Origin of the sequence: Roseburia hominis (assembly GCA_040702975.1) — a bacterium.
GTDB classification, from domain to species: domain Bacteria; phylum Bacillota; class Clostridia; order Lachnospirales; family Lachnospiraceae; genus Allocoprococcus; species Allocoprococcus hominis_A.
Map to the genome: position 1 here is coordinate 3,056,171 of CP159990.1, position 115,343 is coordinate 3,171,513.

Annotated in this window: 103 protein-coding genes, 1 tRNA gene and 2 pseudogenes (2 of these 106 running past the window's edge); 14 read left to right on the top strand and 92 right to left on the bottom strand. The window is 41.6% G+C overall.

What is annotated here, in order from left to right; all coding sequences use genetic code 11:
* The 13 genes from ABXS75_14150 to ABXS75_14210 form a co-directional block, all read right to left on the bottom strand.
* Positions 1 to 10: the beginning of a hypothetical protein gene (locus ABXS75_14150; protein ID XCP84199.1), read on the bottom strand. Its footprint begins 1,496 nt before the window's first position; only the first 10 of its 1,506 coding nucleotides appear in the window; the start codon lies at positions 8 to 10; its stop codon lies off the left edge, out of view.
* 86 nt (positions 11 to 96) lie between these two features.
* Complete coding sequence (locus ABXS75_14155; GenBank protein ID XCP84200.1) at positions 97 to 1,005, bottom strand: ornithine cyclodeaminase; 909 nt, start codon at positions 1,003 to 1,005, stop codon at positions 97 to 99.
* 258 nt (positions 1,006 to 1,263) lie between these two features.
* Positions 1,264 to 3,075 carry an aminotransferase class I/II-fold pyridoxal phosphate-dependent enzyme gene (locus tag ABXS75_14160; protein XCP84201.1) on the bottom strand — a complete coding sequence of 604 codons (1,812 nt, stop codon included), beginning with the start codon at positions 3,073 to 3,075 and terminating at the stop codon, positions 1,264 to 1,266.
* A 14-nt stretch (positions 3,076 to 3,089) separates the two neighbouring features.
* Positions 3,090 to 4,313, bottom strand: a complete 1,224-nt coding sequence (locus ABXS75_14165) for a DUF1015 domain-containing protein (protein ID XCP84202.1) — start codon at positions 4,311 to 4,313, stop codon at positions 3,090 to 3,092.
* A gap of 60 nt (positions 4,314 to 4,373) precedes the next feature.
* Positions 4,374 to 5,084, bottom strand: a complete 711-nt coding sequence (locus ABXS75_14170; GenBank protein XCP84203.1) for a LicD family protein — start codon at positions 5,082 to 5,084, stop codon at positions 4,374 to 4,376.
* A gap of 308 nt (positions 5,085 to 5,392) precedes the next feature.
* Positions 5,393 to 6,655, bottom strand: a complete 1,263-nt coding sequence (locus tag ABXS75_14175; GenBank protein ID XCP84204.1) for an oligosaccharide flippase family protein — start codon at positions 6,653 to 6,655, stop codon at positions 5,393 to 5,395.
* A gap of 140 nt (positions 6,656 to 6,795) precedes the next feature.
* On the bottom strand, positions 6,796 to 7,782 hold the full coding sequence (locus ABXS75_14180) for a glycosyltransferase (protein ID XCP84205.1): 987 nt from the start codon (positions 7,780 to 7,782) through the stop codon (positions 6,796 to 6,798).
* 13 nt (positions 7,783 to 7,795) lie between these two features.
* Positions 7,796 to 9,004, bottom strand: a complete 1,209-nt coding sequence (locus tag ABXS75_14185; GenBank protein XCP84206.1) for a hypothetical protein — start codon at positions 9,002 to 9,004, stop codon at positions 7,796 to 7,798.
* Complete coding sequence (locus ABXS75_14190; GenBank protein ID XCP84207.1) at positions 8,988 to 10,274, bottom strand: hypothetical protein; 1,287 nt, start codon at positions 10,272 to 10,274, stop codon at positions 8,988 to 8,990. The genes ABXS75_14185 and ABXS75_14190 overlap by 17 nt, the downstream gene beginning before the upstream one ends.
* 4 nt (positions 10,275 to 10,278) lie before the next feature.
* Positions 10,279 to 11,379 carry a glycosyltransferase family 4 protein gene (locus ABXS75_14195; GenBank protein XCP84208.1) on the bottom strand — a complete coding sequence of 367 codons (1,101 nt, stop codon included), beginning with the start codon at positions 11,377 to 11,379 and terminating at the stop codon, positions 10,279 to 10,281.
* An 8-nt stretch (positions 11,380 to 11,387) separates the two neighbouring features.
* On the bottom strand, positions 11,388 to 12,446 hold the full coding sequence (locus ABXS75_14200; GenBank protein XCP84209.1) for a glycosyltransferase family 2 protein: 1,059 nt from the start codon (positions 12,444 to 12,446) through the stop codon (positions 11,388 to 11,390).
* Positions 12,446 to 13,507, bottom strand: coding sequence for a glycosyltransferase family 2 protein (locus tag ABXS75_14205; protein ID XCP84210.1), 1,062 nt, complete (start codon positions 13,505 to 13,507; stop codon positions 12,446 to 12,448). The genes ABXS75_14200 and ABXS75_14205 overlap by 1 nt, the downstream gene beginning before the upstream one ends.
* Before the next feature lie 11 nt (positions 13,508 to 13,518).
* Positions 13,519 to 14,910 (bottom strand): sugar transferase, encoded by a 1,392-nt coding sequence (locus ABXS75_14210; protein XCP84211.1) that lies wholly within the window; start codon positions 14,908 to 14,910, stop codon positions 13,519 to 13,521.
* A 210-nt stretch (positions 14,911 to 15,120) separates the two neighbouring features.
* On the opposite strand from ABXS75_14210, the gene ABXS75_14215 reads away from it, so the two are divergent.
* On the top strand, positions 15,121 to 16,428 hold the full coding sequence (locus ABXS75_14215) for an IS30 family transposase (protein ID XCP84212.1): 1,308 nt from the start codon (positions 15,121 to 15,123) through the stop codon (positions 16,426 to 16,428).
* A gap of 336 nt (positions 16,429 to 16,764) precedes the next feature.
* Here ABXS75_14215 and ABXS75_14220 read toward each other — a convergent pair whose 3' ends face one another.
* The 6 genes from ABXS75_14220 to ABXS75_14245 form a co-directional block, all read right to left on the bottom strand.
* Positions 16,765 to 17,823 carry an acyltransferase gene (locus ABXS75_14220; protein ID XCP84213.1) on the bottom strand — a complete coding sequence of 353 codons (1,059 nt, stop codon included), beginning with the start codon at positions 17,821 to 17,823 and terminating at the stop codon, positions 16,765 to 16,767.
* Between the two features lie 39 nt (positions 17,824 to 17,862).
* On the bottom strand, positions 17,863 to 17,994 hold the full coding sequence (locus ABXS75_14225; protein XCP84214.1) for a hypothetical protein: 132 nt from the start codon (positions 17,992 to 17,994) through the stop codon (positions 17,863 to 17,865).
* 279 nt (positions 17,995 to 18,273) lie between these two features.
* Positions 18,274 to 20,934, bottom strand: a complete 2,661-nt coding sequence (locus tag ABXS75_14230) for a triple tyrosine motif-containing protein (GenBank protein ID XCP84215.1) — start codon at positions 20,932 to 20,934, stop codon at positions 18,274 to 18,276.
* 89 nt (positions 20,935 to 21,023) lie between these two features.
* Complete coding sequence (locus ABXS75_14235; protein ID XCP84216.1) at positions 21,024 to 24,635, bottom strand: triple tyrosine motif-containing protein; 3,612 nt, start codon at positions 24,633 to 24,635, stop codon at positions 21,024 to 21,026.
* Positions 24,636 to 24,652: 17 nt separating this feature from the next.
* The gene (locus ABXS75_14240) at positions 24,653 to 25,558 is read right to left on the bottom strand and encodes a sugar phosphate nucleotidyltransferase (GenBank protein XCP84217.1); all 906 of its coding nucleotides are present in this window, start codon (positions 25,556 to 25,558) and stop codon (positions 24,653 to 24,655) included.
* On the bottom strand, positions 25,558 to 25,872 hold the full coding sequence (locus tag ABXS75_14245; GenBank protein ID XCP84218.1) for a hypothetical protein: 315 nt from the start codon (positions 25,870 to 25,872) through the stop codon (positions 25,558 to 25,560). Before ABXS75_14245 ends, ABXS75_14240 begins: the two co-directional genes overlap by 1 nt.
* 139 nt (positions 25,873 to 26,011) lie before the next feature.
* On the opposite strand from ABXS75_14245, the gene ABXS75_14250 reads away from it, so the two are divergent.
* On the top strand, positions 26,012 to 26,374 hold the full coding sequence (locus ABXS75_14250) for a sporulation initiation factor Spo0A C-terminal domain-containing protein (GenBank protein ID XCP84219.1): 363 nt from the start codon (positions 26,012 to 26,014) through the stop codon (positions 26,372 to 26,374).
* 137 nt (positions 26,375 to 26,511) lie between these two features.
* On the opposite strand, the gene ABXS75_14255 is transcribed toward ABXS75_14250, so the two are convergent.
* From ABXS75_14255 to ABXS75_14335, 17 genes are all read right to left on the bottom strand, one after another.
* Positions 26,512 to 26,859 (bottom strand): sporulation initiation factor Spo0A C-terminal domain-containing protein, encoded by a 348-nt coding sequence (locus tag ABXS75_14255; GenBank protein ID XCP84220.1) that lies wholly within the window; start codon positions 26,857 to 26,859, stop codon positions 26,512 to 26,514.
* Between the two features lie 17 nt (positions 26,860 to 26,876).
* Positions 26,877 to 27,140 (bottom strand): HPr family phosphocarrier protein, encoded by a 264-nt coding sequence (locus ABXS75_14260; GenBank protein ID XCP84221.1) that lies wholly within the window; start codon positions 27,138 to 27,140, stop codon positions 26,877 to 26,879.
* Positions 27,133 to 28,398, bottom strand: coding sequence for a CdaR family protein (locus ABXS75_14265; GenBank protein ID XCP84222.1), 1,266 nt, complete (start codon positions 28,396 to 28,398; stop codon positions 27,133 to 27,135). Before ABXS75_14265 ends, ABXS75_14260 begins: the two co-directional genes overlap by 8 nt.
* Positions 28,379 to 29,269: a diadenylate cyclase CdaA gene (gene cdaA, locus ABXS75_14270; GenBank protein ID XCP84223.1), complete on the bottom strand. Its 891-nt coding sequence runs from the start codon at positions 29,267 to 29,269 to the stop codon at positions 28,379 to 28,381. The genes ABXS75_14265 and cdaA overlap by 20 nt, the downstream gene beginning before the upstream one ends.
* A gap of 38 nt (positions 29,270 to 29,307) precedes the next feature.
* Positions 29,308 to 30,453, bottom strand: a complete 1,146-nt coding sequence (locus tag ABXS75_14275; protein XCP84224.1) for a hypothetical protein — start codon at positions 30,451 to 30,453, stop codon at positions 29,308 to 29,310.
* Between the two features lie 2 nt (positions 30,454 to 30,455).
* Positions 30,456 to 30,848 carry a hypothetical protein gene (locus ABXS75_14280; protein XCP84225.1) on the bottom strand — a complete coding sequence of 131 codons (393 nt, stop codon included), beginning with the start codon at positions 30,846 to 30,848 and terminating at the stop codon, positions 30,456 to 30,458.
* Between the two features lie 55 nt (positions 30,849 to 30,903).
* Positions 30,904 to 31,623, bottom strand: coding sequence for a ComF family protein (locus ABXS75_14285; protein ID XCP84226.1), 720 nt, complete (start codon positions 31,621 to 31,623; stop codon positions 30,904 to 30,906).
* Positions 31,624 to 31,671: 48 nt separating this feature from the next.
* Complete coding sequence (locus ABXS75_14290) at positions 31,672 to 33,888, bottom strand: ATP-dependent RecD-like DNA helicase (protein ID XCP84227.1); 2,217 nt, start codon at positions 33,886 to 33,888, stop codon at positions 31,672 to 31,674.
* A gap of 88 nt (positions 33,889 to 33,976) precedes the next feature.
* Complete coding sequence (locus ABXS75_14295; GenBank protein ID XCP84228.1) at positions 33,977 to 34,966, bottom strand: rod shape-determining protein; 990 nt, start codon at positions 34,964 to 34,966, stop codon at positions 33,977 to 33,979.
* Positions 34,967 to 35,108: 142 nt separating this feature from the next.
* A complete protein-coding gene (uvrA, locus tag ABXS75_14300) occupies positions 35,109 to 37,946 on the bottom strand; it encodes an excinuclease ABC subunit UvrA (GenBank protein XCP84229.1) in 2,838 nt (945 codons plus the stop codon).
* A 134-nt stretch (positions 37,947 to 38,080) separates the two neighbouring features.
* Positions 38,081 to 40,066 (bottom strand): excinuclease ABC subunit UvrB, encoded by a 1,986-nt coding sequence (uvrB, locus tag ABXS75_14305; GenBank protein XCP84230.1) that lies wholly within the window; start codon positions 40,064 to 40,066, stop codon positions 38,081 to 38,083.
* A 638-nt stretch (positions 40,067 to 40,704) separates the two neighbouring features.
* Positions 40,705 to 40,788, bottom strand: a complete 84-nt coding sequence (locus tag ABXS75_14310) for a hypothetical protein (GenBank protein XCP87161.1) — start codon at positions 40,786 to 40,788, stop codon at positions 40,705 to 40,707.
* A gap of 142 nt (positions 40,789 to 40,930) precedes the next feature.
* The gene (locus ABXS75_14315; GenBank protein ID XCP84231.1) at positions 40,931 to 41,308 is read right to left on the bottom strand and encodes a type II toxin-antitoxin system death-on-curing family toxin; all 378 of its coding nucleotides are present in this window, start codon (positions 41,306 to 41,308) and stop codon (positions 40,931 to 40,933) included.
* A complete protein-coding gene (locus ABXS75_14320; protein ID XCP84232.1) occupies positions 41,305 to 41,547 on the bottom strand; it encodes a type II toxin-antitoxin system Phd/YefM family antitoxin in 243 nt (80 codons plus the stop codon). The genes ABXS75_14315 and ABXS75_14320 overlap by 4 nt, the downstream gene beginning before the upstream one ends.
* Before the next feature lie 42 nt (positions 41,548 to 41,589).
* Positions 41,590 to 42,111 (bottom strand): SpaA isopeptide-forming pilin-related protein, encoded by a 522-nt coding sequence (locus ABXS75_14325; protein XCP84233.1) that lies wholly within the window; start codon positions 42,109 to 42,111, stop codon positions 41,590 to 41,592.
* A 286-nt stretch (positions 42,112 to 42,397) separates the two neighbouring features.
* Positions 42,398 to 43,234 carry a ParB/RepB/Spo0J family partition protein gene (locus tag ABXS75_14330; GenBank protein XCP84234.1) on the bottom strand — a complete coding sequence of 279 codons (837 nt, stop codon included), beginning with the start codon at positions 43,232 to 43,234 and terminating at the stop codon, positions 42,398 to 42,400.
* Complete coding sequence (locus ABXS75_14335) at positions 43,188 to 44,036, bottom strand: AAA family ATPase (protein ID XCP87162.1); 849 nt, start codon at positions 44,034 to 44,036, stop codon at positions 43,188 to 43,190. The genes ABXS75_14330 and ABXS75_14335 overlap by 47 nt, the downstream gene beginning before the upstream one ends.
* Positions 44,037 to 44,369: 333 nt before the next feature.
* On the opposite strand from ABXS75_14335, the gene ABXS75_14340 reads away from it, so the two are divergent.
* From ABXS75_14340 to ABXS75_14355, 4 genes are all read left to right on the top strand, one after another.
* Positions 44,370 to 44,888 carry a DUF6431 domain-containing protein gene (locus ABXS75_14340; GenBank protein XCP84235.1) on the top strand — a complete coding sequence of 173 codons (519 nt, stop codon included), beginning with the start codon at positions 44,370 to 44,372 and terminating at the stop codon, positions 44,886 to 44,888.
* Positions 44,889 to 44,977: 89 nt separating this feature from the next.
* Positions 44,978 to 46,246 carry a DDE-type integrase/transposase/recombinase gene (locus tag ABXS75_14345; protein ID XCP84236.1) on the top strand — a complete coding sequence of 423 codons (1,269 nt, stop codon included), beginning with the start codon at positions 44,978 to 44,980 and terminating at the stop codon, positions 46,244 to 46,246.
* Complete coding sequence (locus ABXS75_14350; GenBank protein XCP84237.1) at positions 46,246 to 47,052, top strand: AAA family ATPase; 807 nt, start codon at positions 46,246 to 46,248, stop codon at positions 47,050 to 47,052. The genes ABXS75_14345 and ABXS75_14350 overlap by 1 nt, the downstream gene beginning before the upstream one ends.
* 19 nt (positions 47,053 to 47,071) lie before the next feature.
* Positions 47,072 to 47,386: a DUF6618 family protein gene (locus ABXS75_14355; GenBank protein ID XCP84238.1), complete on the top strand. Its 315-nt coding sequence runs from the start codon at positions 47,072 to 47,074 to the stop codon at positions 47,384 to 47,386.
* Between the two features lie 339 nt (positions 47,387 to 47,725).
* On the opposite strand, the gene ABXS75_14360 is transcribed toward ABXS75_14355, so the two are convergent.
* From ABXS75_14360 to ABXS75_14430, 15 genes and pseudogenes are all read right to left on the bottom strand, one after another.
* Complete coding sequence (locus ABXS75_14360; protein ID XCP84239.1) at positions 47,726 to 48,337, bottom strand: hypothetical protein; 612 nt, start codon at positions 48,335 to 48,337, stop codon at positions 47,726 to 47,728.
* Positions 48,338 to 48,350: 13 nt separating this feature from the next.
* Positions 48,351 to 48,992 (bottom strand): hypothetical protein, encoded by a 642-nt coding sequence (locus ABXS75_14365; GenBank protein ID XCP84240.1) that lies wholly within the window; start codon positions 48,990 to 48,992, stop codon positions 48,351 to 48,353.
* A 226-nt stretch (positions 48,993 to 49,218) separates the two neighbouring features.
* A pseudogene (locus ABXS75_14370) lies at positions 49,219 to 49,488 on the bottom strand (DEAD/DEAH box helicase family protein).
* Positions 49,489 to 49,500: 12 nt separating this feature from the next.
* Positions 49,501 to 49,954: pseudogene (locus ABXS75_14375) on the bottom strand (PDDEXK nuclease domain-containing protein).
* Between the two features lie 12 nt (positions 49,955 to 49,966).
* Entirely contained in the window at positions 49,967 to 50,071 is a 105-nt protein-coding gene (locus ABXS75_14380) for a hypothetical protein (protein XCP84241.1), read from the bottom strand.
* A 43-nt stretch (positions 50,072 to 50,114) separates the two neighbouring features.
* Positions 50,115 to 50,279 carry a hypothetical protein gene (locus ABXS75_14385; GenBank protein ID XCP84242.1) on the bottom strand — a complete coding sequence of 55 codons (165 nt, stop codon included), beginning with the start codon at positions 50,277 to 50,279 and terminating at the stop codon, positions 50,115 to 50,117.
* 367 nt (positions 50,280 to 50,646) lie between these two features.
* Positions 50,647 to 50,820: a type II toxin-antitoxin system PemK/MazF family toxin gene (locus ABXS75_14390; GenBank protein ID XCP84243.1), complete on the bottom strand. Its 174-nt coding sequence runs from the start codon at positions 50,818 to 50,820 to the stop codon at positions 50,647 to 50,649.
* Positions 50,821 to 51,025: 205 nt separating this feature from the next.
* Complete coding sequence (locus ABXS75_14395; GenBank protein XCP84244.1) at positions 51,026 to 54,715, bottom strand: response regulator; 3,690 nt, start codon at positions 54,713 to 54,715, stop codon at positions 51,026 to 51,028.
* Positions 54,716 to 54,941: 226 nt separating this feature from the next.
* The gene (locus ABXS75_14400; GenBank protein XCP84245.1) at positions 54,942 to 55,331 is read right to left on the bottom strand and encodes a DUF1847 domain-containing protein; all 390 of its coding nucleotides are present in this window, start codon (positions 55,329 to 55,331) and stop codon (positions 54,942 to 54,944) included.
* Positions 55,332 to 55,496: 165 nt separating this feature from the next.
* A complete protein-coding gene (gene metA / locus ABXS75_14405; GenBank protein ID XCP84246.1) occupies positions 55,497 to 56,420 on the bottom strand; it encodes a homoserine O-succinyltransferase in 924 nt (307 codons plus the stop codon).
* A 3-nt stretch (positions 56,421 to 56,423) separates the two neighbouring features.
* A complete protein-coding gene (locus ABXS75_14410; protein XCP84247.1) occupies positions 56,424 to 57,830 on the bottom strand; it encodes an AI-2E family transporter in 1,407 nt (468 codons plus the stop codon).
* Between the two features lie 575 nt (positions 57,831 to 58,405).
* Complete coding sequence (locus ABXS75_14415; protein XCP84248.1) at positions 58,406 to 58,720, bottom strand: DUF1540 domain-containing protein; 315 nt, start codon at positions 58,718 to 58,720, stop codon at positions 58,406 to 58,408.
* A 107-nt stretch (positions 58,721 to 58,827) separates the two neighbouring features.
* Positions 58,828 to 60,753: a threonine--tRNA ligase gene (gene thrS, locus ABXS75_14420; protein ID XCP84249.1), complete on the bottom strand. Its 1,926-nt coding sequence runs from the start codon at positions 60,751 to 60,753 to the stop codon at positions 58,828 to 58,830.
* An 18-nt stretch (positions 60,754 to 60,771) separates the two neighbouring features.
* Positions 60,772 to 61,197: a thioesterase family protein gene (locus ABXS75_14425; GenBank protein XCP84250.1), complete on the bottom strand. Its 426-nt coding sequence runs from the start codon at positions 61,195 to 61,197 to the stop codon at positions 60,772 to 60,774.
* On the bottom strand, positions 61,194 to 62,069 hold the full coding sequence (locus ABXS75_14430; GenBank protein XCP84251.1) for an aldo/keto reductase: 876 nt from the start codon (positions 62,067 to 62,069) through the stop codon (positions 61,194 to 61,196). Before ABXS75_14430 ends, ABXS75_14425 begins: the two co-directional genes overlap by 4 nt.
* Before the next feature lie 258 nt (positions 62,070 to 62,327).
* Between ABXS75_14430 and ABXS75_14435 the strand changes: the two genes are divergently transcribed.
* Entirely contained in the window at positions 62,328 to 62,621 is a 294-nt protein-coding gene (locus ABXS75_14435; GenBank protein ID XCP84252.1) for a hypothetical protein, read from the top strand.
* A 115-nt stretch (positions 62,622 to 62,736) separates the two neighbouring features.
* Here ABXS75_14435 and ABXS75_14440 read toward each other — a convergent pair whose 3' ends face one another.
* Together ABXS75_14440 and ABXS75_14445 are read right to left on the bottom strand one after the other, a co-directional pair.
* Positions 62,737 to 63,537: a YdcF family protein gene (locus ABXS75_14440; GenBank protein ID XCP84253.1), complete on the bottom strand. Its 801-nt coding sequence runs from the start codon at positions 63,535 to 63,537 to the stop codon at positions 62,737 to 62,739.
* Positions 63,538 to 63,540: 3 nt separating this feature from the next.
* Positions 63,541 to 64,050: an SEC-C metal-binding domain-containing protein gene (locus ABXS75_14445; GenBank protein XCP84254.1), complete on the bottom strand. Its 510-nt coding sequence runs from the start codon at positions 64,048 to 64,050 to the stop codon at positions 63,541 to 63,543.
* A gap of 247 nt (positions 64,051 to 64,297) precedes the next feature.
* Between ABXS75_14445 and ABXS75_14450 the strand changes: the two genes are divergently transcribed.
* Entirely contained in the window at positions 64,298 to 64,546 is a 249-nt protein-coding gene (locus tag ABXS75_14450; GenBank protein XCP84255.1) for a hypothetical protein, read from the top strand.
* 349 nt (positions 64,547 to 64,895) lie between these two features.
* Positions 64,896 to 65,906 carry an aspartate--ammonia ligase gene (asnA, locus tag ABXS75_14455; protein XCP84256.1) on the top strand — a complete coding sequence of 337 codons (1,011 nt, stop codon included), beginning with the start codon at positions 64,896 to 64,898 and terminating at the stop codon, positions 65,904 to 65,906.
* Positions 65,907 to 66,039: 133 nt separating this feature from the next.
* Here the strand turns inward: asnA and ABXS75_14460 are convergent, their stop codons facing one another.
* The 5 genes from ABXS75_14460 to cls all read right to left on the bottom strand — a co-directional run bounded on the left by ABXS75_14460 (position 66,040) and on the right by cls (position 71,245).
* Positions 66,040 to 66,696 (bottom strand): ABC-2 transporter permease, encoded by a 657-nt coding sequence (locus ABXS75_14460; GenBank protein ID XCP84257.1) that lies wholly within the window; start codon positions 66,694 to 66,696, stop codon positions 66,040 to 66,042.
* On the bottom strand, positions 66,696 to 67,541 hold the full coding sequence (locus ABXS75_14465; protein XCP84258.1) for an ABC transporter ATP-binding protein: 846 nt from the start codon (positions 67,539 to 67,541) through the stop codon (positions 66,696 to 66,698). Before ABXS75_14465 ends, ABXS75_14460 begins: the two co-directional genes overlap by 1 nt.
* A 4-nt stretch (positions 67,542 to 67,545) precedes the next feature.
* Positions 67,546 to 67,917 carry a GntR family transcriptional regulator gene (locus tag ABXS75_14470; protein XCP84259.1) on the bottom strand — a complete coding sequence of 124 codons (372 nt, stop codon included), beginning with the start codon at positions 67,915 to 67,917 and terminating at the stop codon, positions 67,546 to 67,548.
* A gap of 216 nt (positions 67,918 to 68,133) precedes the next feature.
* A complete protein-coding gene (locus tag ABXS75_14475) occupies positions 68,134 to 69,408 on the bottom strand; it encodes an adenylosuccinate synthase (protein XCP84260.1) in 1,275 nt (424 codons plus the stop codon).
* Positions 69,409 to 69,655: 247 nt separating this feature from the next.
* Positions 69,656 to 71,245, bottom strand: coding sequence for a cardiolipin synthase (gene cls / locus ABXS75_14480; GenBank protein ID XCP84261.1), 1,590 nt, complete (start codon positions 71,243 to 71,245; stop codon positions 69,656 to 69,658).
* Positions 71,246 to 71,580: 335 nt separating this feature from the next.
* Here cls and ABXS75_14485 point away from each other — a divergent pair, with 335 nt between their 5' ends.
* Complete coding sequence (locus tag ABXS75_14485) at positions 71,581 to 72,315, top strand: hypothetical protein (protein XCP84262.1); 735 nt, start codon at positions 71,581 to 71,583, stop codon at positions 72,313 to 72,315.
* A gap of 213 nt (positions 72,316 to 72,528) precedes the next feature.
* On the opposite strand, the gene ABXS75_14490 is transcribed toward ABXS75_14485, so the two are convergent.
* Positions 72,529 to 74,193 carry a glutamine--tRNA ligase/YqeY domain fusion protein gene (locus tag ABXS75_14490; protein ID XCP84263.1) on the bottom strand — a complete coding sequence of 555 codons (1,665 nt, stop codon included), beginning with the start codon at positions 74,191 to 74,193 and terminating at the stop codon, positions 72,529 to 72,531.
* A 401-nt stretch (positions 74,194 to 74,594) separates the two neighbouring features.
* Here ABXS75_14490 and ABXS75_14495 point away from each other — a divergent pair, with 401 nt between their 5' ends.
* Positions 74,595 to 75,983 carry an MATE family efflux transporter gene (locus tag ABXS75_14495; protein XCP84264.1) on the top strand — a complete coding sequence of 463 codons (1,389 nt, stop codon included), beginning with the start codon at positions 74,595 to 74,597 and terminating at the stop codon, positions 75,981 to 75,983.
* 175 nt (positions 75,984 to 76,158) lie between these two features.
* Here the strand turns inward: ABXS75_14495 and ABXS75_14500 are convergent, their stop codons facing one another.
* The 8 genes from ABXS75_14500 to ABXS75_14535 form a co-directional block, all read right to left on the bottom strand.
* Positions 76,159 to 77,487 (bottom strand): metallopeptidase TldD-related protein, encoded by a 1,329-nt coding sequence (locus ABXS75_14500; GenBank protein ID XCP84265.1) that lies wholly within the window; start codon positions 77,485 to 77,487, stop codon positions 76,159 to 76,161.
* Entirely contained in the window at positions 77,484 to 78,866 is a 1,383-nt protein-coding gene (locus ABXS75_14505; protein XCP84266.1) for a TldD/PmbA family protein, read from the bottom strand. Before ABXS75_14505 ends, ABXS75_14500 begins: the two co-directional genes overlap by 4 nt.
* A 17-nt stretch (positions 78,867 to 78,883) precedes the next feature.
* The gene (locus tag ABXS75_14510; GenBank protein XCP84267.1) at positions 78,884 to 79,852 is read right to left on the bottom strand and encodes an oligopeptide/dipeptide ABC transporter ATP-binding protein; all 969 of its coding nucleotides are present in this window, start codon (positions 79,850 to 79,852) and stop codon (positions 78,884 to 78,886) included.
* 6 nt (positions 79,853 to 79,858) lie between these two features.
* On the bottom strand, positions 79,859 to 80,872 hold the full coding sequence (locus ABXS75_14515) for an ABC transporter ATP-binding protein (GenBank protein ID XCP84268.1): 1,014 nt from the start codon (positions 80,870 to 80,872) through the stop codon (positions 79,859 to 79,861).
* Between the two features lie 13 nt (positions 80,873 to 80,885).
* Positions 80,886 to 81,809, bottom strand: a complete 924-nt coding sequence (locus tag ABXS75_14520) for an ABC transporter permease (GenBank protein XCP84269.1) — start codon at positions 81,807 to 81,809, stop codon at positions 80,886 to 80,888.
* Between the two features lie 8 nt (positions 81,810 to 81,817).
* Entirely contained in the window at positions 81,818 to 82,747 is a 930-nt protein-coding gene (locus ABXS75_14525; protein ID XCP84270.1) for an ABC transporter permease, read from the bottom strand.
* A 111-nt stretch (positions 82,748 to 82,858) separates the two neighbouring features.
* Positions 82,859 to 84,556 carry a peptide ABC transporter substrate-binding protein gene (locus ABXS75_14530; GenBank protein ID XCP84271.1) on the bottom strand — a complete coding sequence of 566 codons (1,698 nt, stop codon included), beginning with the start codon at positions 84,554 to 84,556 and terminating at the stop codon, positions 82,859 to 82,861.
* Positions 84,557 to 84,811: 255 nt separating this feature from the next.
* Positions 84,812 to 85,663, bottom strand: a complete 852-nt coding sequence (locus ABXS75_14535) for a MurR/RpiR family transcriptional regulator (protein ID XCP84272.1) — start codon at positions 85,661 to 85,663, stop codon at positions 84,812 to 84,814.
* A gap of 207 nt (positions 85,664 to 85,870) precedes the next feature.
* Here ABXS75_14535 and ABXS75_14540 point away from each other — a divergent pair, with 207 nt between their 5' ends.
* A complete protein-coding gene (locus ABXS75_14540) occupies positions 85,871 to 86,887 on the top strand; it encodes a M42 family metallopeptidase (GenBank protein ID XCP84273.1) in 1,017 nt (338 codons plus the stop codon).
* Positions 86,888 to 86,953: 66 nt separating this feature from the next.
* Here ABXS75_14540 and ABXS75_14545 read toward each other — a convergent pair whose 3' ends face one another.
* A complete protein-coding gene (locus ABXS75_14545) occupies positions 86,954 to 87,628 on the bottom strand; it encodes a hypothetical protein (protein XCP84274.1) in 675 nt (224 codons plus the stop codon).
* A gap of 132 nt (positions 87,629 to 87,760) precedes the next feature.
* A tRNA-Thr gene (locus tag ABXS75_14550) sits at positions 87,761 to 87,833 on the bottom strand.
* 54 nt (positions 87,834 to 87,887) lie between these two features.
* Between ABXS75_14550 and ABXS75_14555 the strand changes: the two genes are divergently transcribed.
* Positions 87,888 to 88,811, top strand: coding sequence for an IS30 family transposase (locus ABXS75_14555; GenBank protein XCP87163.1), 924 nt, complete (start codon positions 87,888 to 87,890; stop codon positions 88,809 to 88,811).
* Between the two features lie 181 nt (positions 88,812 to 88,992).
* Here the strand turns inward: ABXS75_14555 and ABXS75_14560 are convergent, their stop codons facing one another.
* The 6 genes from ABXS75_14560 to ABXS75_14585 form a co-directional block, all read right to left on the bottom strand.
* Positions 88,993 to 89,193 carry a helix-turn-helix domain-containing protein gene (locus ABXS75_14560; GenBank protein ID XCP84275.1) on the bottom strand — a complete coding sequence of 67 codons (201 nt, stop codon included), beginning with the start codon at positions 89,191 to 89,193 and terminating at the stop codon, positions 88,993 to 88,995.
* A gap of 533 nt (positions 89,194 to 89,726) precedes the next feature.
* Positions 89,727 to 91,463 carry an ABC transporter ATP-binding protein gene (locus ABXS75_14565; GenBank protein XCP84276.1) on the bottom strand — a complete coding sequence of 579 codons (1,737 nt, stop codon included), beginning with the start codon at positions 91,461 to 91,463 and terminating at the stop codon, positions 89,727 to 89,729.
* The gene (locus ABXS75_14570) at positions 91,450 to 93,120 is read right to left on the bottom strand and encodes an ABC transporter ATP-binding protein (GenBank protein XCP84277.1); all 1,671 of its coding nucleotides are present in this window, start codon (positions 93,118 to 93,120) and stop codon (positions 91,450 to 91,452) included. The genes ABXS75_14565 and ABXS75_14570 overlap by 14 nt, the downstream gene beginning before the upstream one ends.
* A gap of 10 nt (positions 93,121 to 93,130) precedes the next feature.
* On the bottom strand, positions 93,131 to 94,054 hold the full coding sequence (locus ABXS75_14575; GenBank protein XCP84278.1) for a hypothetical protein: 924 nt from the start codon (positions 94,052 to 94,054) through the stop codon (positions 93,131 to 93,133).
* A 225-nt stretch (positions 94,055 to 94,279) separates the two neighbouring features.
* A complete protein-coding gene (locus ABXS75_14580; GenBank protein ID XCP84279.1) occupies positions 94,280 to 95,557 on the bottom strand; it encodes a radical SAM protein in 1,278 nt (425 codons plus the stop codon).
* Positions 95,558 to 95,948: 391 nt separating this feature from the next.
* A complete protein-coding gene (locus ABXS75_14585) occupies positions 95,949 to 96,107 on the bottom strand; it encodes a hypothetical protein (GenBank protein XCP84280.1) in 159 nt (52 codons plus the stop codon).
* A gap of 413 nt (positions 96,108 to 96,520) precedes the next feature.
* Here ABXS75_14585 and ABXS75_14590 point away from each other — a divergent pair, with 413 nt between their 5' ends.
* Entirely contained in the window at positions 96,521 to 96,784 is a 264-nt protein-coding gene (locus ABXS75_14590; GenBank protein ID XCP84281.1) for a transposase, read from the top strand.
* A 53-nt stretch (positions 96,785 to 96,837) separates the two neighbouring features.
* Here ABXS75_14590 and ABXS75_14595 read toward each other — a convergent pair whose 3' ends face one another.
* The 17 genes from ABXS75_14595 to ABXS75_14675 all read right to left on the bottom strand — a co-directional run.
* Positions 96,838 to 99,033 carry a VirD4-like conjugal transfer protein, CD1115 family gene (locus ABXS75_14595; protein XCP84282.1) on the bottom strand — a complete coding sequence of 732 codons (2,196 nt, stop codon included), beginning with the start codon at positions 99,031 to 99,033 and terminating at the stop codon, positions 96,838 to 96,840.
* Between the two features lie 5 nt (positions 99,034 to 99,038).
* A complete protein-coding gene (locus ABXS75_14600) occupies positions 99,039 to 100,337 on the bottom strand; it encodes a hypothetical protein (protein ID XCP84283.1) in 1,299 nt (432 codons plus the stop codon).
* Positions 100,338 to 100,356: 19 nt separating this feature from the next.
* The gene (locus ABXS75_14605) at positions 100,357 to 101,490 is read right to left on the bottom strand and encodes a zincin-like metallopeptidase domain-containing protein (protein XCP84284.1); all 1,134 of its coding nucleotides are present in this window, start codon (positions 101,488 to 101,490) and stop codon (positions 100,357 to 100,359) included.
* A gap of 80 nt (positions 101,491 to 101,570) precedes the next feature.
* Positions 101,571 to 102,638 (bottom strand): DUF5688 family protein, encoded by a 1,068-nt coding sequence (locus tag ABXS75_14610; protein ID XCP84285.1) that lies wholly within the window; start codon positions 102,636 to 102,638, stop codon positions 101,571 to 101,573.
* Complete coding sequence (locus ABXS75_14615) at positions 102,632 to 103,207, bottom strand: septation protein SpoVG family protein (GenBank protein ID XCP84286.1); 576 nt, start codon at positions 103,205 to 103,207, stop codon at positions 102,632 to 102,634. Before ABXS75_14615 ends, ABXS75_14610 begins: the two co-directional genes overlap by 7 nt.
* Positions 103,208 to 103,219: 12 nt before the next feature.
* Positions 103,220 to 104,014 (bottom strand): hypothetical protein, encoded by a 795-nt coding sequence (locus ABXS75_14620; GenBank protein ID XCP84287.1) that lies wholly within the window; start codon positions 104,012 to 104,014, stop codon positions 103,220 to 103,222.
* Positions 103,999 to 105,417: a relaxase/mobilization nuclease domain-containing protein gene (locus ABXS75_14625; protein XCP84288.1), complete on the bottom strand. Its 1,419-nt coding sequence runs from the start codon at positions 105,415 to 105,417 to the stop codon at positions 103,999 to 104,001. The genes ABXS75_14620 and ABXS75_14625 overlap by 16 nt, the downstream gene beginning before the upstream one ends.
* Positions 105,418 to 105,426: 9 nt before the next feature.
* On the bottom strand, positions 105,427 to 105,708 hold the full coding sequence (gene mobC / locus ABXS75_14630) for a plasmid mobilization relaxosome protein MobC (GenBank protein ID XCP84289.1): 282 nt from the start codon (positions 105,706 to 105,708) through the stop codon (positions 105,427 to 105,429).
* A 69-nt stretch (positions 105,709 to 105,777) separates the two neighbouring features.
* Positions 105,778 to 106,095 (bottom strand): hypothetical protein, encoded by a 318-nt coding sequence (locus ABXS75_14635; GenBank protein ID XCP84290.1) that lies wholly within the window; start codon positions 106,093 to 106,095, stop codon positions 105,778 to 105,780.
* Between the two features lie 135 nt (positions 106,096 to 106,230).
* The gene (locus tag ABXS75_14640; GenBank protein ID XCP84291.1) at positions 106,231 to 106,464 is read right to left on the bottom strand and encodes a hypothetical protein; all 234 of its coding nucleotides are present in this window, start codon (positions 106,462 to 106,464) and stop codon (positions 106,231 to 106,233) included.
* A gap of 523 nt (positions 106,465 to 106,987) precedes the next feature.
* The gene (locus ABXS75_14645; protein ID XCP84292.1) at positions 106,988 to 108,652 is read right to left on the bottom strand and encodes an AAA family ATPase; all 1,665 of its coding nucleotides are present in this window, start codon (positions 108,650 to 108,652) and stop codon (positions 106,988 to 106,990) included.
* A gap of 67 nt (positions 108,653 to 108,719) precedes the next feature.
* Positions 108,720 to 109,154 (bottom strand): hypothetical protein, encoded by a 435-nt coding sequence (locus tag ABXS75_14650; GenBank protein ID XCP84293.1) that lies wholly within the window; start codon positions 109,152 to 109,154, stop codon positions 108,720 to 108,722.
* A gap of 103 nt (positions 109,155 to 109,257) precedes the next feature.
* Positions 109,258 to 111,300, bottom strand: a complete 2,043-nt coding sequence (locus ABXS75_14655) for a glucosaminidase domain-containing protein (protein ID XCP84294.1) — start codon at positions 111,298 to 111,300, stop codon at positions 109,258 to 109,260.
* Positions 111,301 to 111,407: 107 nt separating this feature from the next.
* A complete protein-coding gene (locus tag ABXS75_14660; protein ID XCP84295.1) occupies positions 111,408 to 114,050 on the bottom strand; it encodes a VirB4-like conjugal transfer ATPase, CD1110 family in 2,643 nt (880 codons plus the stop codon).
* Positions 114,051 to 114,413: a PrgI family protein gene (locus ABXS75_14665; GenBank protein ID XCP84296.1), complete on the bottom strand. Its 363-nt coding sequence runs from the start codon at positions 114,411 to 114,413 to the stop codon at positions 114,051 to 114,053.
* 25 nt (positions 114,414 to 114,438) lie between these two features.
* Entirely contained in the window at positions 114,439 to 115,275 is an 837-nt protein-coding gene (locus ABXS75_14670; GenBank protein XCP84297.1) for a hypothetical protein, read from the bottom strand.
* 15 nt (positions 115,276 to 115,290) lie between these two features.
* A protein-coding gene (locus tag ABXS75_14675) for a hypothetical protein (GenBank protein XCP84298.1) crosses the window boundary here: on the bottom strand, positions 115,291 to 115,343 show its 3' end. The gene runs 298 nt beyond the window's last position; the window shows 53 of its 351 coding nt (coding positions 299–351); the start codon falls outside the window, past its right edge; the stop codon is at positions 115,291 to 115,293.

Sequence of the window (115,343 nt, forward strand, 5' to 3'; positions counted from 1 at the left end):
GTATCTTCATGTGCATTCCTCTTTCTTTAGTGCTTATCACTTTACACTTATAACCAAATTCTTTATAGTTGAATTCTAATAATCAGGCTCCTATCCTTAAACCCAAAATTTCCCTTTAGGACGATTCATATCAATACTTATCCCACCCTCAAATTCATTATATAAATTTAATGCAAAATATACATCATGTAATGATATTCCAATATTATAAGCTAATATTCTCTCTTTATCCGTTTCCCTTCCTGCTATTTTCCCGTTCACTACATCCGTAATTTCACCAAACTTCTTGAATTTTGAGAAATTTTTAAAATGAGCCACATGCCCCACATCATCCGCATAAATTTTATCAAAAGTCAAATCGCAAATCCCAAATCCCCTCGTATGAATGGGCACCAATAATACTCCTTCATCAAACCAGTTATCCTCGGCTATATCATTTTCAAAATATGTGGCTGCAGAAACCACAACATTACTACCTTTAATTAAACACTCATATGAACTTACATATTCAAACGTTAAATTCGTGTATAGCGATGATAATTCTTCTTTAAAAAGTTTATGCTGATTTTTATATTCTAATAATTTAATAACATACTCTTTTTCAGGATTTACCTCAGCCAAAACTTTAATAGTTGCTCTTGCTGCATTTCCCAGTCCGATAACGCCTATAACGCATGCATTACTCTTTGCCAGCAAATTAATAGAGTGTGCCGCAACAGCTCCCGTTCTCATTGCCGTAATGAAGTTTGCATCCATAAGAGCTTTCAATTCTCCACTTTCCAAGTCATATAGCATTAATTTACTGTCTAGCGCAGGCTCTCTATCAGAATAACGATTTACAATCTTTACCCCAAAATATCCTTCTTTTTCCAAAATGGAAGGCATCGTGTTATAAAAACCATCTTTCTTATACTTTAGGCTTGTTTTGTGTGGAAGTATATAATCATTTTTATTTGTTATAACTTCACTTACCCATTCATAACACTGTTTTGGAGTTATTCCCATATCCATTATCTCTTCATGCGTAATAATCCTCATCTTTTAACTATATGATATTTACAAATACAATAAATACCATATTCCTTTCTTAATTAATATCTCATTTCAATACAATTAGCTACTGCTAGTTTCAGTCTTTCCTATGGTCTAATTCTGTAATTGAAATATTACTTCACTATTTCAATTAATTTCTCAATACCACTTTCCAAACTTCTATAATCTTTCGTCAAAAACAACAACCTAAATATCTATTTTAATATTCAGCTATAGTAATTCATTTTTTAATGCTTTAACTAATTTATTATTATCCTCACTATTTCGGACTGCCAATCGAATAAATTGTCTGTTGTCTCGATGTATCTTCCCTGACAAATCTTTAATAAATAAACTATATTTTAAATATAAACGTTTAGTTAACTCTTTTGCAGTCAATCCATTAGTTATTTCTACCATCACATAATTAGCTTGTGAGTCATTGACTCTAATTCCGGGAATTTCACGCAACAATTTGATAAAACGTGCTCGCTCGGATTTTATTTTAATTAAAGCCTCCATATAATCCTTATTATATTTTTCTTCTATCTGGAGATAAAACTCTGCAAACGAATTTATATTCCATATAGCAACATCCTTTTTAAGTGTTGTAATCATTTCCACATCACTCGACACCAAAATACCTAATCTTAATCCCGGAACTCCATAACACTTAGAAATGCTCTTCATCACATATAAATGCTTATTCGCATCAATGATTTTCTGTTCAATCAAAGTGCTGTTATTCTCAACTGAGAAATCAACAAAAGACTCATCAACAATCAATTTAATATCTTTTTTCTTTGTCCATGCAACGATTTCCATTAAATCCTTTTTGGGTATATAATTTCCAGTTGGATTATCCGGATTTATTATAAGTAAATTATCAATTTCTTTGTCTTCAAAGTAACCAATTAAATCCTCCGCCGAATAAACAAAATTTTCATCTTCAGGCACATATACAATTTGTTCACTTAAATATCGATTAGGATATTCTTCAAAAGTTGGACGAACAATTCCTATTTTACCTTCTAACTTACCCACCAAGGATTTAATTAATTCTGCCGCGCCATTTCCAACAACAATATTCTCTTGATGTACATTAAAATTTTTAGATGCTATCAATGAGTTTACTTGCATACCGGACGGATACTGCGTTAACAATTTTTCAAAGTTCGCTTTGATTTCGTCTATCAATTTCTGTGGCGGAAAATACGGATTAACAAGGTAACAAAAATCTATAAGTTTAGGGTACCGCCAATATCCTCCGTATCTATTCTGCAATAATGTAACTCGCTCTTCATCATCTGGAGCGAACATCGAAGTTGCAATATCTAAATCCTGAATATCGTCAATTTCATACCAGAGCTGTCCACTTAGCCTCTTTGCTTTTATTTCTGGATCATCAAGCATCGTAATTACTCTGAGCACCTGCTCATAATATTCATTATTACCAAGTGCACTCGAATATGCCTCAAGGAAAGGCACATAGCAAGTTTCCGAAAAATGCTTACTAAATTTATAAATATTTACTGTCTTATAATAATTCTGTATCTCGTTGAATTTAAATTTCTTTCCAGGCACAAACGCTTCAATCGTGTCATCTTCAGCCAACTTTACACATGTTCCATCCATCCAACTCTCATACTTATCCACTAAGGCAAGTGTTTCACGCGAATCATTCAGGAGCTCATCCATAACACTATCTTCAAATATTAAATCGGATTCAAATAATAAAGTATCCTCTTCACATAAGTATTCTTTCGCCAATGCCAATGAATAAATATTATTCGTCTTGTCATAAATCGGGTTATCAACATATTCTATCGGAGTTTTAATTCCTAATGTTTCAATGTACTCTATTAATTTCTGACCTTCATAACCGACAACTATAACTACTCGGGAAAGATTTCTAGATTCTATTTGCCGCAGCATACGCTCAATCAATGAAACACCATTAACTTTCACCATGCATTTCGTATTATTCTGAGTTAATTCTTTTAGTCTCTTTCCCATTCCTGCTGCTAAGATTACTGCCTGCATTTCATTACTCCTCTCTATATTTCATGAATAAATAATCCACTACGAAGTTTGGGTTCAAACCACGTTGATTTCGGTGGCATCCGCAGCCCTGCATCTGCTACTGAAAAAAGTTCATTTACCGAGGTTGGATACATAGAAAAAGCCACACCACATTCCGCCATTTCCAATATTTTCAAACCACGTATTCCCCCAAAAAATTTTATTCTTTGATCTGTTTTGGGATCAACTATACCTAAAATTGGTCCCAAAATTTTATCTTGTAAAATACTAACGTCTAAGTCTTTTACTGAATTTATTCTTGTTTTCGCTTTTTCAGATATTGAATACCATTTTTTATCAAGATACATGCCCATAACCCCTTTTGTTTTCGGTTTATAAGGCTCACTTCCTTGTACCGTTACTTTAAAATCAACTTTCACTCTTTCCAAAAATTCCTCCGGAGTATATCCATTCAAATCTATAACTATCCTATTATAGTCCATAACCATCAACTCACTGTCTGGAAACAAAACCGACAAAAAATAATCGAATTCCTCATCGCTTTTATAGGAAGAATCTTCTTTCCTCCTAGACAACCCCACTTTAACAGCCGCTGCTGCCCTATGATGCCCATCCGCAATATAAATCTGATTTATGTCTTTAAAAGCGTTTAATATTATATTCATATCTTCTTCACGTGCCACTTTCCACACATTATGACGAATCCCATCTTCCGAAGTAAAACAATATAGTTTTTCTTCATTTTTGATTTTAAAAATTACGCCATTAATCATATCGTTTGAACGGTATGTCAAGAAAATGGGGCCTGTCTGAGCATTACAAATACTAACATGCTTAATTCGATCCAATTCCTTATCATATCTCGTATCTTCATGCTTCATTATAATCCCGTCGCAATAGTCATCTATAGCAGCACATCCCACAATACCAGTCTGAGAACGCCCCTCCATTACCAACTCATAAATGTAATAACACGGACTACTATCTTTAATAAACTCCCCTGTAGCTTTCATCTGTTGCAAAGTCTCACTCGCTTTTTGATATACCCTATCACTATACATATTTATATCATAATCAAACTGCGTCTCTGCTCTATCAATTTTCAAAAACGAATATGGATTGTTTTCTACTATTTTCTTTGCTTCTGCTCTACTGTAAACATCATACGGTAATGAAGCAATTTTACTCGCCAGAAACGCATTGGGTCTTAGTCCGCAAAAAGGTACTATTGTTGCCATTACAGTTCCCTCACATTCTTTTGTTTTATAGTATATCATTATTTCATAAAAAACTCAATATTACGCATTATCAGCTTTTTCCATATATCCTCTTCTTCCTTCAATTATCGCGCTAGTACCTTCCCAATTTGGATCCGGTACTCTCCAATTCGCACCATACACTTCTTCCAAGAATCCTTCAGCATTACTCGGTACCCGAAATATTCCTGCTTTACACTTATATAGTTTTGTTTTCACTATCGGACTCGTAATCCCTTGTCTTACTAAAAACTCATTTTTTGTCTTATAACTATGGTTCTCATCACGTAAATAGAAATACGTTATACTGTTTCCATTCTCAATTTTAGACATGAAAAAATCTATGCTTAAATTTCCCTTTTTATAAGTTTGCTCTGTTATCTCTCCATCTAATATGAATTGATGCTTTTTAACCAATCCTATCGTTTTCAATACCTTTTCTAAATTGCTCCAAGAAAAATCATTTATATCTAAAACACTGATATCAATATCATTGTCATGAGCAATAAACTTCCCTTCTCTAATTATTCCAAGTAATGTTCCATAAGTAATAAAGTATGATATTTTTGCATCATTTAAAACCTTCTCCACTTCTCTTAAACACTCGTATCCACTCTTATGAAGCGCTCTGTTCTTTATACGTATCACAATACTCCAAAACAATTTTTCATACATTTTATATAATTTTGGAAATCTTTCTCTCCCTATACTTCCTAACATAGGGCGTAACTTAGTTTGTAACCATTTATTCATTTTTATATCCATTCCTTTCACGCTGTTCAAGGCACAAAACGTGACAAAAAAACGTTGGACTCTCACAGCTTTCTTTTTATTATAGTTTCCATAAAGATACTCAGTACACTATATAGTTCTGAACGGAGCCCCTATGGTCTTAAAAATTATGTATCAACGCAACTTTACCGAAAAAGTGATGTACTTCCTATTCAAGGTTATAAAATCAAGTCAATTACTGAATAAACCTTAACTTTCCTACTATTCAATTTTTAAATAACCACCATAAAATGGTCAGTGTGTGATGCCTAAAAAATGGATATCCTCTACTATTCTTTTTCACCCCTCCCATCTCCCTGCATTAATTTTCTATTTTTGATTACTACAATCAACCGATATAAAACTTCAATCAGCACAGTAATTGATGTAAGTACAGCCAGAGTAACCGCATTTAATTTCCCTGCATAAGTTACCAAACATAAATTTATCAAGTGGATACTCGCACTTACGTAAATTGAAATATTTGCATGTTTTGATAACCCCATTGCTCCTAATGTTGGAAATCCCAATATATAATCCGGCAATGTGAGCACTGCAATAGGCATCATTGCTCTCAATATCATCCCCATTCCAGAAAACTTTTTTCCATATATCAACACACAAAACGGCTCAGCCCATATCATAATTATAGCAGTTCCTACCAAAATAACGGGCATCATCACCATCAATACTTTTTTCGCTAATTTAAAATCTTTATTCTTAATCATGTAAGGGTACATACTATCCGAAATCGGAGCTAGTGCTGACTGTCCTGTTGTAATCAATTTATTTGCTGCAGTATACAACCCGACCGTGCCACTTACGGGATCAATGTACCCCAATATCATAGTATTCGTTGCCGTATATACTGTTGAAGCAATTCTTGACAGAAAAAAATGACTAGATTTTTTAATTTGCCTTAGTAACTGCTCATATTTAACTGGCACAAAACCAATTTGATAACGCTTATATAAGTCGACCCAAGACCAAACTACAGCGCAAAACTCACCCAATGCCGAAATCACCGGAACGCACAAATAATCTGAAGGCTGCTTCAGGAAGACCAAAATCAAAACAGTAAAAAGCCCCTTTACAAAAACAGTTCTATAGGTGACCATGCTCATATCTTCTAATCCTCTATATAAATAGTCCGGCAAAAAACACGAAATGACCGCTTGCGCCAAAAACAAAAAATATAGCTCTTTATCACTATTGTACTGTGGAACAAATTTACAAATACCCACTAATACAATTCCTGATATAATAGAGAAAATTATTTTTAATACCACAATCGAAGTAAATACTTCACATAATTTCACTTTATCATTTTTATTTTTGGCAACCTCTTCCGTACCCGACAGTAAAAAGCCAAAATCTAGGAATAACTGAAAATACATCATCATAGCAGTCGCAATTCCAATTCTTCCATATATTTCTTTTCCCATAATTCGCGTTTGATATGGGACAGTAATGAAACTAAAAAAATATGTCGAAAATCGCAATAAATATAGCATAATAGTATTCTTTACTAATAATTGTTTATTACTCTTCATTTTTCTCTCCACCAATAAACAAAATTTCTTTCTATATCCCATTAAAATCAAATCATAACACTTATAATACTCTGTTCAACCAAATTTTTCAACTAAAAACCGCAAAATGGAACTGTTTTTAGGCAGTTCCATAACTCTTCTTACAGTTTTATTTTGCGATTAATTCTAAACATGACATTGAGTAATTTAAATTTCTTGTTTTTAATTAAAGTAATGACCCATTTTTCTTTGACTGATAGCAACTTTTTAACATAAAAGTTTGAATGAAACGTAGGATATTTCTGCTTGATAAAATCCACTAATTCAGCCTGCAATTTATTTGATTTGTCTACTTCATTAATCCTAACCACCGCGGTATACAATATATGGTATACCGCCAAAAACTCTATTTCTTGTTTTATATCATTATAAATTCCTTTATCACAAATGTAATCTATTATTGAATCTATCGCCGTAATTATCTCCCTGTTTCGTTCAATCTTACTACTACTCATAATAGAACCATCTCGTTGCAAATAATTGTAATAAGACTTTGAAATATATTCAATCTTCTTCGCTTCCAACATGATTTTAGGAGTCGTAGCTAAATCTTCGAACCATAATCGTTCAGGATAGAAAATACCATTATCAATAAACAAGCACCTCTTATATAGTTTGTTCCAAGCACTCGGCCATGCCAAAATTTTACTTATCTTATCAAAACAAACATAGTCACTATTCTTAATTTTTGCATATTCATATTTAATTATCTCTCCATATTCATTCACATATTCCATATCAAACACCACAATATCTGCTTTAGTACATGTAGCTCTTAGATAAACTTCTTTTAAAAGTAATGGAGAAATTGTATCGTCACTATCAACAAATAATAAATACTCACCTTGTGCAAATCTAATCCCAGTATTTCTAGCTCCTCCTAATCCTCTATTTTCCTGAACCAGAACCCTCAAAATTTCGGGGTATTCTGCCTCATATCTTCGTGCTATCGCCTCACTCCCATCTTCGGAGCCATCAATAATTACCAAAACTTCATAGTCTTCAAACTCTTGAGCTATGACCGAATCCAAACACTTTTCCAAATATTTTTCGACATTATATACCGGTATAATAACACTTACCTTCATTTAATTACACCTCCTACATTCGCAGGATTCTCCTTTTTTCGCTCCATTCATTCAACACAATACCTGCCACATTTCCGCCTGTCTCTGATACCTCTTTTATAACGTGCGCCACCTTTATTCCATCTTCTTTATCCATTCCCATAACTAAAATAACCTCATCACATAAAGCACAAAGACGTTTGGTTATGCTATGTTCTCCAAGTTCTTTCATATCAAAAACTATATAATCATAATTCTCTTTATAAACCTCAAGTAAATTTATAAATTCAGGACAATATACTATTCTTTCAATATCAGAAGACTTTCCAAATACTACTGTTTTCTTATTTTCAAAATTCCGGTAAGATTTACTCTCCATACGTTTAAGTTCTTCTTCAACTTCATATGAATTATTTATAGCATCACCAATAGAAAACATAAGTATTTTTTTCCCCGCTCTTTCTAAACTATCCATAAGTAGCTGAGATACATAAGTTTTCCCAATTCTGCTTCCTATACTCGTTATTCCCCAAACAGATTCTCCCGACTGCAAAATTCTTTCTCTTATCTTATCCACATCATTTTTCTGCTTATCCCGCGATCTATGGATAACACTAAAACATTGCAAATTCGTATAAAACTCTACATCATCTTCATTCCGCACTTTTCTATCAAGTACAAACCATACAAACAAAAAAACAATTACCAAAATAGCTCCTACAAAAGCCCCCAACATAACTTTTATTATAAGGCTATTTCTACTATTTGACACATTTACTCTATCCGTTAATACTTCAACATTAAGACTATCATCATCAAATTTTTCCCGCATCCACGTCTCTGATTCATTAATAAATTTTTCAAGCATTTCTTTATCAGCAACAACTTCTCTATCAGCCGGAACCGTTAAATTAATCGTATAACAACTAGACGAAACCTCAACCTCAATGTTATTCAATCTTTCTTGCTCCTCTGGGGTAAACGCGTTAGATAAACTTAGCGCATTTCCTTTGAGCAAACCTTGATATGCATCAAAATATATAACTCGCTTCGTCTCCAAATTTTCATTCTCTGACTTTTCCAAATCATAAACTAAATATACTTTTTTAGTCAAAACATTTTCTTTCGACTCATTCATTAAAATTCCTACCACTCCCCCTAATAATATAGCGACAGCGACAACTAACCACATGTTTTTAATATACATCTTAAGCATTTTCTTAAAATCAAGATCTCGTTCCATAAATTTCCCTCCGTTTCGCATAATTATCTATTACTACTAACCACATTACAATTGGTAAACACGAAAAAAGTATTTCACCTTTTATTTCAAACATAAAACATAGAAAAAAACTCCAAAAATATAAAGTACGTATTGCCACATCTTCTGTTCTTTTCAAAATATTCAATACTAAAACAAAATATAAACTCGCATATCTAATTACTGCAAATCCCAATCCGCCAAATAATAACGGTCGCATAATTCCTGCATCAGTAGACATATAATACCCCTTAGCAACTGTATACATACCATCACCAAACAGTATTGTATCCTCTTTCGGAATAAATAGCATTCTTTCTATTAGTACGTTCGAAGAACCCGTCTGTAACTTACCAGTTCTGAAAAATGTCACAAACAAATCAAATGCCCATTCAAACCAAATTTTTATAGACTGATTTCTACTTTGCAGAATCAGCAACGCTATGCCTCCTGCAACACTACATATGATTGCTACGATTAATATTTTAGGTCTTTTCCACAAAATTTTTATAAGCAATACAGCCAATATTACTATTCCAAACAAAGAACCTATTCTGCCATAAAACAATGTGCCCAATAGCAAAAACATAGATCCACCTATCATGAACCAAACATTTCTATTTTTCAACTTCTTTTCTATTAAAAAGTTATTAAAAATCATAGCTAACGCACACTTAAACGTATATTCAAATCCCGAAAATCCTGCCCAACCATATCTAGTAGTATATCGAGCATCTTGTGCCAATATTTTAGTTTCTTCGCTCTCTTTTATTAGTTCAAAAGCCAACTCTTTCACAGCTGGCATCACCACCATTATGATTGTACTACAAATATATAAATAACAAGAAAAAACAAAATATTTCATGAAAGTCTCTTTTGTAGCTTTAGGAATATATTTAACTATGACCATCACTATAAATAACATTCGCATAATAATTTTAACCATTGTCATTATAGCGTCTGAAAAATACGTAAAATCGTTCGTTCCCTTCAAAACGGGTATCAATATACTTAAGCATATCAACACAAACAAAAATCCCACTGTCCCTAAAATTTCTGTATATACAAGTGCATTTACTATCCTTTTTAAGTAATTTAGATTACATACTATAAACAATAAAGGAATCCCATATGCCCAAACATATAGCAAAACACTCCCTTTTACTGTAATGAACGGGAAAAAATGATACGCACACAAAAGTAACACCCATATATTAAACTCTCCTTTTTCCCAATATATCTGTCTCGTCACCCACTCACCTCTTTGTTAAACTTTCAATCAACTCATCCCATTGTTCCATAATCTTCCTCTTTGAAAATTGTTCCAAATTCTCTTTACTTCTTAACGCCATTTCAACCCGCAACGCTTCATTACAAATCAGCATTTCAATAGCCTTTTCCATCTCCTTCAAATCCATCTCTTGTATTAGCACCCCATCTACCCCATCTCTAATAATTTCTCTCGGGCCACTCACAACATCAAAGCTAACACAGGGAAGAGAATTCGCCTTCGCTTCTATTAATACCAACGGTAATCCTTCTCTTCTAGAAGTAAGAACGAATAGTGCCCCTTGTCCATAAATTTCAGAGACATCAGCAACTTCTCCCTTTAAAAAGACCTGTTCTTGCAAATTATTCTTCAATATGTCCTTCTGAATCTCAGAAAATGTTTCCCCATCGCCATAAATATACCATTTCCAATCTGGATACTTTCCCAAAACTACTTTCGCAATCCTAATAAGGAGGTCGTATCCTTTTTCTGGACTAAACCGCCCCACAGAAAGAATCACCTTGGAGGATTTATCATAACATTTACTAGCCTTTTCCAAAACTTTATCGTCAATGCTATTATATATATAACTCACTTTGGTTTTGGGCAAACAGAAATACTTCTGATAGTCAAGTGCATTGCTATATGTTAATGTTACAACTTTATCTGACATCATAGCAGCTCCCCACCGCACAAAAGTAATTTTCTTTTCATGCCATCTGCTCATTAATGCTTCGTGATCACAAAATATATATTTGCATTTTCTTCTATACGTCATAAGAAGTACAGGTAAAGCCACTTGAAATCCCATCAAAAATACTATGTCTATTTTATTCTCTTTTAAGAAAATGTTTAATACTTTTTTCCCTTTCGTAACAACCTCTCTTCCTCTGCACTCCCTTTTTATAATATAAGTTACTCCCTTTATTTCAGGCTTCAATATTGGACATGCTTTTCCTCTGCCTTTAACCAAAGAAACTATATACACTTCATATTTTTTGCAAAACTCATTAGCTAAAGTACTGGCAACTTGGTTTATGCCTCCTAAAACACTCATATCCCATACAATCAATGCTATTTTTTTCATTCTATTCCTTATTTTATCCTGTCAAACGCTGTTTTCGATTTAGTCTGTAACAAATATATAGTTTTGCCAAATAAAAGTACAAGTATCGGTTGTCTGCTTTTAAATACTAAATTACAAACTTTTTCTTGCTTTGACAGTCCTTTCGCATTTTTGATAGCTTCCTTTGAATATTTACTATTAATAAGAGTTTTCGCTTTTTTGTATTGTTCTTTAAAACTATAATTACCTTGAGGTGAGCAATTTCTCACAACCCCGGCAATTGCATGCTTAATATATATATTTGCAATTTGTGTCTTAACATTACCTCGATATACCCGATTTTTTATCGCTAATTCTCTGATATATTTAAATCTTAATTCCATAATTTGCAAAAAGTCGGGCAAAAACTTTTGGGTCAATGCATCTTTTGATGCTTTAACATAATGATATCCGGCATAATCAACTACACTTAATGTTGAAATTCGATTCCACAGCAAAGCATTAAATATAAAATCCTCAATTAAAACCTGATTAGAGAACATTAATTCATTTTCGAGGATCAGCTTTCTTTTATATAATTTATTCCACGTATAGGCAAACATTTTAGCAGTATCGACATATGCAGCCTGCGCAATAATATCCTCTTTTTTATTCCAGCAACCAGCTCCCATACGTACACTTCTGGTAATATTTGTTCTCTCCCTTTCCTCATCCATTGTATCGTGTTTATATCCGGTCACAATTAAATCGGAGTGTTTTCCTTCTCGATATAAAGTTTCAAAATATTCCTTTTCTACCCAATCATCAGCATCCACAAACCCTATATATTCGCCCCGGGCAAGCTTAAGTGCAGAGTTGCGCCCCGCACTCAAACCTTCATTTACGTCCTTTTCAATAATACGAATTCTTGAATCCTTAAGAGCTAATTGCCTTAGCACTTCTCTTGTGGCATCTTTACTGCCATCCTCCACAGCAATAATCTCAATGTTCGTCAATGTTTGTGCCAATATGCTTTCAATACAGTTCGCGACAACTTTTTCCGCATTATATGCAGGTACGACCACGCTAATTGCAATCTGACTTTCCATTATCTTCCTACCTTCAATTTTGTAAATAGTTTTGTATTCTTAGTCTTAACATATGTGATTACTTTAGCTTCCCAATATGTCAGCATAACGCTTTTCCATCGGATTGGTAACAGCATAATCTTCATATACACTGATCTTGCCTTAGCAATCCTCACCATTTTCCCAACTCTGGGATTTGCCAACATTTTTTTAATTTCTCTCCGCTTCTCTTTTGGTGACATCGTACATTTCGGATTGGTAATATTCTCCACACAGCCAATAAAACGTTCAATATAACGTCTTGCAATCATCTCTACACTGGCTGCATCCTTTATTCTCCATTCTTTGTACAAATTCACCATCCAGCCATGTTCTTCTTCTCTTTTTTCATACATGCCGGGACGATAAGCCGCTGTTTCAGATTCTGTCCGTGCGCGCAAAAAATGATAATATTGCTTACTTGTCACAGTAACCCGCTCCACATGCTTTACGATGCTCACATTGAATGGAAAATCATCCCAAAAGGTTGTAGGGAATCTTAAATTATTCTCCAATATGTAGCGAGATTCATATAATTTATTCCATGGCGTATACAACAGATTTTTGTCAAACAGCTTGTACGCATTACGCCTAAATGCCTCTTTATTCGGGTATACTGCATCTTCAACTGCATAAACATCTGTCAAATACTCATCTTTATTATAATACGTATCTATATAGAACCCGGCCACAACCAACTGTGCATTATCTCTTTTGGCCAATAAATACATATCCTCCAGCATTGTAGGCTCCGCCCAATCATCTGAATCCAGGAAATACATGTATTCCCCCTTTGCCATTTCAATAGCCAGATTACGCGCACTCGGTGCTCCTCCATTTTCTTTATGAATCACCTTTATCCTCTCATCATGTTCAGCATAACTATCGCAGATCTCCCCACTTTTATCAGGTGTGCCATCATCAACAATCAGGAACTCCCATTCCTTCAATGTCTGGGCCTGAATACTTTCAATAGCCTTTCCCACATATTCTTCCACTTTATAAACCGGCATAATTATACTAACTTTAATATCGTTACTCATAAATTCTCTCCTTATTCATCCTCTTTTTCATTGATCGGCACAAAAACATATTGTTTATCCGTACCATCTTTGTGAAACGCTTCCGTACTATCAGATTTCAAAAGAACAATTGCGGTCTGAAACAAAAGCTGAATATCTTTAAAAACACTATAATTCTCGATATACATCATGTCCATCATCAACTTGTCCTTTGGCGAAGTGTTATACTTTCCTGAAATCTGCGCATATCCTGTTAACCCTGCTTTCACTCGAAGCCTATACCTGAATTCCGGAAGCTCCTCTGTATAAGCATTCACATTTTCTATCATTTCCGGTCTCGGTCCGACAAAACTCATATCTCCTTTCAAAATATTCAATAGCTGAGGCAGCTCGTCCATACGTATTTTTCTTAAAATTTTTCCTGGAACTGTAATTCGATCGTCATCATCAGTCACGGATCGGTTCTCAACATTTTCTTTCATTGTTCGAAACTTATAAACCCAAAAGATATTTCCATTAATTGTAGCCCGTTTCTGTTTGAACAGAATACTTCCTCCATCATATGCTTTTATTGCTACGGCACTTATAATCCATATAGGAGACGTAACCAGGCCCATTAATATAGATAAACCGATATCCATACAGCGTTTTATGATTCTTTCCTCCATAGTAAGACCTTTGACATTATAATTTAACATAGAAATATCGTCCAACAAATAATATTCCGAGCTCATTTCAATAACATCTTCAATCTCTGGATTAAAATATACATTTTTACGCGTCCGATAACAATAATTCGTAATTTCGCCTCTAAACTGCAACGGAATATTATACAAAAAGACAGTATCGGCATCTTTAATTTTGCTAAATAATAACTTATCTTTATAATCTAAGACCCCTACTATTGCATACTGCTTTTTAAATTTCATGACTCCTCGTACAATCGCATCCAGACTTTCTTGAGAAGAGGTGATAACATAACACTTTTCTGGATCATGAATACGAAAAAACAAAGCATTACCTGCATAGGCAAATATTATAATGACAAGAATTTGTAATACCATAGCCAGTAACAATGCTCTCACACTAACAAAGCGGAAAGCATACACACTCGGAGTGATAGTGTTCATGATCATCAACTGCGCATAAGTAATAATGTCCGTAAATAATACTGCCAAAGACATGGAATAAATAATGGGCTTACTCTTCCTCCTCCCCACATCATATTTTCCATAAATAGTCAAAAACAAAAGTCCCACAATAATAAACGTACTGAGCGTTATGCCCATTGTTCTTGACAGCTTCACCAACGCCTGATTTTCCTGTGAAAGCAAAATCATAAAAATTGCCATTAAAATAATATACAAACACATTTTTATAAAAAGCCACAACATTGACTCGAATCGTCTTAATCTTTTATGCATAGTACACCACCTACATCGCTTAATCTCTATCATTATATATGATATTACATTTTTCTGCAACTTTTTATGCTATATAAGATAACTCCCTAAATTGCAAAAGTAAATTCCACCTACTTTTTCTTTGATAGAAGTTACTTTTGCATAGGTTGAATTTAGTCCTGCATACGTATTATGATGGTTTTATTCCTGACAGCAGTAGAAGGAGACATCATGAGTAAACATATCCCAGGAAACCATAAACATCTTACTACCGCAGACAGACTTTATATTGAACGCCAGTTGAATGCAGGGGCTTCTTTTAAGGAGATTGCTTGTTACCTCTGCAAAGATCCCAGTACCATATCCAAAGAGGTGCGTTCTCACCGTCTATCCGATTTCTATCCAGGCAAAGGACTCTTCCTGAATGCTAAAAATTTCTGCGTCCACCGTTTCCATTGCCAAAAAAAGAATGTCTGCAGAAAAATCATTCTCTGCGATACGAAATGTTCTTCCTGCCCCTCCTGCAACCAGCACTGTAAGGATTTTGTGAAGGAACGCTGTAACAGACTTGACCGGGCTCCCTATGTCTGCAATGGTTGCGATAAGACCCATGTCCGTTGTACCGTTCCTCATAAATACCATTACGATGCTCTCTTTGCAGACCGCAAATACCGCGAAATGCTTCGCGATTCCAGGTCTGGTATTAACCTTTCAAAAAAGGAACTCCACCACATTGATGAGGTCGTTACCCCTCTGATCTGGCAGGGCCATTCTCCCTATCAGATCGTTGTGGAACATCCGGAACTGGGGCTTTCCGTACGCTCCATTTACCAATACATAGAACTCGGACTGCTTACCGGACGCAACATCGACCTGAAACGGAAAGTGAAGTTCAAGGCACGCAAGTGCCACAAAACTCAGATTACAGACCGGCAGGTGTTTTCCGGCCGCCTCTACAGTGATTTCCTCCAACTCCCTCCCACGCACGTAGTTGAAATGGATACCGTTAAGTCTTCGCGGGATTCTAAAAAATGTATCCTGACATTCTACTTCCGGGACGAGAAACTGTTCCTTGCCTATCTCTTGAACCGATGCACCAAAGGCGCTGTCCGTGCTGTTTTTGACCGTCTGGAAGCACGGCTCGGCACGGAAACATTCCGCATCCTGTTTGAAACGGTCCTGACAGACCGGGGCGGTGAATTCGGTGATCCACTGGCCCTGGAAACCGGCATGGATGGCAGCCAGCGTACTAATATTTATTATTGCGATCCCATGCGCAGCGGTCAGAAAGGTGGCGTTGAAAATGTTCACACAAAACTACGTGAGATTCTTCCGAAGGGTACCAGCTTCGAATATCTGACGCAATGGGACCTGAACCTGATTGTAAATAACATCGATTCGGTTCCGCGCCAGAGCCTGCTCGGCCTTACTCCATATCAGGCGGTAAAGGAAAACTTCGGTATGGATATCTTGGCAACACTTCAGCTCAAGCCTGTCAATCCAGAAAAGATCGTCCTGACGCCTGAGCTGATTAAGTAACCCATAAACCCAAACAAAAAATCTGCTGTTAGGTAATTCTGCTTTTAAATCTTCATAAAAAATAAACAAAGCTAATAGAATTTAGTCCTGCACACGACATTTCCTGTTGGCTTGTTTGCCATACCCTATTTTAGAATATTTGTTTGGATTAGAATCTATTATAACCCATTTTTTCGTCCTATGCTCAAAAAAAGTTTAAAAAAACAGCAGATTTTAAAGGCGGGTAGAATTTACTCCTGCACTGGAATTTACTTTTGCAATTAAGGTATAAGATAACTCCCCTGTCTTGCCAAAGTTTTATACATTACAACAAAAAAAATAGTTATTACTTTGTTCTTATTCTTGCATTAGCTTGCTCTTATATTCATTCTTTGAAGTAAAACCAAATAACTTTCTTATTATTTCGATTCTAGTACACCCCCACACCATAATTGATATCAATAAAAATTTTCCTGCTATAACCAAATATAATTGTAATTGCGAGGGAAAACCATGTTGTACAAGCTTTCCAGTAATTCTCCACCATGGGAACAAGTTCAATTCAATAATGTGAATACACAGAACAAATAAACTATATTTCCCGAAAAAAGCCAAAATTTCAGCTAAAATTGATGTTTTATTATCTATAAGCCACGATATTAACATTATCACTATACAAGCACAACCACAGCCAAAAATATCTATTATTCCTCTTCCTATATCACAATGTACAAGCCAAAATGATTGGAAATTTTTTATGAAAGCCATCCAAGTGACAATAGCAAAACCTACGCCAAATATTTTTGCCTCCTGCGACATTTTTACAATGTAAATTTTAACATCATTCAGCAAATATCCCATATACATAAATAAAGTCGCACACGCGCCAGCTTGGATACTAAACGGGAACCAACATATACACCGAGACGCATAACCTGCTACAAATAACCCTATTACAAAGCACAACCTAAAGTACTTATTGAACTTAAATGAAACTCTAAGGAAAACGCTACCCCAAAATGTTGCCCACAAAAACCATATAGCACCTATTGCTTTTATGCAAAAAGGTTCCGCATATGAATCGCCCGCCCCATAAATTGAAGCGTATATCCAACCTAATGCAGCGTCCTTTGCATTTCCTGCAAAATACCCTTCTACTGCACCGATAATAATTATGGCCAAGCAAGTAATCGTATAAGGGATAAGCAATGTCCTGATTTTATTTTTAATAAAACTCCTCATATTTTTTCTATCATTAGTAAAATATCCTGTAATAAAGAAAAAAATAGGAACATGAAAAGTAAACACAACCCTATCAATTGTCCAATTGCCCAAGTGTCCTAAAACAATACAAGCCATAGCTATTCCTCTTGCCACATCTATGTATCTAAGCCTATTTCCCACTCTATTTTCCATACCTTTCTATTTTTAATAAGTCAAAAGTCATACGATACACTATTTTGTTTCCGGTATATCCTCCAAATCATAGATCCGTTTTCTTTCCATAATTCCCAGCTTTTCCAAAGACTGATACATCTCCTCCTCCTCTTCTAAAACAATAAAATAATCATACCATTTCTCTTCCACCCATATTTGTATTCTATCGCTCCTCATTTTTTAGCCCTATACACTATATTTGTTCCACAAATAGCTATAATACAAATCTCATTTAAAAGTATTATTATCCTTCCATACAAAAGCAAAACCGCATATAGTTATACTTAAATCAAATATCTACTATATGCAGTATGCCTTTACACTATATTACATTAAACATTCCCTCTTAACTCCATTTCATTAACACTTTTCCCCAAATGTTAAATGTTCGCTTAACTATACACGACACCTAAATCGTACACTTTTTGCTTAAGCATACGGATCCGTTGGATCCCATGTCTGGCTTAACGGAATTTTTGCATATACAGGTTTCGGGAACGGACCGGCAACACTACTATTATAAATGATTACCTTTGTCCCCAAACTACAATTATCATAAATCCATTTAGCATCGCCGCTTCGCAGTCTGACACAGCCAGCCGAAGCCCAACTGCCCAACCTATTGTAATCCCTCGGCCATAATGTATGATTATTAAAGCTTGAATATGGCGGCGAGTGGAACAGAACATGCCCTGTAATTCTGGTACAGAATTGCCCGTCGGCTCCATACAAATGATGCCACCGATACTTATTCTGTGTATAGAAAGTTCCTATTGGCGTACCAGCGCCCGGCGAACACGCAAAAGAAACGACCGGTATAATGTATCCTCTGTTACCATCCTTTGCATACACTGTTACACAACTCATCTGCTTATTGATCTTAAGCACATAATTCGCCTGACTGCCAATAATGCTCCTCACATCGTAAATTTTTTTATCATCTCTATAGTAGTATTTATAGCCGTTTTCATAGTACCAGCCATTTTTAGCTTTCACAACGTTCACAGAAACACTTTTCGTCTGAACGATTCCATTGAGTCTCGCATCGATCAGTATCGTGTAATTTCCCTCCGTCGGTGCTATCCACTCAACAGATGTGTCTGTCGAAAACTCTTTAATCACTCCCCACTCTTTCCAGTTATTTTTCATCCACACATATTTACACTCCAAGCCAGTCGGGCTTCCTGTCATATTAGGATATAACCGTACTGATTTTCCTAAAGAAACCTTCTGCGAAGATGCACCCGCCGAGGTATAAGTATGTCCTTTTAAATGAATTATAACCGGATCAAAAGCTATGCCTCTTGCATCCTTGATATCAACATAAACATAGTAGTCTCCAGCTTTCTTAATATCTAAAATTGCTGAGTTGTGTTCGCTAAACTCTTGAAGCACTCCCCACTCTTTCCAGCCGCTACCATATCTATATACAAATTTGTATTGCAGTCCATCTGTCTTACCCGTCACGTCTGCTGTTATAACCGTTTTATCTCCGGCGTAGAATGATGTGCCGCCTAATGCCTCTATCTTCTTGACTTCCCAAGGCGCTGGAAGTACCTCATACTCCCTCTCAACGGTGCGAACCCTTCCATCGATGTCTTTTACATTACTATATATCTTATAGATTCCCGGAGTCTTGGGATACCATGTTACATTCTTATTCTTTGAAAAATCCCGAATCACTCCCCACTCTTTCCAATCATTTTTCTGCCAGACATATTTGTACTGTAATCCATCTGTTTCTCCTGTCACTTCTGCCTTGATTGGAATCTCTGTATAAATTTGCTCTGGCTGTCCCTCATTAATATTTATTCCTTCATGTGCCCAGATTTGAGATACTATATAATATTCCTGACTCTTTGTCCGTACCTCCCCATCACGATCTTTCACATCAACATAAATCACGTATTTTCCAGCCTTTTTCGGCGCTTTCCACGTGAAATCGTTATCGGTAGCAAAATTTCGGATTACTCCCCACTCTTTCCAATCATCCTTTTGCCAGACAAACTTATATTTCAATCCAGTCACATTTCCACTGACCAGTGCCTGAATCTGTACCTCTTCATTTTTTCTCTGTTCTTCCTGTGGGGAGATAGATATATCATCAAAATCCCATTTCACTGCATTAATCGTATAGTCTATGGTCTTTGTAATAACTCTTCCATCTGCATCCTTGACATCTACATATATCTTATAATTCCCTTTGTCCTTTGGTTCCCACTTCACACTGGCACTCTTTGAAAACTCCTGTAATACTCCCCATTCCTTCCAGTCGTCTTTCATCCAGACAAATTTATATCGTAAGTTTTCCGTAGTCCCGCTAACATTTGCCACTATTCCTATGGGATCTCCATACTTTTCCTGCGGTGAGGGTAAGCTTGCACTAATTCCTTCATAATCCCACAAATCGGTCATAATTGTATAGCTAATCGACTTAGTGATTACTTTCCCTTTCGCATCTTTTACATCAACATGTATAGTATAATTTCCCGGCTCAGCAAAACGATGCTCTACTACATTCTTCTGAGAAAAATCACTGATAACTCCCCATTGGCGCCAGTTATCCTTCTCCCAAACATACTTATACTGAAGCCCCTCTATATCACCGGAAACAAGACTCTCAATCTGTACTGGCTCATTACATTTCTGTCTTATCGAAGGCAAACAAGTAACTTTTTCATTATTCCACTGCAAATCTCGAATAACAAAATTAATCTGTTTTGTTACGACTTGTCCATCACTTCCTTTTACATCAACATAAAGAGTATATGTACCAATTTCTTTAGGCAACCATTGCGCAACAGATTCACTGGAAAACTCCCGAATGACCCCCCACTTCTTCCAATCGTTTTTCTGCCAGACAAATTTATATTGAAGTCCTTCCCGATCTCCGGTAACATTTGCCTGAATACTAATAGGTGTATTCGTAATCCGTTGTGGTGAAGCCACATCAGTCGTTATAGAATTAAAAATCCACGTCTCTGTAAGTTCCGAAGTATCGGCTGCTCCTTCGTCAGCGGCTTCAACCACAAATGCATTTACCAACAGCATACAAAATATTAACATTATAATCTTTTTTATGTTTCTCATCTTATTGTCATCCCTCCTCCTACTTATATACGATAATTATCAGATTTTATAACTTCCTTTCAGCATTCATAATCTAACAAGTTCCTTAGCTACTTGACCTTATATGAGACTGTCTTTGTTTCCACTTTATTTGTACTCTTATCTTTAAAATCAACATATAAAGTGTATTCGCCGGCTTCTTTCGGAGTCCATTTAACAGACTGCTCATTTGAAAACTCTGCTATAACCCCCCATTGCGACCAATTATTCTTTTCCCATACATACTTATATTGTAAGTTTTTATTATTAGAAATACCTTCCACTGAGATTGTCGTATTTCTACCTGTTACACCCTCATTTGGTGTTACACGAATTCTCCACGGAATTACTTCATACTCCTTATATATCGTGGTCTTGTTTCCGAAACTGTCAATTACATCCAGGTAAATTTTATAATTCCCGGCCTTTTGTGGAATCCATAAAGCTTTGCTATCAGAACTTTTTTCCTGAATAACTCCCCATTCAGCCCAATCATTTAACTGCCAGACAAATTTGTATTGAAGCCCTGTTGTATTTCCTATAATTTCAGCCGCCACTCCAATATTCTTTCCTGCAATCTGCGGACTTACCAAATCAAAATAAATTCCTCCAACAGACCAGTTGCCGCGAACAATCTGAAATGGCATACTCTTTGTCTCCGTATTACTTTTCCCTTTTTCACGAACATCAACATAGATTGTATACTCTCCAGGCTTGTCTGTTTTCCAAGTTGCTGATGACTTCTCCGAAAATTCTTGAATTACTCCCCAAGAGCCCCAGTTATCCTTCTGCCATACAAACTTATACTCCAAATTGTCAGTTTTTCCGCTCACTTTAGGGTAAACCACAATACTCTTTCCTATTTCTTGTGGAGAATATTGATTTGCTGTTATAGTCTCTAATTTCCACTCCTTTTCAAAAACCTCATAACTAATAGTAAAAGTCTGAACCTTTCCACTCAAATCTTTCACATCAACAATCAGTTTATATTTTCCTGCTCCGCCTGGCGTCCAAGTCTTCTTCGCCGAATTTGAGAAATCAGAAATTACTCCCCACTGAGCCCAATTATTTTTTTCCCAAACATACTTATATCTCAAACCCGCTGCATTTCCACTAATTTGCGGTATAATCTCTATCGGGTTACCAAATTTTTGCGAATTTTCCGGGTTTGTATTAATATCCGTTATTTTCCACTCGCCCTGAATAATTTTGTATGGAATATTTAAATGTTCTGTATTCTCACTATTTCCATCTGACACATCAACATAAATGTTGTAAGTTCCTATTCCTTCCGGCGTCCAGGTAACACTTTTATTCTTCGTAAAATCCTGTATTACTCCCCAACTTTTCCAATCATCCTTCATCCAAACAAATTTATATTTCAAATTCGTTCCTGCATTTTTTACATTGGCAGTTATATTAATTGATGTTCCTAAAACCTGCCCTGATTTTTTATCTGTACTAATTCCTGTAAAACTCCAGGTTTTATTTGCTATTTCATAAAAAATACTTTTTGATACTTTAACACCATTTTTATCTTTAACATCTACAATAATCTGATAGTCCCCTACTTCACTCGGTTTCCATTCCGCTTTTGTTGATGTTGAAAAATCTTTAATGACTCCCCAATTTTTCCAATTATCTTTCATCCAGACAAATTTGTATTGCAAACCAGAAGAATCCCCCATAACCAATGGCATAAGTGTAATCACAGTCCCTTTGGGCTGCGGACTGATCAAATCAGTATTAATCCCTTTTACTCCCCAATTCACAATCTGATAGTCAACACTGACCGTCTCTGTTTTTCCTGTCGCATCTTTTACATTTAAATAGAGTACATAGTCACCTTGTCCACTGGGCTTCCAATTTACTGAAGCAGTTGCCGAAAAATCTTTGATAACTCCCCATTCTTTCCAATTATCCTTCATCCACACAAACTTATACTGTAAACCAGTAGCACTTCCATTCACTTTTGCTGACAGTTTTATTTCCGTTCCCATCGTTTGCGGTGAGGCTACATTTGTAGTAATTTCTGCGGTCCATCCCCCCGTGGGCACATTAATCTTAGTAATATAATCTTTACTTGCAAATGCATACATACTGCTAAAATTATATACCCCGGTATTGCTGTCTATTGCTGTTCTACTACTATTTAACACAGGGTCACTCTGAATTTTGTAAAACCCTCCTGACTCACCAAGTATGATGAACGCATAAGAAGATTGCTGTCCCGTACCATATAGCTTTGTTGAAGCTGTAGTAGCCTCTTTTCTCACATTTAAAGCAGTATGTTCACTATTGATAACATCCTTTATTCCTAAAGTGTATTTTCCCACATCATTTCTGCCATTCTCTCGATCTAACACCCAAGCAATATTTGCAGCTTTTTCACCCCAATACGGATCCGACGCATATTTTAAATTAATACCACTTGCTTTATTCCCCAAATAAGCACCGAAATACTTCCAGTTCTCTGGATTGAGATACTGTTTCGACATATGTATTTCTGCGTATTCTTTTACGCACTGTTCCACACTACTGTAATAAGTTGAACTCTGACCAGGAGAAGAATCTACAGCATTTAACCCAAATAGATTATTCTTTTCACGTGCAATCCTGCTCGTCCCCCAAGCGCTCTCATTTGCTGCTACTCCCGTCATGAGCAATGCATTTACGCCATATGTATTCTGCAAATTTACAAGTGCATTCCCAAGATCTCTCATCTTGGAAGTCCCACTTACCCTTCCATTTATAATACTATTCAGTGTACTTCCCTGATAACTTGAAACACTTCTAAACGGGAGAAATTGAAAATAATTGTAATATGGTTCATTGGCATTTACAGCATTCTTCCGTGTCCCACTTTTATAATCATTCAGCATAGTTCCATAGTTTTCTTCTGAATAGAAATAATGTCCATCATAACTATAATATTTAGTTCCTTCTTTTAAATATGACGGAGCATTTCCCTGGTCTAGTGTACTACCATAAGTAGTATTGTTCATATTTGTTGTAATTTTATGTAAAAGTTTCTTATTCGATACCACATAATGACTTATTGATTTGACCGAAGAGCCGTTCACAACCTGAACTTCACTCGCATTTACCTCGCCAATCACCCCAGCAAGCATAAATCTCACTTTTCCATTTACAGTTCCTAAATATGCAGCATCGGCACCATAAGCGCCACAAATATACCCTTCTTCGCCGGTTTCTACCTCAGTATAATATGTTAACCCTGATGATCCCTTTGTATTCAAATTTACAATCTGAGCTGTTATTGCCCTTGTTCTAAGGCTTTCGTTAACCACCCCATTTGCCGAATCTAAAGAATATACCTCTCCCAATTCGTTCATTCCCGTAATTACATCAGGTAGCCTACTTTCAATTTCTTTTTTTTCATTTTCATCATATTGCAATTTTTCTTCCGGCTCATCTGCACTTTCTTCACTCATATCTTCCTCATTCGTGCTTGAGTCGCCATCTGCACTCTCCGAATTACCCTCTACTTGCATATCACCCTCATCAGATACGGAAATATCCTCAGCTCCCTTTTCCTCCGCTGTAAACTCATTGGCATATTGCTCTGTTTCCTCTGCCTTGACTCCCATCTCTAAAGACATCGTAACTAGCGTTACCAACAATAGCATTGATATAAATACCTTTACTCGCTTTTTACACATAATTCTCACCTCAAATTCTATAAATACTGCCCTTCACGCACTAATTCTTTCACAGCCTTCACAACATCTTCCTTATCTTCCTTATAAGTCACCCCAAACCACTGATCATTCGACTCCAGGACCTTTACTTCAATCTCATCCTTTTCAAGCATTCCACCAATAATCGTCGGCAAAAGGTACTCTTTTTTCAGGTCATTATCCGGCAGCTCCGCCAAAAATTCAGCAAACCCCTTTTCCAGAACCTCAAAGAATTCGGGGCCGATTCCCCACATGTTCATAGAAACATTGGATTCCACGTCAATCTCATATTCTTCCTTCTCGCCTTTTACAATGGCTTTTCCACCCTCTTTTACAATATTATGAGTCTCTATGATATCTGCCAGCATACCGTCCTGGCCCACATGGCACACGCCACGGGTCACTCCTCCGTTATCACTGAGCGTGTTTTTTAGTATAAAACTCACCATGCAGATATGCAGCTTCTCATTAATTGTTTCTTTATTAGTCAGATAAGCAAAAGCCTCCTGATATGCCTCTTTTCCATAATAATCATCCGCGTTAATGACCAAAAACGGCTCATTTACCAAATCCTTGCAGCATAGAATGGCTTGGCCTGTACCCCATGGTTTTTTTCTATCTGGGAACTTGTCCGCATATTCTTCGGGAATATCGTCTATTTCCTGAAAAGCATACGCTACCTTGACCTTTTTCTCAATACGCTCTCCAATCACTTCCTTAAAATCTTTTTCCAAATCCCTCCTGATCACAAAAACGACCTTATCAAAGCCTGCAGCTAAAGCGTCATAGATAGAATAGTCCATAATGATTTCTCCATTCGGTCCTACCGGCTCTAACTGTTTGATTCCTCCCCCAAATCTGCTGCCAATTCCTGCTGCCATTACTACTAATGTCGCATTTCCCATTATTTATCCTCCAAAATATTCTTCAAATCACATAGTAACACATTATCTTTAAGTATAGCACATAGATGTTGTATTGAAAACCCTTTTTCAAGCCATTTCTTGTATTTAAACCTGTAATTCACATCCGCCTTTTTATATTTCTGTAACAAGATTACTAGCTGATCTGTAGATACCACATAATCTTTTCCAGAATTTTCCTTTTTTCTTATGAAACAAGCCCGGACTCTCCATATACTTATCCTGGCTTGATAAAAAATTATTCTTAGCCCTCTCTCCTTTCTTTTTTCCAATATGTTTCCTTTCTTTTTCGACATTTTTCAACGTTTTTATCCCTTGCGAATTCTCACATATGTCTATTTTTGTCGTAGTATAACTTTTTTAGTCGACGTATTACCTTTTCAGTTTTTTTGTTATAAGATATATATATTCAATGTAAGGAGAAAGGAGAGAATTATGGATATCATTACGCAGACCGTCCGGGCTCTGGGTATCAATGCTACTTACCTTGGCTACCGCTACTTAATTGATGCCGTTGAGATTGTTATTGAGGACGAAGACACTTTGTTATCCGTATGTTCTAAACTTTATCCAGCCGTTGCCGAGCGTCACCACACTACTCCGGATAATGTGGAGCGCAACATCAGAACCGCCGTAAATGCATGTTGGGAAAGAGGAAATCGTTCCATTTTGGAAAAATTATTTCCTTATCCCATCGTAGCCAAGCCTAGTTCTGGTGAATTGATTGATGCCATTGCAGAATACTGCCGCAGAGCCGCAAAACAGGCGCAGTCTGTAGCAAATGGCGATGCTAAATAAAATGTGATTTTTATCGTCTATTCACATTAAAAGGCAACAAAATATCCCTGTAAATGCAAGTCTATTCATGACTAAACCATGATTCGGCCTGACATTTACAGGGATATTGCTTTTCATGTTGCTGTTACACTATAGACCTACTCCTCACGTTCTTCCAGACCCCAGCCCTCTATATCGTGCCGGGTCATATAACGTATGATTCCATCTATAAATTCTGTATTTGTAGGGCGTCTCTGGTCAGATTTTCCGGGAAAATATTTTTCGATTCTCTCAGGGGCCGTACGTTTCCAGCACCGCTCTATCACAGCCCGGATATTCGTCTCGATCATCCAGACTGAGGCATGGTTTCTCTTCGCCACTTCAGGATATACGTCTTTTGTGATATGTCCCAAATCACACTTTTCATCAAATGCCACTTTAATCGCATCAATCATATACCGATATCCTGTATAAGTCGCACGAATTCCCAGCTCATGCAGTATCATTTGTATATATAACTCCATTACTCACCTAACCCGCTTTCTACGATGTCTACCATGGCGCGCAACGCTTCTTCCTCATCCTTACCGTCACAGATAATCTCAATCTCGTCTCCTCTTTTAATACAGGCGCCCAAAACACTGAGAACGCTTTTGGCATTTCCCTCCGAACCACGGCAAAGAAAAGTAATGTTGCTTTTATACTCAAGAGCTGTCTTACAGAATAAACCTGCCGGACGCAAATGAAGCCCTGTGGGATTCATAATTACTACCTTACTGCTAATCATCTTCGCCTCCGCCATTCTTCTCCAACGTGATATTCACGTTGACCCCATCAACAAGTTCAATACCATCCGGCAGTACAATCTGCACCGGCACCGTATAATCCCCGCCATTTCTGTAATTCACCAGATTGATGGAAACATCACCCTGTTCAAGCACTACATGCTCCAATTCCTGCTCGTCTTTCCCGGTAATCACAATCTTGAGATTCTCCGTGGTATTATAGCGTACCTTATAGCCATCCGGCACATTGACTACCGAAATAGATCTGATAGGAAATTCAATCGTCTTGGTTCCTAATTTCTCCACTAAAATCTTGACCAATACAGGAATTCCTGCAGTTTCATCTTCCGCTTTTGCCCAGCTTGGCAGATATTCCTTGATATCAACTGAAAATTCTTCTGTCTCCTTCAGATTAGTACGCACCAAAGCCTCCGAAGGAATTTCTATAGAAGTCACATCCTCAAGCTGCTCTTCTGTTCCCACAATATCAATCTTTTCCGGCTGAACGGACAGACCAGTAAAACGATACCCGGGCGCAGTCTCGATCTCAGATGTGTCAAAATCCACCGCTACCGACTTCTTGCGAAGCAGTTTAACGCTTACTTTCAATCCTTCTTCACCCAGATTATGTTCAATAAGCGTCGCATCTATAGGCTTCCCTTTTGCATCATAAAGTGTCATCTCAGCCGGCAGTTCTTTATCCTTTGAAAGTCCGGCCACATTTACCTCGGCCACCACCTTCGCGATGGAATCCACCACTGCTTCCGGCCCGCTGATTTCAATCTTCTCAGGATCAGCCTGAACACTGCCTAACACATATCCGTCACGCACAGTTCCGGCAGTCGTAGCCGTAATCGGAAATGATGCCGTCTTACTTGCATCAATCGATACCAACACATTCTTAGGCTCTGCCACCGCCTCCGTATAAGTATGGTTTGGAATCGATATTTCAATCGGAATTAAGGAACGGCTCACAAGGTTGATCATATCTGCTGTTGCACGAATATCTGACGACTGTATCTTATCCAGTTCTTCTTTTTTAGCTTTCACTGTTACAGAAATTGTTCTCGTCTCATCAGAAATCTGATACGTATTCCCCTTATTGGTAATGATCTCTGTTCGCGTCACAGACACTGGTATATTAGTATAAGTTCTCTCTCTGACCGGATTCTGTGCATTGGCCACAAGCGCCCAGACTGCTACCGCAAACAAAAAAGCCAATGCTTTCAGTCCCGGATTCTTAATCAGTCCTTTTTTCATGCTTCATCCATCCTTTCAGCCAATCCATGAATCTCTTATTCTCTGTCTTCTTATCCTGAATAGCCTCAATCCGTTCTCTAAGATATTCCGGCGTTACATTTCTCACCAGCTGACCTCCCAGAGCAACAGAAACATAACCGGTCTCCTCTGATACCGCAACAATCAGCGCGTCGCTGACCTCACTCATACCGATTGCCGCTCTATGGCGTGTTCCAAGATCTTTGCTTATCCCCATATTATCTGAAAGGGGCAGATAACAGGTTGCAGAAACAATCCGGTCTCCCCGCACGATAATCGCACCATCATGAAGTGGTGTATTATGCTCAAAAATATTGATTAGCACTTGCCTTGACACCAGACAGTCCAGCCGAATTCCTGTACTCTCATATTCAGTCAATTTAATCGCCTGCTCGATTACGATCAAAGCTCCTGTCTTAACTGCTCCCATAGCAAAAGCTGCCTGCACAATTCCATCAATCGTCTCTTCACTGAACCGTGCACCATCGCGTCCCTTTTTATCGAGACCCGTCACTGATGCAAGAAATTGTTTCTCACCTAATTTTTCAAGCGCTCGTCTAAGCTCCGGCTGAAACACCACTACTACCGCCGTCGCCATCACCGAAAGCAGATTCTCCGCAACCCACAAAATCGTATTCATTTTAAAGATTGCAGCGAAAAGTACAAAAACACCAAAGACCAGTATTCCTTTTAAAAGCATCCACGCCTTTGTATTTTTGATCCATAAAATCACTTGATAAATCAAATATGCTATAATGAATATCTCTATAATGTCAATAATCCTGACTTCCGGGAAATACCAACCCGCCATGCCCAGATGCTCTCTAAAGAAATTAAACACAACATTCCCCATTTCTGCACCTCCCTTCCGTTCTTTATTCTTCTTACCTCTTATTCTTCTAATTCTTTTCTTACAATATTCTCAATATCCAATTCATCCTTCAAACTTTTTGCAAGCAGCAGTTCATCTGTATTGGAAGCCACACTTACCTTCCGGGGACCGGAAGAAGTATCTGTTTTTCGGCTGCCTCCCGGTCTCTTTTTCGGAACGCGCTGCTTAGCAGAAGCCTCCCGGCCTCTTGAAGTATAATCTTCTTCCAACTCTTCCATCTCATCACGGCGCTCATTGATTCGCTTAATCTGTTTTTCCGGTGCGGAAATGGAAATCTTTGGAACCGCCTTCACATAGTAATAATAATCATCGTCTTCATATTGCAAATGCTCCGTTCTGGAGTAATCCACGGAAAACAAAAAGAATTCCAGAATCAGTCCCACAAGAATCGCAAAAAGATTCCCGGCAATAAGAGCTCCGTAAGAGGTATGTATATTAAACGCCATATCTCCTGCCACAACTACAATAATATTTGCGACCGCGCCCGCCGATGCAGCGATTTTCCACGCATGATCGACAGAAAGTCTGCGAATCGTGTAGACCGTAAACACGCAGATTACAAACGCGATAATAGTAATCCATAGCGATTTATCCTGCAGCACCATCTTCACAAATATAGAAATCTGGCCAACGATTCCCTCTGCTCCCTTGATAACCGCCGAAGAACTTTTCACGCACATGATCATATAATATACAATTGCTCCAAATGCGATCGGGACTGCCGTGACCGGCGTCATCGCAAGTCCGCATGCGACCGGAACCACATAAGGAATCTTGAGCATAAAGGCAATCGGAGTAATAAGAAGCAGGATGGCCCTCTTCGGTGTAAATCTGCAATAAAAGATAAACATCATCACAAAAATGAGTGCACTCACCGCCATAACTCCCAGCGAAAGCTTGAACATATGAGCAAGAATCAATCCTGCTGCCGCCACTACGGTAAAGACCGGCGGAAGAAATGTACAGATTATCGCTAAAGCCATCGTGACAATCGGCGTTGCTACCACCTTCATTAATCCCAGATTCTGGTTGATCAGAAAAAAGGAAACAAACCCCAGAATAAACTGGAACCCTTTGTCAAAATAAATAGAGTAGTTCGCATACAAATTCTGTACTTTTTCTTTCCATACTAATATCTCACTCATCACTATTTCTCCCTTTCATACATTCTATTCAGTCTGGTAAGGTCATGATTGAATCTTTTGATACGTTTTCGTGCCTGATTGTGCTTACTTTTGTAAAACTGTGATGCCACAAGTATATAGAGCGCGACCATCACAATATAACCTGTAATCACACAGATTACCGTCATTATAATAAATGGCATATTCAGATTTTTCAAAATCTCGTCCAGAAATGCAACTGCTGCCACCCCGACTGCAATCGCATATCCGATTGTCACCCAGATCACAGTCACTATCGTATGAAAGCTCGTATAGTCTTTTCTATAGTAAGAACTGATTTTTAAATCCTCTTCGCCTTCTTTGCTTTCGTACATCGCCATTCTCGTCATTAGCTTTACTTTTTGTTCATTTAGCATACAATCACCTCGATATGTACTCCCCGTATAAACATCATTTTCAGTATAGCAAATATCAGAATCCTTGTCCAATACTTATAGTCAAAAAGTAGACTTTTTCTGCTCCCGCCCGCTTTAGACTTACTGCAGCTTCATCAATCGTACTTCCGGTCGTATAGATATCATCAATCACTGCGATTCTTTTTGCCGTCAATCGTCCCTTCACCTGAAATGCACCCCTCACATTTCTTCTGCGCTGATTATGATCCAGATTCTTCTGTGCCTCCGTATATTTCACACGCCTCAGAAGGTGCTTATCCACTGGAATGCCGGAATACCTTCCCAGAAATTCAGCAAGGATCTCCGCCTGATTGTACCCACGTTTTATTCTTCTTTTCCAGTGCAGAGGAACAGGGACCAGAAGCTCCACCCCCTGCTTTTTTAAATAGCCTCCATAATAACGTGCCAGCTCTTTTCCAAAAATCTCACCATTTATTCTGAGATTCTTGTATTTTAATGCATAGATAGCGTCGCTGACTCTGCCTTTATGAAGCCACAGGCTTCGCCCTTCCTCGAACTCATGCCTGATTTTCGCACAATCCGCACAGAATTCCTGTTCCGGCGTTCGGACAGGTTTTCCACACGTCATACATCTGGGCTGCATCACATACGGCAGCCTTTTCCTGCAATCCCTGCAAATCCCATCATTTGTTACCACACCGCAAAACGGACATTTTATCGGATAAAGCAAATTTAGAAGAAACGCAAGGATTCGACGGTTCTGTTCTTTTTCCATAATATTGTTTCGAATTTGTGACCCATATAAAATATAAATAAGAAACATCTATAGATGAAATTCGCGGATTCGTTCCGCCAGACTGGTATTGCGGTTCTGCTCATTCGTATTGAGGATCATCTCCTGAAACGTCGCATCGCTCCCCACCAGCGTCACGCATTTCCGCGCCCGGGTGATTGCTGTATACAGTAAATTTCGGTGAAACAACTGGCGCGGACCTGTAAGCAGCGGTATCACAACCGCCGGATATTCACTCCCCTGCGACTTGTGGATCGTGATTGCATAGGCCAGCTCCAACTCCTCCAAAAGCTCAAAGGGATACTCCACCTTTCTCTTTTCATCATATTCCACCGTCAGACTTTCCGTATAGGTATTGATCTCCGTAATGATTCCCATATCGCCGTTGAAAATTCCCATGCCCTTATCAACGACCAAACCGTACTTTGTCGTGATCTCCCACTCAAGCTGATAGTTATTCCGAATCTGCATGACCTTGTCGCCCACGCGGAAACGCCTCTCGCCATACTCCTTTTCTGCTTTTTTCGGCGACGGAGGATTTAAGTATTCCTGCAGAATTCCATTGAGACGTTCCACGCCCAGAAGCCCCTTCCTCATAGGGGTCAGGACCTGAATATCGTAAGGTCTGGCATCTACATATCTCGGTAATTTATCCTGGATCAGCGCCAGTAACACGCGGATAATCACATTAGCATCCTGTCGTTTCAGGAAAAAGAAATCACGGCTCTTATTGTCCAGAACCACCATCTCGCCCCGATTGATCTTATGCGCATTTACCACAATATCACTTTTGCTCGCCTGACGGAAAATCTTTGTCAGCATCACGACCGAAAAACACTCCGAATCAATGATATCTTTTAATACGCTCCCCGGCCCCACCGACGGAAGCTGATTAATATCTCCTACCAGAATAAGCCGTGTCCCGGGCATCACTGCGCAAAGAAGGGCATGCATGAGAGGCAGATCGACCATAGACATCTCATCGATAATAATAACGTCCGCCGTGAGCGGATTCTCTTCATTTCTTGAAAATCCATTCCGGGCATTCTCATCTTCCGGGTTTCCGCTGACTTCCAGCATTCTGTGAATGGTCTGCGCCTCATATCCGGTCGCCTCCGTCATTCGTTTTGCCGCACGCCCTGTCGGCGCTGCAAGCAGGATTTCCAGATCTTCATTCTGAAAATACTGGATCATCGCATTGATCGTAGTCGTCTTTCCCGTACCCGGTCCTCCGGTAAGCACCATAATGCCATGATGGACCGCTTCCTTTACCGCAAGGCGCTGCCTTTCATCCAATTCCATGGCGGTATGCTCTTCCATTTTACGAAGCCGTGACTCTATCACTACATCTGCTTCCTCATATTCCAGATTCAGATCATGGAGCATCTTCGCGGTATTCAGTTCTAAATAGTAATAGTGGGAAGCATATACCCTAAGTCCATCCTCTCCTTCTTTGAGGACCACCTTTCTCTCCATAGCAAGATCCATCAAATATTTTTCCATATCCCGGATCTCCACTTCCAGAAGCTCTGACGCGCGTTTCATCAGCGCCGGCTTCGTCAGGTAAATGTGTCCCTCAGCCACACTCTGCTGCAATGTATAGAAAATACCGCTGCGTATACGAAAATCTGAATCAGTATGTATTCCCACCTTGGCTGCGATCTCATCTGCCGTCTTAAATCCAATTCCCTGGATTTGATCTGCCATCTGATAGGGATTCTCTTCCAGCACCTGGCGGAGCTTTGGCCCATAATAGCGATAAATCTTGGCTGCCAGCGCCGTTGTGATCCCGAATTTCTGCAAATAGATCATGGCTTCACGCATATCGCGTTTTTCTTCTGCCTGAATTGCGATCTCTCTTGCCATTCTTTCGCTGATTCCTTTAATCTCGGCAAGTCTCTCCGGCTCCTCCTCGATAATCCGGAACGTATCCTCACGAAACTTTTTGACGATTCTTTTTGCGAGAGTCGCACCTACTCCTTTGATCGCTCCGGAACCAAGATACCGCTCAATAGAGATCAAATCCTCCGGAGCCTTCACTTCATAGTTCGTGATCCTAAGCTGTGTACCATAAATATTGTGTACAGTATACTCTCCGCTTACTTCTACCAGCTCTCCTTCGGAAATATAATTCAGGCTGCCCACGCAGGTCAGCTCTCCATCTTCACAATTCAACTGAAATACGGTATAGCCATTGTCTTCATTTCGAAACACAATATGTTCTACATACCCCTTGACTACTTCCATAACTATCCTCCATCAGGCAAATTTAACCCGACTTTATTGTTTTGTGGGAATAAAAGGGTAGTCCCGATAGCAGAACCACCCTTTTCCTCTAAAAATCCTTTCTTCCATTCATAAATTCTACGAACTGCCCGGTACCAATCGCTACCACCTTCATCGGATCTTCCGCTGTCATGGTATTGATACCGGTCTTCTCCTCAATCAATTCCTCAAGCCCTCTGAGCATCGCACCGCCGCCGGTTAGAACGATTCCTCTGTCCAGAATATCCGCTGAAAGCTCCGGAGGCGTTCTCTCCAGAACAGCAATAACAGCCTCAACGATCTGACTGGTCGTCTCCCTGAGTGCCTCCTCCGTCTCTGATGATGTTACCGTCACGATCTTCGGCAGACCAGTCACCAGGTTACGGCCCCGCACCTCCATCGTCTCATCTTCCACCAACGGATATGTGGTTCCGATCTTGATCTTAATATCCTCCGCTGTACGCTCGCCGATTAAAAGATTATGCTTTTTACGCATGAACCGCACGATCGCCTCATCAAAGTCATCGCCTGCTATCTTAAGCGAAGTATTCACCACCGTGCCGCCCAGAGAAATAACAGCAATATCTGAAGTTCCGCCACCAATATCTACGATCATATTCCCGCAGGGCTTGGCAATGTCGATCCCGGCGCCAATCGCTGCCGCAACGGGCTCTTCGATCAAATGAACCTCCCTTGCACCGGCCGCAAAAGCAGCCTCTTCCACTGCCTTTTTCTCTACCTCCGTAACCCCGCTGGGCACGCAGATACTGATATTTGGCTTCTTAAAGGTCCGTCTCCCCACTGCCTTTTGCACAAAATATTTGATCATCTTCTCTGTTACGATATAATCTGAAATTACGCCTTGTCGCAATGGTCTGACTGCCACAATATTTCCCGGAGTTCTGCCGAGCATCAGACGCGCTTCTTCTCCAATGGCCTTGATCACATTGGTATCTCTGTCAAATGCAACAACAGACGGTTCTTTTAACACAACACCCTTGCCCTTAACATAAACAAGAATGCTCGCAGTTCCCAAATCAATTCCTATATCAACCGACATTCCGATTCCCCTTTCCCATTTATATCTATTTCCTACTCTCTTGTATCATATATCATTATCTTTGCCAATCGTGCACATTACATTATAATAAAAAAACGGATAATTGGAAAGTGTTTTTTACAAATTTAGGATTTCTTAAGTTTTACACTTTTTGTAGCATCATATCAATGTATTTTCCGGTATAGGAGGCAGGACACGCCGCAATCTGCTCCGGCGTTCCTATGGCTACGATAGTTCCACCCTTATCGCCGCCTTCCGGACCAATGTCGATAATATAGTCTGCCGTCTTGATCACGTCTAAATTATGTTCAATAACGATCACTGTATTTCCATCCGCAGCAAGGCGTCTCAAAATATCCGTCAGTTTATGAACATCCGCAAAATGAAGCCCTGTAGTCGGCTCATCCAGAATATAGACGGTCTTGCCTGTACTTCTGCGGCTCAGCTCCGTTGCCAGCTTGATTCGCTGTGCTTCTCCGCCCGACAGCGTAGTAGAAGGCTGACCCAGACGGATGTAGGAAAGACCTACGTCATACAGCGTTTCCATCTTTCTTCGAATACTCGGAACATTCTCAAAGAAATGCAGTGCTTCCTCCACCGTCATATTTAGCACATCGTAAATACTTTTTCCTTTGTATTTTACCTCCAATGTTTCCCTGTTATACCTCTTTCCCTGACAAACCTCACAGGGAACGTATACATCCGGCAGGAAATGCATCTCAATCTTGATGATTCCGTCGCCACTGCAGGCCTCGCACCGGCCGCCCTTTACATTAAAACTAAATCTTCCTTTTTTATATCCCCGTGCTTTTGCATCTGCCGTAGCGGCAAACAGGTCGCGGATCAAATCGAACACTCCCGTGTAGGTCGCCGGATTGGACCGGGGCGTCCTGCCGATCGGCGACTGATCGATCGCAATGACCTTATCCAGCTGCTCCAAGCCTTCTATCCGTTTATGCTTCCCCGGAATCACTCTTGCCCGGTTCAATTTGCGCGCCAGCGTCTTGTATAATATTTCATTCACCAGTGAACTTTTTCCGGAGCCCGAGACTCCGGTAACGCACGTCATCACTCCCAGCGGGAATCTGACATCAATATTTTTCAAATTATTCTCCGCTGCACCCACGACTTTGATCCAACCTGTCGGCTCAGCTCTATGCTCAGGAACAGCGATCCTTTTTCTTCCACTTAAATATTCCCCTGTAATCGAGCGCCCGGCCTTCATAATATCAGCCGCGGTACCCTGGGCCACCAGCTCACCGCCATGCTCTCCGGCTCCCGGGCCGATGTCGATGACATGATCCGCTGCCAGCATCGTATCCTCATCATGCTCCACAACAATCAGTGTATTTCCCAAATCCCGAAGATGTTTTAAAGTTGTCAGGAGTTTATCATTATCTCTCTGGTGCAGTCCAATACTCGGCTCATCCAAAATATACGCCACGCCTACAAGACCGGAGCCAATCTGTGTGGCCAGCCGGATACGCTGTGCTTCTCCTCCTGACAGGCTTCCTGTTGCTCTGCCCAGAGTCAGATAATCCAGCCCTACATCCATCAGAAACTGAATACGCGCTCTGATCTCTTTTAAAATCTGTCCGCCGATCATTTCCTGCGTTTTGGTGAGTTCCAATTCATTCATGAATTTCTGCAGCTTCTCAATCGAAAGCGACGTCACTTCATGGATATTCTTTCCCCCAACGGTAACTGCAAGTGCAGACTTCTTCAGACGCTGTCCGCCACATTCCCGACAGGGCGTGATTCTCATGAAACTTTCATATTCCGCTTTCATCGTCTCGGACCCCGTCTCACGGTATCTGCGCTCCACATTGCGGATCAGCCCTTCAAATGCCACGTCATAAATGCCTTCTCCCCTTTGCCCGCGGTAATGCACTTTTACCTCACGGCCACCAGTACCGTGTATCAGTATATCACGCACCTTCTCCGGGTATTCTTCAAAGGGAGTATCCAGATCAAACCCATACGCCTCGCTAAGTGCCTCTAAGATTGCATGTGTAAAGCTGGATTTATCCGTACAGGACTGCCAGCCGGTAACAGCGATCGCTCCCTGATTAATACTCAGCGAACGATCCGGGATCATCAAATCCTCGTCGAATTCCATCTTATACCCCAGTCCAAAACACTCCGGGCAGGCGCCAAATGGATTATTAAAAGAAAAGCTGCGTGGTTCAATCTCTTCTATACTGATTCCACAATCCGGACAGGAAAAGCTCTCGCTGAAATTCATCGGCTCCTGACCAATCACATCTACTATGAGCAATCCCTCTGCAAGATGAAGTACGCTTTCCACGGAATCGTCCAATCGCTTTTTGATTCCGGGTTTTACTACCAGACGGTCCACTACGATTTCAATAGAATGCTTAATATTTTTATCCAGAGAAATCGCTTCTGATAATTCATACATATTCCCGTCGATCCGTACCCGCACGTAGCCGCTCTTTTTTGCCCGCTCCAGGAGCTTTACATGTGTCCCCTTTCTGCCGCGGACCACCGGTGCCAAAAGCTGAATCCTTGTTCCTTCCGGAAGTTCCAGTATCTGATCCGTCATCTGCTCAGCTGTCTGCTTTTTGATCTCGCGTCCACACTTTGGACAATGTGGTGTCCCGACACGCGCAAACAAAAGTCGAAAATAATCATAAATTTCTGTCACGGTGCCTACCGTGGAACGCGGGTTGCGGTTCGTAGATTTCTGATCGATCGAAATTGCAGGCGAAAGCCCCTCAATACTCTCAACGTCCGGTTTCTCCATCTGTCCCAGGAACTGCCGCGCATAGGACGACAGCGATTCCATATAACGTCTCTGTCCTTCCGCATATATCGTGTCAAACGCGAGGGAGGATTTTCCTGAGCCACTGAGTCCGGTAAGTACCACCAGTTTATTCCGCGGAATGTCCACATCCAGATTTTTTAAATTATGCTCATTTGCCCCCCGTATTTTAATAAACTGCTTTTCCTCTGCCATTTTTTTACCTCTTCTATTCACTGTGATTATAAATTTCTGTCTTACTTTTCGCCTTAATCCATCGTATAAAACTGATAAGATTGCAGCTACATTATTTCAAGGGCCGTCCTAATCCCGGTACTTTCAATGGACTCCTAGTCCATCTCCTGAATTTGCTTCTTCAATTCAATCAATTTGTCTCTCAGCTCTGCTGCCGCTTCAAAGTTCAGTTCTGCTGCGGCCTTCTTCATCTGCTTCGTCAAATCCTTCACCAGTTTTTCCAGTTCCTCTCTGCTCATAGATTCCGGATCCTTTTCAAGCCGCATTTCTTCTGCTGCGACCTTCTTGGAAATGCTGATCAGATCCCGTACTGATTTCTGGATCGTCTGGGGCGTGATACCGTGCTCTTCATTATACGCCATCTGAATCTTACGCCGCCTTCTGGTCTCTTCGATCGCGACCCGCATCGAATCCGTGATCATATCCGCATACATGATTACATGGCCTTCCGAATTTCGTGCTGCACGACCGATCGTCTGGATCAGGGACGTCTCTGAACGCAGGAATCCCTCTTTATCCGCATCAAGAATTGCTACCAACGTGATCTCCGGAATGTCCAAACCTTCCCTTAAAAGGTTAATTCCCACTAGAACATCAAACACATCCAAACGCATATCACGAATGATCTCCGTCCTCTCCAGAGTATCTATATCTGAGTGTAAATATTTCACTCTAATTCCCAGTTCACGCATATAATCGGTCAGATCTTCTGCCATCCGCTTTGTCAAAGTCGTGATAAGTACTTTATGCTTTTTCGCAGTCTCTTTATTCACTTCCGCCACAAGATCATCAATCTGTCCCTCTATCGGGCGTACCTCCACCTCAGGATCCAGAAGTCCCGTCGGGCGGATCACCTGCTCTGCCCGCAGAAGCTCATGCTGCTCCTCATACTCGCCCGGCGTTGCGGAAACAAACATTACCTGATCAATTTTACCCTCAAATTCCTCAAAACTCAAGGGTCTGTTGTCCTTAGCTGAGGGCAGACGAAATCCGTAATCGACCAAAGTAGATTTTCTCGACTGATCCCCATGATACATAGCGCCTATCTGCGGAACCGTTTTGTGGGACTCATCGATGATCATCAAAAAGTCGTCCGGGAAATAGTCGATCAAGGTGTGCGGCGGCTGTCCCGGAGCAAGCCCGGTCAAATGTCTCGAATAGTTCTCGATTCCCGAGCAAAAACCAGTCTCCCGCATCATCTCTATATCAAAATTCGTTCTTTCGGCAATCCTCTGCGCCTCCAGCAGCTTATCTTCTCCTTTAAAATATCGTACCTGCGCTTCCAGCTCCTCCTCGATCTCTCCAATCGCACGTTCCATACTGTCTTTGGAAACCACGTAGTGAGACGCCGGGAAGATTGCCACATGCCCAATCACATTCAGAATCTCCCCCGTAAGGGTGTCGATCTCCGTGATTCTGTCCACCTCATCTCCGAAAAATTCTACTCTGTATGCTATTTTTTCGGAATATGCCGGGAATATCTCTACCACATCGCCCCGCACCCGGAATGTGCCGCGCTTAAAATCCATGTCGTTCCTGTCGTACTGAATCTCGATCAGTTTCTGCAATACTTCGTCTCTGTCCTTGATCATACCGGGACGAAGAGAGATGACCATTTCCTGATAATCAATCGGGGAGCCTAAACCGTAAATACAGGAAACGCTGGCGACGATGATAACATCTTTCCGTTCGGAAAGCGCCGCTGTCGCCGAATGGCGCAGCTTGTCAATCTCGTCGTTGATGGCAGAATCCTTGGCAATGTAGGTGTCCGACGACGGGACATAGGCTTCGGGTTGGTAGTAATCGTAGTACGAGACAAAATACTCCACCGCATTATTGGGGAAAAATTCCTTGAATTCGCCGTATAGCTGTGCCGCCAATGTCTTATTGTGGGCGATAATCAGAGTTGGTTTATTCAGTTGTTGGATGACGTTTGCCATCGTGAAGGTCTTGCCGGAGCCGGTGACACCAAGAAGCGTCTGGCATTGGTTACCTTCCTTGAAGCCTTTTACTAATTGTTCGATCGCCTGCGGCTGGTCGCCGGTTGGGGCGTATTCTGATACTAATTCAAAATGATCCATGAATGATTTCCTCCTATGAATGCATTTGAAATTGTCAGATCGTTTCTGACAAATCTATGATTAATTTACATATTTTGCGCCTGATTATATATCAATTGATTGCGCTCTAATTCTCTTTGTAGTTCTTCCACTGTTGGCAAAACAGTCATATATTTCGATGCAAATATTTGTTGGTTGGTATTGCCATATGATTCCCTGCCTTCCATTACACGATGTCGTATCTCCGCAAATTCGCTACATGCGTGTAGCAAATCTCTCCAATTGACCTACACTTTCTGCCTTTCAGTAGAAGATTATCAATCAATACTTCAAACTTTTCCACTCTAGTATTAAATTCTTTACCTTCTTAACTATTTCCATTTTGGAAACAGTTCATTTCATATTCCTGATTTTTCCCTTATCCCAATAATCTGCTTTCCTTGATATTACCTGGTCTATCACACGAATACAAGTCACAAATCTCATCCGCCCATCCAGTGTTATCTAGTCTCCCGCTTTAATCAATACTAAGCATACATCGCTGGCACACAGCACCGCCAAATGCCTGTAAGCAGTCACTTGGCTCGTTACATCGCGTAAATTATAGCATATACAGCAGAAAAAGTACAGAACAAATCGAACTTTTGTTCTGCACTTTTTTAGTTGCCCACGTTCGCCCTTGTTGTATCGGAAATACCGACACAATAGAAGAATGCCCGGTGTAGCTGTCGTGATTGTTGCACTTCTTCAGCATGGAATAGAAAAAATACTCTTGTTCCTTTGACGCAAATCTAAATTCTGCCATCTCTACCTCCTCTTTTGAACGCAAAAAAAGACGCATGAAACGTTAACATCTCATACGCCTTAATACGTTCCTGCATTATTTTATTTTTGGTGTTCAATTATCCATTGCAAAAGATCATCCGCACGAACCTCTCCCGCTGCCAGTGCTAAAATAATATCGCTTAACTCTTTCTGGCTGTACTCCAGCTCATAACCATTCAAAGCCAGAAACACCAACATCACATGCGTCCCCAATCTTTTATTCCCATCCAGCATTGCATGGTTTTTTACCAACCCGTAACAAAGCTGTGAAGCTTTTGCCTGAACACTAGGATATAATTCTTCTCCTCCGAAAGACTGAAATGGATTGGACAATGCCGAATCCAACAGCCCTTCATCCCTGATTCCTTTACTTCCTCCCGTAGCCTCTATCAGACGCTCATGAAGCATCAGCACCTGCTCTTTTGATAGAATAATCATTTGGCAAGCACCTCGTATGCCTCCATATTCTGCTTGAGCAGACGCTCAGATATAGCAGTCACCTCTTCTGTAGGTGCCACTTTCTCTTTTTCTGCTTTGCTGAAATCAATTACAAGGTATCGGGGAATATTATTCTTCAGAATAACTGCTGTTCCATGTTCATCTACCAACTTTGTTACTCTGGAAAAGTTCTGGTTTGCCTCTGTAATGGAAATCATGGTATTGGTATCTATCGTCATATTTCATACACCTCACTTTCATACTCATAGTATATACAAATTCTAGCTAGAATACAACCTATTTTTAAGTTTTATAGTTCTTTGCCTCATATTGGAAAACTCTACCTTTGTAGTCTCCCCGCCTGTAACCTTTACCTTCTGCTCTTTCTGCGGCTCATAGCGGTTCTCTGTAAGCTCGGTCACAGTGTAAGTTCCCGGATTCAGGTTTTTCACCTTCATGGTGCCATCCTTCCCGGTTACAACCGTCTGGTCAACGCCATTGCCTGTGATATGGAATTTCAACCCCTCCACTACGCCATCCTCTGACGTTTTCACGATCTGGATATGCCCGTAAGGGATTTTCACATTCAGGTAGGCATTGACAGCGGCAGTATTTTCCACACCCGTTACCACATCTTGCAAAGACGGGTCACCATATGCAATCAGCTTTGCACTGCTGCTGACCGTTGGGATTTTCTTGGTTGCCGACAACAGCACCTCATCCGGCAACGCTTTATTGGATGTGATGGTCAACGTATTGCCCGATGCGCTGACCTTTACTGCACTCTGCTGGTTCCTGCTCAAAGCATTCCGTGTGTCTGACGCATTTTTCTGTAACGTGTTGCCTGTATGAAGGGATACTCCCGGCTGGATACAGAAGGCATTCTCCCCGTCTGCATAAATGCGGGTTCTTGCCTCTCCCGCATGACCACAGATAATGCCATTGTGGGAATAAGTCTGCTGATAACGGATGGTGTTCCCGGCTCCGTTCCCTCTTTCGGTATAGTTCCAGTGCCTTGATAATCGTTCTTCTATTTGTTTCGTGGACGTCCCCGGAGAAAAATACTTATCAATGCGTTTTCTGGATATTTTAAACTGCTCTACCTGATTCGGTTTTTCCTCTGATAATTATAGATAAGATTACATCTTCATTCAATCTCCCTTCTTCTGAAAACTTACGCATTTTAATCGCCTGTGCATGGCTTGGTGTGCAGTCCTCTAACTGCATAGTGTCGTAAAGGGTTTGCTGTTCCTCTTTCGGCAGGTAAGACAGCTCTACCGCTGGGCGCATAGCAATCTGCAACACTTCCTTGTCTTTTAAGACAGTGTTATCGACTAATTCAAGGATTGGTGGGATAAGTTCCGTAAGACGGATAAAGCGTTGAATTTGACTTTTACTTTCTCCAACAGATTCTCCTAAAATCTCTACGGAATATTTTCCCAACTTCTGCCCCAGTGGGGTAGAAGTTAAATCTGTGCGTTTTCCCTGTCTTTTCATCGCGTCTAACTTCATTTTATAAGCAAATGCTTTTTCTGACGGTAAGATTTCTTCCCGCTGAAGATTAGAGTCAACCATGATAATTATTGCCTCATCATCACTCACGTTTCGAACAATACACGGTATCGTCTGCTTATCTGCCAACTCGCTCGCCATTTTTCTCCGGTGTCCGGCTATCATTTCATAACCGCCCTCCGACTTTTCCCTGACAAGTGCCGGAACTAACACGCCATACTGCCGGATACTTTCAACCATATCCAGCATATTTTGATCCATTCGCACTTTAAACGGATGGTTCGGAAAATCGCTGATTTCTGCAAAAGAGATTTCCTGAACGGATTCCCGCTTTTCTTCATCACGTTCTGCCTGTGTACTGAACAAATCAGCGGCTGAGGGAAGCGGCATTTTTATTTCTCTGCTTTTCGCCATCTCTTACCACCTCCCTCGTAAATGCCTGATACGCCTTTGCCGCTGCCCCATTCTTGTCATAACTGTAAATGCTCTGTCCAGCGGCGCTAGTTTCCGCTGCTTTTACCGCAACCGGAATTACAGTCTGGTACACTTTGATTACCCTTCCATAATTCTGTTTCAGACTGTCGGCTGTTGCACGGGCAATATTTGTCCTCATATCCGCCAGTGTCAGCAATACACCGTCCACCTTCAATCCGGGATTGATCTGCCGCTGCACTTTTCCTATGGTTTTCATTAACTGTGTCATGCCCTTTAATGGCAGATAATGCGCCTGCACTGGCACAATCACACTGTCCGCCGCAGCAAGTGCATTGATTGTCAGCATACCTAAACTTGGCATACAGTCAATGAGAATATAGTCGTAATCCTTCTTTAACTCCGCCAAATAGGATTTCATGGTAAACTCCCGGCTCATGGCATTTACGAGCGTCATTTCCATACCCGACAACTCGATATTAGAGGGAATCAGGTCAACGCCTTCTTCATGGCGTAAAATCCCCTCCCTTGCCTCAATCGGTTCATCACGGATTGTTTTCTCCATTTGGGTAGCCAGTGTTACAGATAGATTGTCCTGGTCTGTCCACCCTAACGAAGTGGTCAAATCTCCCTGTGGATCAGCGTCCACAAGAAGCACCCGCTTTCCTTCATTTGCAAGTCCAATCCCCAGATTGACCGTTGTTGTTATCTTTCCAGTGCCGTTCTTTTGGTTGGCAATGGCAATAACTTTGCAATTAGATGTTATGCTTTGTGTGTCAGCCAGCAAATTAAAGTTCCTGTCTCCTGCACAAATACAGCAAATTAAAATCTCAACATTTAATTATTATCTATGTCAGCGTGCAGTAAAAAACAGCACACTTTTATCTTGACCATCCTGCTCTATTCCAGTATAGTTTTTATGGAACAAAAAAGAGAAAGAACAGCCCCTCCTACAGTTCGTTCTTTCTCTCATACACCAGCATACCTGCCATATACGGGATCATGTCCCACTCATGAGGCTTTGGCATCACTGACATTTATTATGATAAGAAATAATTCCCTGTTTTGCAAGTTAATTCGTATAAAATCTTCATCAAAAAAGCTTTTTGACTCCTTCATGGACGGTTTCCGGCCTGAACTACAGACCTGCCCCTGTTGTGGGGCAAAGGGAGCTTGTTCCGTCCATGCCTATTATGAACGTTCCCTGGCTGATTTCGTTGGTGGAAAGCCTGTCTGGCACAGCCTCTGTATCCTGCGCCTTGTCTGTTCCTGCGGCCATACCCATGCCATCCTTCCGGATTTCATCATCCCTTATTCCTCCTACGGCCTTTTCTTTATCCTCCGTGTCCTGGCGGAATATTTCCTTCGGCTTGCTTCCGTAGAAAAAATCTGCGCACGCTTCTGTATTAACCAAAACCAGCTCTACCATTGGCTTTCCCTGTTCAAAAAGCAGAAGGAAGAGTGGCTGGGCCTTCTCTCTTCCAGGGAGTCCTCCGGCCTCTCTTTCCTGAAAGGCCTTTTTCGGATGCCCGCTTATTCCGGCTTTGCATCCGGTTTTGTCCGCCGCTTCTCTGTCTCCTTCCTCCAGTCCCACAGAAATCCGGCGGCTTACTGCCAACAGCAGTTCGGCCCCTGAACCGTTTCCCAGACACCACATAACACAGGGATGGTCTCCAGGCTGTTCTTCCTATATGCTGATAGAAAACAGTAAAGGAGGATTTTTTTATGCATTACAACACCAAAAACTTTTCAGACGCATCTGCTATGGCACAGTTCCGGCTCGCACTCATTGCACCGGTCATCCATGGCCTTTATCCGGATGCGTCCAGAAACGCCTATTACCAGCGGGTAACGGAAAAACCCCTCACCCTGCCTGACGGCTCTGTATTCCAGTACAGCCCCAAGACCCTCAGCAAGTGGGCCTCTCTTTACCAGAATGGCGGCATTGACGCGCTCATGCCCCGGGAACGTTCCGACAAAGGCTCCACACGCGCCTTGCCGGACACGGCCATTGAAGAGATCTACCGGCTGAAAGAGGCTTTCCCACGCTTAAACGCAACCCAGATCCACCGCCATCTTGTGGAGGAAGCTTTTATCCCCGCCTCTGTCAGCGTCTGCGCCGTCCAGCGCTTCGTGAAAAAGCATGACCTGAAGTCGGCGCGCAATCCATCTATGAGGGACAGGAAAGCTTTTGAGGAAGATGCCTTTGGGAAAATGTGGCAGGCGGATACCTGTTACCTCCCTTATATCACGGAAGGCGGGCAGCGCAGGAGGGTTTACTGCATTATGATCATTGATGACCACTCGCGTTTCCTGGTGGGCGGCGGCCTTTTTTATAACGATAACGCCTATAACTTCCAGAAAGTTTTAAAAAACGCAGTTGCCTCCCACGGCATTCCGGCGAAACTCTATGTCGACAATGGCTGCAGCTACTCAAATGAACAGCTCTCCCTGATCTGCGGCTCCATCGGCACGGTCCTCCTTCATACAAAAGTGCGGGACGGCGCCAGCAAGGCCAAGATCGAACGCCAGTTCAGGACATTCAAGGAGACCTGGCTTTATACGCTGGACATGGATTCCATCACGTCCCTGGCACAGTTCAATTCCCTCCTGCGGGACTATATCCGCACCTACAATACTTCCATGCATTCCGGCATCGGCTGTACCCCCATGGAACGTTACCAGAAGACGCGCTGTGCCATACAGATGCCAAAGTCCAGGGAATGGCTGGAGGAATGTTTCTTAAACCGCATCAACAGGAAGGTGAATAAGGATTCCACTGTCTCCATCGACAAGGTCTCCTATGACGTCCCCATGCAGTTCATCTCATCCAAAGTTGAGATCCGCTTCCTTCCCGACGATATGTCCTCTGCCTACATCCTTTATGAGGGGGAGCATTATCCCATCCGGCCGACAGATAAAAATGAAAACTGCAGGACAAAACGTAACAACACCCCTTCTATTGATTATTCAAAGATAGGAGGTGCCTGCTGATGTTCCGCACTTACTATGGGCTGGCCTTCAACCCTTTTGACAAACAGATGGCCTCTGAGAAGGACCGTTTCCTCTCGAAAGACATCTCGGAGATGCTCTCACGGCTGGACTACCTCAAGGATACCAGGGGCATCGGGCTGTTCACCGCACGCCCCGGCATGGGCAAGTCCTTCGCACTGCGCTGTTTTGCCAAAAGCCTGAACCCGAATCTTTACCACATGGAGTATCTCTGCCTCTCTACCGTCAGTGTCATGGAGTTCTACCGCCAGTTCTGTTCTACGCTTGGTATAGAACCCAAAGGCGGCAAACCCGGCATGTTCCGGGCGATCCAGGAGCAGGTCCTCTATCTCTACCGTGAAAAGAAGCAGCCCCTCCTCCTTGCCATCGATGAGGCACAGTATCTCTCTACCGGCATTCTGGAGGATATCAAGATGCTCATGAATTACGGCTATGATTCCCTCAACTGCTTTACTCTCATACTCTGTGGGGAGCCCCATCTGAACAATACGCTCAAAAAGCCCGTCCATGAGGCACTGCGGCAGCGTGTTACCGTCCACTATAACTTCTCCGGGCTCTCCGATTCGGAAGTCGGGCAGTATGTCCTCCACAAGATCGCCTGTGCTGGCGGAGCTTCCTCCATTATTGACCATGCAGCCCTGTGTGCTGTCCACAGCCACTCCCAGGGCAGTCCCAGGCTTGTTGATAACCTGATGACCAACGCGCTGACACTTGGGGCACAGATGGAAAAGAAGGTCATTGATACAGAGGTCATCCTGGCTTCCGTCAGCAGCCAGAACCTCGGCTAAGGAAGGAGGGGTACTGTTTATGGAATACACCTGTATTCTCAGGCACGGTTCACGGAAAGAATGCTGGACTGGAAAACTTACGCTGCTGCGGAAACTTCCCGGCCAGTACGAAGCAGAAATCAGCGGGAGAGGGACTTACTTCCACATCCTTGCCGGGCGGCATAAATATGGGAATTACCTGTGCATCCCCAACCATGATATCGGGTGCGAATTATCTGATTTCTCCGATATCTTCTGGAACGAAGAAAGGCTCCGCAGTCTGATGCGGAAGGTAGACGCAGTAACCGTGGCCACCGCCCTGGTGTATCTGCCTGCCCTGGCTGATAATATTTGAAAGATTACGAATTTTACATGGGCTGTGGATCCCACAATGGATTCCACAGCTCTTTGTATTTCAGAGCAGTCTCCCTGTTGCCAACAGCGTGCCGCGTTTTTGATAGAAGAATGCATTTGCAGGTTGCACTGCGCAGTCAACGGGATAAAAATCAGAAAAATAATTCGCCGTTTATGTCTCCTTCAATTTGCCGTCCAACACTTTGTGGGTACATTTCGGTTCGCCTCCTTTCTCGAAAAAATTATAGCCACTCCTTTGTGGGGAATGGCTATGTATAAAAATGGGCATGAAAAAAGCCGACTGATTCTCATTTTGAAAACCAATCGGCTATGTAAGTATTTATTCCCCTTGTTGTATGTCTATATCAGACACTTCTGCATAGAAATTATTTGTATAGTTGTTAATCACTTGCGTATTATGAGCGGTTTCCTTCTCTACATCAGTAAATGTCATCCCCTCTCCCACTATCCCATTCTCCTCAAGGAGTAATGCCCAGTCCAATATTTTATTTCTTACCGTACTCATGATTCTATATAGTTCACTTCTTGAAGAAAAAAATTGATATTTCGTGGGTATAAAATCCATATGTTCATTGAACCATTCTGTTAATCTTCCATTTACAGACAAACATATCGTGCTTTCGCTTGAATTATATACATCTTGTAATTCTGAAATTGAAGTAGGAATAGGCATTTTGGATGCAATATCCGCTATCTCTGCCGATAAAACCATTGGTATCCAACCATGATAAGGATTCCATGCTTTTATTTCTCCCACTATATTACGATACTCAGGTATGCAATCTTTATAACCATTTTGTTCCTGAGTTATCCATTCTTCAAATTCTTTCAAATTAAGTTTTCTTGCAACTAGGTACGCCTTTCTCATTAAAGATTCAATAGAAATATTTTCATCTAATGCTTCTCTTTGAAGTTCTATTACAATTCCCACTTTTGCTCACCACCTATATCACTGTTCCAATAAGCCCAACAATGCCAGATGCAATCAAACTACCTGCTATTCCAATAGATAAATTTTTAATATCTGTTAACAATATCTTTATTCTACTTGGATTTTCTCTTTTTTGTATTAATGCTTCTACTTCATCAATCTTATTTCTTATTTCCGGTGCCTTCTCTCCATATTCATCATCAAATGCACTATCGTATTTTTTTATCTGTTCTAAAACTTTTTCTACTTTATTATAATCAAATTCTTGAGTTATTGTTTGCTCTTGTGAAGAATTATTCGTACCTTGTTGTATTTGCACTCCTGTCACCTTATCATAAAAATTGTTTGTATTATTTATAATTTTTTGTTGCTTATCCGTAACCTCCTTACCATTATTTTTTGTTAAATCGGTAGTTTTTTTAATATCCATATTAATCACATTACTGGATTGATTTATTTTTAAAATTACATATTTTTCTATGATTCCACTTCTTAATTTTCGTTCGATAAAATCTCCCTCTTCAAAAGGTATATTAAATTCCTGCGTCAATAATTTATTTACCGCACTCTGCAAATTTACCTTTACGTCCTCATAAATCTCTCCATCTGCCTTTATTAATTTTACTGGTTTTAAATCTCTTACAAGCAATCTCATCTTTTACCTCCTAATGATTCCGTTTTTACATTTCTAACTCAATACATTTAATTTTCCATATAATGCTTTTCTATATCACGTCATCCATTACACGAATACAGGTCACAAACACCACCCATCCACCCAGTGTTATCCAGTCCATTTTACCACTTTTCATCCACAAAATATAGAAAAAACAACACCAGACAACACTAAATAATGTGCCGATTACTCCATCAGTAGATTAACTGACAAAATACTCCACTGCATTGTTAGGAAAAAATTCCTTGAATTCGCCATAGAGCTGTGCTGCTAATGTCTTGTTATGGGCGATTATAAGAGTAGGCTTATTTAATTGTTGAATGACATTTGCCATCGTGAAGGTCTTTCCGGAGCCGGTGACACCAAGAAGTGTCTGGCACTGGTTGCCTTCCTTGAAACCTTTCACTAATTGTTCGATCGCCTGCGGCTGGTCGCCGGTGGGGGCGTATTCTGATACTAATTTAAAATGATCCATGAATAGGTCCTCCTATAAATACATTTGAACTAGTGTCTCATCACTGTCTTTACATAATAAAATCCCAACTGTTGGATTTTCATCATCTGTTTTCACATATCTATCATAATAATTAACATACATCTGCATTTGCCCCAAATCCTGATGTGTTAATCCATCAACTTTTAAATCAATCAACACATAGCATCTAAGCAAACGATTATGAAATACCAAATCGATAAAAGTTTTTTTCATGAAATGTAAAACGCTTCTGTCTTGCTTCAAATAGAAATCCTTTCCCTAACTCTAAGAGAAAATTTTGTAATTTTCCAATTATAGCACTTTCTAAATCACTTTCTTGATACGCTGCTTTAGCATTCATTCCTAAAAATTCTAAAACAAAAGGTGATTTCAGCACATCCTGAGGTTTGTAAAGTGTAATCCCATTATTAGCCAATTCTATTACCCACTCTTTTTCTCTACTCATTGCCAATCGTTCTTAAAGACTAGAATTATATTGACGTTTTAAAGTTCTCACATCCCAATTATATGAGATTGCTTCCTTTTCATAAAAATTTCTTTTATCTCTATTTTCAATCCTCATAAGAACTTGATAATGTGACCAGGAAAGTCGAAACGGAATTTTCTCATTTTTGTTCTTCTTTTACAAGATAACGTCCTATTTCAAAATTTGAAATTACTGTTATGAAATTCGCTACTGTCCCTGTCATTTCACGTGCTACTTGGACAATTTCTTTTGACTTTTTAAATAATTCTTGATATATTAATTCATCCGCCTTCGCTTCTGTCAATATTACTTTTTCACAAAATAGCCCCTCTAATATTTTGGGAACTCTTAATAATGGCGTTTCTAAAATAGATAATTCCAGAATTATTAAGACCTATTATTACATTTATTTTTTTGGAACAATCTCTAAACTCCCATTTATTGTATTTACCCGTTACTCGAATTTCAACGTCACAAAACTCGTTTTGCGTCGTTATCGTGGCAGTCTCCAAATGTCTGCAATCAATCACTGGGCTCGTTGCATTGCGTAAATTATATCATATACATCAATAAAAGTACAGAGCAAATCGAACTTTTGTTCTGTTTTTTAATGGATTTTACTTTTTCTTTTTCCTTTGTTTCCAGTCACAAATTTTATCCTGCTTTTTCATTTACGTACTTTCTCGTAACGCTGCATCCACCTTCAGCATAACCTGTCTGCTCAAAGTCCCGGCAAAATCATCCAACCTCTTTTTATCTATTATCCTTACCTGTTCTAGAAGCACAACTGAACCTTTCCTCAGCCCTTTAATCCCTTTCAGTGGCGCATGTGTAGGCAGACTCATTTTGGGCCTGCGAGACTAACTTTATACGAGCATCCTTAGTTCGGAACTGCCAATTCACGGTAGTCACTGCGGTGAGGTCTAGAATTCTGTTTCAGACTGTCGGCTGTCGCACTGGCAGGAAAAAATTTGAAATTTATCAAAGAACGGCAGCTATCCATACCCTCGGATAGCTGCCGTTTCTCACACCCTATGCCCTTTCTGTTTTCTATAATTCTGCTTTGCTGATATATTTGTGCAGGATACCCAGAAACTCACTCACTTCAAACGGTTTCGCAATATGCTCATTCATTCCGCTGGCAAGCGCCTGTTCCCGGTCCTCCTCCAGAGCATTTGCTGACATCGCAAAAATAGGGATCCGCCCGACATCTGCACGATTCATTGCCCTGATAACTCTTGTTGCCTCATAACCGTCCATAATGGGCATCTGAATATCCATGAGAATAATATCGTAATAGAATTCTTCCACCTGCTCCATCTTCCTGACCGCGTCCGTGCCGTCAGGAACAGATTCCACAAGAAAGCCTGATTCCTCCAGAATTTCCGTCGCGATTTCACGGTTCAGTTCGTTGTCCTCTACCAGAAGCACACGTTTTCCGATGAAATCAGCTTCAGACCATTCCTCCTTTTCTTCTTCAGGAACAGAGCTATGCGCCCTGCATAAAACAGCCTTCAGATCCGATTTGAACAAAGGCTTGGAACAGAACTCGGTCACGCCTGCCTCTCTGGCCTCCTCTTCAATATCGTTCCAGTCATAGGCCGTCAGGATAATGATCGGTGCCTCCGCTCCGACTGCCTTATGAATCTGCCTTGCAGTTTCAATTCCATTCTGCTCCGGCATCAGCCAGTCTATGAGATATGTATGGAAGGGAGCATGATCATGACATGCTTTCTGTGCCCTACAGACAGCTTCCCTGCCGGATATGGTCCATTCACACTGCATTCCCATCTCTTCCAGCATACCTGAAAGACTTTCACAGGTATGGAAGTCATCATCGACAACCAAAACCCGACGGCCTGCCAGTTCTTCCATGTGCTCCGGCTTTTTCTCTCCTGGCTGGATCTTAAAGCTTAGAACTACCCGGAATTCACTGCCCTTGCCCTTTTCACTTTCTGCAGTGATCGTTCCGCCCATCATGTCAACAATATTCCTGGTAATAGCCATTCCAAGCCCTGTGCCCTCAATACCTGTACGGGTGGTGGACGCTTCTCTTTCAAACGGTTCAAAAATATGCTTTAAGAATTCCTCTGACATCCCCATTCCGTTATCTTTTACGATGAACTCATATTTTGCATAATCCAGCACATCACAAGGATGCTGAATGATCCGTAGGGAAACTCTGCCTGTGGATGGGGTATATTTAATGGCGTTGCTCATCAGATTAATCAACACCTGATTTAGCTTCAGTGGATCCGCATAAATATCCTCATCCTTCACCATAAAGGTATCAACATAAAAATCCAATTGCTTTGCCCTGATCTGGGACTGGTTCATATTCACCAGATTATGGATAATCTCGGAAAGATTGCATTCCTGCTCATGCAACTGCAGCCGACCGCTTTCAATCCTGCTCATATCCAGAATATCATTGATCAAATGCAGCAGATGGTTTCCTGCTGCCAGCACTTTTTCCAGAGAATCCTTTACCTGTTCCTTATTGTCAAGTCGGCGCAGGGCTACTGTTGCAAATCCAATGATCGCATTCATCGGCGTCCGGATGTCATGGGACATATTTGACAAAAATGTGGTCTTTGCAGCACTTGCATGCCGGGCTTCTGCCAGCGCGTCGCGAAGCAGCCTTTGCTGTTCCCTCTCATGTGCTACCACATCATCCACATTTCGATATCCCACCACCATCCGGCTGATACCATCCTCAGATGGAACTCTCGCACAATTCATCTGGAAACAACTTACCACACCATTGCGGATACGCTGATAATTCAACTGAAGAATCCCTTTTTCGGGAAGTTCTTTCTTTAATGTCTCCAGTTCTGTTTTTTTCAAAAACTGCTCTCTCTGTTCAGGAACCACAACCTTTTCGATATATTCTCTGATTACTTCCGTATAACACGCACTTTTTGCTACTTCCTCTGCCACCTTTCCTTTAACCTCTGCCCGCAGCAGCCGAATGGTATCTTTATCCAGATTTACCAGACACAGGGGATTATATTCACTGCCAAGCGCATTGATGATGTTCATCTGCTCCTGTAATTTTTTTATGCTTCTCTGTTCTTCTTCAAAAAGCCTCTGACTGGCACGTTCTCTCGATATGACGACAAAAACCACCAAAGCCAGAACAATAATAAACATAACTGCTGTCAGACCAAGCCATGGATTTATTTTCAGATAATCTTCCACGGATACGCGATAGGCAGAAAAACTGGTATGTTTTGCAACGATATCATCAATCTCTGACTTTGGAAGGGCATAGATACACTTGGTGATGATGCCCAGGATCTCATGAGGCATATTTTTTGAAACAGATATGGAATAATCATAATAAGGCGTTTCCAGAACCGTATACACCAGTTGTCCGGTGATATCCTCATTGACATATTTTGCCGCAGTGTAGCTGTATACGTAAGTGGCGTCTACCTCTCCGTCCGCAACTGCCTGTATCGCAGACCTACGGTCAGCATATTCGATTTCCGTGGCATCATCCAGATTTATTTCCTCAATCGGTATCTGTCCCTGATTAGCAGTTACTGCAATAGTCTTAATATCACCGTCAAAATTTTTTCTCGTCACTCTTGCTACATTTAGTGTGATATAGACCGGAGAAATATAGCCTCCATAATCTTCCGTCAGGGAAGCTCCCATGCGTGCATCCAAAAAAACCGGTATTGCCCCGGAGGTAGAGAGTTTCTGGTATTCTTCCCGGCTTTCGGGAGCATAGAATTCATACTCCATTCCGCACATTTCCATATATTTTGCAAAAATATCCGGAAGGATTCCCTTCAGTTCGCCATCCTCGACATAGGAATAAGGTTCTTTGTCACAGTTAGAAGTAACTTTCAATACTTTGCCGCCTGTGGAATACTCCTCGATAATCTTCTTTTCGCGTTCTGTAAATTCCACTGAATTTTTTTTAGTACTGCGGTAGTACGTGTAATACAGTCTATTTTTCCAGTCCCCTTCTACATTGTCCATCTGGGAGATAGCATAATTTATGTCCGACAGCAGTTCTTTGTTGCCTTTTCTTACCGCCACATAAAAGTCCTCTGTCGCAAACTTATCCAGCGTTTTTTCCCTGGCACCCTCACGTAGAGAACTGGTTCCGATCGCATCCACCCGTCCATCCGCAAGGGCCTTAGAAAGTTCCTCTGCAGTATCATAATACTCTTCCGTGTAAGAGAAGCCCTTTTCTTCTGCAAACTCTGCGACATCAGCATTCCGGCTGTTCCCCCGGAGCAGTCCAATATGCATTCCATTATAGGAATCATAATCCCCCGGCGTATACCGCTCATCATCGATAGAAACATTCAGAAGTACACTGTTGCTTCCTATAGGAAGAGAAAAATCAAAAAACTTTTCCCGCTCTTCGGTCTTGCGCATCGACGAGACCATATCGATTTCGCCCTTTTTCAGCATCTCCTGCATTTCCTGCCAGGTTTTGTCATAGCCGATATACTCATACTCAAAACTAACATACCTGGTGACCATCTGCAGAAAATCATATCCGTAACCGCTTCTGACCCCATTTTCGTCTATCATATGATAACCATCCATCGCAAAGAAACCTACCTTCACGGTTTTCGCTTCTGTATCTGCCCCATAGACCACAGTCCCACTCCTCCAAAAGAGGAGCAGCGCAATAATCTGCACCATCATCATAACACAGACCATGATGCCAGCCCTTCTTTGCCTGTTCACAATGCTCTTTGCCAATATCTGCATGAAAAATACCCTTTCTCTTCCATTTATTTTCAATAAATATCATTCTTTTTTTTATCATATCAAATAAAAACAGGATTATCAACCTGATAATATATCACTACATACTTCACCTTATATTCTATTCCATCTCAATCCGTATTTCTAATTTTCTGCATTTTCCAATATTGGTTCTGTACTTTTTAATGGATTTTACTTCTTCTTTTTCCTTGATTTCCGGCCACAAATGTTATCCGGCAAAAAACGCTTTCATTTCATCCAAATATCCATCCGGATTATGGCCGCTCACCCGGTCTTTCATAATCAGTGTTGTTACCGGTGCCTTTGAGTATTTGTAAAACAGAGAATTGTGCCCCACGCAAAGTCCTATGACGACATTAAAATCTGTCCCCGCCTCTTCCAGCGCCTGGAGAATCGGGTTGCACATGTTATTTCCAATGGAACAGCCGGCGATTCCAATTTTATGATACCCCATCCCCCTGGCAAATTCTATAGTCTCCTCTACTCGGCACCAGTGGCAATACCCTTCGTACTCTACACTGGCAGCCGTCTGCATTATCCTCCGATTTTCTTCTTCCTCATAACATTCTATGGCTTTCTTCTTTATTTCCGGATTCATCGGCGATACCGCAGACAACCAGAATCAGAACGGCAGTTCAGAAAAACTTCAGGGGCGCACACCAACTTCATCAAAATAACGGAGCTGTTGCTTAGGTAGATTATTCATCTACTTTTGCAACAGCTCCGTTATTACCTAAAGTCTTTTTATATATAAGAATGCTGCCTAAAATTGCGGCGTCCCGATCATGTCATACGGGGTCGCCTGATACACGTAATAATTCAGCCAATTCCCATAGAGCGTATTCCCATGTGCTCTCCAGGTAAGAAGCGGCTTCTGGCTTGCGTCATCGTTCGGATAATAATTTTCCGGCATCTCGATTGGAAGTCCTTTGCCGAGATCGCGCTTATACTCTCCGTCCAGCGTGATCCTGTCATATTCCGGGTGTCCCATAACAAAAATCTGTCTTCCGTCCTCAGCCATCACCAAAAATGCCCCGGCTTTCTCAGACTCCGCCAAAATCATCAGACGTTCATCAGCTCTGATTTTCTTGATCGGCACGTCCGTATGACGGGAATGCGGCGCTAAGAACACATCATCAAACCCACGGACAAGCGGTATTTTCCGGTTCAATACCCTGTGACGGAAAACGCCGAACAATTTGGACTCAAGCGGTACTTTATTGATCCCATAGTGGTAATACAAAGCTGCCTGCGCTCCCCAGCATAAGTGAATCGTGGAGGTGACATGGGTCTTGGTCCACTCCATGATCTCCTTGAGTTCCTCCCAATAGTCCACTTCCTCAAAAGGCATCTGTTCCACCGGCGCCCCTGTGATAATGAATCCGTCAAATTTCTGATCCCTGACCTGATCAAAGGTCTCATAAAACCGGTTCAAATGATTGGCAGATGTGTTCTTTGACTCATGGCTCTTCACCGTCACGAACACGATATCCACCTGCAGCGGCGTATTGGACAGCGACCGCAAAAGCTGAAGTTCCGTGTCCTCCTTGAGCGGCATCAGATTCAAAAGTCCGATCTTGATCGGACGGATATCCTGGTGGGTCGCACGGAATTCGTCCATTACAAATATATTCTCTTTCTCCAGTATTTCCTTGACCGGAAGGTCATTCTGTACACGAATCGGCATAGTTTATTTTCCTCCCTTTTCTTCATACTCTATTTCTGCTGCTTCCTGTTCTTCAGAAAGCATCTTCTCTTCCAACTCTTTTTCCATCAAAATAATGTCATCGCTCACAAACTTGCCCTCGTCGTCCACATAACTCTTCTCCCCGTAATGGACCGAAAGAAGCGGCAGATTCTTCTTCTCCAGCTTATGATTGATCAGCATATTTGCCACATAATAGAAGACCGCAAATGTAGGCACGCCCATAATCATTCCGACAAATCCAAAAAGTCCTCCGCCCAGCAAGATCGAGAAAACGACCCAGAAAGCAGAAAGTCCTGTAGAATTTCCCAGAATCTTCGGTCCGATCACATTTCCGTCAAGCTGCTGCAAAAACAGAATAAACAGGATAAAATACACGCCTTTGCGCGGATCGTCCAGCAGGATCAGGACTGCACTCGGAATGGCTCCTATATACGGTCCAAAGAACGGAATCACGTTCGTCACACCCACGATCACGCTGACCAGAACAATATATGGCATATCAAGAATCGTGAGCCCAAGAAAACATAATACTCCAATGATCGCTGAATCAATCACTTTTCCGATAATAAACCCGCCAAAGATCTCATTACTCTTTTTCGTAAGATGCAGCGCCATATTGGCGTGATCCGTCCGGAAAAATGCATAAACAGCCTTTTTACACTGAGCCGCGAACTGCTCCTTGCTGAACAGAACATAGACGGAAACAATAAGTCCGATCAAGATGTCAACCACCTCGCTCAGAACATTGATCACTCCTGCCGTCAGATTCGTCATCAGGGAATTGGCCTGACGCATCAGATCCGTCCTAAGCCAGGTCTGCAAAGCGGAGGCTGCCTGCTCCATCACATTCTTGATCAGTATATTGGTCGTTGTCTCCACAGACAGCAACTCATTTACCTTATCCAGCAGATCGTTGAGCTGACCTGGGAGGGTATAGATCATATTGCTGATACTCTTATACAGCTCCGGAATCAGCATATTACAAAGAGCCACCACCAAAGCCACCAGGAAAATGAGCGCTGCTACCACGCCCACTGCCCTTGATATCTTCATTGCTCTCTTTTTGCCGAGCTTCTTCTCCAAAAGCGGAACCAAAAATCTGTCCACCTGCTTCACGATCGGGTTCAGCAGATATGCGATTGCCAGACCATATAAAATCGGCTTCAACACGTCCACTACCATGCCGATAATTCTGGAAATATCATTTAGCCTGAGAAGGGCGAAATAGAATAACACACATGTCGCGATTACCAGGAATATGGTCAGTCCCTGGCTGAAATGCTGTCTGATCTTTGATGGTCCTTTATTTCCAAACTTTGGTCTTTTGCTGTAGTAGGGCGCAGAGCGCTCCTTTGGCTGCCCTGTATTTATTTTTTCTTCCTCTTGCATCACGTCTCACCTTTTATCTATCTGAATCTTTTTTATAAGAAACTCCACCATAACGAAGAGTACTCTTACACATAACCTTTTTTCGCAAGAGCCTTCATCTTAATGAGGAGTGCTCTTACACCTAACAGCTTCTATTGTCGCATTTTTCCGCATAACAGTCAACCTTAATGCCGGAAAATTTATATTTATATTTTCGTGAGAGGGGCTGCATAGCAGCAATTTCCTTTCCATAAGCTGTGCATGATTGCACCGAGATGAACGTCCACCGGACGTTCATTCAGGTATGCCTGATAACAAAGTGCGTTTTATTTCACAGGAAAATGCCACACACTTTCCTGTGAAATAAAAAAGACGCGCAGGAATTTTGTCCCACACGCCTTTTTCGCCAAATATTGTTCTATTTTTTTCTGTGACCTAACTTCTTTCGCTTACAGAAGATTCTTTTGTCCACAACCAGACAACTTTTGCCTGCTATAGCAAGTACATTTCCCGTAAATCTTACTTTGGCTGGCAGGTATTATTTCTACAAACCAGCCATCAGACCAGATAGATACGCTTTCTATACCCTCATTGTCTTACTGGCAGGTAAATGTCGCACACTCCGTCTCTTCACACTGGCATGCCTGGCTTCCTTCCACGCTGATCTTACCGGCGTGACAGACGCAGTTCTCATTATACTGACATTCTGTAGCCTTACAGTCGATCTTGCTGGTCGGAGTCGCCTCCCCCGTCACATTGCTGTAAGTTCCGCTTCTTCTCTCCTCAAAGCTGTCGCAGCAGGTCTCTTCCGGGCGCTTTGCCGAGTTTCCTCCTACCTGAATCGCATTTAAGTCGCAATAAAAATCCTTGTTATGCATACAGGTCTGTACTGTACATTTTAATTCTGGCATAATGCTACCTCCTTTTCTACACGCTTTTGCCTGATGGTAAATAGTCGTGTCCCCGATTCCATATCCGGGGTTATTTTCAATAACATTATGCCCTGACTCTTCCGGTTCTATTCCTTCGTTTTTACTTCGCGAACCGTTTTTGCCTTGATTTCCATATGAAGTGCAGCAATGAAATCTGCCAGAGATTTCTGTCCTTCATCGCCTTCAAAACGACTTCTCACGGAAACCAGTCCTTCTTCTTCCTCTTTTCCTCCGACTACCAGCATATACGGGATCTTCTGCATCTGCGCCTCGCGGATCTTATAACCGATCTTTTCCGCACGTGTGTCGATTTCCGCACGGATTCCGGCGTTTTTCAGCTCTCCATATACATTCTTAGCATAGTCCATATATTTATCGGAAATCGGGAGCACCTTCACCTGTACCGGTGCCAGCCAGGTCGGGAATGCGCCTGCAAAATGCTCGATCAAAATGCCGATGAAACGTTCAATCGAACCGAATGCCACACGGTGGATCATGATCGGGCGGTGTTTCTCGCCGTCCGCTCCCGTATACTCGCATTCAAACCGAAGCGGAAGCTGGAAGTCAAGCTGAATCGTTCCGCACTGCCAGGTTCTTCCGATGGAATCCTCCAGATGGAAGTCGATCTTCGGCCCATAGAATGCGCCGTCTCCTTCATTTACCACATAATCAAGTCCCAGGTCATCAAGCGCGCCACGAAGTGCCTCTGTTGCCATCTCCCAGTCCTCGTCGCTTCCCATGCTGTCCTCCGGACGAGTAGAGAGCTCTACATGATATTTGAAACCGAACAGGCTGTATACCTCATCGATCAGTTTTGCAACGCCTTTGATTTCGTCACGAATCTGCTCCGGCATCATAAAGATGTGGGCATCGTCCTGCGTAAAGCATCTTACACGCATAAGTCCATGGAGCTGGCCGGATTTCTCATGACGGTGAACCAGACCCAACTCTCCCATTCTGAGCGGCAAATCACGGTAAGAACGCGGCTCAGACTGATATACCAGGATTCCTCCCGGGCAGTTCATCGGCTTGATCGCGAAATCTTCTTCGTCGATCACCGTCGTATACATATTGTCTTTGTAGTGATCCCAGTGTCCGGACGTCTCCCAGAGATGGCGGCTCAGCATGATCGGTGTGGAAATCTCCACATATCCTGCTTTGTCATGAATCTCTCTCCAATAATCCAGAAGCTGATTCTTAAGCACCATTCCTTTCGGCAGGAAGAACGGGAAGCCCGGTCCCTCTTCGCGCATCATGAAAAGTCCCAGTTCTTTTCCAAGTCTTCTGTGATCACGTTTCTTTGCCTCCTCCAGCATGGTAAGGTAGGCGTCAAGGTCTGCTTTCTTCGGATAAGCCGTACCGTACACTCTCTGGAGCATCTTGTTTTTCTCGCTTCCGCGCCAGTAAGCACCTGCAAGACTTGTGAGCTTCACCGCCTTAATCGGGCCTGTTGTCATCAGATGCGGGCCTGCGCAAAGGTCTGTGAATTCTCCCTGGGAATAAAAGCTGATCTCAGCATCTTCCGGAAGGTCTTCGATCAATTCTACCTTATAGGGTTCCTCTTTTTCTTTAAAATACTCGATTGCCTCATCTCTCGGCTTGGTAAAACGTGTAAGCGGCAGTTTTTCTTTAACGATTTTCTTCATCTCCGCCTCAATTTTCTCCAGATCCTCAGCCGTCAGCGGAGTCTCTCTGTCAATGTCATAGTAGAAACCGTCCGCAACTGACGGTCCGATCGCCAGCTTCGTATCCGGGTACAGTCTCTTGATCGCCTGTGCCAGAACGTGAGACGCAGTGTGGCGGAACGCCCCTTTTCCCTTATCATCGTTAAATGTAAGAATGTTCAGCTCGCAGTCTTTGTCAATGACGGTACGAAGATCTACGATCTCTCCGTCTACCTCGCCTGCCGTCGCATTTCTTGCCAGACCTTCGCTGATATCTGCTGCGATCTCAATCACAGATTTGCTCGCTGCGTACTCTTTTACTGAGCCGTCTTTTAATGTGATTTTCATAATGTTATTCCTTTCTTTTTATATTCTGTCATGCGTGAGTGCGTTCATTAATTTCTCGTGATAATCGGGAAATGCGCGTTTCAATGAGATCGGACGCCCTTTTTCATTGAGGAAACAATGTTTTGTCACTCCCATGCAATGCACCATTCCGGTTTTTTCATCTGTTACTTCGTAACTGATTGCCAGCTTAATTCCGTTATATTCTTTTATTTTCGTCTGTATGGATACGGTATCTCCGAAATGTACCATTCGCATATACTCTGCTTCCACCGCAAGAACCGGGCTTATGATCTTCCGCTCCTCCATCTCGGCATATGGCATTCCAAGCTGCTCCATATAGTCAATTCTGGCCTCCTCGAACCAACGGATGTAATTGGAATGATGAACGATCTTCATCTGGTCTGTCTCATAATACTGCACTTTATGTCTGTATGCTTCCGTCATTTCCTCGTACTCCTCTGAATCTTCGTTGCAAGGATCGGGTCCGGATGCTCACCCGACCAGCCTGCCTGGGGCATGGACGAAATCAAATGCATATCCTCCTCTTCCAAAGAGAATCCAAACACTGACATATTCTCCTTCATTCGCTCCATAGAAGAGGACTTTGGCACCGGAATGATCTGATTCTGTACCAGATAACGCAGACAGATTTGAGCCGGAGATACCTGATACTTTTCTGATAGCTCCACCAGAAGCTTTTCTTCCAATACTCTCTGTCTTCCGATCGGACTCCATGCCTGTGGGTAAATATCATGTTCTTTCAAATACTGCAGTGCATGGTGCTGCATATATCCCGGGTGTAGTTCCAGCTGATCCACTACCGGCTTTATCCGGCAGTTTTGAAGAATATTTTCCAGGTGCTGCGGAAGGAAATTGCTAAGGCCGAGGCCCCGGACCTTTCCCTCTGCGTAAAGTTCTTCCATCGCCCGCCAGGTCTCCAGATCTATCTCTTTCCAGTTCTCGCACTCGACTGTCGGGCGCGGCCAGTGGATCATGTAAATGTCCAGATAATCTGTCTGAAGCCGTTTCAGGGTATCCTCAAGGGCTTTTTTTGTCTTCTCATATCCCATCTCATCTTTCCACAGCTTGGAGGCGAGGAAGAATTTTTCTCTGGGAATGCCGCTTGCTTTCACTGCCTGCCCGATATATTCCTCTGTTCCGTAGAAAGATGCTGTGTCAAAATACCGGTAGCCTGCCTGAATCGCAGTCTCCAGGATTTCCACATTATTCCCTTGTACCGTCTTGTAGGTTCCGAAGCCCATACAGGGAATTTTCATTCCATTATTCAGCGTGTAGGTGTCATAAATACTATCCATTCAGCCACTCTCCCTTCCTGACCTGTCTATTCTTTGCTTGAGGCAGCCTGCTGTTATTTCCGTATTTCTACACCGTGCGTGCCGCCACTTCGATTCCGCTTCGCTTCATCTCAGTCGCGGGCAGCCTGCCTATGCTGAACGAACTGCATAACTCATTGTGCAAGCACATTCGCTCTGCTGTCTTTTCCACGTTTCTACACCGTGCGTGCCGCCACTTCGATTCCGCTTCGCTTCATCTCAGTCGCGGGCAGCCTGCCTATGCTGAACGAACTGCACAGCTCATTGTGCAAGCACATTCGCTCTGCCCTTCGTCCAGCGCACGCACTCCTTGCCTCGCGCAAAAAAATCCCTCACAGTATTTTTGATTTAATACTGCAAGGGACGAGTCATCATTTTACTCGCGGTTCCACCCCGCTTGCCTTGGCTTTGGGCCAGGGCCACTTCGTTTGGACGGTAACGGTGTCCGGCCGTGCTGCTCGTCGCAGCCGCTCAGAGGTGGTCTTCAAATATACCGTGACAGGAGACTTCCAGCCGATGATCTCCCTCTCTTAGATCCGTGTATATTCTACTCTTCTCGTCAACACGTTTGTTTATCATTATAAACATGGGACTTTCATTTGTCAATCAGTAAAATCCGAAAATCTTCACCCTTTGGAATCCTACTGCTCTACACCCTTCTCCCCGACACCCACATTTTCAAAACCCCAAAAAACTCCCTGGTCATATAATTCACCAGCATAATCTTCGTCGTAGGCGCGGGAAGTACCGCCACATTCCCATATCCCACCTGTCCTGCAATCTTCACTGCGCGATACATATGGAAACTGTTCGTAACAACACCGACCCGGACTTGCTGCAAACTCTCTTCGTCTTCGGCGAAATGCCTCTCCTTCCGCTCGCCTTTTCTGGCACTTTCCGTCGTTTCCCGCCGCAGATCCTCCAGCAGAATCTTCCCCGAATATGCCAGATTCTCCCTGGTGGTAGTTGATTTCTCCTCTGTCAGAATCCTTCCCGGAGCGATCCCGCATTTTCTGAGGTAGGCAGCCATCGCACGCCCTTCCGGCAAGGATTCCCCGTGTCCCTGCCCGCCGGATACGATCACCTTCGTATCCGGGTTCTCTCTCAGATACCGGATTGCCGCATCCATACGCTGCCTTAGCGCATCGGTAAGGTGGTACCCGTCCACCTTCGCCCCCAGGACGATCAAATACCTGCAGCCTTCATTCGGAACATTTCTTCGCATCCCGCTAATGACCAGAAGCTCCACAATTCCGAACAGCACCAGGATCACTGTTTCCATAAAACGGACTCCCCGTAGAACCTCTACGGGGAGCAGCTTTTTCTTCCACTCAAACAGAAGGATCGCAAGCCCCAGAATCAGCCAGAACCTGGGGAACCTGGAATTCCACCTGCGCAGATATTTACAGATTGCTATATAATATAAAATACATAAGATTCCGATGATCACGGCCTATTTATTCTTTCCACAGCACTTTTTATATTTCTTTCCACTTCCGCACGGACAAGGATCATTCGGGTATACTTTCTTCTCCACATGAACTGTACGGGAATTCTTCTGCTCCTTGTAAAGCGCTTTCCTCGTCTCCTCGTCAAAGATCGCCTCCCACTGGGGAAGCTCATAAAGCCAGTCTGCCTTGGCATCTACCATGTTCTTATAGAGCAGTTCTTTATCAAATCCAAGACTTACCTCGGTATCCTCATCCATGGTCTCGATCGGATTCGGAGTCTTAAGACTATCGTTTATTCCATCTAAGAACCCCGTCATAGTAAATACTTCCACGCCATACTTCTCGGCCAGCTCTTTCACCGTACCCTTTACTTCCTCGTCCGGGTTTTCCAGCAATTTCGCATAAATCTCTTTTTCAATCTGGAAATAGGTGCCCCAGAACTTCTGGAGTTCATTCTGGTCCATTTCCTTAGAATATGCAGTATCTCTCCACTGTTCTAATAATGTACTCATCGTGCAAATTCTCCTTTTATTCTTACTCCCGCAGACTATCCGGCTCATTCTCTTCTTTCTGGCGCGCCTCACATGGCCATTTTCCATATCCGCATCGGCATTCTGTAAGTTCCGTCAAGTCTGACATTTACTTCATATATCATACAGCATTTCTACTGTCTTTGCAAAACATTTTCTTGTAGAAATGCATTTTTCTATATATAATGAGATAAAGTCTTATATAAAAACACTGAAAAGAGGGTTCCTTATGAAAAAAACGAAACGAATTCTGGCGCTTGTAGGAGTCTTTCTCCTCATTGGTATGTATGCGTGTACCCTGATTTTTGCCCTGCTTGATGACAGCAGAACCATGTGGCTGTTCAAAGCCTCCGTCGCCTGCACGATTCTGGTCCCGGTGCTTCTCTATGCGTATACCCTGTTCTATCGGCTGTCCAGGCGGAACGACTCCCGGAAGATGGACATTACCGAATCCACACCGGAGGATAAGTTAAAATAATCCTCCGGGGGATTACCTGTTCCTGTTCTTTTAATTTTTTTCTTCTGCTTAAATATTCTTCCATCGAAAGACTTTCCCGCGTATTTACTTGTTTTTCCTTTTGCATATACGAATCTCCTTTCCCCTTATTTCTGTCTAATCCCCGACATTTTCATTATATGATGGCATTCCCGTGTCTATGACATAATCTTTGCAACTCTTACTTTATTTATCATACTTCGCAAATGTGACTACCCTGTGGACAGTTTCTAAAATTTCTCTGCTGCATTTCTTAAGAAATTCTGATTGACATTTTCCCGAGTTTTACATAAACTAGGAAGAGTATAGTGCAACAGAAAGGAAGATACGCATGGAAAATCTAATCATACCGGAAAACTACCACGCGCCGCTTACGATCCGCGAGACCGAAGTCGCGATCAAGGAAGTCAAAGACCATTTTGAGCGTGCGCTGGCAAAGGCACTGCATCTGACCCGTGTATCCGCGCCCCTCTTCGTGCGCCCGGAGACCGGCCTTAACGATAACTTGAACGGCGTGGAACGCCCTGTATCCTTCGGAGTCAAGGAACAGAACGACAAGGAGGTAGAGATCGTCCATTCTCTTGCCAAATGGAAACGTTACGCCCTCAAGCGCTACGGCTTTCATTCAGGAGAGGGGCTTTACACGGACATGAGCGCGATCCGCAGAGATGAGGAGACGGACAATATTCACTCTATTTATGTGGATCAGTGGGATTGGGAGAAAGTGATCTCCAAAGAAGAGCGCAACATGGAGACCCTGGAATACACCGTAAACAAAGTGTACAGCGCATTAAAAGAGACCGAGCAGTTCATGGCACGCCGTTACAACTACATAGATGCCTTCCTGCCGGACGATATCACCTTCGTTACCTCCCAGGAACTGGAAACCCTGTATCCGGATCTGACGCCGAAGGAAAGAGAACACCGCTATGCCAAGGCCAAGGGCGCCATTTTCGTAAAACAGATCGGCAAGACTCTGGCCTCAGGCAAACCGCATGATGGACGGGCGCCGGACTATGACGACTGGGAACTGAACGGTGATATCATCGTTTACTATCCGCTCCTTGATATCGCTCTGGAGCTCTCTTCCATGGGAATCCGCGTGGACGAGGCAGCTCTGAAGCGCCAGCTTCGGATCTCAGGCTGTGAGGAGAGGGCCCAGCTCGACTTCCAGAAGGCGCTTTTAAATGGGGAGCTTCCCTACACGGTAGGCGGAGGAATCGGTCAGTCCCGTATCTGTATGTTCTATCTGCGCAAGGCCCACATCGGGGAGGTGCAGTCCTCTATCTGGCCGGAAGATGTGATGACATACGCTGCGGAGCATGATCTGCATCTGCTGTAAAAATCAGCCGGGACAAATGCTTTTGGGGAACTCTTTTTCCCTGGCATTTGCCCCGGCTTTTTCCATTTCATAAGAAAATGCGTCCTATGACATATAAACGGTTCGCAGGATTTTTCCCGATATAGGCTGCCCTCTAAAACTCTTTTCTCTCCATGATCCTGACCGAACACAGGTAAGAAAGGAGCATGACTCCGACCATCACCACGCCGGCTGCCAACAACATCTGCACACGGTAATCTGTAAATAACTTTCCAATCAGATCATACATATTGACCCCGATTTTATCACAAATAAATGTGAATAACAATCCCAGCACCACCAGAAGCCCCCATACAAGCATAGAACAGAACCTTATTTTATCCGGCTTAAATTTCAAGTCAATCGGTATTGTCAACGCATTTGAAATATTTGCTATCACAAATGCCGCAATCATACATGTTAGTATATATCCACCGGGAATCCCTCTCTGCCGGATATGCAGTACGATTCCGGACAACACACCGGTAAAAAGAATGGCACTCCCCGTCATGATAAAATTATAAATGTATTTTTCCCGCACATATTCTCTTCTGTTAACCGGCAGAGAAAAAAGGTATGCTGCTCCGTCATTATAATTGTCATAAGCAATAGTACTCTGCACAAAGGACGAAAGTGCGATGGTCATATAAAAGATTGAAAATGTGGGATCATCAAATACCAGTATAAATACGATTCCCAAAAGTCCAAATGTCGCAAAAAATGTTTTTTGATTCTTAAGCAGCTTAAAATCCTTGATCAATAATGCTTTCATTATGCTTCACCTCTCGACATCATCAAAATCACTTCGTCAATATTGCTCTTTTCCACCACAACCTCCGGGTAGTTATCCAGATAAAACTGTTTCTGGTCTGTCAGGCAGCTATACCCAAATCTTTCTTTTTTGTAGCGCAAAATATAGCGTCTGTCCGTTTTCTCAAACTGTTCACTGCTCATCTTAAGAAGTCCATACGCATCTAAAAGTGCATCCGTGTCCTCATGCAGAATGATTTCCCCGTCATTTATCATATAGATATCATCACACAGCCCTTCCAAATCGGCGGAAATGTGGGAACTGATCAGGATAGACCTGTCTCCCGATTCCATATAATCGCGCAGGATATCCAAAAGTTCATCCCTTGCGATCACGTCCATTCCCGCTGTCGGTTCGTCCAGGATAAGTAACCTTGCCTGGTGGGAAATCGCAATCAAGACATGCAGCTTCTGCCTCATTCCGGTAGAAAATTGATTGATCAATTTATCGGCAGGCAGTTCCAACTCCTTACATCTCTTTAAAAACTCTTCTTTTTGAAATCCATGATAAAGATTCTGAAGCACCGGAAGCAGATCCTTTATGCTGAGTGTTCCGCAAAAACCGGAAGACGCGAGCACGACTCCGATATCCTCCCGATCTGTCTTCGTAATTTTCTGAATGGGCTTTCCGAATAACTCTATCTCACCGCTATCTGGCCTTATCAATCCCAGGGCTGCCTTAAAGGTGGTACTTTTTCCCGCCCCATTTTTACCAATCAATCCGGTGATGCGCCCGGGCTGTACCTCCATCGTACAATTCAGCTCAAATCCGTCATACTTTTTCTTCACATTCTTTAATCTAAGCATCTCGTTAGTCCTCCAAAACAAGCTCAAATAATTCTTTCATTTCCTGATCGCTCATCCCGCAGCTTCTACCTTTTCGGATGGCCATCTCCAAATCGGTCTCCACTTCCTTGCGTTTCTGCTCCAGCATCAGTTCCTGATTGGCGCATGCCACAAAGCTCCCTTTGCCATGCACCGTAATGACGAACCCTTCTTCTTCCAGGGTATCGTATGCTTTCTTGGCGGTCAGTGCACTGACCTTAAGTTCTTTAGCTAAAGTACGAACAGACGGCAGCATCGTCTCTTCCTGTAATTCCCCCTGCATGATCTTGCCCTTAATCTGATCTACGATCTGCTCATAGATCGGCTGCATGGAGGAATGGTTAATAATCAACTTCATGTTACCCCTCCTTCGTTGTAAACAGTATATAACAGTCAGTAACTGTTGTCAACTGTTTTATACTGTTTATCTTGAATTTTTTAATAACTCTATTGAAATACCGGGATAAATTTCCACCGCCCCTTCACTTAGGTATGTTTGGCAGCAAAAAAGAGAGCGCACCTGAATCAAATACGCTCTCCATCTTATCAAATTTAACAGCAAAAGCTACACGATCTATCTGAAAATAATATCATGTCTTCCCGGTCCATTGGAAACCATCGTGATCGGATAACCTATCTCTTTCTCAATGAACTCGATATAGTTCCGGCAGTTCTCCGGCAGGTCCTCATACCTCTTAATACCGCGGATATCGCACTTCCAGCCCGGAAGTTTCACCAATACCGGCTTTGCCTTCTCCAGAAGATGTGTGGTCGGAAATTCCTTCGTCACCTCACCGTTCACCTCATATCCCACGCATACCGGAATCTCGTCCAGGTATCCGAGAACATCTACCACGGTAAATGCCACGTCCGTCGTTCCCTGCAGACGGCAGCCATACTTGGATGCCACACAGTCAAACCAGCCCATACGTCTCGGGCGTCCGGTCGTTGCTCCGAACTCTCCGCCGTCACCACCGCGGCGTCTCAGTTCATCTGCCTCCTCACCGAAAATCTCACTTACAAATGCTCCCGCACCGACAGCGCTGGAATATGCCTTACATACCGTGATCACCTGCTTGATCTCATAGGGTGGAATACCGGCACCAATTGCGCCGTAAGCCGCAAGCGTAGAAGAAGAAGTAACCATCGGATAGATTCCGTGATCCGGGTCCTTAAGTGTGCCGAGCTGGCCCTCAAGAAGAATCTCCTTGCCTTCCTTGATTGCCTGATCCAGGAACAGGGAAACATTGCACACATACGGCTCGACCATCTTCTTATATTCCATCAGTTCTGCAAAAAGCTCGTCCGGATTGATCAGCGGCTTGTGGTACAGATGCTCAAGAAGGACATTCTTCTGCTCTGCCACACGCTTTACCTTCTCCCTTAACAACTCTTCATCGAAGAGCTCACTGATCTGGAAACCAATCTTTGCATATTTATCAGAATAGAACGGTGCAATTCCTGATTTCGTAGAGCCGAAGGATTTGCCTCCCAGACGTTCCTCCTCATACGCATCAAAATTCTTGTGATAAGACATCACCATCTGCGCACGCTCGGAAACCAGAATCTTCGGAGACGGAACGCCTCTGTCGATAATGGACTGGATCTCATGGAACAATACCGGAATATCCACCGCCACTCCATTTCCTATAATACTGGTCGTGTGCTCGTAGAACACGCCTGACGGTAGTGTATGGAGTGCAAATTTGCCATAGTCGTTGATGATTGTATGACCGGCATTCGCACCGCCCTGAAAACGAATGATGATATCCGCTTTCTCAGCAAGCATATCTGTGATCTTGCCCTTTCCTTCGTCGCCCCAGTTCGCACCTACTACTGCTTTTACCATGATAATTCCTCCTGAATTCTAAAAGCGCGGCTTTCACACGCTTCGCTTGTATATGGATATCCGTACCCTCAGATACCCAAAATCAACGATAAGATTATACTACATTTTTCCTCAAATGTATACTCCTATTTTCCGCAAAAGCCCCAAAATCCGCCAAAATAAAGTCCACCGTACCTCATTTCAGAAATGTCCTGCAACCAAAACAGGGCCTACCGTACCTTATATCAGGTATATGCAGCACCTCAAATTACATGAGCGGCGCGACCAGACGCAGAAGCTGTCCGTATATTTTCGTGTACTGGCTCCGGTTCCGCACCTCCATAAGCGTCACTTTATGGCATTTTGCAAGCGTCTGCTGGAAATCCTTCTCGATATCGTAAACCACCGGATTATGGTAAATGAACACACCGCATTCAAAATGCAGGTAGAGGCTCCGGTAATCCAGGTTAACGCTCCCGACTGTCGCAGTGTCGTCATCGGAAACAAAAATCTTCGCGTGCACAAATCCCGGCATATACTCGTAAATCTGCACCCCATTCTCGATCAGCTCTTCATAATACGTCTTGGCGAGATAGAACGCGTAAGGCTTATCCGGAATATGAGGCATAATGATCTTCACCTCGATCCCGCTTTTTGCCGCCCGGGTGAGCGTTGTGATCATCTCATTATCCAGAATCAGATAAGGCGTCATAATATGCACGTATTTCTTGGCGTGATTCAAGATGTGGAAATACACCTCTTCTCCCACATTTTCATTGTCATAGGGACTGTCCCCATAAGGGATCATGTACCCGTACTCCCGCCGAAAGCCGCGGCGCTTTTTCGTCAAATACTTTCGGTACTCTTCCGGAACCTTCTCGGTCACATTCCACATTTGCAGGAACATGATGGTGAAGCTCTGCACGGCATCTCCTTCGATCATGATTGCCGTATCCTTCCAATGCCCAAAACGCTCCTTCTGGTTGATATACTCGTCCGCCAGATTGACGCCGCCTGTAAAGGCCACTTTTCCGTCGATCACGCAGATCTTTCGGTGATCCCGATTGTTCTGGCTGGTAGATAAGATCGGTTTGATCGGTGCGAACTGTTTGCACTTAATTCCCATTTCCCTGAGTTTTTCCGGATACTCATAAGGGAGCATGAATACGCTGCACATTCCGTCGTACATGAACCGGACCTCCACGCCCTGCTGCACCTTCCTTTGCAGGATCTCAAGAACCGTATTCCACATGATTCCTTCTTCTACGATGAAATACTCCATGAAAATGAAATGCTCCGCCTTCTTAAGCTCCTCCACCAGAACCGGGAATTTGTCGTCCCCCAACGGGAAGAACTGCGCCTTTGTATTTCCATACGTCGGAAATCCCACCTTATGATAGAGGAAATGTGACAGATTGGCGTTTGCCATACGGCTGCTCCTCATGGTGGACACGATCTCCTCATTCTGACGCATATAGGGCTCCGTCTCCATGCGCAGTGCCTCCAATCTTCCCCCGAGATACCGCGTACCAAGCTCCGTTTTCCGAAAAATATAAAACCCCACTCCAACGATAGGAACCAGCAGGACGAAAAGAAGCCACGTCTGCTTCGCCTCCGGATTGCCTTTATCATTCATAATATAAATTACGGCGATCATCGTCAAAATAATGAAAATACCGTACATATAATTCGTGTACCCTTCCAGGTAGGTCAGCGAAAACAGCATCAGGCCGATTTGCAAAAGCAAAAGCCCGATCACCACCGCTGTACGGCTGTAAATGACTCCGAATACTTTATTTTTCGCTTTTTTACTCATACTCTGACTTTTATCGCGATGTCTGACTTCCTTTTCCGCCATGTAAATCTTCCAGTCCTTTCCCAATTCCTTTGCCGTGCCATTCTTATTACAAATCTGCCGGAGCCATGGGTATGTTCCTTTTAAAATAACGCCCTTTTAAATTCCCCGGCAATAATTCTCCAGCAATATTGTACATAGTAACACAAAACTCTCATTTCCTCAACTTTTTATGAAATCTGTCTTATTTTCCGATTTTGCCTGCAGATTTTTAAAAAATTTGGTAATTTTATCCTATTTATAAAATTTTAACTTCCCCTTTTCCCAAAAAAGTATTACAATATAAATGTTTATACATGCAAAAAAATGAGCATAGTATATAAGAAAGGAGTTACATTATGTCAAAAAAATTTGGTAAGATTCTGTTAGGTTTAACTGCAGCCACCGCTGCAGGAGCAGGCGCATATTATTGGTTTAAGAAAAAATTCCAGTCCGAGCAGGAAGATGAATTCGATGAAGATTTCGACACCACGGATTTTGAATTAGACGACGACCTCGGAGAAGTATCTCAGCGCGGATACACCCCGCTCAATCCTTCTCCCGCCGCAAAAGAAAAATTGGAAGACGCAAAGGACGCTGCCGAGGAGGCCGCTGAGAGTGCGAAGGAAGCTCTTGACGACGTTTCCGACGCCGCAAAAGATATTGCGGAGGACACGGTAAAGACCGTTAAGGAAAAAGCTGTCGATACTGCAAAGATCGTCAAAGAAAAAGCAGTTGACACCGCAAAAGCGGTAAAGGAAAAAGTCTCTGCCTCTGCAAAAGCAGTAAAGGAAAGAACCGCAAGAGCTGTGGAGGAAGCTGACGCCGCTGTGGAAGAGAAATTTGCCGCCGCTGAAGAGAAAGCGGAAGAGGTAAAGGAAGAAGTAAAAGAAACGGCAGAGGAAGTAAAGGATACTGCCGAAACGGTTGTGGAAGCTACTGCCGAGGAAGCTGACGAAACCGCGGAAAAAGCCACTGAGACCGCTGCCGAAGCTGTCGGCACCGCCCAGGAAGTTGACGAAACCGCCGAAGAAGCTGTTCCGGATACAGCCGAGGAAGCCAGGGAGTCAAAGGAGGCTGTCGACGCAGAATAATTCAAAGCGTCTGCCAGCAAAGAAATTGGCCACAAAAATATAAACAATTGAAAAAACTGGCCACAAAAAAGAATAACATGCCGGGCACTTCCAACAGAGAATGCCCGGCATTTAAAAACGCCTCTGCTTCAGAGACCCGGTCAAACCGGATTCCTGACGCAAAGGCGTCTTGCATTTTTCTTCTTTTACATTCTCTTTTGACTCTCTCGCATTCTATTTCGGCAGTTTAAAGGAACTCTTCAAGGATACGATCCGGTTAAATACCAGCGCATCCGGGCGGGAATCGTGCGCATCTACGCAGAAATATCCCTGCCGCACGAACTGGAAGCTGTCGTATGCCTTTGCTCCCTCAAAGTTCGGCTCCACATAGATTTCCTTTACCGTAAGGGAGTTCGGGTTCAGATTCAGTGAACCGTCTTCTTTGTTATAAACGCCCTTCTCCTCATCCACCAGATTCTCGTACAAACGCACCGTCGCCTTCACCGCCTGAGCTGCGGATACCCAATGGATCGTTCCCTTTACTTTTCTTCCGGTAAATCCGCTTCCGCTCTTGGTCTCCGGATCGTAAGTACAATGTACGACCGTTACATTTCCATTCTCATCCTTCTCATAATCAACACATTTTACAAAATAGGCGTTCATGAGGCGGACTTCATTGCCCGGGAACAGACGGAAATATTTTTTCGGAGGTTCTTCCATGAAATCCTCTCTCTCGATATAAAGCTCTCTTCCGAACGGAATCTGTCTTACGCCAAGCTCCTCGTTCTCCAGGTTATTCGGGGCATCCAGATATTCAATCTCCCCTTCCGGATAGTTGTCGATCACCAGCTTTATCGGGTCGATCACCGCCATCATACGCGGTTTTTTCAGCTTCAAATCCTCGCGGATACAGTATTCCAGCATCGCATAATCCACGGAGCCCTGCGCTTTGGATACTCCGCAGAGGTCCACAAAGTTCTTGATCGACTCCGGCGTAAATCCGCGGCGGCGAAGCGCTGCGATGGATACCAGACGCGGGTCGTCCCAGCCGTCCACGATATGATCTTCCACCAGTTTCTTAATATATCTCTTTCCTGTAACGACGTTGGTCAGATACATCTTCGCGAATTCGATCTGGCGGGGCGGATTTACAAATTCACATTCCCGTACCACCCAGTCGTAAAGCGGCCTGTGATCCTCGAATTCCAGCGTACAGATGGAGTGCGTGATCCCTTCCACCGCATCCTCGATCGGATGAGCGAAATCGTACATTGGGTAAATGCACCATTTGTCTCCCGTATTGTGGTGGCTCATATGTGCCACACGGTAAATGATCGGGTCACGCATATTGATGTTGGGCGACGCCATATCAATCTTCGCGCGCAGCACCTTCTCGCCGTCCTTATATACGCCGGCACGCATATTTTCAAATAATTCCAGGTTCTCTTCCACGCTTCTGTTCCGGTAGGGGCTGTCCTTTCCCGGTTCCTTAAGCGTTCCTCTGTATTCCCGGATCTCCTCCGGAGTCAGATCGCAAACATAAGCCTTTCCCTTTTTGATCAGCTTTACCGCGCACTCATACATCGTATCAAAATAATCGGAAGCAAAATACAGATGTTCCTTCCAGTCCGCTCCCAGCCACTTGATATCTTCCTTGATCGAATCTACGAACTCCGTCTTCTCCTTCGTCGGATTCGTGTCATCAAAACGCATGTGGAAGGTTCCGTTATACTTCTTAGCCAAACCGTAATTCAGAAGAATCGACTTGGCATGTCCGATATGCAGATACCCGTTCGGTTCCGGCGGAAAACGGGTGCAGACGTGATCATACACGCCTTCCTTCAGATCTTTCTCAATCTCCTGCTCAATAAAATTCTTAGACACCACTTCTTCTGGCATGGTAAATCCTCCTTGAATTCTCTAAATCTATTAAATCCACCGAGCTGAACGTCCGGTGGACGTTCACTCAGGTATGCATGGCAACTGCGCCATGCCACATACCTCTGGTACAATAGCATACTTCGCAGCTTATTTCAGTCCTGTTCTTAAGTTTACCATAATTTTTCCATAAGGACAACAATTTTTCCTTCTATGCTTCTTCACTGTGCTTTTTTGCTAAAGCGGACCACCACACCTTATTTTAGGTATATCTGCCGGCTAAACAGAGTTCCAAATCTTTTACCAATAGTTTTTCTCAATATGGTTGACTTTTCTAAATAGTGTTTCTATAATTAAAGTATATACTTTATTCTATTATAGTGTTTTTAGAGTAAACTATAATTTTGTTGAATTTTAAAAGAATGGGGGTCAAACAAACTATGGCAAAATCTTCTGCAACTCTTATGACAGAAGGTCCCATCTGGAAGCGCATCATCATGTTTGCGATTCCGCTTTTTTGGGGTAATGTATTTCAGCAGCTTTATAACACGGCGGACACCTTGATCGTGGGGAATTTTCTTGGTAGTAACGCCCTTGCTGCTGTCAGTTCTTCCGGTTCTCTCATTTTCCTGATGGTCGGATTTTTTAATGGTCTTTCCATCGGTGCCGGAGTTGTGATCGGTAAATATTTCGGTGCACAGGATTACCGCAACCTGAAAAAGGCTCTGCACACTACCGTGGGATTCGGACTCTGCTGCGGTCTTCTCCTTACCATCATCGGTCAGATCGCCGCGCCGCAGATTCTGGTGCTTATGGGCACTCCCAAAGAGGTTCTTCCGAACTCTCTTATATATTTCCGCACCTATTTTTGCGGGGCCCTGGGATTCGTTATGTATAACTGCTTTATGGGTATCCTGCAGGCCTTAGGCGACAGCCGGCATCCTCTGATCTACCTGATCATCTCTTCTGTGACCAACGTAGTTCTGGATCTGGTACTGATCGCCGGCTTTGGTTTCGGCGTGGGGGCTGCTGCCCTTGCCACCGCTATTTCCCAGTTTTTGAGCGCCGGCCTGTGTTTTCGCCAGCTGCTTAAAAATCCGGAGGAAATCCGCCTTTACCCGCGCGAGATTCGGTTATATCCGGGTATGCTCAGGCAGAATATCTCGAACGGTATCCCGGCCGGTATTCAGAACTCGATTATCGCGCTTGCAAATGTATTCGTGCAGTCCAACATTAACAAATTCGGATCTTTGGCAGTTGCGGGCTGTGGCTCCTACTCCAAGGTGGAGGGGTTCGGTTTCCTGCCGGTGACTTGTTTCTCTATGGCGCTGACAACTTATATCAGCCAGAATCTGGGAGCGAAAGAATATGAACGGGCTAAGAAGGGCTCCATCTTCGGAATTCTCTGCTCTATTACCATGGCTGAGCTTATCGGAGTCTGCGTTTACCTTTTTGCTCCTTACCTGATCACGGCTTTTGGCGGGAACGCTGAGGCTGTCGCGTTTGGAGTGGCCGAGGCACGAACGATTTCCCTCTTCTACTGTCTGCTTGCTTATTCGCACTGTATGGCAGGTATCATGAGAGGGGCCGGACGTTCCACCGTTCCGATGTTTGTTATGATGATATGCTGGTGTGTGATTCGTGTATCTTACATATCCATCGCCATTCATTTTATCCCGGTCATCAATGTTGTGTTCTGGGCTTACCCGATCACCTGGACCCTGAGCAGCACCGTATTTACGATCTATTATCTCAAATCCGACTGGATACATGGCCTGGAAAAGCATAATAAGCTTACTCGGACAAATTAGTTGCCTATATTCCTATAAAGAAAATTCAGTGAACCTTCTTTTTTAGGCGTACCGATTGAAATAAGGTCCACTGGATCTTCACTCAAGTATGCATGTCAAAGAAAATGCCGCAGGATTCTTTCCCGCGGCATTTTCTCTGGCAAACTATTCTGTATATTTGTCAGTCCTCCAAATATTACAATCCGGAAACTACCAATTCTTTCACATAGATGGACGGTGCAATAATCATACCTCCATCTCCGTTGTTCATCAGGTAATCCTCTCCAATACCCTCGATCACCTGTAACATGTCATAGAAATTGCCTGCCACCGTAATCTGGTTGACGCTTCCGTCAATCTCGCCGTTCTCAATCTGATAGCCCTTGGAAATCAGTGAGAACTTGCCGCTCACCGGATCTGCTCCGGCGAACATACCATCGCAATTCGTGATGTAAAGTCCGTCTCCCATATCACGCATCAGTTCTTCAAGCGGCTTAGTCTCGCCCTCCAGCTTCAGATTCGTAACGAACACTCCCGGTTTACTGCGGCAGCTTTCTTTAAATCCGTTTCCAGTAGACGCCACGCCATCCTTCTTCGCCTCTTCCTGATTATACAGGAACATCTGAAGCACGCCATCTTTCACGATCTCCTTACGGCTCGTCGGCGTTCCCTCGTCATCGAAGGCTCTCTGATTTGCTCCACCCGGCAGCTTCGGATCTTCCACAAGATTCACGATAGAGGAGGCAATCCTCTCGCCCTTCTTACCCGCCAGCTTGCTTAAATCCTTGTGAACCGTATCTGCCGCGAAATTCTTGACGAACATGCCCAGCATCTCGCAGATCACGCTGTTCTTAAGGATGACCGGATAGGTTCCCGTCTTAATCTGCTGTGCAGCCAGCATTCCTACGGCCTCGCTTGCCGCTTCCGTAGCTGCCGCCGACATATCCAGTTCTTCTGCAGAAAGCGCTAGAATCTCTCCACCTGCAATCTGCACGACTCCGTCCTTTTCCGCCTCTGCATTTACGCCGAAAAAGGCATATTTGTTCTCATCTTCCATACAACCGCCCTGATCATTCCGAATGGAAATCCTGCGAATAATCTCGCCGCACTGAAAATGATTGAACTTCTTCACGCCCGGATGTGCCGCGAGCGCTTCCTTCTCCGCCTGGATCAAACGCTCTGCAAGAATATCCACAGCCGTAAGCTGCTCCTGCTTCTCACACTTCACTTCTGTGAGCGCATTCACGCTGCCCTCTGCATCTGAAAGCATCGCTACTTCTTTCAAATCCGCAATCTCGCCCTCGAACAGCTCCTTTGAGAAATCTTCTATATAGACATATCCTGTCTTACCCTGATATTCGCCCTGCACGTAGCAGCCTGCCACTTCGCTCTGAAAATTACTCTCCGGAGCGCCCTGGTACACATTCACCGACACCTTGCGGACCTCCTCGGTATAGAACTGTAAGTTGCAGATCTCATGACTGTGGGCTGCTTCTGTAAATTCCTGAATAAACGTATTTATCATGACTTAATCCCTCCCACTGTCATATTGCTGATGCGGAGCGTCGGCTGCCCGGCTCCGATATATAATGCGCCGCTTGACGCATAACAGAATCCCTGACGCAGATCATAATCGTCTGCGACCATATCCACGTTCTTAAGGACAGTACCTCCGTTTCCGATCAAGGTTGCTCCTCTTACCGGGGTGGTGATCTTACCATTCTCGATCAGATAGCATTCACCGGTACTAAAATTGAAATCACCTGTGGCCGGTTCTACCGAACCACCGTTGATCGCTTTTACGAATAATCCACGCTCCGTTGCCCGGATGATCTCCTCCGGCTTACTCTTACCCGGAGCAATATAGGTATTCGTCATACGTGCGACCGGAGCAAATTTGTAATTCTGCCTTCTGGAAGAACCTGTCGGTGCGAGGTTTGCACGCATACCATTCAGGCGGTCTACCATATAACTCTTTAAGATACCATTCTCGATCAGAATATTCTTCTGCGTCGGTGTTCCCTCATCATCTATGTGAAGGGAACCCCACTCATTTGCAAGAGAACCATCGTCCACCAGCGTCACGATATCCGAAGCAATCTTCTGCCCCAGTTTCCCACAGAATTCCGATGCGTTCTTTGCGATCACGGTCGCCTCGAGGCTGTGTCCGCAGGCTTCATGGAACACCAGTCCGCCGAATCCGTTATCCACGACCACACTCATCTGTCCGCCGGGACAAGGCTCGGAATGAAGCACTACCTTGGCCTGTCTTGCCGCTTCCCGGGCACAGGCCTCCACATCGATCAAATCATAATACTCATGGCCTCTCATAGCACCCGGGCCGTAATATCCACTTTGAATATCATCGCCATTTTGCGCATAAGCCCCAATATAAAGACGAGTCTTTACACGGGTGTCCTGCACAAAAAGCCCTTCCGTATTCGCGATCTGGACTTCCTGCTCCATATCCGTGAGCTTCACGCGCATCTGCACGATCTCCTCATCGTATTCCATACCTGCGCGAATCGCACGGCGAAGCGGCTCCATCCTCTTCTCTGACGGCAGTTTTGTCGCCAGAATCACGTCTGGACCCATAGAATAGATCTTCTTTTCACCAAGGGCAATTCGTGAAGTCTGCCCTTTCTTCATTGCTTTTGTCAAATCCTTTACCAGACCGGACAGAGCTGCCTCTGTCCGCTGGTTCGTATATCCGTAGTAACAGTTTCCATCTTTGAACATTCGGATTCCGACTCCGCTCTCTCTTCCCATCTGACACTGTTCTACCGTCTTCTGGGTCGCGAGGGTTTCCTGCAGGGTCTTACTCTCGTCATACACCTCAGCGAAATCCGCTCCTCTAAGCGCTGCCTCATCCAAAATGTTCTCAATCATACCCTGTGACAACATCGCTATCTTTCTCCTAACTATTTATTAATCTCCTTGCAGTGATGGCACGCAACATAATGGTCCGGTGCGATCTCTGTAAGTGCAGGTGCCTCCTGTGCGCAGATATCTGTAGCATAAGGACATCTGGTACGGAATTTACATCCGCTCGGTGCGTTAATCGGACTTGGAACCTCACCCTGGATCTCAATCCGGTTCTTTGCACTCTCCGCATCCGGATCTGCCAGCGGAATTGCCGACATCAGGATCTTGGTATACGGGTGCTGCGGATTCGAGAAGATCTCATGACTGGCCGTCATCTCCACCAGACTTCCCAGGTACATAACGCCTACGCGGTCAGAGATATGTCTTACCATGGAAAGGTCATGAGAGATAAACAGATAAGTCAGCCCTCTCTCCTTCTGCAGCTTGATAAGAAGGTTTACTACCTGCGCCTGAATGGACACATCCAAAGCAGAGATCGGCTCATCACAGACGATGAAATCCGGGTCGATCGCAAGAGCACGCGCGATACCGATACGCTGGCGCTGTCCACCAGAAAGCTCGTGTGCAAAGCGGTTCGCGAAATCCGGGTTCATACCAACACTTCTTAAGAGCTCGGCAACCTTCTCATCCTTCTCTTTTGCCGTATAGTTACAATGTACATCCATTCCTTCCGCAATGATCTCACCGATCGTCATACGCGGGTCCAGAGAGGAGTACGGATCCTGGAAAATGATCTGGGCACGTTTCTTAAAATCAAGAAGTTCCTTGCCCTTTAACTGGCTTACATCTTTTCCGTCAAATGTTACCTGGCCGGATGTCGGATCGTACAGTCTTAAGATGGTACGTCCACAGGTCGTCTTACCACAGCCTGACTCTCCAACCAGTCCCAGTGTCTCACCTTTATTGATGTAGAGGCTGACATTGTCGACAGCTTTCAGTGTCCCTTTCTTTCCAACGGAGAAATATTTACACAGATTTTTTGCTTCTACTAATCTTTCACTCATCGCCCTCTACACCTCCTTATCGTAATATGATTTTACCTTCGGCGCGTCCGGATGCTGCAGCCAGCAGGATACCTTATGCGTTCCATCGACAAGTGTCTCTTCCGGCATAGCCTCTTTACAAATACCCATGCAGTATTCGCATCTTGCAGCAAACGGGCAGTGATTCATCTCGAGGATCAGGTCCGGAGGGGTACCCTGGAGAGCATACAGATCCTGCTTGTTCTCCGTATCCAGTCTCGGTACGGAAGAAAGAAGCGCCCAGGTGTACGGGTGTTTTGCATTATAGAAAATCTCACGAGCAGTTCCGCGCTCGATAACCTGGCCTGCATACATAACCTGAATGCGGTCTGCGAAGTTCGCTACAACTCCCAGGTCGTGTGTTACCAGAATGATCGCCGTGTTCAATTCCTTTTTCAGCTCGCCTAAAAGGTCCATGATCTGCGCCTGAATCGTAACGTCAAGGGCTGTCGTCGGCTCGTCGGCGATAAGCAGAGACGGATTACAGGAAAGTGCGATCGCAATCATAACTCTCTGACGCATACCACCGGAAAGCTGATGCGGATATGCATCCACACGTTTTTCTGCGTCCGGGATCTTAACCATCTTCAGCATCTTGATTGCTTCTTCTCTTGCTGTCTTTTTATCCAGATTGCGATGAAGGATCAGACCCTCCATAATCTGTTTTCCGATCGTCATAGTCGGATTCAGAGAAGTCATCGGGTCCTGGAAGATCATACTGACTTCATCCCCACGATAAGCCTGCAGCTCCTTCTTCGTCATCTTCATGACATCTTTATCGCGATACTGAATATGTGATTCTTCTTTAATCTCAGCAAACGGCGGCATCAAAAGTCGCATGATCGCCTTTGCCGTAACGGTCTTTCCACAACCAGATTCGCCTACGAAAGCAAGGGTCTCGCCCTCATTCAATTCAAAACTTACGCCACGGACAGCCTTTACTTCTCCCGCATAGGTATGGAAAGAAACTTGTAAATTATTAACATCTAATATTTTTTCCATAATTCTCGCCCCTCTACTTTCTCAATTTCGGATCCAGTGCATCTCGAAGTCCATCACCAAGCAAGGTAAAGCAAAGCATGGTAAGTGCGATCATAAACGCCGGGAAGAACAACTGGTACGGATAGAATGTAAACTGTGCCTGCGCTGCCGATGCCATGGCACCCCAGCTGGTGTTCGGCGGCTGAATACCAAGTCCGATATAACTAAGGAACGCCTCTGAGAAAATGTAACCCGGAATATCAAAGGTGATGGAAACGATTACGGTACTAAGGGTATTCGGAATCATGTGGCGCACAATGATCTTCCACGGTTTTACGCCAAGCGCCTGTGCCGCAAGAATGAACTCCTCATTCTTAATAGACAGCATCTGCGCACGGACCATACGCGCCATACCACACCAGCCGGTGATCGTCATCGCAAGGATCAGGGTAAACATACCTTTACTGTCAAATACCAGGGATAACACAATAACAATGATCAGGTACGGCACACTGATCAGAACCTCTACGATACGCATCATGATGTTATCTACCATGCCGCCAAAGTAAGCAGCAAGTCCACCATAGATACAGCCGGCTACCGCCGAAATAAATGCGCCAAGAATACCGATCGTAAGAGACACACGTCCGCTGATCCATACACGGGCGAAGATGTCACGTCCCAGTTTATCTGTACCGAACCAGTGCTTTGCATTCGGCCCCTGATTGATTACGGTCTTATCTACCTCTTCAAAAGCATAGCCGCTAAGCTTTGGTCCGATGATGACCATGACTACAATGGCTAAAAGGAGAAACAAAGCAAGTGTAGCCACTTTATTCTGACGGAGTCTTCTCCAGGCATCCTGAAAATATCCGACCCGCGGCCTCGAGGTCGCCTCCACTCCGTTATCTTCTATTCCTATAATCTGTAATTTTTCTTTTGGGATACTTTGCATCATAACACCTCCTACTTATCTGACGCCACTCTGATACGCGGGTCAATGACCATGTATACGAAATCCACTACAAACTGCATCACGATAAACAGTACCGCGTAGAAGACTGTAGTACCCATAACCATCGTATAATCATGGTTGTTAATAGAGGTTATATAATAGAATCCGATACCGGGAATGGAGAACATTCTCTCGGTAACGAACGCTCCCGTAAATACACCGACAACGCTGCTTGAGAAAATGGTAACTGCCGGAAGCAAAGAGTTTCTAAGCACATGGCGGAAGATTACTTTCTTCTCGCTAAGACCCTTTGCCCTTGCCGTCAATACATAATCCTGATTCAGGGTATCCAGCATACTGGATTTAATATAACGGGCATAGGTCGCAACCGAACTAAAGCTCATTACAATTACCGGTAAGATCATGTGTTCCGGTTTTCCCCAGCCGGAAGCCGGCGTCACTCCTAATTTTACTGCAAAGATATACTGCATCAGGGAGGCTAGCACGAAGACTGGTATCGTCGCCCCCAAAATCGCAATGAACATGACTATGTAGTCCGGCCACCTGTTCTTATTGAGTGCCGCGACAATACCGAGGCACACGCCAATCAAGGTACCAATAACCAGAGCAGTCCCTCCTACTGCACCTGAGATAGGTGAGGTTCTTGCAATCTCACCGCTGACAGAACGTCCCGCATACAGGATACTCTCTCCAAGGTCCAGTGTAACCAGTCCCTTCATATACTTCAGATACTGGTTGAACAGCGGCTGATCAAGACCGTATTTTGCATAGAAATTTGCTTTTGTCTGTTCCGGCAGTGTTCTCGCCATACTTGCAAGCGGGTCACCCGGAATACTTCTCATCAAAAAGAACGTGATAGTCGCAACTGCGAAAAGCGTTACTATCATGTATCCGATACGCTTCAATACATACTTTACCACAGACATTTCCCTCCTTTAGCGATGAAAAAAACGGGCTATTACAGTATCCTAGCCCCATAATAACCCGTTTTGTCTCATCAATTATACTGTCATCTTCCGATATGGACTTTCCTATCTTCCCTCTACGTATACGTTCTTCCAACCCGGATGGATGAAGTACAGATTATCCTGGCCGTACTCTGCATATTTGTCATGTACGTATGACTTAGAGAACTGATGCGAAACACTTGTCGCAAACGGGCAAGCCACATAATCCTCCATCAGGATTCTTTCTGCATCAACATAATTCTGCATACGTTTCTCCGGATCCATCTCTGTCATACCAGCTCTACACAGAGCATCGTATTCCTCATTCTTCCAGTTAGAAGAAATCTGGTTGAAGTCTGACAGATGGATACTAAGCATATCGTACGGATCATTGTAGTAAGCTCCCCAGGCCATGAAACCAATCTGATAATTTCCGTTGGTCAGGTTATCTGAGAAGATATCCCACTCACTGAAATCGATCTTCAGGTTGATGCCAAGAGATTCTTTGTATACCTGCTGCAGATACTCACCAAAGGTATGATACCAGTCGTCTGTTCCTGCCAGAGAGTAAGTAACATCAAGTTTGGACGGATCATCGCCAAGTCCAAGTTCCTTCATACCTTCGATCAGAACGTCTTTTGCAGTCTTTCCGGAAGCCTCAAGCTCTTCTTTCAGCTCTTTGTTCGTATCTCCTGCTACTTCACGCATGCTCTTTCCGTCTACAGAAAGCGCCGGTGCAATCCAGCCATAAAGTGGCTCACGAAGTCCGCTGAATCCGATCTCATTCATATCCTCAATATCAACGCCCAGAGAAAATGCCTTACGGATATTCACGTTAGACATGATCGGGTCTGTTGTGTTGTAGAACTGGAAGCTGATGGTTCCGCCTGAGATATTGGTCAGAACATTGCTGTCATCTGCCTCATATTTCTGAAGCTGTTCCTGTGAGCTGACTGTGATGAAATCAATCTGTCCACTGTCATATGCGTTTGCAATAGATGTGGTATCTTTCAGAATCTGATAATCAACATAGTCCAAATCAACATTGTCCTTATCCCAGTACTGATCATTCTTTTCAATTCTCAGAGAACTGTTATGGTTCCATTCAGTCAGTACGAACGGTCCGTTATATACCAGATTCGCTGCCTCAGCACCATACTGGTCGCCGTACTTCTCAACGATATCTTTTCTCTGCGGATAGAAAATACTTGCATCGGTACTCTCCAGGAAACTTGCCATCGGGCTTGTCAGTGTAATCTCGAGTGTGTGCTCGTCCAAAGCCTTAACACCCAGTTCTTCTACCGGTTTTTCCCCTGTGCTGACTGCGTCGTAGTTCAGAATCGGAGATACAAAATAAGAGTTCGGACAGCCTGTTGCAGGATCAGCACTTCTCTGCAGAGAGTATACATACTGTTCAGCGGTAACCGGCTCACCGTCGTTCCACTTTCTGTCTTCGCCAAGGTGGAAAGTCCATACATTACCCTCGTCGTTTACTTCCCAACTCTCAGCATCTCCCGGCATAACCTCATACTTGCCGTCTCTCTGCTCAATACGGATCAGACCTTCCATTACGTTCATCATGATCTCGCTGGAATAGGTGTCAGAACGAAGGCTGACATCCATTGTGGTCGGTTCGGCAGCAAGATATGTATTGATATACTGTCCGCCTCCCTCATCGCCGCCTTTGCCTTCTCCTTCTGACTTTTTGTCTCCGCCACCGCAGGCTGTCAGGGATAATGCCATAACGCCTGTCAGTAAAAGAGCAAGCCATCTCTTCTTCATAAAACAAAACCTCCTTCTCCTGTGCATCCTTATGCACATTTTCTATTGTTTTATAATACTTATCTATTATAGCATTTACTTTAAAACATGTCTATAAAAACTATTGGCAAATCCTACTTTTTGTGAACTTTGTATATTTTCTTTAAAGTTTTTACTATAATATGCCCATAGAGAAGAAGCGTTCCGTTGTTCTCCGTTAACGCATCGCCAGATTAAAGTTCTAACCCCTTAATATTTTCCGATAAATTCCTTCTATCAGAACATCTCGCTGAACTCTTTTCCGATACACTCCGCGCGCTCCATTCCGCCTTGCAGTTTCACAGCTGATACCAGAAGATTGATGAAAGCTGCCGGTGCAGAGATTGTATTTAATGCCAGGCGGGTGGTACTTCGCACCAGGAATATCTCATCGGCCACCTCCGTGATTTCCGAATCTGCCACATCCGTGATCGCCACGATCTTCGCACCTTTCTCTTTCGCATATTCAGCAAGATTTTTCGTCATAAAATAGTAGTCAGGAAATGATACCGCTACCATAAGCACCTCTTCATCAATACAAGGAAGCAGCGAATAGACATTGTCATTAAGCTCCGTATTTACCAGGAGCGTCGAAATTGCCACCGACGCAAGTCCGCATGCCAGATACTCACATAATTGATAAGAAATTCCTCTTCCGCAGAGAACGATTCTCTTATAGGATAAAAACATTTTTGCCACCTCTAATATATGATGGCTGTTAAAATTCTGCTCCAGTTCCGCCATGAGCTGCGTCTCTTCATGGCAGATATCCATCATCAGCTTCTCTTTATTCTCCAGCTCATAGTCCGGAACTGCCGTATTGAAATATTCATTCTGACGATAAAAGCCCCCTCGGATATTCTGATTGATCAGCTTGCGGAACTCGTATTTCACTTCATTAAAACTGTTATAGCCCAGCGTCTTACACATGTTAAGGACCGTCATCTCCGTCACTCCGACCTCTGCGCTTAAATCCTTCAATGTGATGAACGCCATCTTCTCTGCGTTATCCCTCATATAGTCTGCAATCTGCTTCTGCTTTTTCGTCATATTTAAGTAAACTCTATCGATTCTTGCCGTGATATCCATAACTTTCTCCTCTATATTCAAACATTTCACACTGACTTACAAAATTATAGTATTCTTATATTCTTACTACTCAATGCGCCTACACTTTTCTGTGCTAACATGTAAAATTATACTATTAAATCATTTTCTCTGCAATAAATATTGTATTTTTTTATCAAAACGTTTAAAATATAAAGTAAATACTATAATCTAGGGGGAAATGTTATTATGGCAATTTATACCTACATTGCAGAGCAGTTGAAAGCTCTTACTTCCATTCCAAGCCCCTCCGGTTTTACCCACGAGGTGGCTGAATATGTTATGGCGACACTTAAAGATCTGGGCTATGACCCCTATCTTTCCAACAAAGGCAACATTCACGTTACCTTAGGCGGTGAGGGAAATCCGCTTCTTCTTGCGGCACATGTGGACACGCTTGGCGCTATGGTCCGCGCGATCAAGGACAACGGCCGTCTTCGCCCGACGACCATCGGCGGACATCAGTGGGGAACCGCTGACGGCGAGAACTGTACCGTACATACCCGCGACGGCAAGGTCTACACCGGCGTGATCCTGAATACTGAGCCATCCGCTCATGTGGCTGACGAGAAGCCGGACCGTGCAGAGAAGAACATGGAGATTCTTCTGGACGAGAACGTAGGCTCCAGGGAAGAAACCAAAGCTCTGGGCGTTCAGGTCGGTGATTACATCGCACTGGACCCGCGCACAACGGTTACCGAAAGCGGATACATCAAGAGCCGTTTCCTTGACGACAAACTGTCCGCTGCTATTCTTCTTGGACTGGCAAAATGCATCAAAGACGAGGGGCTTTCTCTGAACCGTAAAGTTTCTCTTGTATTTACCGTTTACGAGGAAGTAGGACACGGCGGAAGCTATGTTCCGGAAGATACAACGGAGATGCTTTCCGTTGATATGGGCTGTGTCGGTGGAGATCTGGAATGTACAGAGCGCATGGTTTCCATCTGCGCAAAGGATGCCGGCGGTCCTTACAACTACGATGTGACCAGCGCACTTGTTGCCACAGCGAAGGCTCATAATCTTGCCTATGCGATTGATGTATATCCGTACTACTGCTCCGACGTGGAATCTACCCTGAAGAGCGGCTACGATATCCGTCACGGGCTGATCGGGCCTGGCGTATATGCCTCTCACAACTATGAGCGCTCCCATATGGACGGCGTAAAGAATACCTTCCAGCTTCTGAAGGCTTATGTAACAGAATAATAATACCGAGATGAAGGTCAACTAAGCCTTCACTTAGGTATGCTTGGCAATTAAAAATGCTTTCCGCTACAATGAGGGAAAGCATTTTTTTATTAACATTCTACTCTTCGGCAAAAAGAACTGTGCCACCGGTCCGACCAAAAATGCGGCAGCGATCGTACCTATACCAAATCTGCCTCCCAGCAGGAAACCGGCTATCACAAAGAAGAGATCGCAGCATACCCGTACTGTCCTGAACTGCACATTTCTCTTTTGATTCAGCTTATCCGTCAGGATAATGGCGACCAGATCATTTGGTCCCGTGCCGCTATTGCTCTCAATCACAATGGACATTCCAAAACTCAGGATCACACAGCCGGCAAGCATCACCGCAATGCGAAGCAGCATCGGGGATGCGGCCGAAATCCTGTCCCCGATCAACCAGAGGAACAGATCAATGATCCAGCCCCCGCAGAACGCACATACCACCGTTCCCGGCTTTACGTACCCTTTTGTGGTAAGCGCCATGACCACCATGAGAAAGATCAGCGCGATCACATGCACGGTGCCGATGGAAAGCCCGACCGTCAATGCAATTCCCTGAATCATCACCGTAAAAGCATCGGATCCCAGCTCTGAGATAAGGAACAGGCTCACCCCAAGATGTGCGATCGTAAGGCCGACAAACAGGGTAACAAGCCCCTGCACCCATTGGGTCAATGTTCTGTTTTTGGTATCTACCGCGAAAATCTCTTTATTCATCTTCTCTTACTCCTTATACTATGGAACAAAATTTCCCGGGATACCGAGATGAACGTCCACTGGACGTTCACTTAGGTATACTTGGTAACAAAAAATGACCTTGAATATCTCTACATCTTCAAGGTCATCATAAGCTGTCTAGCGGATTTGAACCGCCGACCTCATCCTTACCAAGGATGCACTCTACCGACTGAGCTAAGACAGCGTGCGCATTTCAGCGACTCATTTAATATAGCACATCCAGCGCCAAATTGTCAATATATTTTTTTATAAATTTTGTCTTTTATGCTGGACAGAGGAAAAACGTTATAGTGCCGAATTGGCGCAAAGACGCTGTGATGAAAATAAAAAGACACATGGCAAAGAACTAAAAATCGGGAATGATTTGCAGTTTGTACAGTATGTAGAAAAGAAAATTTTAGAGGAAAAAAAATCACCAGAAGCAATATTGTATGATATCGAGAGGGAAGGAAATATATTTGCTACAAAAATTTGTAAAGGAACATTATATAATTATTTAAGAAATGGAATTTTTCTCAATGTAGGAATGGAAGATCTTCCGATGCCAAGAATGAAAAAGAAAAAAGAGAAGGCGATGAAAGTTCAAAAAAGAGCGAGCAGAGGAACGAGTATAGAAAAGCGTCCAAAAGAAATACAAGAGCGAAAAGAACTAGGGCACTGGGAGATGGATACTGTGGTGGGACCGCGTGGAAAATCTAAGTATGCATTTTTGGTTTTAACAGAACGGAAAACTTTAAAAGAAATTGTAGAACCATTGAAAGATCATACAGCCAAAGAAGTAATTGCTGCAATGAATCGCTTAGAACGTGAAATGGGAGAAAAGAAGTTTCGAGAAGTATTTAAAAGTATTACAGTTGATAATGGTGTAGAATTCAGTGATTTTGAGGGAATGGAACGTTCGCGAAGGAATAAAAAGCCACGCACAAAGTTATATTATTGTCATGCTTATTGTAGCTGTGAACGAGCCAGAAATGAGAATCAAAATCGAATGATCAGACGGTTTTATCCAAAAGGTAAGAATTTTGATGGTATTACGAGAAAAGAAGTAAAAGAGTTGGAAGCATGGATGAATACTTATCCACGTCCGGCATTTGATGGAAAAACAGCATCAGAAATGTATGAAATGTTTCAAGATTTAGAAAGGGAGGGAACAGCTGCTTAAATAATCAAAATAGAATAATTAAGAAATCCTCTTGATTGTTTTATAATTAAGGGGTTATTTTTGTACTCTTTTATTATATAATGAATCTGTAGAAAGGCTAAAGAACAGGAAAAAGAGCTGCTGTTTGTTCTGAAAAGGATTTAGAAAGTGAATGTATAAAAATTTTTGAAAAAGTTATTCACTAAGTATTGACAAGTGCGTTTTCCTCTGTCCAGTCACTATTCCGATGAATATACACCCCTCTTACATTGATTTCTCGCCAGATGGTAGGATAACTAAACTCTGTTAAAACTGCAATCTCTCTGATGCTGTGTCCTGCGCGATATAGTACTTCTATCCGTAAACGATCATGATATGTAACATGTTCATAATTCTTTCCCATTTTAAATATCCTTTCAGTATTATAAATAAGTCATGTTTTATCTTTTTCATCAAGATAACATGTAATGCACTGATATGCAAGCATATAAAACATATTTGGTTGTAATGAATTTAAAATTCATTACAATATCGCTCATAATATTAGTTTTTATACCTTATTGATTTTAATAATAAGCAATGAAGGAGATTCAAATTAAAACATAAAATTTTATTAAACCAAACTTCAAAGAAATGCACGCATATCGACCGTTTCCCCGAAATACGTTTGAATACAATAATAGGAGCAAGATTCACAAAATCTTACCCCTACTATTTCGACCTAGAATCAACTAAAAATACTAAGTCATAATAAGAAACCATGGTTTAGTACTACTCTTTTGTATTAACTCCCCAAATTAAATATTATTTGGATTGACACGATATCTTATTCGCTATGAATATTACTAAATTATATTCGTAGATTAAACACCTTTTAGCCTCTGATACATCTATAAACTACATATTATATTCTCTAGTGTTCTTTAATTTACCTTTCTATTGCATGGCACTATTATCCTTATACTCATACCAGCTAAGCTGTGCTTTCCACAATTTCTGATAGAGGGAATCAGGAACTTCCAACAATTCTTCATGGGTACCCTGCTCAACAATCGTTCCATGATCAAGTACGAACACACGGTCGGCAGCTTTTGCGATGCTGAGTCGGTGTGAAATAACAACAAGCGTATTCTCTTTACCTGCCTGACGGAATATAAAATCATTCAATTCCTTCTCATATAGCGGGTCGATGGCAGAGGTCGGCTCATCCAACACAAAGAAGTTTCCTCCGTGATAAAATGTCCTAGCCATCGCAAGCTTTTGCCACTGACCGCCGGACAGGTCTGTCGTTCCAAATTCCCGACCGAGGATCTCATTTTGTGGAATCTGATCAAGATCCATTTCCCTGAGAAGTTCCTCTGCAAGTTTCCTATCCTCCAACTCTAATTCCTGTGGCGCTATATTTTCCAGAAGCGTTAGTTCATAGCGCTGATGTTCCTGGAACATGACAGAAAATGCATCGGAAATTTTCCCTTCTACTCTTCCCTCTGTGACAGACAGCAAGCCTGTCAGCAGCTTGGAAAGCGTCGTTTTTCCAGCACCATTTACCCCAACCACTGCGACCTTCTCCCCGGCATGTATTGTAAAGTCCAGATTGTGAAGCACTGCTTCTTTCCCTGTCGGGTAAGTAAATCCTGCATGGTCAAATGCAATCTTTCCGGTCAGTTCCGAACAGCGTATTTCATCTTCGCTGTCCATAAATAAGAAAAATGGCTTTACCATCATACGGAACTGCGAGAAATATCCAAGATCTGCAAACAACTGTGCATACTGGTTCTGCAACTGCAGTGTCGTGGATATCGCGACCATAAATTCAGCATAGTCAATCGAACCATGGAAGAAAAGCCACCCCGCCAGCACATAGACTCCTGCTGTTGCCAAAGCGCGCACAAGCGTCAAAAGTGTGCGGATCTTCAGTACCTGTTTCTCCACTTCATATTCTTTTTCTCGCAATGCATTTGAGGAATCCTTCCATTTATTAATCAAAAACTCACTGCTCTCATACACAAGCCGTTCCTTTGCATAACGGATATCAAGTACACAAAGCCTGCGCTCTTTCTCTTCTTTTGCAAGAGATGCAAGTAGTGTACGCCTACGATTTTTCAAAATGCCCTCACTGACATTTTCCAGAAGTGCCGGCACTGCCGTCAACACAATAAGAAGAAAAAATACCGGATGGATTGTTGCCACATAGCCAGACAAAAACATGATAGACAGCGCTGCGCCAGACAGCGTGATCACACATTCCACAACCCGATAAACATTAATACTGGCGACTTTTGCCTCCCACAATCTATTATAAAATGACGGTGTCTCATAGTAACTCATCGCTATTTTCCCGCATTTTTCGTGAAGCAAAAGCTTCGTCTTCTTCTCAAATTCCAAAAGTCCCCCAAACTGAACTGCTACCCGCTCATAATAAATCGTATATCCCTTCAGGAGAAACAGATAGACACCGTACAATACAACTGGCAAAAGAAGTTCTGCAACCGGCTGAGTCCCAAATACTGTGTGCTCAGCAAACTGGTAGATGCGACGGCTGATCTGGATGCCGATAACCGGAAGGATTGCCAGAAACAGATGTACAAACACCATCCCGGTAAAATGCCGAGGCATCAGTTTTGCTCCCAGACCGATGCATCTTATTACGGTCTGCTTACTATTTTGTTTCATTCACATACATCTCCTTCTGTGTCTGATAAAGCTTCCGGTAAATACCATCCGCACGCATCAATTCTTCGTGACTTCCGTGTTCTGCAAGATGTCCCTGATCCAACACAAGGATCTCATCCATCTGACTGATTGCACCGAGCCGGTGTGTGATAAACAGCGTTGTCTTCTCGCGAAGAACTTTCTGACTCTTCACATAGACATCTCGCTCAGAAATCGGATCGAGGCTTGCAGTCGGTTCATCTAAAATGATAAAGTCCGCATCTGACAGAAATGCTCTTGCAACTGCAAGCCGCTGTAACTGTCCTTTTGAGAGCAACGTTCCTTCTTCTGTCAGAAGCGTAAGCGGCGTATCAAGGCCTTGCTTCAGGCCACCGCACTCCAACATATCAAGCACTTCCAAAAGTTTTTCATCCGCCAGTGACAAATCATTTCCCATCAGAAGGTATTCTCTTACTGTTACTGGATAAATTTGAAAGTCCTGAAACAACGCTGTCTTCTTCCATGTGCTGCCACAGAATATTCCACCAGTCGGCTCATAGAGATCCAAAAGCAATTTTGCAAGCGTTGTCTTCCCAGCTCCATTCACTCCAACAAGTCCATAATGTTTTCCTCGCTCAAAAGTAAAAGAAACATCTTTTAGCGTATCCTCCTTATTTCCATCGTAGCGAAAATGAAGATGGGAAAGAGATAACGAACTACATTCCTCTTTTTCCTTCTGTTTCTCTCGCGGCACATATGCTAAAAATGCTGCTAATTCCTTCTGGAGCCCGCGAAATTCCCGGATTGGAAACACACTCTCGGCACACCTGGAAAGCTCATCAAGCACCCGTGCGATCATCTCCGTGATTGCCGTATAAGTGCCAAGAGTCATTGCCGCTATTGTCTGCGGCAAAGCAAAATAAAACAAGGTAAAGACAGTAATCCCAATTAAAATACTTTCAAGCAAAACCTGACCACGGAATCTAGCAAGTCCACTCTTTTTATTCACTCTAGCCGCCCGGTCAAATTCTTCTGAAAATCGTGCATCCATCGCCTCTGACGTACCGTAAATACGGCGCTCATAAGCATATTCCCGTTTGATCTGCAGATCAGAGATATAATTAAACCGACGCGCAGCCTTCATATAGCGCTGCCAGAAACCAAATGTATTTTTTGTAGCACGCACATTAACATAAAATGCGGCGCAAATCAGAGCCGTTAACACGAAAATGACCAGAAATGACGTATTTCTCATAAACCATAACAGTACTGCCACAGACAGTCCAAGCTTCATCCAGCATACCAGTGCATCTGTATATTCCAACGATTTTTTAAAATATTCTTCTGATCTTCGGATCTTTTCCTGTGTATCCTGCTGTTCCAAAACACAAAGCGGAAGTTTCTCACAGACATGCATAACTGCCTCCGGCATTTTCGCCTGACAACTTCTCGTCACGCGAAGCCGTACTGCTATCTCAAATATATGTAACAGATTCTCGATAAAAAATAAGGACACAATCCATATAAAATCTTTCATGATCATTTTGGCAGAAGCGGCATACACAATGTGATCAATTAAAAAGAACCTGCAAAACACTTCTGCCAGAATCACGATGTAAATGCATACATTCATAATAATTAAGCTTAAATGCGACTGTTTAAAAAAATTTCTATTCATACTATACACCTTAACAATTGATTCCTAGCAACACTTCATTCTCAACATCATTTTTTACATCATATAAAAGCTTTCCATATATTTTATATGCATTTGAAATGCTTTGTTCGCAAATTAATTCAATAAATTTTTGTTTGCCTCCTACCTTTAATAATTTTAAGCAAAACTTTTTTGCAATAAAATTTGCATAATTTCTATCATAGTTATCATAGTTATTCCAAATATCAAAAATATCAATTATGTGAGAATTAAATTGATAATTATTATTATATTCAATAATGTTAAAACATTCCGCAACTCCTTCATTGATAAATTTAGCTTTGAAATTTATTCTTTTTTTTAAATAATAACAAATTACATGTGTAAGCTCATGACCACATTCTTCCCATATATACACATGGATAGAACCCAGTGGAGGATTTGCATAACTTAAATTACCACATATTTCATCTTTATGGGAAGAATAAATAAATATGTCAATTTTTTTTGGTAAATGTACGTCAAAAAAACTTTGTATTATATTATATCTAATTGTATATGCATCAATAAATTTATCACAGTTTATCTTACTAAAATTATCTACAAAATAAAAACGTAGAAAATCATTTTCAAAAAAATAATTGACTTTATCAGCTAAATGCAGTATCGTGATCCAGTTTTGACTTTCATTTGAAAAATCACCTCCCATTGCAGATGACTTAAGTAGATATTTTTTAGCCAGTTCATAATTCCCAACCGAAAACGAACCTAATCCAAGATATGCAATCCCCTTTGACACATCAAATACATATTCTGAATTATTCTTTTTAAGTACATTCTGAATTATCTGCATTCCTTCATTGATATATCCCAATTCAAATAGCGTCAAACCAAGAATATACATTTCTTGAATACTATTATTTGCAAAAATATACTCACATGAATCTAATATCATTGAATATTTTTTTTTTTGTATAATTCCAAAATCTCCATGTAATGCTCCTTATTTAATTTTTGTTATATTGTAGTAGTTAAATTTATTTTTTTATTACGACATAAGCATTTATATAGAATCTTCAAAAAATATTTCTTTTCGGATTAATATATCCTACAAGTATGATACCATATTTGTAGGATATTCTTTATTTAGCTAATATATCGAACTTATCTTATATTTATTTTATTCATAAAAATATGAAAGAGACGTCATATCAAATGGAGTACAATTTCTTTTATCATAAACATTTTTATATAAGATGCAGCCTCCAAAACAATCTGGAAGATGTCTGCATTTTATACATTGTTTATCTGCAAAGCAATCTGCTGAAGAGTACCAGTTAAGTAAACTATTAGGATCTATTGAAAGATTCCCCTCTTCATCTATACTACCAATTTTTCCATTAGGAAGTGACATTGTATTGATGCATTTCCATAAACTTAAATCAGGAGTTAGATAAAAAACTTTTTCATCACAACATGCCTCACAAGATCGATTGTAGTATCGGTTATTGGAAAGTTTATATCCAATAGATGCAGCCATGTCATAAAATTCTTTTAAATTGTTGACATTATTAAAATTTTTTTCTGAATAAGACTCTGTTGTATAAATAACTCTAATAGATACAATAATATGTTTTCGTAATTCCTTTCGTATCTGCAGTAACGCATCTTTAATCTCTTCAACAGAGTTATTGTTTAAATTTATTCGAAGATAGAACTCTGATCCTGGGGCAATTAAATACCTTTCCATTTTTTCATTAATTATTTTAATAAGACAATCAAATGATGGTTTATTATTTTTAAATTTTCGTGTTTTATCATGACTTTCTTTTCCACCATCTAGCGTAATTTGAAACGTTTTACAATTATGTTCCATTAACGTGTCAATTATTTCATCTGTAATTAATGAGCCATTAGTTACAATAGAAGTAGAGTAATCAAAGCAATATTGTTGCGATAGCTCCTTTGTATATTCTAACATATCTTTAAATTGTTTGTATAAAAGAAGCGGTTCGCCTCCAAATAAACTTAGTTCGACATGGCGATAATGTTTAAAATTTTTTTTGGCATACAGTTTTAATGCCTTAAAATAGGCAGATGATGTTTTTATTTCACGTTGAGGCGCCTCAAAACAGTAAGGACATGCAAAATTGCATTCAAAAGTAGGCGTCAAGATGAGTGTCAACTCTGATGTGTCAAAATAATTCTTTTTATAAATGTATTCAAGCGCTTTGAACTCATCCATATTTTCTTCAATTATAAATCCATTATCTTGAAGATATAATTTTTCTTCTTCAGAAAACAAACATTCAACATTAGTTAGTTGATTATCTTCAAAATCAACAGTACAATCTTCTTGTATTTGTAATACTGCCTTTGATATTGAATTGTAGATATAGAACTTTCCATCAATATTGCATAATATATTGTAACTACTAAATTTCATATAACTCTCCATTCCTCCATCTTCCTGCTGGTGGCGCAAATAGTAATGAAAGAAATTAACACTTTCAAGTTTTCATGTTACAAAAGAATCGTTTATAAAGATATTTTACCATTAAGCATCAAATCGAACGCTTATTTATGGATGTGTAGGATTCTTACCACTAATAAGTAAAAAATCTTTAATTAAAATGTGTTCACGATATATCAACCGGAAAATCTAACAAATTTTTTGTAGTGTAAAGCCTTATATGTTTGTAATGTAAAACATATACCTATTTTCACAATTATTACACAATTTGTTATTCTTCACATAATCAAAAAGTTCAAAATACATACGAACTTAGAATTTATATTTCATTTCAATATAGGTGTCGCATCGTATTAACTATTTATTTGCAAATATTTTATAGCGCCCCACAATTTCCTGTGCATTTACATGCATCAAGAGGCGAAATATGCTCTGTTCTATGTAACTCACTGGCCATTGTTTCAATTTGTTGAATTGGATTTGTGCGTGCAGATTTAATTACTTTAAAAATATCAGATTTCAAATCTTTTTTCATAATTATACACCTCTTTATCGCGAACACCTATATTGTTTGTTACTAATATACCATATATTTTCAAAAAATTCCAGCATCAAAACATTATTTTACACATAATTCTTTTCAACTTAATTCTTTTTACAGAATATATTTATTCATTTTTACTTGTGATTTTAAAAGTATTTTCCCTTTTAGTAGCATCCATTATCTTATCGTCATCAATTTTTCTTATATCTTACAGCATATTATATACCAATACTTATGCTCAAGAATTCCACTCCATACAAATCATTGCCTTCCTGTTATACTATAAACATCAAGTATTCTTATGAAATTCTAAATCCTCAATTTTTACCCATCATTGTAGTTGATAAGCACTTAGACTTTTACTAATTATTGCTAGATACACAGATAATTATCATATTCCTCCATTGTCCCCCCGCAAAAACTCTCAAATTATCACTGGATGTATTCCTGCACTTGATTTCATAAAAAGTCTAATTGCACGCATCACAGAAAAATATTTTAAGATGGTTCGTTATTATGGAATATATACAAAACATCATAAACAAAAATCAAAGCTTCACAAATCTATCTTTTCTGAAAAAGGAATATACATTTGTAAGTTTTACAACTGGCAGAACATGGCTCTTCCAGATTTTAGAAATAACTCTCTTAAATATCCTACATGTTGAAAGTCTATATTTGCATTCGAAGTTTATTACAATATATTGTTTAACTACTTTATTCACTTCTTTGAAAACTCATATGCTCGGCGGTACTGTCTCATTTTTTCAACCGGTAAAGTAAAATATTTTTTGACCTGTTTTTCTGACAATCCATGCTCCATTCCAAGCAAAATTTCATTCAACTGTTCTTCTGTCAACTGCTTTGCATAACGCAAAATACATTCATATATGCTTCCGGATAGATTCCACTGCTCTTCCACTGACTGCGTTATTTCTTCAGATTCTGTACCGAAATTCGGTACGGACGCTTCCTTTTCTGTTTCCTGACGAACTTTCTGTGCCAATTCCATAATTTCCTCTTCTGTCAGTTGTGGTGGCTGATTCCAGTTTAAGTACAATATTTCATCTTCATCCATTTCAATAATCTTTATGTGCGGATTGGTTTTTGCCGCTTCGCGATAAAATTCCAATTCCGAACGATTTAAAAATTGGATATTTGATTTTGATTCAATTGTTTTATATGTCATCGTTTTTTTGTTATATACAACTTTTACTGGATGCCGATAACCATTCTTTCCAGCCAGACGTTCTGACTCTTTCCAACGTGATGTTCGAAACGGCACAGCCTTTTTATCATAAATTGGATATTGACCTTCCAAAAAGATAATACAATCTGTCCGTTTCATTCTTTTTACTTCGCCGGGAGTCATAAGTCCTCGTCCTGCCCGCGCATGATTCCGACTGGAATTTCCATGATTTCCTGTTGTAACACTATCATTTCGCGTATCTATAGTCATATCCCCCAATAGCTTTGAAATGTATTCATGAGTGGAAAAGGATGCCGGACCAGCTCCCAAATAGATCATTGTCGCACAGTTATCCAAAAAAATCTCCCACTTCTCATTTGGAAATATGGCTTTGATTTGTGCAAAAGACTGCAGTACTGGAACAATCGACAAATTACGACTTCGTATTGTTCCCATTAAAACTTCTGTCCGATTTGGTTTTGGTCCCGCATAAAATTCATCCGCCCAAAGTCTTACATGTATTGGCAAACTGCCTCCGCATTGATGGTCGGCAATCCGGATCAACACATCAAACAGCTGTGTATAAAACATGGAAATCAAGAAATTAAATGACTCATCATTATCTGGCAATACTAAAAATAATGCTGTTTTTTTGTTCGGATCACCATTAACACCCAGTCCCAAACTCGGAATATCAATATCATCTTCTTCAAATAAGCGTTTCAATGCTGCTGTTTCACATAAACGCAGCATTGCATTTACCATGATAATAATAGATCTAACCGTATCTGGAGCACCTTCTTTTAATTTACGATAGTCACGTACCGGTGGATAATCATCCCCATGTATCCTTGCAAGACGGTTCATCTCCAATTGTAATTCTGTCGTTTCATTCTCCCCATCTTCTACATGTTTTGATTCCATATTGACATATGTCATAATATGATTAAAATCCGCCTTGCGCTTTTCTTCCATAGCTCCTAACCATTCACAGAAGAAGATAGCCTGCAGATATAACGCTACACCGTCATCCCAAAACGGATCTCCTTTCATTGCATCCGGAGGCTTTACCGATGCCTGTATATTTGTAATCAGTCGGATTACATCCGTTTCTTTTTCTAAATATGCCATGGGATTGTAACGGTCTGATTCCTCCGGATTAATCAGATTAAAAGATTTTACAGTGATTCCATGCGCTTTCAAATAATTTCCATGTTTCCTAAGCAAATCTCCCTTGATATCTAAAATCACATTAGTTCCAGATGCAAGTAAAATATTAGGAGTTACGACCGATGTTGTTTTATAGGAACCAGAACCACCGATAATTAACATATTTCGGTTTGATAACAGTTTATCAGATACGGCTATATTCTTGCTTAAATAAGTATTATTTTTTTCTTCCGGATCGCGCAGCATTTTACTTAATTTTTTCACATCTCCCCATTGCTCTGTACCATTTTCCTTCCCAAACTGATAATTCCGGTATTGATCAACATAATATGCAACAAACATAATCCATCCAAGAAAAGCAACGCCCATCCAACTGATCGTACGGTCTGTCCACCAATTCTGAAACGGATGCATAAAAATGTAGAGTAGTTTTTGCTGCATATTATTTAGTGCAACTCCTGGAAGAAGATACAGACCACAACAAAAATAGACCATAATCAGGATAAAAATTAGCAATAGTACTAACATGCCCCAGGGGGTTTTTCTTCGCTCGATCATATCTTTTACCTGACTTTCACTGGTACAGATGGAGCCTTCATTGATTTTTTTATCTGTTCCGGAACATGTCCCCGAATTGATTGCGTCAACTCTTTTTCTCTTTGTGAAAGATCATAAGATGTGCGGAATAATTCTTCCGTGGATTTCCGTTCTGCATAATGAACAATTTGAAATTTACCATCAAACAAAATAGGTTTCTGATCTTTTTTCAAAAAAGCAGTATATGTTTTCTGATCTTTTGAGCAAAAAACCTGTGAATTTGGTACAAGCAGATAATTCACATTTTTTCCATATGTTCCCGGAACACGGCTTAAAAAATACCCATTATCCATCATTGCTTTTTGCTCACGCTTACCAAGAACTGTTTCGCATACCGGAGTTACCAATGTCTCCGCATTGATAGTAAATTTCTGATAGCGCAAATCGTTTTCAAAAGCTTCATATATTGTACTTTCGTCACTCTTAATCAAGGATTCCTTTGCAAAATAAGAAGTTTCCAATGTTCCTGCAGCCTGTTCATATTTTTGATTTAACGCCTTTAGCTCAGAATTTTCTGTTGCAATATAATCGTCTGATGACATTTCCCCAGTTTTCTGATAAGTTGTCATATCAATCTGATTCAAATCCGGAAGTTCGACACCTTCTTTTAATACATCTTCCTGATGTAATTTATACCAATGCTCTACTTTCTGCAGATCATGATCCGCTACCATCATCTGAAGCTGGCCATCGCCCACCTTCAAGTCCGGTAAAATTGCATAATTGACACCCAAAGCCTGAAAATCTTCTCGAAAAATCTGTTCATTCCCCTCTAATGGTAAGCTGATAATACTGATATGATTCTGTGTTAAGCTTTTCAGATTTTCCAGAGTATGTTCTCCCCCACTTAGCTTTTTTGTAAGATATGCTTCATACCAAACACTAAATTTTTCCTTATCTTCATCCATGATTGCAATCTGCAGATATGTATCTGATGGATCTAAATCTGGTAATAAAGAATACCTTATTCCTAATCTCTGCAATTCCTTAAATTCTTTTTGTAAGCTATGCTGCCCAATCCATTTTGTTCCTTCATTTGCTACCGGTAGATTCATAATCGTAAATTTACCTTCTGTCAATTTTGCAAAATCTTGAAAATCTTTAAACTCATGTCGTGATAGTTTTCCTTCTTTGACCATCCGTGCAAACCGTGTCAACAGCATAATTGTACCAATACCCATAAGTTTTACTGCCGGGTCCATAAACATTCCTACTTTTTTCGCAACAAGCAGGATCTGTTCCATATCCCTTTCCTGTTCCTGCATCTTAATCGCCTCCCATCACTTATCTTTGCCTTCCTTTCTCTGTACCGAATTTCGGTACAGATTCCTTTTCAAAATTTTTCTGAAGTAACGGAATATGATTATCTTCCATAAATTTTTTCATATATACTGTATTTTCCTGAATTTGATGCTGCATATTCTGTATTTCCTGAATATCTTTTCGGATTCCCATATAAGACTTTCCCTCCATTTCTTCTACCTCTACTGTTGTTGTTTCACATCGCAAATACTCTTTTTGATCAACCAATCCCGCATGATATTCCAGATAGGTTGCTGCCTTTTCCGCCTGTTGAATTGCCTTAACTAATCTTTCCGGCTTTTCTCTGATGGCTCGTATCCAACTTTGTACATATGCCTTATGATTCTCTATCTGCATTTGACCTGGCTCCACTGCTAAGTGCACCGCAAAAAAGCTTGCTGTAATTTCTGCCACCAGCTCTTCATAAGCATAACTTTCTGATCCAAAATACCCTGCCAGTTCTCGTTTCAATCGGTGTGGTGCACCAGTTGCATGCGCCAATTCATGCAAAGCTGTCGTATTATACGCATAGTCGGATTCAAAACATTCCGGCACAGGTAAATGAATCTGATCCTGTTGTTGGTTATAAAAAGCCTGATTGCCACCATCATGCAGCATTTCAACTTGCATATTTCTGGAAATCACACCAATCAGCTCATCCGGCATAATATCATTCTGGACTATCTGCAGTTCTGGCAGTCCTTGAATCAAATCACCGTTAAACACATAGGAATATACTGCCCGCAATTGATAACGCTCTCCAAACTCTTCTGAACGATTACGGAATTCTGACCAGCTAAGTCCTTGTTTTTCTTCTGTGTCATAAGGAAACCAGTATTCAACTTGAACTCCCTGTCCTTTTGCATGTTCAAGCTTCCAACCATGCTCCTGAATCTGATGAAACGTTGCCCAACGTGATTCCTGATATCCTCGGTCTTTTGCAATCATTGCCAGATAAAAACGATTCAGCCCACGATAAGCTTTCTCGGTAACTGCATTTTGGGGAAGAAATGCTTTCCCATTCCATCCTTTCTGCCAGTTCAGCTCTTGTTCCTCTAACGCATGAACAAATAATTCCGCGAGCTGTTTTCTATATTCCTGTGTCTTCTTCGTCATTCTCCCGTTCCTCTAACTCCAATTCCTCTATCGTAATGGTATCTTCGTCAATAAAAATAATCATATCAGCCGCCTGTTACCTATAAACTCGGTCCCTTCTCTTTTTTTTGTCGGAATTCCAACAGTTTTTCTCCTTCTGGTGCTTTTTGTCGTGCCAAATACAAGCGTTCCTCTCGTGTGACTGCATTTTCTATCTGCTTCTTCTCCCGGTCATAATATGCCACCTGATCGGATAAACGGTCTTCTGGCGAGAGGGTTTCGTTAATCTCTATCACGTTATTTTGTAATTCTCTGGCCGTGATGCTTCCATCTGCCGGAAGCAACAATGTTTCATGAACCGATGAAGGCAGTACATAAAAATCAGTTCCTAAATAATCTGCCACCTGTTCTAGCACTTCTTGACGCATAATCATGGCTGCCCCAAACATTTTTGATTCATTTGTAAGCCCATAAAGCGCTATGCCCTGATGATTCGCCTCCTTTTCAAATGGTACAATTGCAGCATTAAATTCCAGATAATTTCTAGGGGGTTGATCCGTCACACCAAGACTGTGTTCAATATATTCATCCAGTTTAAATAATACTGGCCTGTTTTTTGGATTTTGATTTTGAGCCGCATCCATTCTTAACTGTTCTGGTGTCACATCCCAGATTTTAAGCATGGCCGGTGTCACAGAAAATCCTTTGCTGAAATCTTCATCCCCTGAAATTTCCACCATATAAGTCAATGCATAATCTGCCGCACATTCATGCACATATGCTTCCAAATACTCTTTTCGACTTCTATCGCATAAACGAGTATATAGATGTTCTTTTACCCACTCATAGCTCTTCCATTGATTTTCTTCCAAAGGCATTTTTCTCGCCTCTTCATTCACATATTGAATCTGCTCCGCAATTGTTTCCATAATCATAAATAATTCTTCCGGAAATTCCTGATAAGATCGATAAAATGGATTCAAATCAATCAGTGCCGCCAACATCATTTCCTGTGTTTTTTCTCCCTGGCTCACGCTAATGGAATGTTTTATTTCTCCGTAAGGTGCCGGAATTTCACTGATTGTTACCTTTGCATCAAAATATTCATATGGCAAATGAGATTTAATTTCTCGTTTCACAAGTTCAAAAAATTCTTCCTGATTTAACATTCCGCTTCCTCCTTTGCAGTTTTCTCCATGCAAAAATGTTCTTGATAGTTCCATAAAACTTCTCTTTGAATTTTTTCGTGCATCTCTTTCGTAATCCCATAAATCACATCGTGATATCCCCTGTGATCTTTATATTGCGGCATATTTATAAACAAACCGTTTGTGCTGCGCTTAATTGTAATTCCATGAATATGGATTCCACAGCATTTGATAGATGCAATCCCACAAATATATGCTTTCATTCCCGGAAGAATCTTAGGATGTACTGCATGGATATCCAGTACGATTACTTCCGGTACAGTCACTTCGGCAAGAAGTTTCTTTTTTGCGGCTTCCACCACAGCAGTTTCTATTTCTTTTTTTATCTCTTCCTCTAAGGTAATTACATTACTCCATTGTCCATCCCGGAATCGGCGTGGAAGTCCTAAAAAAGATGATTCCACGCCAGTTTCCGGATGTTTGTATTTTCGTAGCTGTACTGGGAAACGTAAACTATTTTCTACTGTCACAATCCCATGTGCCCATACATCCCCCTGATCCGATAACTGCATTTCTGCATAAATTTCCATATCCTGTTTCTCCTATGTTTCCTGTAGTTTCTGTAGACGTTTCATCATATCCGTAGACAAATTTGCTGAAGCAAAGCGTTCAATTTCTTTCAATTCCATTCCCTGCTCCAAACATTGCAATAAATATTCCTTCTGACCGTCTGTATAGTCCTTGTTTTTCAAATAACGATCAATAAATATCTTCGTATTTGCACTCCGTCTCCAGTATCTGAACAATCTTTGAAAAGGGTTTCCGAAAAGCTTCGGCTGGATCTCTACCCCTACATCTTCCTGCTGTTCTTTTTGCGAAGTCTGTTCCAACCTGTTTACAATTTCCTGAAGTTCCTGTTGCCGCTTTTCATTTTCCTGTTCTTTCTTAATTCCAACACGCTCTGCTTCCACTAATTGTTTCCGCAGCAATGCAATCATTTCATCTTTTGATGCAACCAACTCTTTTTGTGCTTCTGTCTGTTCTTTTAAAGCCTGTTCCAAACCTACTTCAATAGACTCTCTTACTGCTTTACTTTCTTTCAAATCGTCTGCAACTTGCTTTTTCAACAGTTTCACAGTATTTTTCAGTTCATCAGATGCTTCATACTTTTCCTTCAAGTATATTTCGCGACAAGATTGTAGTTTAGAAATATTCAGATCCTGCAGCTTCATAATCTGTTCTTCTGTCATTCCATCCACAATACAGATCAACAACCACATCCGTTTTAAATCATCTCCTGTTTTCTCTAATACTTCTACTACACCTTTTTCCACGCGTAATGAATTTGCAAACAATAACTGCCAGTTTTTTGCATTCTGCCTTATTTCTTCACCCATACTCTTTCTGCTCCTTTCATTTTTGTACCGAAATTCGGTACAAAGGATTTTGGTTTTTTTATTTGTAAATAGAGAAATGCATCTTCTTTCTCACGTTTCTGAATTCGATACAATAATCTTTTTTCTTCTCGGATTTTTTGTATCCGTTCCTCCAGATGTGTTTCAACAGTGTCTGGAAAATGTTCTTGCATCTGTTCCAAACGATCCTGTAAACTTTCAAAAGAACCATCCTGCTTTGAAATCATCGCAAGCTTTTCCAACAGCATCTTATACTCTTGATAAGCAGTATCCCTCCTTAACAAAGCCTCTGTATCTTTTTGCTGATACAAAATTTTTTCTTCTTGTTTTACTTCTCTTAACCGCTCCTTAACATCTTCCATTGTTTGGACATTCCTTCGCAGCAAATAGTTCGTTTCCTCCCGGTATTGTTCAATACGCAGTAAGATTGTCCGGATTTTTTTTTGATCCATCACATACGGATTTTGACAAAAACGATATCTCCGGCGAATTAGAATCTGTGTCTGAAGATATTTTTTCTGTAGTCCTTTTACAAGCACCGGCTGCTTCGTATGCCAGCGACAGGCATATAACTTTTTTATTCCCTCTCGTTCATAGTAGAATTGTTTTTTATCTGAGATTCGTAACAGCAGTTTTTCATAAGAATATCGTTCTCCTAAACGATAATTTCTCCAGGCGCGTTTTTGTCCAGGTGCCAAAAAAGAATAATATGTTCCATACTTTTTAGATACGCCATGAGAGATTTGATATCCCATTTGTCTCATCTGTTTTTCAAATTCCTGTATCGAATTCGAACTGCGGACTGCAGCATCAATATCTGCCCGGATAATGGTTTTCCAATCCATTGTCCCTTGTGTTTTTGCATTCCACTCTGCATAAGAAATTCCTTTACGCTCTTCATCAAACACAAGCTGTTTTAATCCATATTCCTTACAGATTTGATCTGTAACCGGCTGAATAAATTTTTCCCAATCTCCTTTCTCATATCTGTATTTATATCCACTCATACGATTCACGGAATTGAAAATAATATGTCCATGTAAATGTGCATGATCATTATGTAAAGCGAAAACATAGTCATAAAAATCTCCCAAATATTGTTCACAAAATTTCCGGATTACCTGATATGCCGTCTGCTCATTTGTTTCTCCCGGTTGGAAACTAATGACAAAATGATATCCTTGTCTTCCTTCTGTCTTTTCCCAATCCTGCTTGGTATCTAACATTCCCTGATAGACTTCTTCTGCTGTAGTTCCAACATTTCCTCCAATCCAAAGTCCTTCTTCTGTTTTATCCGGATTCAATACATATGTGAGGGAATTATATAAATGCTGACTTTTTCCTTTCTTTCCCTGTTTAATATTCATCAGTTTCGTAATCGCCATATTCTGTTCCTAGTTTTTTTGAAATTCCTCCATATAGCTTTCAATCTTTCTTTGATGCTTTTCCAATTCCCAGATTGCATCCATTCCCTGATAGCCTCGATTGATTTTTGCAGTAACCTGATTGATATTGACTCCAATTTTTCGAATCTGGTATGCCAGCTCCTTAAGATCTTTTTCATACGTTGGCCTCTGATTGCTTTGTATCAATAATAGGTTTCGTAAATATCCTGACAGATTGACTTTCCCATTTTTGAAACAACTTTCGGAATGTTTCTTTGCCAGTTCTGTCAAATATTCAAACTCCTTCTCACTGCAGCGAATTCGCAATACTTTTGTTTTCTGTCTCATTGTATTCATTAATTATTGAAAAGGATCAATCTGATTCTGCACATGATTCCATCCGTTTTCTAATGAACAATTCTCTTGATTTACTTTCCTGTTTTTTTCTAAGAATTCCAAAAATTCCTCCAAATTTGTTTCGTCCAAAATTCCAAAACTTTTTTCAATCGCACTCAAGATTTTTTCATTTTTTTCTTTTGTAATCTGATCCAAAACAGCCTGTTTCTTTCCCAAAAGTTTTTTACGCCGGGTTTCATATTCCTCTAAAAAATTTTTCTTTTTTTCTTCCATTTTTTTTAGATCATTCTCAATTTTCTTCAGTTGCTCATGAAGTTCCATGCTTCTACTACCTCCTTTTTGAAAACAAAAAAAGGAACACCATTTCTGATCTTCCTTCTTAAATCTATTTCTGCTTTTCCAATTTTATTGTATCAAATTCCTCTTGCTACTTCCAGGTTACTTTACGTCCGCTTTTTATAGCAAAAAGGTTTTTTCTTCCATCCTTTCCTGTTGTTCCAAAATCTTCTGCACTTCTGTCAGTTCCATTAGAATTTTACTTAATAATTCCTGAGCCGGATCAGTAGAGCATAAAATTTTGGCTTCCAAAAAATCTGTTGCGCTTGGGTATCTTTCCAAATTTCTTTGTTCAATTCTCTCCAATGCCTGCTGGCTTAAACGAAATGTTTTTGAAATTTTTGTATTGTTCATAATTCTTTTTCCCTTCTATTTTTTCTCTGCAACCAGTCCTCATGATCTGGATTTTTTTCTGCATGGATCTGGATTTCTATTCCGTATTTATATTTGTATGACACTTGTATGCTCAAATATCTACTACTGTATATACATCTGTACTACAAGATAAAAGCGTATTCCATTCTGTATTACTTGTGTATTGCTTTTTGTATGACTGTATTGCAAAATGTATTTCTTTCCTTTATATTTGTATGTCTATTTGTATGACAAATGTATTTCAAAATGTATTTTATCTGTATTTCTGACTGTATTACTTTCTTTCTGAAATCGCCTTTAGCGATTTGCAAGATACGCAAAATGTAGGACATTTTACATCTTGTTAGGGGAAACTCCCCTAATACCCCTTTTGATAAGATATCTCTATGATATTTTTCTATCTTTTTACACTCTCACCTCTCCTTTTTTCAAAAAAACCGTATGGAAATTTCACAATTTCATCTGCAAATTTCCATACGGTTTCTCACAATTTTTGTTTTCTTTAAAGCTTTGGCGCCCGATCTGACATTTTCCTTTCTGTAGTTTTTTTCTTTGCAGACAAATTTTGTTTTCTTTCTGTTCCAGCAAAAAGCAATTCCGCAAAATCAACTTTCTTTTCCACATGCATCTTGTGAACTCGTTCCAGAAATTTCTCTGCATTCCAATATGAAATCTCTCCTGAAGGATTTTCCACTTTTTGATCCACTCCAAGATAAATGACGGATCTGCTTTTAACTTCTCCAAAGTTTTCCCGGATATAATTTAAAAATAGTTCATTTCTCAAATGTCTTGTCTGTTCTTCTACAATTTTATCAGAATGTTTGATTTCAAATAAATGAACTTCTTGATGTTTCTGATCCAAAATCAGCATATCTGCCTCAGCAGTTTTCTTAATTTCCGGCAATAATACACTCAATTGAGACACATAATATTCTTTTGCGTCTACTTCCTGTAGCCATAGATATGTTTCTGATAACAAAATATTTTCCAACAGGATTCCTTTTACAAAATGATCTGCCCTCTTTTTAAATTCATTCTGATTTTCAATCTGACAAGACGCATTCCAATATTCATCTTTGGACAAAATTTCTGTCAGCGCAGTTGCCTGTGCGTATACCATCCCCGGCTGCAGAATGATTTCCAACGGATTCTCTTTCCCTCCATGTTTCCAGGAACGATAACACGGAATTTCCAAAAAAAGATCCAATTCTTTTAAATAAAATTTCAACTCTTCCAAATCATTTTCCCGAAGCACTGTTGTCATTTCCTCACGGTCTTTTACATGCAAGGCTTTTCGTACCGCCCGGTTTACATCTTCCACTGCCAATCCATCAATGATATCCGAATTTCTCATATTATTCAATGTAGAATACAGCGGCGCACTTTTAAAATATTTTTGAATTGCCTTCACTGTAATCTGATAACTGAATTTGTTAATCATCTTATTGATAACAGATACTAATTCATCCTGATCATACAGCTCCGTCAAAACTGTCCTATGTTTCCTTACTTCTTCATTTTTTTCCAGTGAGTGTAGGATGTTATTGACAATTGCAGAATTCAAATATTGATCTCTCGATTGTTTTGTTTTATATGGACTATCTGTCAATGTTCCTCCAAATTCAATATACTCATCAAGACTTTTTCCGCCAAGCAGCCTTGAGAATTCCGCATAAGACACATGAGAGGTATGAATTTCTTCTACCCGGTCATATAAAATATTCATTTCTGCCAACCCAATTCCTAAAGAATCTGTTCCGGCCACAATAATTCTTGCTCCAAGAATTGGATACCCATCAGATAATGCATTGCCATACACTTGAAAATCTTCTAGCTCTGTGATCTCATCAATGAATATATTTTTCATACCTTCCTGACGAATTAATTCGTTTAATGCAAATTGCAGCTGATACATATCACAACCTGTCTTACAAAGTAAATATACACTTTGTTTCTTTTGTTTTTCCGGCATTTCAGCAATACATTGCTGCATCATAACTGTTTTTCCAGTTCTCCGAATCCCATAAAGCGCACAGATTTTTCCCATAGGAGCTGGTTCTTGTTCCACATATTCTTTTAACTTTACATAGCAGTCTCTTTTCTTTGGATATGCTGCATGTACAAATTCTTCTCCTCGGTAAATATCTATATAATTTCTTTGCTCCATGATTTTTCCCTCTTTTCCTGCAATTCACTATTCTCATTCTAACATACTTTTCCCAGAAATAAAATCCTTACTCTACTTCCTGATATTGGTTTGTCTCTCCCGGCAAATATTCTGAAGTCTGAAACGTAAATTTTACTGATTCCTGATAAAAAATCAGCGAAACTTCTATCTGATTCCATTCACACGCAACTGTAAAGTAAGTTCCATAATCTTTTACCGCTTTAATTAAAATTTCTACTTTTGGTATCATTTCTTTCTCTGTCACTCCATTTCCAGAGTTTTTTTCTGCCGTAAAAATTTTAAGTGCGTTCTCATACTTCTCCAAAAATTTATGATCCGCTTCTTCAAGATATGTAATAGAAATCTGTTCCGTTTTAGTATCTTCTTGCTGTTGATCCGACTTTACTTCTTCCTGCTTTTCTATCTCTTTTTCCAGCTGTCCGGACATAGATTCTCTTTTGGTCTGCGGCACTTTTTCCTCTGGTCTTTCTTTCTGTTTCAACTCTTTTTTCCCCAATATCCAGCTTATTCCAATGAACAAGATGATTACCAATATCAGTAACCCAATTCCGAAATATATCTTTTTTCGCTTCATAATTTCTCCTTTACTTCTGCGGAACGCCTCCCGGATATACCCAGCCAATCCAACCGGTATGACCTTGACAGGTTGCTCTTTGCCATGCACACCAGTCACTCAACGATTCAATTGAAAAATGACCTACATTATTCGCTACCATTCCATTTCCAAGATAAATACCAACATGCCCATAAATAGAACCCATATAACCGCTTCCACTTCCACAGACAATCGCTCCAGGCGGAATATTTTCCATACTGGTCGATCCAGTGGTTTTATAAGTATTCCACATATCAATAGCATTTCCGCGTGGAATTGTTCCTGCGTTCGCTGCCATATACACTCCTGTAACCCACCGTGCGCAATAATCCGGTGTACATGGGTAAACTCCGGCATTGTTTTTAGCGGTATCAACAATCCTTTGCATTTCTTCTGTCACTTCTCCGTTATACGAACCGCCCGCTCCCTGTTGATATGTCTCGTACGTCATATTATCAAACTGATATAACTGATAACGATCCATAATCGAAATACAGGTTTCTGTATAGGTTAAAGATGTAGCCCAACCTGCTTCCCGGATTCCAGCCACAAAAAGTTTTGCCTGATCTTTCGTATAAGTTCCATCGTTCGGATTCAAATATGCTCCTACATGCTGCGCGTAATTTCCTCTGCTTAACATTGCCCCTCTCTGCTGAATACATGCAGCATAATCCGGATAAACCGAAAAGCCCGCAACAATCTGATAATCTCCTCCGGTCGGCGTTTGCTCACCTGTTGTCATATTTACTACGGATACCGCATATGTATCACGTTGCGAATATTTAATTCCAAATAGGTTTTTATAGTCATATGCAAGCCTTGACAGTCCCTCGCCATTTTCACCACCTGGTCCGTAAGATCCAAATCCTGACTCTGCGATCAGCTGTGCAATTCCACTGGAAACCGGAATTCCTTTCTCTTCCTGCACTTCAAAGAACGCCTGCATCATGTCTTCTGTTACAAAAGAGGGTAAGCCATATCCCGCAGATTCTGAGCTGGTAATTGCAGATACCAAACTGATCAGCGCCATCACGGTTGTCATGATTAAAAGCAATGGAAGCAAAAATGCAATTGTTGAAGATAACAGCATCATGAGCAGCGACATCGCTGCCTGTGCAACTGCCGCAATTGCTGAAAGTAATACAGCTCCAATCCCTGCAGCCGTGTAACGCACAGCCGATGGTAATGTATCCATATTTTTATTTTCTTCTTTGACCGCTTCTAAATGCTTTTGCGCTTCACTTACCGCATAATCATTTAACATCGCTTTTTTCTGCAGATAGGCTCGAAAAGTCTCTGCTGTTTTTTTCCCAATTGCAGCTGCAGCTTGGGGAATATTTGTGGATGCTATCGCAGTTCCGGTTGCCAGGCTAGTTCCAGCCGCGGTTGCTCCACTACCTTTGATACTTTCTGTCGATAATGTCTTAGCATAAGCTCCCATTACTGATCCGGTCTCTTCCATCCGGCGAGAAGATTTACAAATATTTTTATCCATCCTTTCTGAATACTTAGCTTTTGTCTGCTTAAAAATTTCTCTGCGCATTTGTGTTCCTATTGCATGATCAGATTTTGCAATCCGGATATCTTCATGAAGAATCCGCACTGGTTGTCGTGCAACGAATTCCCTTTTATCAAGTTGTCCCGACTGAATATCTGTTTTCTTTTCAAGACTCTCTCCCAACTCCTTCCTTTCCTGCATCCGCTCATGGGGCTTTACATTTCCTTCTTCCGTTTCATGGAATTCTGACACTGCCGCCGATGTTGCTTCCAGAATTTTTGTTGTTCGCACAGTTTCTTCCTGCACTTCTGTTATTTCTCCCTGCCACGGGATAGTTTCCATTTCAGGTTGTCTCTGCCACGAACTATGTTCCAACTGTTCTTTTCTGGTTTCCCGGATGCCTTCTTCTAAATAAGACTGTTGTTCTTTCCACGTCAGACGATTCCATGCCAACTTTTCACTTGCAGTAAGATAAGGTAATGGAGCAGCTTTTTGTAAATCATAGTTTTCGTCACATTCTTCATCCGAATCCATATGTAATGCCGTTAAATGTTCTTCTGAAACCCGAATTCCCTGTTCCGCTATAGAAAGACCTGTGCGAGCTGTACACAGCTCTTTTTCTTTTGTTGCCTGAATCTGCATTATGATCCCGCCTTCCTATACACCTCAGTTCCCTGTATCTTATTCAAACTCCCTTCCTGTACCAATTGCTCCAAATAAGCTTTACAAGTTTCTTCATCTTCGCCGCTGAAACGCGCTACATCTTCTCTGGATACTTCAATAGCGCTCGTAATCTGCAAAATTAGTTGTCTCATCTCCGGAGAAATCTTCTTTCCTTCTTCCGGTTTGATAGAATAGCTTCCTTTGCTCTGATGATTTTCCGCTTTCTCATGAAAATCTGTATTATAGACCTGATATAACTTATTATTTTTTCCAATCATAGCATCAAACAATACAACCTTTTTGTTCCAGACCATGACTCCTTGTCCTACTTTTCCGCGGCTAAGTGCCTGAAACTCTTTTGCACTCAATTCCTGAATCATGCTGAGACTCTGTGCATCCACACCTCCCTGATCCAGAAAACATTTGTAAGAACAATTCGCATAGAGTTCTGTAAGCGTCTGATTGGCAAGAGCTGCTGTAACATTTTGCATTGCCATTGTCACAATGCCTCCAAACTTACGAAATGTGATTACTGCATTATTCAGCTGCTGTGCACTTCCTGGCTTTTTCGATACAACCTGTGTCTCATCCACAATCAGATGTGTTGCTCTTTGAAAACGTTTGTTGTAATCCATCCGGACAGAAAGATAATGCAGGATAGTTACCATAACTGCCTCCCAGTTGTTTTCCGGTACATTTGTCATCCCAAAACCAACCAATCTTTTCTGAATTTGTACATTGGATGGATGTGCTAACATGTCACAGCTTCCTGTTGTATATTCTTCAAGGCTATTATAAATACTTCTTACCAGTTCCTCATCATGAATACTTTTAACATGCTGCAGCTCTTTTCCAATTTCTTCCCGCAGCCAAATCAAAGTCGGTTGCTTTTTCAGCTTCTTCTGGGCAAATACCTCTTCATACATGCGTTCCGTACATCTACTGATAATGGAATCGTGCTCCTGAGTCACATTAATGTTTTTCATAGCTGCAGCGCACACAGTCTTGGCATATTCTGTTTGTGTGGCAACAAATTTCTTCCGTATTTCTTCAGTAGCCTGAAATGCCTCCTGTGAAACTTCAAATCCGTTCAAATAAATTCCACTTTTTGGTGTTAAATCAAAATAACTGCCTCCATACCGTTCACAACTGTCAGCAAACTCATTTTGCGGATCAATAATCACAATATCATCATCTGTTGCCAAAAGTGTCTGTGATACTTCCGTCAATTTAATCATCATAGATTTCCCTGTACCAGAAAATCCAACGATAATCCCATGCGGATTCGGTAATAATTTCCGGTTCGCGATAATGAAATGTTTTGTTGTACGGTTGATTCCCATCATTTGTCCGCCAGATTCAATAATATCCTGTGCAAAATATGGTTGAAATGCGACCAGTGATGCAGTTAAAAAGAATCTCATATAATCCACTTGCCGTCCTCCGATCGGTAAAGCTGTATTCCATGCTTTTAACTGTGTGTAATCACAGGTCTCCAAACGTACTCCTTCTTTTTTCCCGGATGCCTGCATTTCCTGTACACGTTCTGCCAACGTCTCTTCATCCTTCGCCGTGAGGATCACAAGCAGATTCATAAAAAACCCTTTTTCATCATTGTCATCCAAACGCTCAATGTAAGATTCTATTTTCCGTTTACGTTTTTCTCTCTGATAAGATGCGGAAATTGCCGGGATTCCTCTTTTACGCTTTTCATCAATTTCATCCGAAATCGCACGTTCATTATTTACTTGAACAGCCGATAATTTATCATTAATGGCTTCTGTTTCCACTGGTGCAAAATCCATCGTAATCAGAGATGGATAAGAAACATTTGATAGTGATCGGATAAAAGAATCTGAATTCACTGTTTTTCGATAACGTGCACCAAAAAGCACTGTCACATAGGTATCGCCCATAATCATAAAATTTCTGTATTGTTTGATACTCCGCGGTAAAATGTCGTTTTTCCAGTCTTTCTGCCGTCTTTTATTTTCTGGATAGTGAATATATTGCTGTTCCTGCGGCTTTCCTGGCATCGCAAATGTCTGCAACAAATTGATGCGTTCCTCTGTAGATAATGGATTGATCCGACTTCCCCATCCTTCAAATGCTTCCAATACCACCGCTTCTACTGCGTTTAAATAAATTTTAGCATGTTCTTCGTTATCTGCCCGCGCAGTAATCGTCAGATATCTAAGCGTTGTCACATTCGGATTTGTTTCTTCCAGACGTTCTTCCTGCCACTGGCGTATTCCCTGTGCAATTTCCGGATAGCTGTCCCGATGCTTTTCAGAACGAATGGATCGAAGAAATTCTTTTTTACTCTGGTATTCATTCGCAAGTGTAATTTTAAATTCTACTTCCATCGCATTGAGCCATAACATCAATTCTGTCAAGAAACTTTTCTTCTCATTTGTATTTTTATTAATATAATTTATGTCTTCAAAAACATAACTGCGATCATAGACAGCCTGCTTTGTTTTAGGCTCAATCTGGAATATTCCATTTTCATAAGCTTTTACAACCTGAAAGGACTGTTTCACGTTTTTAGGCAGCTTTGTTACTGGCATGGTTTTCTGTTTTTTCATCGTAAATGCACGATTTCCATTAAATGTTGCCAACTATACTCCTCCTTTCCCTTTTGGCTTTTGATCCATCGTAAATACGTTTTTCCGTTCCTGGTATTCTTCCATTTCTGTACCTAGTTCTCGTGTTCGATAAAAATAACACCATTCTCGGAACATTTCCAACATACTGTGTCCCTGATATTTAATGATTCCTAAAAAAATCACCGGAATCATGACTGGAATTCCAAAGTAAACACAAACATTAATTGGCAGTCCTGTGATACGCCATACCGTAAACACCATAATTCCTGACAATACTAATGCAATTCCTCCACAAAGCATCTCACTTCCGGAAAACCCTTTCCAAAACTCTGTTTTAAATTGTGTTTCAAAGTCCATATTCAAATCAATTTTCATATTTGCTCCTTATCTGATTCCCGATCTAAAGACGGAATGTTTTATTCATAAATGCTCCAGCACCTTTGACTGCTGTTGTCATCAGGATCATATACAACATAGAATTAAGAGCCTGGGCAAACCCGTCAAAATGTTCCAAAATAATATTCTCCGAGGTAAAAATTGTAATTCCACCCATAATCCGTCCTGCAATCCCCATGGATAACGCAATGATAACAATTTCAAAAACATTCCCTAAAAAGCTTCGAATCCATGCATATGCCGTCCCTTCAATTTGCTGACCTCCGACTAATGTTGGCATTCCAATCGGAAATGTTACCACAAGTAAATATAACTTAATATAGCGGCCGTATAGCGTGATTAAAATCAAGATTCCGCATACCAATGCAACAAAAAAGTAAATCAACCCAAACATATAGAAAAATAGTCTGGAACCGATATCTACATCCGTTGTATAGAATGGAGGTGGACTGGTTAAAATAACCTGCCCTGACAAGGCAGATGCCATCCGGAAAAAAGTTGTGATCATTGGAATTCCTGTTACCAACAGAACGTTCAGCACTACGAGCTTAATCATAGCTTCTACAAATAGCTCCATTGTCAGCTGTTCTTTTAGATTGGAAGCTGCTTTAAAAAATCCCAGAATAAAAAACAGATTTAAACATTCCACCCCAATGGATAACGCCCACGGATAAAGATCATGCAACACATACTGCCATGTTTCTGCTGAAAAATCCTGTGGTGTTGACGACAGCATGCCAGTGCATGCTGCCATCAATACTTTCCAGATCATATCTGCTAATGCATAAAAAGGACTGAATAATAAGTTATCACTGATAAAGCTGCTTAACCATTCCGGCATATACTACGCCCCTTTCTATGCTCCAATCTGTGATGTGATAATCGGAATCAGCTGTGGTCCTAATGTTG

Coding starts and splice junctions, on each gene's coding strand:
- ABXS75_14155 (XCP84200.1), bottom strand. CDS start 1,005: ATGGGAATAACTCCAAAACAGTGTTATGAATGGGTAAGTGAAGTTATA.
- ABXS75_14160 (XCP84201.1), bottom strand. CDS start 3,075: ATGCAGGCAGTAATCTTAGCAGCAGGAATGGGAAAGAGACTAAAAGAA.
- ABXS75_14165 (XCP84202.1), bottom strand. CDS start 4,313: ATGGCAACAATAGTACCTTTTTGCGGACTAAGACCCAATGCGTTTCTG.
- ABXS75_14170 (XCP84203.1), bottom strand. CDS start 5,084: ATGAATAAATGGTTACAAACTAAGTTACGCCCTATGTTAGGAAGTATA.
- ABXS75_14175 (XCP84204.1), bottom strand. CDS start 6,655: ATGAAGAGTAATAAACAATTATTAGTAAAGAATACTATTATGCTATAT.
- ABXS75_14180 (XCP84205.1), bottom strand. CDS start 7,782: ATGAAGGTAAGTGTTATTATACCGGTATATAATGTCGAAAAATATTTG.
- ABXS75_14185 (XCP84206.1), bottom strand. CDS start 9,004: ATGGAACGAGATCTTGATTTTAAGAAAATGCTTAAGATGTATATTAAA.
- ABXS75_14195 (XCP84208.1), bottom strand. CDS start 11,379: ATGAAAAAAATAGCATTGATTGTATGGGATATGAGTGTTTTAGGAGGC.
- ABXS75_14200 (XCP84209.1), bottom strand. CDS start 12,446: ATGGAAAGTCAGATTGCAATTAGCGTGGTCGTACCTGCATATAATGCG.
- ABXS75_14205 (XCP84210.1), bottom strand. CDS start 13,507: ATGAGTAACGATATTAAAGTTAGTATAATTATGCCGGTTTATAAAGTG.
- ABXS75_14210 (XCP84211.1), bottom strand. CDS start 14,910: ATGCATAAAAGATTAAGACGATTCGAGTCAATGTTGTGGCTTTTTATA.
- ABXS75_14215 (XCP84212.1), top strand. CDS start 15,121: ATGAGTAAACATATCCCAGGAAACCATAAACATCTTACTACCGCAGAC.
- ABXS75_14220 (XCP84213.1), bottom strand. CDS start 17,823: ATGGAAAATAGAGTGGGAAATAGGCTTAGATACATAGATGTGGCAAGA.
- ABXS75_14230 (XCP84215.1), bottom strand. CDS start 20,934: ATGAGAAACATAAAAAAGATTATAATGTTAATATTTTGTATGCTGTTG.
- ABXS75_14235 (XCP84216.1), bottom strand. CDS start 24,635: ATGTGTAAAAAGCGAGTAAAGGTATTTATATCAATGCTATTGTTGGTA.
- ABXS75_14240 (XCP84217.1), bottom strand. CDS start 25,558: ATGGGAAATGCGACATTAGTAGTAATGGCAGCAGGAATTGGCAGCAGA.
- ABXS75_14245 (XCP84218.1), bottom strand. CDS start 25,872: ATGTCGAAAAAGAAAGGAAACATATTGGAAAAAAGAAAGGAGAGAGGG.
- ABXS75_14250 (XCP84219.1), top strand. CDS start 26,012: ATGGATATCATTACGCAGACCGTCCGGGCTCTGGGTATCAATGCTACT.
- ABXS75_14255 (XCP84220.1), bottom strand. CDS start 26,859: ATGATACTGCATGAGCTGGGAATTCGTGCGACTTATACAGGATATCGG.
- ABXS75_14260 (XCP84221.1), bottom strand. CDS start 27,140: ATGATTAGCAGTAAGGTAGTAATTATGAATCCCACAGGGCTTCATTTG.
- ABXS75_14265 (XCP84222.1), bottom strand. CDS start 28,398: ATGAAAAAAGGACTGATTAAGAATCCGGGACTGAAAGCATTGGCTTTT.
- cdaA (XCP84223.1), bottom strand. CDS start 29,269: ATGGGGAATGTTGTGTTTAATTTCTTTAGAGAGCATCTGGGCATGGCG.
- ABXS75_14275 (XCP84224.1), bottom strand. CDS start 30,453: ATGAGTGAGATATTAGTATGGAAAGAAAAAGTACAGAATTTGTATGCG.
- ABXS75_14280 (XCP84225.1), bottom strand. CDS start 30,848: ATGCTAAATGAACAAAAAGTAAAGCTAATGACGAGAATGGCGATGTAC.
- ABXS75_14285 (XCP84226.1), bottom strand. CDS start 31,623: ATGGAAAAAGAACAGAACCGTCGAATCCTTGCGTTTCTTCTAAATTTG.
- ABXS75_14290 (XCP84227.1), bottom strand. CDS start 33,888: ATGGAAGTAGTCAAGGGGTATGTAGAACATATTGTGTTTCGAAATGAA.
- ABXS75_14295 (XCP84228.1), bottom strand. CDS start 34,966: ATGTCGGTTGATATAGGAATTGATTTGGGAACTGCGAGCATTCTTGTT.
- uvrA (XCP84229.1), bottom strand. CDS start 37,946: ATGGCAGAGGAAAAGCAGTTTATTAAAATACGGGGGGCAAATGAGCAT.
- uvrB (XCP84230.1), bottom strand. CDS start 40,066: ATGGATCATTTTGAATTAGTATCAGAATACGCCCCAACCGGCGACCAG.
- ABXS75_14315 (XCP84231.1), bottom strand. CDS start 41,308: ATGATTATTCTATCAAAAGAGCAGGTGCTGATGCTTCATGAGCGTCTG.
- ABXS75_14320 (XCP84232.1), bottom strand. CDS start 41,547: ATGACGATAGATACCAATACCATGATTTCCATTACAGAGGCAAACCAG.
- ABXS75_14330 (XCP84234.1), bottom strand. CDS start 43,234: ATGGCGAAAAGCAGAGAAATAAAAATGCCGCTTCCCTCAGCCGCTGAT.
- ABXS75_14340 (XCP84235.1), top strand. CDS start 44,370: ATGGACGGTTTCCGGCCTGAACTACAGACCTGCCCCTGTTGTGGGGCA.
- ABXS75_14345 (XCP84236.1), top strand. CDS start 44,978: ATGCATTACAACACCAAAAACTTTTCAGACGCATCTGCTATGGCACAG.
- ABXS75_14350 (XCP84237.1), top strand. CDS start 46,246: ATGTTCCGCACTTACTATGGGCTGGCCTTCAACCCTTTTGACAAACAG.
- ABXS75_14355 (XCP84238.1), top strand. CDS start 47,072: ATGGAATACACCTGTATTCTCAGGCACGGTTCACGGAAAGAATGCTGG.
- ABXS75_14365 (XCP84240.1), bottom strand. CDS start 48,992: ATGAGATTGCTTGTAAGAGATTTAAAACCAGTAAAATTAATAAAGGCA.
- ABXS75_14380 (XCP84241.1), bottom strand. CDS start 50,071: ATGAGGATTGAAAATAGAGATAAAAGAAATTTTTATGAAAAGGAAGCA.
- ABXS75_14390 (XCP84243.1), bottom strand. CDS start 50,820: ATGAGTCTGCCTACACATGCGCCACTGAAAGGGATTAAAGGGCTGAGG.
- ABXS75_14395 (XCP84244.1), bottom strand. CDS start 54,715: ATGCAGATATTGGCAAAGAGCATTGTGAACAGGCAAAGAAGGGCTGGC.
- ABXS75_14400 (XCP84245.1), bottom strand. CDS start 55,331: ATGAATCCGGAAATAAAGAAGAAAGCCATAGAATGTTATGAGGAAGAA.
- metA (XCP84246.1), bottom strand. CDS start 56,420: ATGCCGATTCGTGTACAGAATGACCTTCCGGTCAAGGAAATACTGGAG.
- ABXS75_14410 (XCP84247.1), bottom strand. CDS start 57,830: ATGCAAGAGGAAGAAAAAATAAATACAGGGCAGCCAAAGGAGCGCTCT.
- ABXS75_14415 (XCP84248.1), bottom strand. CDS start 58,720: ATGCCAGAATTAAAATGTACAGTACAGACCTGTATGCATAACAAGGAT.
- thrS (XCP84249.1), bottom strand. CDS start 60,753: ATGAAAATCACATTAAAAGACGGCTCAGTAAAAGAGTACGCAGCGAGC.
- ABXS75_14425 (XCP84250.1), bottom strand. CDS start 61,197: ATGACGGAAGCATACAGACATAAAGTGCAGTATTATGAGACAGACCAG.
- ABXS75_14430 (XCP84251.1), bottom strand. CDS start 62,069: ATGGATAGTATTTATGACACCTACACGCTGAATAATGGAATGAAAATT.
- ABXS75_14435 (XCP84252.1), top strand. CDS start 62,328: ATGCTGAACGAACTGCACAGCTCATTGTGCAAGCACATTCGCTCTGCC.
- ABXS75_14445 (XCP84254.1), bottom strand. CDS start 64,050: ATGAGTACATTATTAGAACAGTGGAGAGATACTGCATATTCTAAGGAA.
- ABXS75_14450 (XCP84255.1), top strand. CDS start 64,298: ATGAAAAAAACGAAACGAATTCTGGCGCTTGTAGGAGTCTTTCTCCTC.
- asnA (XCP84256.1), top strand. CDS start 64,896: ATGGAAAATCTAATCATACCGGAAAACTACCACGCGCCGCTTACGATC.
- ABXS75_14460 (XCP84257.1), bottom strand. CDS start 66,696: ATGAAAGCATTATTGATCAAGGATTTTAAGCTGCTTAAGAATCAAAAA.
- ABXS75_14465 (XCP84258.1), bottom strand. CDS start 67,541: ATGCTTAGATTAAAGAATGTGAAGAAAAAGTATGACGGATTTGAGCTG.
- ABXS75_14470 (XCP84259.1), bottom strand. CDS start 67,917: ATGAAGTTGATTATTAACCATTCCTCCATGCAGCCGATCTATGAGCAG.
- ABXS75_14475 (XCP84260.1), bottom strand. CDS start 69,408: ATGGTAAAAGCAGTAGTAGGTGCGAACTGGGGCGACGAAGGAAAGGGC.
- cls (XCP84261.1), bottom strand. CDS start 71,245: ATGGCGGAAAAGGAAGTCAGACATCGCGATAAAAGTCAGAGTATGAGT.
- ABXS75_14485 (XCP84262.1), top strand. CDS start 71,581: ATGTCAAAAAAATTTGGTAAGATTCTGTTAGGTTTAACTGCAGCCACC.
- ABXS75_14490 (XCP84263.1), bottom strand. CDS start 74,193: ATGCCAGAAGAAGTGGTGTCTAAGAATTTTATTGAGCAGGAGATTGAG.
- ABXS75_14495 (XCP84264.1), top strand. CDS start 74,595: ATGGGGGTCAAACAAACTATGGCAAAATCTTCTGCAACTCTTATGACA.
- ABXS75_14500 (XCP84265.1), bottom strand. CDS start 77,487: ATGATAAATACGTTTATTCAGGAATTTACAGAAGCAGCCCACAGTCAT.
- ABXS75_14505 (XCP84266.1), bottom strand. CDS start 78,866: ATGTTGTCACAGGGTATGATTGAGAACATTTTGGATGAGGCAGCGCTT.
- ABXS75_14510 (XCP84267.1), bottom strand. CDS start 79,852: ATGAGTGAAAGATTAGTAGAAGCAAAAAATCTGTGTAAATATTTCTCC.
- ABXS75_14515 (XCP84268.1), bottom strand. CDS start 80,872: ATGGAAAAAATATTAGATGTTAATAATTTACAAGTTTCTTTCCATACC.
- ABXS75_14520 (XCP84269.1), bottom strand. CDS start 81,809: ATGATGCAAAGTATCCCAAAAGAAAAATTACAGATTATAGGAATAGAA.
- ABXS75_14530 (XCP84271.1), bottom strand. CDS start 84,556: ATGAAGAAGAGATGGCTTGCTCTTTTACTGACAGGCGTTATGGCATTA.
- ABXS75_14535 (XCP84272.1), bottom strand. CDS start 85,663: ATGGATATCACGGCAAGAATCGATAGAGTTTACTTAAATATGACGAAA.
- ABXS75_14540 (XCP84273.1), top strand. CDS start 85,871: ATGGCAATTTATACCTACATTGCAGAGCAGTTGAAAGCTCTTACTTCC.
- ABXS75_14545 (XCP84274.1), bottom strand. CDS start 87,628: ATGAATAAAGAGATTTTCGCGGTAGATACCAAAAACAGAACATTGACC.
- ABXS75_14560 (XCP84275.1), bottom strand. CDS start 89,193: ATGGGAAAGAATTATGAACATGTTACATATCATGATCGTTTACGGATA.
- ABXS75_14565 (XCP84276.1), bottom strand. CDS start 91,463: ATGAAACAAAATAGTAAGCAGACCGTAATAAGATGCATCGGTCTGGGA.
- ABXS75_14570 (XCP84277.1), bottom strand. CDS start 93,120: ATGAATAGAAATTTTTTTAAACAGTCGCATTTAAGCTTAATTATTATG.
- ABXS75_14575 (XCP84278.1), bottom strand. CDS start 94,054: ATGATATTAGATTCATGTGAGTATATTTTTGCAAATAATAGTATTCAA.
- ABXS75_14580 (XCP84279.1), bottom strand. CDS start 95,557: ATGGAGAGTTATATGAAATTTAGTAGTTACAATATATTATGCAATATT.
- ABXS75_14585 (XCP84280.1), bottom strand. CDS start 96,107: ATGAAAAAAGATTTGAAATCTGATATTTTTAAAGTAATTAAATCTGCA.
- ABXS75_14595 (XCP84282.1), bottom strand. CDS start 99,033: ATGATCGAGCGAAGAAAAACCCCCTGGGGCATGTTAGTACTATTGCTA.
- ABXS75_14600 (XCP84283.1), bottom strand. CDS start 100,337: ATGCAGGAACAGGAAAGGGATATGGAACAGATCCTGCTTGTTGCGAAA.
- ABXS75_14605 (XCP84284.1), bottom strand. CDS start 101,490: ATGACGAAGAAGACACAGGAATATAGAAAACAGCTCGCGGAATTATTT.
- ABXS75_14610 (XCP84285.1), bottom strand. CDS start 102,638: ATGTTAAATCAGGAAGAATTTTTTGAACTTGTGAAACGAGAAATTAAA.
- ABXS75_14615 (XCP84286.1), bottom strand. CDS start 103,207: ATGGAAATTTATGCAGAAATGCAGTTATCGGATCAGGGGGATGTATGG.
- ABXS75_14620 (XCP84287.1), bottom strand. CDS start 104,014: ATGGGTGAAGAAATAAGGCAGAATGCAAAAAACTGGCAGTTATTGTTT.
- ABXS75_14625 (XCP84288.1), bottom strand. CDS start 105,417: ATGGCGATTACGAAACTGATGAATATTAAACAGGGAAAGAAAGGAAAA.
- ABXS75_14635 (XCP84290.1), bottom strand. CDS start 106,095: ATGGAACTTCATGAGCAACTGAAGAAAATTGAGAATGATCTAAAAAAA.
- ABXS75_14640 (XCP84291.1), bottom strand. CDS start 106,464: ATGAACAATACAAAAATTTCAAAAACATTTCGTTTAAGCCAGCAGGCA.
- ABXS75_14645 (XCP84292.1), bottom strand. CDS start 108,652: ATGGAGCAAAGAAATTATATAGATATTTACCGAGGAGAAGAATTTGTA.
- ABXS75_14655 (XCP84294.1), bottom strand. CDS start 111,300: ATGGATTCGGATGAAGAATGTGACGAAAACTATGATTTACAAAAAGCT.
- ABXS75_14665 (XCP84296.1), bottom strand. CDS start 114,413: ATGAAAATTGATTTGAATATGGACTTTGAAACACAATTTAAAACAGAG.
- ABXS75_14670 (XCP84297.1), bottom strand. CDS start 115,275: ATGCCGGAATGGTTAAGCAGCTTTATCAGTGATAACTTATTATTCAGT.